Origin of the sequence: Carboxylicivirga sediminis (assembly GCF_018156225.1) — a bacterium.
In the GTDB taxonomy this organism is placed as follows: domain Bacteria; phylum Bacteroidota; class Bacteroidia; order Bacteroidales; family Marinilabiliaceae; genus Carboxylicivirga; species Carboxylicivirga sediminis.
The window spans coordinates 288,357-403,699 of sequence record NZ_JAGTAR010000001.1 but is presented as its reverse complement, the minus strand read 5'-3'; the positions used below and the strand labels follow the sequence as shown (position 1 = coordinate 403,699).

The 115,343-nt window shown below is 41.3% G+C and carries 95 protein-coding genes and 3 tRNA genes (2 of these 98 cut by a window edge); 71 read left to right on the top strand and 27 right to left on the bottom strand.

Features of this window, described 5'->3' with window-relative positions:
• The 3 genes in view from KDU71_RS01525 to KDU71_RS01515 are tightly spaced (at most 31 nt apart) and all read right to left on the bottom strand, a layout consistent with a single transcriptional unit that may run on beyond the window.
• Window positions 1-1,189, bottom strand: partial view of a tetratricopeptide repeat protein gene (locus KDU71_RS01525; protein WP_212188127.1) — the 5' portion only. Its footprint begins 161 nt before the window's first position; 1,189 of the gene's 1,350 nt are visible here — the first part of the coding sequence; the start codon lies at window positions 1,187-1,189; its stop codon lies beyond the left edge, outside the window.
• A 31-nt stretch (window positions 1,190-1,220) separates the two neighbouring features.
• Window positions 1,221-2,564, bottom strand: a complete 1,344-nt coding sequence (locus tag KDU71_RS01520) for a hypothetical protein (RefSeq protein ID WP_212188126.1) — start codon at window positions 2,562-2,564, stop codon at window positions 1,221-1,223.
• Entirely contained in the window at window positions 2,548-3,279 is a 732-nt protein-coding gene (locus KDU71_RS01515) for a type III pantothenate kinase (RefSeq protein ID WP_212188125.1), read from the bottom strand. The genes KDU71_RS01520 and KDU71_RS01515 overlap by 17 nt, the downstream gene beginning before the upstream one ends.
• Before the next feature lie 99 nt (window positions 3,280-3,378).
• Here KDU71_RS01515 and KDU71_RS01510 point away from each other — a divergent pair, with 99 nt between their 5' ends.
• Window positions 3,379-4,413: a response regulator gene (locus tag KDU71_RS01510; protein ID WP_212188124.1), complete on the top strand. Its 1,035-nt coding sequence runs from the start codon at window positions 3,379-3,381 to the stop codon at window positions 4,411-4,413.
• Here KDU71_RS01510 and mfd read toward each other — a convergent pair whose 3' ends face one another.
• Window positions 4,414-7,770, bottom strand: coding sequence for a transcription-repair coupling factor (gene mfd, locus KDU71_RS01505; protein WP_212188123.1), 3,357 nt, complete (start codon window positions 7,768-7,770; stop codon window positions 4,414-4,416).
• A 136-nt stretch (window positions 7,771-7,906) separates the two neighbouring features.
• Window positions 7,907-8,932 carry a class 1 fructose-bisphosphatase gene (fbp, locus tag KDU71_RS01500; protein ID WP_212188122.1) on the bottom strand — a complete coding sequence of 342 codons (1,026 nt, stop codon included), beginning with the start codon at window positions 8,930-8,932 and terminating at the stop codon, window positions 7,907-7,909.
• A gap of 162 nt (window positions 8,933-9,094) precedes the next feature.
• Between fbp and KDU71_RS01495 the strand changes: the two genes are divergently transcribed.
• On the top strand, window positions 9,095-10,354 hold the full coding sequence (locus KDU71_RS01495) for an aspartate kinase (protein WP_212188121.1): 1,260 nt from the start codon (window positions 9,095-9,097) through the stop codon (window positions 10,352-10,354).
• A gap of 366 nt (window positions 10,355-10,720) precedes the next feature.
• On the opposite strand, the gene KDU71_RS01490 is transcribed toward KDU71_RS01495, so the two are convergent.
• The 4 genes from KDU71_RS01490 to KDU71_RS01475 form a co-directional block, all read right to left on the bottom strand.
• Window positions 10,721-11,236 carry a hypothetical protein gene (locus KDU71_RS01490; RefSeq protein WP_212188120.1) on the bottom strand — a complete coding sequence of 172 codons (516 nt, stop codon included), beginning with the start codon at window positions 11,234-11,236 and terminating at the stop codon, window positions 10,721-10,723.
• A 168-nt stretch (window positions 11,237-11,404) separates the two neighbouring features.
• Window positions 11,405-12,742 (bottom strand): dihydroorotase, encoded by a 1,338-nt coding sequence (locus tag KDU71_RS01485; protein ID WP_212188119.1) that lies wholly within the window; start codon window positions 12,740-12,742, stop codon window positions 11,405-11,407.
• Window positions 12,743-12,906: 164 nt separating this feature from the next.
• A complete protein-coding gene (locus KDU71_RS01480; protein WP_212188118.1) occupies window positions 12,907-13,641 on the bottom strand; it encodes a polyprenol monophosphomannose synthase in 735 nt (244 codons plus the stop codon).
• 358 nt (window positions 13,642-13,999) lie between these two features.
• On the bottom strand, window positions 14,000-15,784 hold the full coding sequence (locus tag KDU71_RS01475) for a T9SS type A sorting domain-containing protein (protein ID WP_212188117.1): 1,785 nt from the start codon (window positions 15,782-15,784) through the stop codon (window positions 14,000-14,002).
• A gap of 580 nt (window positions 15,785-16,364) precedes the next feature.
• Between KDU71_RS01475 and KDU71_RS01470 the strand changes: the two genes are divergently transcribed.
• The 11 genes from KDU71_RS01470 (at window position 16,365) to KDU71_RS01420 (ending at window position 26,913) form a co-directional block, all read left to right on the top strand.
• Window positions 16,365-17,087, top strand: a complete 723-nt coding sequence (locus KDU71_RS01470; RefSeq protein WP_212188116.1) for a DUF4469 domain-containing protein — start codon at window positions 16,365-16,367, stop codon at window positions 17,085-17,087.
• A 728-nt stretch (window positions 17,088-17,815) separates the two neighbouring features.
• On the top strand, window positions 17,816-18,550 hold the full coding sequence (locus KDU71_RS01465; protein WP_212188115.1) for a hypothetical protein: 735 nt from the start codon (window positions 17,816-17,818) through the stop codon (window positions 18,548-18,550).
• Between the two features lie 267 nt (window positions 18,551-18,817).
• Window positions 18,818-19,198 (top strand): hypothetical protein, encoded by a 381-nt coding sequence (locus KDU71_RS01460; RefSeq protein WP_212188114.1) that lies wholly within the window; start codon window positions 18,818-18,820, stop codon window positions 19,196-19,198.
• A gap of 198 nt (window positions 19,199-19,396) precedes the next feature.
• The gene (locus KDU71_RS01455; protein ID WP_212188113.1) at window positions 19,397-19,933 is read left to right on the top strand and encodes a hypothetical protein; all 537 of its coding nucleotides are present in this window, start codon (window positions 19,397-19,399) and stop codon (window positions 19,931-19,933) included.
• Window positions 19,934-19,999: 66 nt separating this feature from the next.
• Entirely contained in the window at window positions 20,000-20,389 is a 390-nt protein-coding gene (locus KDU71_RS01450; protein WP_212188112.1) for a putative signal transducing protein, read from the top strand.
• Between the two features lie 156 nt (window positions 20,390-20,545).
• Complete coding sequence (locus KDU71_RS01445) at window positions 20,546-21,061, top strand: DUF3124 domain-containing protein (RefSeq protein ID WP_212188111.1); 516 nt, start codon at window positions 20,546-20,548, stop codon at window positions 21,059-21,061.
• A 46-nt stretch (window positions 21,062-21,107) separates the two neighbouring features.
• Window positions 21,108-21,833: a DNA alkylation repair protein gene (locus tag KDU71_RS01440; RefSeq protein WP_212188110.1), complete on the top strand. Its 726-nt coding sequence runs from the start codon at window positions 21,108-21,110 to the stop codon at window positions 21,831-21,833.
• Between the two features lie 101 nt (window positions 21,834-21,934).
• Window positions 21,935-22,879, top strand: coding sequence for a tetrahydrofolate dehydrogenase/cyclohydrolase catalytic domain-containing protein (locus tag KDU71_RS01435; RefSeq protein WP_212188109.1), 945 nt, complete (start codon window positions 21,935-21,937; stop codon window positions 22,877-22,879).
• Window positions 22,880-23,055: 176 nt separating this feature from the next.
• Window positions 23,056-24,528 (top strand): sialate O-acetylesterase, encoded by a 1,473-nt coding sequence (locus KDU71_RS01430; RefSeq protein ID WP_212188108.1) that lies wholly within the window; start codon window positions 23,056-23,058, stop codon window positions 24,526-24,528.
• Between the two features lie 305 nt (window positions 24,529-24,833).
• Window positions 24,834-25,415 carry a DUF1287 domain-containing protein gene (locus tag KDU71_RS01425; RefSeq protein ID WP_212188107.1) on the top strand — a complete coding sequence of 194 codons (582 nt, stop codon included), beginning with the start codon at window positions 24,834-24,836 and terminating at the stop codon, window positions 25,413-25,415.
• 19 nt (window positions 25,416-25,434) lie between these two features.
• Window positions 25,435-26,913, top strand: coding sequence for an alpha-L-fucosidase (locus tag KDU71_RS01420; RefSeq protein ID WP_212188106.1), 1,479 nt, complete (start codon window positions 25,435-25,437; stop codon window positions 26,911-26,913).
• An 88-nt stretch (window positions 26,914-27,001) separates the two neighbouring features.
• Here KDU71_RS01420 and KDU71_RS01415 read toward each other — a convergent pair whose 3' ends face one another.
• Together KDU71_RS01415 and KDU71_RS01410 are read right to left on the bottom strand one after the other, a co-directional pair.
• Window positions 27,002-28,660 carry a nucleoside kinase gene (locus KDU71_RS01415; protein WP_212188105.1) on the bottom strand — a complete coding sequence of 553 codons (1,659 nt, stop codon included), beginning with the start codon at window positions 28,658-28,660 and terminating at the stop codon, window positions 27,002-27,004.
• A gap of 193 nt (window positions 28,661-28,853) precedes the next feature.
• A complete protein-coding gene (locus tag KDU71_RS01410; RefSeq protein WP_212188104.1) occupies window positions 28,854-29,333 on the bottom strand; it encodes a Dps family protein in 480 nt (159 codons plus the stop codon).
• Between the two features lie 118 nt (window positions 29,334-29,451).
• On the opposite strand from KDU71_RS01410, the gene KDU71_RS01405 reads away from it, so the two are divergent.
• Window positions 29,452-30,399, top strand: coding sequence for a hydrogen peroxide-inducible genes activator (locus tag KDU71_RS01405; RefSeq protein ID WP_212188103.1), 948 nt, complete (start codon window positions 29,452-29,454; stop codon window positions 30,397-30,399).
• Between the two features lie 6 nt (window positions 30,400-30,405).
• Here the strand turns inward: KDU71_RS01405 and KDU71_RS01400 are convergent, their stop codons facing one another.
• Complete coding sequence (locus tag KDU71_RS01400) at window positions 30,406-32,493, bottom strand: hypothetical protein (RefSeq protein WP_212188102.1); 2,088 nt, start codon at window positions 32,491-32,493, stop codon at window positions 30,406-30,408.
• Window positions 32,494-32,598: 105 nt separating this feature from the next.
• Here KDU71_RS01400 and KDU71_RS01395 point away from each other — a divergent pair, with 105 nt between their 5' ends.
• Window positions 32,599-33,924, top strand: coding sequence for a DEAD/DEAH box helicase (locus tag KDU71_RS01395; protein WP_212188101.1), 1,326 nt, complete (start codon window positions 32,599-32,601; stop codon window positions 33,922-33,924).
• A gap of 4 nt (window positions 33,925-33,928) precedes the next feature.
• Here the strand turns inward: KDU71_RS01395 and KDU71_RS01390 are convergent, their stop codons facing one another.
• Window positions 33,929-34,573: an oxidoreductase gene (locus KDU71_RS01390; RefSeq protein WP_212188100.1), complete on the bottom strand. Its 645-nt coding sequence runs from the start codon at window positions 34,571-34,573 to the stop codon at window positions 33,929-33,931.
• 304 nt (window positions 34,574-34,877) lie between these two features.
• Here KDU71_RS01390 and KDU71_RS01385 point away from each other — a divergent pair, with 304 nt between their 5' ends.
• Window positions 34,878-35,756: a DMT family transporter gene (locus tag KDU71_RS01385; protein WP_212188099.1), complete on the top strand. Its 879-nt coding sequence runs from the start codon at window positions 34,878-34,880 to the stop codon at window positions 35,754-35,756.
• Window positions 35,757-36,030: 274 nt separating this feature from the next.
• Here KDU71_RS01385 and KDU71_RS01380 read toward each other — a convergent pair whose 3' ends face one another.
• Window positions 36,031-38,295, bottom strand: coding sequence for an aconitate hydratase (locus KDU71_RS01380; RefSeq protein WP_212188098.1), 2,265 nt, complete (start codon window positions 38,293-38,295; stop codon window positions 36,031-36,033).
• 190 nt (window positions 38,296-38,485) lie between these two features.
• Between KDU71_RS01380 and KDU71_RS01375 the strand changes: the two genes are divergently transcribed.
• From KDU71_RS01375 to KDU71_RS01350, 6 genes are all read left to right on the top strand, one after another.
• Window positions 38,486-39,730: an ABC transporter permease gene (locus tag KDU71_RS01375; protein ID WP_212188097.1), complete on the top strand. Its 1,245-nt coding sequence runs from the start codon at window positions 38,486-38,488 to the stop codon at window positions 39,728-39,730.
• A gap of 355 nt (window positions 39,731-40,085) precedes the next feature.
• Entirely contained in the window at window positions 40,086-44,651 is a 4,566-nt protein-coding gene (locus KDU71_RS01370) for a T9SS type B sorting domain-containing protein (RefSeq protein WP_212188096.1), read from the top strand.
• A 20-nt stretch (window positions 44,652-44,671) separates the two neighbouring features.
• A complete protein-coding gene (locus KDU71_RS01365; RefSeq protein ID WP_212188095.1) occupies window positions 44,672-45,679 on the top strand; it encodes a PorP/SprF family type IX secretion system membrane protein in 1,008 nt (335 codons plus the stop codon).
• A gap of 161 nt (window positions 45,680-45,840) precedes the next feature.
• Complete coding sequence (locus KDU71_RS01360; protein ID WP_212188094.1) at window positions 45,841-46,098, top strand: SRPBCC family protein; 258 nt, start codon at window positions 45,841-45,843, stop codon at window positions 46,096-46,098.
• A 21-nt stretch (window positions 46,099-46,119) separates the two neighbouring features.
• On the top strand, window positions 46,120-46,317 hold the full coding sequence (locus tag KDU71_RS01355; RefSeq protein ID WP_212188093.1) for an SRPBCC family protein: 198 nt from the start codon (window positions 46,120-46,122) through the stop codon (window positions 46,315-46,317).
• Between the two features lie 11 nt (window positions 46,318-46,328).
• Window positions 46,329-46,862, top strand: a complete 534-nt coding sequence (locus tag KDU71_RS01350) for a CIA30 family protein (protein ID WP_212188092.1) — start codon at window positions 46,329-46,331, stop codon at window positions 46,860-46,862.
• A gap of 391 nt (window positions 46,863-47,253) precedes the next feature.
• On the opposite strand, the gene gap is transcribed toward KDU71_RS01350, so the two are convergent.
• The 5 genes from gap to KDU71_RS01330 all read right to left on the bottom strand — a co-directional run bounded on the left by gap (window position 47,254) and on the right by KDU71_RS01330 (window position 54,114).
• A complete protein-coding gene (gap, locus tag KDU71_RS01345; protein WP_212188091.1) occupies window positions 47,254-48,261 on the bottom strand; it encodes a type I glyceraldehyde-3-phosphate dehydrogenase in 1,008 nt (335 codons plus the stop codon).
• A gap of 245 nt (window positions 48,262-48,506) precedes the next feature.
• A complete protein-coding gene (locus tag KDU71_RS23140; RefSeq protein ID WP_262898234.1) occupies window positions 48,507-48,641 on the bottom strand; it encodes a hypothetical protein in 135 nt (44 codons plus the stop codon).
• Between the two features lie 207 nt (window positions 48,642-48,848).
• Window positions 48,849-49,337 (bottom strand): hypothetical protein, encoded by a 489-nt coding sequence (locus tag KDU71_RS01340; protein WP_212188090.1) that lies wholly within the window; start codon window positions 49,335-49,337, stop codon window positions 48,849-48,851.
• Between the two features lie 161 nt (window positions 49,338-49,498).
• Window positions 49,499-52,783 carry a YCF48-related protein gene (locus KDU71_RS01335; RefSeq protein WP_212188089.1) on the bottom strand — a complete coding sequence of 1,095 codons (3,285 nt, stop codon included), beginning with the start codon at window positions 52,781-52,783 and terminating at the stop codon, window positions 49,499-49,501.
• A 140-nt stretch (window positions 52,784-52,923) separates the two neighbouring features.
• Window positions 52,924-54,114, bottom strand: coding sequence for a S8 family peptidase (locus tag KDU71_RS01330; RefSeq protein WP_212188088.1), 1,191 nt, complete (start codon window positions 54,112-54,114; stop codon window positions 52,924-52,926).
• Between the two features lie 246 nt (window positions 54,115-54,360).
• Between KDU71_RS01330 and KDU71_RS01325 the strand changes: the two genes are divergently transcribed.
• Together KDU71_RS01325 and KDU71_RS01320 are read left to right on the top strand one after the other, a co-directional pair.
• Window positions 54,361-54,726 (top strand): BlaI/MecI/CopY family transcriptional regulator, encoded by a 366-nt coding sequence (locus KDU71_RS01325; RefSeq protein WP_212188087.1) that lies wholly within the window; start codon window positions 54,361-54,363, stop codon window positions 54,724-54,726.
• 5 nt (window positions 54,727-54,731) lie between these two features.
• Window positions 54,732-56,378 (top strand): M56 family metallopeptidase, encoded by a 1,647-nt coding sequence (locus KDU71_RS01320; RefSeq protein ID WP_212188086.1) that lies wholly within the window; start codon window positions 54,732-54,734, stop codon window positions 56,376-56,378.
• Window positions 56,379-56,388: 10 nt separating this feature from the next.
• Here the strand turns inward: KDU71_RS01320 and KDU71_RS01315 are convergent, their stop codons facing one another.
• Window positions 56,389-57,945 (bottom strand): sensor histidine kinase, encoded by a 1,557-nt coding sequence (locus KDU71_RS01315; protein ID WP_212188085.1) that lies wholly within the window; start codon window positions 57,943-57,945, stop codon window positions 56,389-56,391.
• Between the two features lie 247 nt (window positions 57,946-58,192).
• Window positions 58,193-58,864 carry a hypothetical protein gene (locus KDU71_RS01310; RefSeq protein ID WP_212188084.1) on the bottom strand — a complete coding sequence of 224 codons (672 nt, stop codon included), beginning with the start codon at window positions 58,862-58,864 and terminating at the stop codon, window positions 58,193-58,195.
• A gap of 158 nt (window positions 58,865-59,022) precedes the next feature.
• Between KDU71_RS01310 and dapA the strand changes: the two genes are divergently transcribed.
• Window positions 59,023-59,913, top strand: a complete 891-nt coding sequence (dapA, locus tag KDU71_RS01305) for a 4-hydroxy-tetrahydrodipicolinate synthase (protein ID WP_212188083.1) — start codon at window positions 59,023-59,025, stop codon at window positions 59,911-59,913.
• A 70-nt stretch (window positions 59,914-59,983) separates the two neighbouring features.
• Here the strand turns inward: dapA and KDU71_RS01300 are convergent, their stop codons facing one another.
• Together KDU71_RS01300 and KDU71_RS01295 are read right to left on the bottom strand one after the other, a co-directional pair.
• A complete protein-coding gene (locus KDU71_RS01300; protein ID WP_212188082.1) occupies window positions 59,984-61,411 on the bottom strand; it encodes a flotillin family protein in 1,428 nt (475 codons plus the stop codon).
• Window positions 61,412-61,427: 16 nt separating this feature from the next.
• On the bottom strand, window positions 61,428-62,018 hold the full coding sequence (locus KDU71_RS01295; protein ID WP_212188081.1) for a hypothetical protein: 591 nt from the start codon (window positions 62,016-62,018) through the stop codon (window positions 61,428-61,430).
• Between the two features lie 171 nt (window positions 62,019-62,189).
• Here KDU71_RS01295 and KDU71_RS01290 point away from each other — a divergent pair, with 171 nt between their 5' ends.
• Complete coding sequence (locus KDU71_RS01290) at window positions 62,190-62,930, top strand: NADPH-dependent oxidoreductase (protein WP_212188080.1); 741 nt, start codon at window positions 62,190-62,192, stop codon at window positions 62,928-62,930.
• A gap of 53 nt (window positions 62,931-62,983) precedes the next feature.
• On the opposite strand, the gene KDU71_RS01285 is transcribed toward KDU71_RS01290, so the two are convergent.
• Entirely contained in the window at window positions 62,984-64,057 is a 1,074-nt protein-coding gene (locus tag KDU71_RS01285; RefSeq protein WP_212188079.1) for an Ldh family oxidoreductase, read from the bottom strand.
• Complete coding sequence (locus tag KDU71_RS01280) at window positions 64,058-64,816, bottom strand: SDR family oxidoreductase (RefSeq protein WP_212188078.1); 759 nt, start codon at window positions 64,814-64,816, stop codon at window positions 64,058-64,060.
• Between the two features lie 211 nt (window positions 64,817-65,027).
• Between KDU71_RS01280 and purL the strand changes: the two genes are divergently transcribed.
• From purL to KDU71_RS01255, 5 genes are all read left to right on the top strand, one after another.
• Window positions 65,028-67,253 (top strand): phosphoribosylformylglycinamidine synthase subunit PurL, encoded by a 2,226-nt coding sequence (purL, locus tag KDU71_RS01275; protein WP_212188077.1) that lies wholly within the window; start codon window positions 65,028-65,030, stop codon window positions 67,251-67,253.
• Between the two features lie 99 nt (window positions 67,254-67,352).
• Window positions 67,353-67,865: a TlpA family protein disulfide reductase gene (locus tag KDU71_RS01270; protein ID WP_212188076.1), complete on the top strand. Its 513-nt coding sequence runs from the start codon at window positions 67,353-67,355 to the stop codon at window positions 67,863-67,865.
• Between the two features lie 100 nt (window positions 67,866-67,965).
• Window positions 67,966-68,694, top strand: coding sequence for a bifunctional demethylmenaquinone methyltransferase/2-methoxy-6-polyprenyl-1,4-benzoquinol methylase UbiE (gene ubiE / locus KDU71_RS01265; protein ID WP_212188075.1), 729 nt, complete (start codon window positions 67,966-67,968; stop codon window positions 68,692-68,694).
• 44 nt (window positions 68,695-68,738) lie between these two features.
• Entirely contained in the window at window positions 68,739-69,458 is a 720-nt protein-coding gene (gene porT / locus KDU71_RS01260; protein ID WP_212188074.1) for a type IX secretion/gliding motility protein PorT/SprT, read from the top strand.
• A 69-nt stretch (window positions 69,459-69,527) separates the two neighbouring features.
• The gene (locus KDU71_RS01255) at window positions 69,528-71,102 is read left to right on the top strand and encodes an NAD(P)/FAD-dependent oxidoreductase (RefSeq protein ID WP_212188073.1); all 1,575 of its coding nucleotides are present in this window, start codon (window positions 69,528-69,530) and stop codon (window positions 71,100-71,102) included.
• Between the two features lie 2 nt (window positions 71,103-71,104).
• Here the strand turns inward: KDU71_RS01255 and KDU71_RS01250 are convergent, their stop codons facing one another.
• The gene (locus tag KDU71_RS01250; RefSeq protein ID WP_212188072.1) at window positions 71,105-71,872 is read right to left on the bottom strand and encodes a TrmH family RNA methyltransferase; all 768 of its coding nucleotides are present in this window, start codon (window positions 71,870-71,872) and stop codon (window positions 71,105-71,107) included.
• A 136-nt stretch (window positions 71,873-72,008) separates the two neighbouring features.
• On the opposite strand from KDU71_RS01250, the gene tamL reads away from it, so the two are divergent.
• From tamL to KDU71_RS01140, 22 genes are all read left to right on the top strand, one after another.
• Window positions 72,009-74,327, top strand: coding sequence for a translocation and assembly module lipoprotein TamL (gene tamL / locus KDU71_RS01245; protein ID WP_212188071.1), 2,319 nt, complete (start codon window positions 72,009-72,011; stop codon window positions 74,325-74,327).
• 312 nt (window positions 74,328-74,639) lie between these two features.
• Window positions 74,640-75,716 (top strand): class II fructose-bisphosphate aldolase, encoded by a 1,077-nt coding sequence (gene fbaA / locus KDU71_RS01240; RefSeq protein WP_212188070.1) that lies wholly within the window; start codon window positions 74,640-74,642, stop codon window positions 75,714-75,716.
• A 100-nt stretch (window positions 75,717-75,816) separates the two neighbouring features.
• Window positions 75,817-77,133 carry a sodium-dependent transporter gene (locus tag KDU71_RS01235; RefSeq protein WP_212188069.1) on the top strand — a complete coding sequence of 439 codons (1,317 nt, stop codon included), beginning with the start codon at window positions 75,817-75,819 and terminating at the stop codon, window positions 77,131-77,133.
• Between the two features lie 9 nt (window positions 77,134-77,142).
• Window positions 77,143-78,066 (top strand): helix-hairpin-helix domain-containing protein, encoded by a 924-nt coding sequence (locus KDU71_RS01230; RefSeq protein ID WP_212188068.1) that lies wholly within the window; start codon window positions 77,143-77,145, stop codon window positions 78,064-78,066.
• Between the two features lie 167 nt (window positions 78,067-78,233).
• Window positions 78,234-78,425, top strand: a complete 192-nt coding sequence (gene rpsU, locus KDU71_RS01225) for a 30S ribosomal protein S21 (protein ID WP_212188067.1) — start codon at window positions 78,234-78,236, stop codon at window positions 78,423-78,425.
• Between the two features lie 74 nt (window positions 78,426-78,499).
• Window positions 78,500-79,405 (top strand): tyrosine-type recombinase/integrase, encoded by a 906-nt coding sequence (locus KDU71_RS01220; RefSeq protein WP_212188066.1) that lies wholly within the window; start codon window positions 78,500-78,502, stop codon window positions 79,403-79,405.
• Window positions 79,402-79,701 carry a ribosome hibernation-promoting factor, HPF/YfiA family gene (gene hpf / locus KDU71_RS01215; protein ID WP_212188065.1) on the top strand — a complete coding sequence of 100 codons (300 nt, stop codon included), beginning with the start codon at window positions 79,402-79,404 and terminating at the stop codon, window positions 79,699-79,701. The genes KDU71_RS01220 and hpf overlap by 4 nt, the downstream gene beginning before the upstream one ends.
• A 190-nt stretch (window positions 79,702-79,891) precedes the next feature.
• Window positions 79,892-79,974: transfer RNA gene (locus KDU71_RS01210), tRNA-Tyr, on the top strand.
• Between the two features lie 75 nt (window positions 79,975-80,049).
• Window positions 80,050-80,122, top strand: a tRNA-Gly gene (locus KDU71_RS01205).
• 83 nt (window positions 80,123-80,205) lie between these two features.
• Window positions 80,206-81,393: an elongation factor Tu gene (tuf, locus tag KDU71_RS01200; RefSeq protein ID WP_212188064.1), complete on the top strand. Its 1,188-nt coding sequence runs from the start codon at window positions 80,206-80,208 to the stop codon at window positions 81,391-81,393.
• A gap of 49 nt (window positions 81,394-81,442) precedes the next feature.
• A tRNA-Trp gene (locus tag KDU71_RS01195) sits at window positions 81,443-81,515 on the top strand.
• A gap of 59 nt (window positions 81,516-81,574) precedes the next feature.
• Entirely contained in the window at window positions 81,575-81,769 is a 195-nt protein-coding gene (secE, locus tag KDU71_RS01190) for a preprotein translocase subunit SecE (RefSeq protein ID WP_212188063.1), read from the top strand.
• Window positions 81,770-81,789: 20 nt separating this feature from the next.
• Complete coding sequence (gene nusG / locus KDU71_RS01185; RefSeq protein ID WP_212188062.1) at window positions 81,790-82,335, top strand: transcription termination/antitermination protein NusG; 546 nt, start codon at window positions 81,790-81,792, stop codon at window positions 82,333-82,335.
• A gap of 107 nt (window positions 82,336-82,442) precedes the next feature.
• On the top strand, window positions 82,443-82,886 hold the full coding sequence (gene rplK / locus KDU71_RS01180; protein WP_212188061.1) for a 50S ribosomal protein L11: 444 nt from the start codon (window positions 82,443-82,445) through the stop codon (window positions 82,884-82,886).
• Window positions 82,887-82,905: 19 nt separating this feature from the next.
• The gene (rplA, locus tag KDU71_RS01175; RefSeq protein WP_212188060.1) at window positions 82,906-83,601 is read left to right on the top strand and encodes a 50S ribosomal protein L1; all 696 of its coding nucleotides are present in this window, start codon (window positions 82,906-82,908) and stop codon (window positions 83,599-83,601) included.
• Between the two features lie 28 nt (window positions 83,602-83,629).
• Entirely contained in the window at window positions 83,630-84,148 is a 519-nt protein-coding gene (gene rplJ, locus KDU71_RS01170) for a 50S ribosomal protein L10 (RefSeq protein ID WP_212188059.1), read from the top strand.
• A gap of 33 nt (window positions 84,149-84,181) precedes the next feature.
• Window positions 84,182-84,559 (top strand): 50S ribosomal protein L7/L12, encoded by a 378-nt coding sequence (gene rplL, locus KDU71_RS01165; protein WP_212188058.1) that lies wholly within the window; start codon window positions 84,182-84,184, stop codon window positions 84,557-84,559.
• A gap of 100 nt (window positions 84,560-84,659) precedes the next feature.
• A complete protein-coding gene (gene rpoB / locus KDU71_RS01160) occupies window positions 84,660-88,469 on the top strand; it encodes a DNA-directed RNA polymerase subunit beta (RefSeq protein WP_212188057.1) in 3,810 nt (1,269 codons plus the stop codon).
• Window positions 88,470-88,548: 79 nt separating this feature from the next.
• Window positions 88,549-92,823 carry a DNA-directed RNA polymerase subunit beta' gene (rpoC, locus tag KDU71_RS01155; RefSeq protein ID WP_212188056.1) on the top strand — a complete coding sequence of 1,425 codons (4,275 nt, stop codon included), beginning with the start codon at window positions 88,549-88,551 and terminating at the stop codon, window positions 92,821-92,823.
• Between the two features lie 70 nt (window positions 92,824-92,893).
• Complete coding sequence (locus tag KDU71_RS01150; protein WP_212188055.1) at window positions 92,894-93,214, top strand: DUF3467 domain-containing protein; 321 nt, start codon at window positions 92,894-92,896, stop codon at window positions 93,212-93,214.
• Between the two features lie 74 nt (window positions 93,215-93,288).
• Entirely contained in the window at window positions 93,289-94,467 is a 1,179-nt protein-coding gene (locus tag KDU71_RS01145) for an exo-beta-N-acetylmuramidase NamZ family protein (protein WP_212188054.1), read from the top strand.
• Between the two features lie 8 nt (window positions 94,468-94,475).
• Window positions 94,476-96,302 carry a serine hydrolase domain-containing protein gene (locus KDU71_RS01140; RefSeq protein ID WP_212188053.1) on the top strand — a complete coding sequence of 609 codons (1,827 nt, stop codon included), beginning with the start codon at window positions 94,476-94,478 and terminating at the stop codon, window positions 96,300-96,302.
• Here the strand turns inward: KDU71_RS01140 and KDU71_RS01135 are convergent.
• Window positions 96,278-96,955, bottom strand: coding sequence for an AlbA family DNA-binding domain-containing protein (locus KDU71_RS01135; protein ID WP_317195153.1), 678 nt, complete (start codon window positions 96,953-96,955; stop codon window positions 96,278-96,280). The two genes, KDU71_RS01140 and KDU71_RS01135, sit on opposite strands and share 25 nt — an antisense overlap.
• Window positions 96,956-97,218: 263 nt before the next feature.
• On the opposite strand from KDU71_RS01135, the gene nuoE reads away from it, so the two are divergent.
• The 18 genes from nuoE to KDU71_RS01045 all read left to right on the top strand — a co-directional run.
• The gene (nuoE, locus tag KDU71_RS01130) at window positions 97,219-97,698 is read left to right on the top strand and encodes an NADH-quinone oxidoreductase subunit NuoE (protein WP_212188052.1); all 480 of its coding nucleotides are present in this window, start codon (window positions 97,219-97,221) and stop codon (window positions 97,696-97,698) included.
• 361 nt (window positions 97,699-98,059) lie between these two features.
• Entirely contained in the window at window positions 98,060-99,238 is a 1,179-nt protein-coding gene (locus KDU71_RS01125) for an NADH-ubiquinone oxidoreductase-F iron-sulfur binding region domain-containing protein (RefSeq protein ID WP_212188051.1), read from the top strand.
• A 17-nt stretch (window positions 99,239-99,255) separates the two neighbouring features.
• Entirely contained in the window at window positions 99,256-101,046 is a 1,791-nt protein-coding gene (locus KDU71_RS01120) for an NADH-dependent [FeFe] hydrogenase, group A6 (protein WP_212188050.1), read from the top strand.
• A 68-nt stretch (window positions 101,047-101,114) separates the two neighbouring features.
• The gene (locus tag KDU71_RS01115) at window positions 101,115-101,375 is read left to right on the top strand and encodes an NAD(P)H-dependent oxidoreductase subunit E (RefSeq protein ID WP_212188049.1); all 261 of its coding nucleotides are present in this window, start codon (window positions 101,115-101,117) and stop codon (window positions 101,373-101,375) included.
• 4 nt (window positions 101,376-101,379) lie between these two features.
• Window positions 101,380-103,239 (top strand): [Fe-Fe] hydrogenase large subunit C-terminal domain-containing protein, encoded by a 1,860-nt coding sequence (locus KDU71_RS01110; RefSeq protein ID WP_212188048.1) that lies wholly within the window; start codon window positions 101,380-101,382, stop codon window positions 103,237-103,239.
• Window positions 103,223-104,413 (top strand): SpoIIE family protein phosphatase, encoded by a 1,191-nt coding sequence (locus tag KDU71_RS01105; protein ID WP_212188047.1) that lies wholly within the window; start codon window positions 103,223-103,225, stop codon window positions 104,411-104,413. Before KDU71_RS01110 ends, KDU71_RS01105 begins: the two co-directional genes overlap by 17 nt.
• Window positions 104,414-104,665: 252 nt before the next feature.
• On the top strand, window positions 104,666-105,022 hold the full coding sequence (locus KDU71_RS01100; RefSeq protein WP_244828037.1) for a DRTGG domain-containing protein: 357 nt from the start codon (window positions 104,666-104,668) through the stop codon (window positions 105,020-105,022).
• Window positions 105,023-105,031: 9 nt separating this feature from the next.
• A complete protein-coding gene (locus KDU71_RS01095) occupies window positions 105,032-105,448 on the top strand; it encodes an ATP-binding protein (RefSeq protein ID WP_212188046.1) in 417 nt (138 codons plus the stop codon).
• Between the two features lie 12 nt (window positions 105,449-105,460).
• Window positions 105,461-106,843 (top strand): [Fe-Fe] hydrogenase large subunit C-terminal domain-containing protein, encoded by a 1,383-nt coding sequence (locus KDU71_RS01090; protein ID WP_212188045.1) that lies wholly within the window; start codon window positions 105,461-105,463, stop codon window positions 106,841-106,843.
• A gap of 49 nt (window positions 106,844-106,892) precedes the next feature.
• Window positions 106,893-107,228 (top strand): DRTGG domain-containing protein, encoded by a 336-nt coding sequence (locus tag KDU71_RS01085; protein WP_212188044.1) that lies wholly within the window; start codon window positions 106,893-106,895, stop codon window positions 107,226-107,228.
• Between the two features lie 2 nt (window positions 107,229-107,230).
• Window positions 107,231-107,974 (top strand): PHP domain-containing protein, encoded by a 744-nt coding sequence (locus KDU71_RS01080; RefSeq protein WP_212188043.1) that lies wholly within the window; start codon window positions 107,231-107,233, stop codon window positions 107,972-107,974.
• Window positions 107,974-108,519, top strand: a complete 546-nt coding sequence (locus tag KDU71_RS01075) for an ATP-binding protein (protein WP_212188042.1) — start codon at window positions 107,974-107,976, stop codon at window positions 108,517-108,519. The genes KDU71_RS01080 and KDU71_RS01075 overlap by 1 nt, the downstream gene beginning before the upstream one ends.
• 64 nt (window positions 108,520-108,583) lie before the next feature.
• A complete protein-coding gene (locus KDU71_RS01070) occupies window positions 108,584-108,991 on the top strand; it encodes a (2Fe-2S) ferredoxin domain-containing protein (protein WP_212188041.1) in 408 nt (135 codons plus the stop codon).
• An 11-nt stretch (window positions 108,992-109,002) separates the two neighbouring features.
• The gene (locus KDU71_RS01065; protein WP_212188040.1) at window positions 109,003-110,796 is read left to right on the top strand and encodes an NADH-quinone oxidoreductase subunit NuoF; all 1,794 of its coding nucleotides are present in this window, start codon (window positions 109,003-109,005) and stop codon (window positions 110,794-110,796) included.
• 34 nt (window positions 110,797-110,830) lie between these two features.
• On the top strand, window positions 110,831-112,597 hold the full coding sequence (locus KDU71_RS01060) for an NADH-dependent [FeFe] hydrogenase, group A6 (RefSeq protein WP_212188039.1): 1,767 nt from the start codon (window positions 110,831-110,833) through the stop codon (window positions 112,595-112,597).
• 82 nt (window positions 112,598-112,679) lie between these two features.
• Window positions 112,680-113,156: an NADH-quinone oxidoreductase subunit NuoE family protein gene (locus tag KDU71_RS01055; RefSeq protein WP_212188038.1), complete on the top strand. Its 477-nt coding sequence runs from the start codon at window positions 112,680-112,682 to the stop codon at window positions 113,154-113,156.
• A gap of 284 nt (window positions 113,157-113,440) precedes the next feature.
• On the top strand, window positions 113,441-114,874 hold the full coding sequence (gene hydG / locus KDU71_RS01050; protein ID WP_212188037.1) for a [FeFe] hydrogenase H-cluster radical SAM maturase HydG: 1,434 nt from the start codon (window positions 113,441-113,443) through the stop codon (window positions 114,872-114,874).
• Window positions 114,875-115,099: 225 nt separating this feature from the next.
• On the top strand, window positions 115,100-115,343 hold the start of the coding sequence (locus tag KDU71_RS01045; protein ID WP_212188036.1) for an acyl-CoA dehydrogenase family protein. It continues 1,283 nt past the right edge of the window; only the first 244 of its 1,527 coding nucleotides appear in the window; the start codon lies at window positions 115,100-115,102; its stop codon lies off the right edge, out of view.

Here is a 115,343-nt window from a genome sequence, read left to right as displayed (position 1 = left end):
CTGATTTGGCTTTTGCAAACTGATCAACGGCTGCCCAGTATACAGTTTTGTGTTCAAACTCGGTAGAACCATAGCTGGCAGCACTTGCCGCATAGGCTTTCCCAATTAAGATGTATGGAGCACCCCAGTCGCCACGCAAGGCGATAGCCTTTTGGGCCTCTGAACGAGTTTGGCTGTATTTCTTCTGCGACATGTAGATTAAACCAAGTGTGTTGTGATACTTAGCTTTGCTGTACGCATCTTCTTCTAAAGTGATGGCTTCGTTCAGATAGCTAATAGCTTTATCCAGGTCGCCTGTCTTCATATACATACGTGATAAACCGAATGCAGATGATGACGATGGTTCAATACGGTGCAGGTATTCTGATGACTGGTAGAATAACTCTGACTCACCACAATCACCTTTGGCTAATAAACGGTTAACGCGCTTCAACCAGGCCAGATCATCAGTATGATCAGCCAGCTGAGGACCGAAAATCTCAGCTAAAGTTTCGCAGTTGGCAGCACCGCTCTGAGCAAAAATCTTTTCAACATTTACAATGGTTTCCTGAATTTTGTCAGCATACTTAGGCATGGCTGTTTTTTGAGTGTTCAGTGTTTCAGTCACATTGGTGTAAATGTCAACCAGTTTCTCACCCGACAGCTCATTCAGTTTATACATAGCTGCACTGTTAATCATGTATGTCAGCAATGCTGGGTACTGTGTTTTAACACCTAACTCTTTGTATGAGCTTTCCAGTAAAGGTTGAGCTTCTTTGATAACGTCAGTGTTGTCGCGGTTGTGGCGTAGCATTGTAATGGCTTTTTTACCCATAATGTAAGCAGTTGGGTATTTTTTGTCATTCCCAAAATACTTGGCACGCTGGTCATATACTTTCATTAAAAGGTTGTAGTAGTCAGCTTTTTTAGCTGCATCCTTTTCTTTCATGTATAAGGCCTCAACTATTCTTTCACCGTGCGAATATAAGTTCTTATTCGAAGCAGGACACTCGTTAAAAGCGATCTCCCATTTCGGGAAAGCCTCGGCATAGTTTTTTTGTTTGTAGTACTCGTAGTAAAGTGAAAGATTTTCCAAGCATCTTAAACTATCTTCTCCATGGCCGAATTTCGACCCATCTTCTACTCCTTTTTGAGCAAATGCAGAACCTGTAAATAAGAGTCCTGCGATTAATAATGTAGCAATTTTCATTGGCATGGTATTCTGGTTTTTCGTATTAGTGTTAATCAAATTTCCGTTTCATGAACCAGTATTCGTGTAACGTCAGGTTCATTGATAAGCGCATATAGTTTTCTTTAATTAAACTATTATCTGTTGTACCTCGTTGACCCCATTCGAATGCAAGGTTGAAAGACGTTTTACTTCTTTTTAATGGTAATCCCATTCCAAAAGTTATGCCAAAGTCTCTCAGGTGATCGCCTCCTGCACTCTGTGGTGTAACCAAATACTCTTGTGTATAGGATGTACCAATGCGGTATTTAATTCTACTAGGGTAGAAGCTGGCGCTCCGGTAGTTTGGTATAAACTCTACTCCAAATGCAAATTTTTGCTCATCGCCGACGGTGAAAGCATCAGGGTCATTTGTTGATGTTGATAAAGTTGGAAATTGGGCATCGCTCCAGCGTGCTAACGAGTAATCCGCTGTAATAGTCATTAAATCGTCTATGTTGTATGCTACTCCCACACCTATCTTTTCTGGTAGCTCTAACGCATTACCGCCAAATTTTGTTTCAGTAAAACGCAATGTATCAGCATTGATGATGGTTGTTCCGTCACGATCGAAATTTGTTCCGGCGGTTACCAGTTTCTTCACTTTCCCTTTAATGCCTGTTTGCGGATGATAAACGGCTCCAATCACCATATTATGTCTTTCCTTCAGGTTGAATTTATACTGGGCACCAAAATCCATGTAAAAATCATTAATGGAAATTCTTTCCGACGTAGCCAGTTTAAATGCAAACGGGTCGTTTGGAAATTGCGCTATTGAGAAGTGATCAACGCTTCCGAATACGAAGGAAAAATGAGCTCCAAATGACAAATTCTTAATTGGACTAATGGCCAACCCGGCATATGCTTTTGTGGTATTTCCACTGCCGATGTAGTCCGATTTTGTGTAATTACCATCACTTACCAGAATGTCGTCTGAGGCATTGTCGTCGAAAAACTGATAGCCTGCCAATGACTCAGGCTTCACACCTATTGACATAAATCCCCATTTCGATACCGGATAGCCAATGGCAAAATAGGAAAAGTTGATGTCCGAAAAACGTGCAGATGAGTTTTCTGACATTATTTTTTGGTCAAAACCTGTTAAGCCTCCTTCGAAAAAGAATGAAACGGAGTCCATACTGAAGTATGAGGCAGGGTTTATATTGTTCAAATTGTATGAACTGGTCAGCGCTATTCCGGTGTGCCCCATTGCTGCATTACGACCGAATCCTCCTGATTGCAGGTCTCCGAGTCCGTAGCGCGAATATGGTGAATATGTTCTGTTTTGAGCTGTAGCTAAATGAGACGCAAAAGCTACGAGTAAGAAAGTTACAACAACCTTATATATATTGTGCATTGTATTCTAGTATTCTGTTAAGTCCAATAAGTACTAAATTAGGATGTACAAAGATGGGATTTTTTAATTTCCTTGCAAAAAATTCTGCATCGCCACCCGTTATAATTGTTTTTAAGCTTTCATATTGTGGTGATAGTTCTTCAATCAAACCATCTATTTCAAACGTAAGACCATTCTGTACACCTGCTGTAATAGCTTCAGCGGTAGACGATCCAATGAGAGGTGTATTGTCTTCTTTTGACAAAAGCGGCAGACGGCTGGTAAAGTGATTAAGAGCCTTAAAGCGCATGCTTAAGCCTGGTGAGATATTTCCGCCCATGTAAATCCCATCTTTTACTAGTTCATAGGTGATGGCGGTGCCTGCATCTATTACCAGCAAATCGTTGTTGGGATACAAACTGATGGCTCCGGCCACTGCAGCCAGTCGGTCCTTTCCAATTGTTTCTTTTGTGTTATACTGCCAATCAAATGGCAGGGGTGTATTGTATTGAAGGTCAATAACAGTTGGAGTAATGGCTGACAGATTTGCTAGTAATTCATCATGTCTTTCTTTAACAACCGATGATATGATGATACGCTGGATATGAAACCTGTCATTCAGGTGCTTGATGTTTTTTTTATCAAGAAAATCAGATAAATCGGAGTGGATAAGCTGACACTGGTCAAAAATCCCATATTTCAACTGTGTATTTCCCCGGTCAATAACTAAATTCACGTTACAAAGTGTATTGGTAATCAGTATTTCGTTTTAATTTTTTAATCGGCTGCAAGATACAAAACAATGTGCAGCTTGTTTACTAACTCAGATGCTTTTATGAGAAAAGTCCTTGTTGTAGAAGACGATAAGTTTATCTCGGCAATTTTCACCATGTTCCTGCGTGAGTTGGGACATGAGTTAATTGGTAAATGTGCTGACGGAAAGGACGCTATAGAGTTGTGTCACCGCCTAAGGCCCGATGTGGTATTGATGGATATTCACCTGGAAGGGGAGATGGATGGCATTCAAACAGCTGAGCAGTTGAGGCGCGAGTTGGATATACCTGTGATATATGTTTCGTCAGATACGAGCAGTCAGGTCATAAAACGGGCCATTGTTTCCAACTCCTATGGTTTTTTGGTGAAGCCTGTTAATCGAAAAGAGCTGGGCATCGCCATTGATTTGGCTTACTACAAGCACAAGGTCGATCAGGAGCAGCGCGAGCGCGAACGGGGCTATCGTCAGTTTATCAGCGAAGCATCCATGCCGTTAATGATATTGAGCGAGGGGCGTATTCAGTATCTTAATAATCTGGCGCTTGATTTGTTTAAAACCCATTACATGGAGGACGTGTTGCTATCGCCTTACCTGAATTACGTGCACCATGAAGATAAGGAGCAGGTAGAATCATTGCTTGATAACTTCAAGGCCCACGGGCATGGTTTCGATCAGATTAATATTGCCATGCAGGATGTGCACGGACAATCCTTTTTTGCCCTGATCTCGGGTTCTTCTATCATCTTTAATAAAAAGAAGTCGTTACAGGTTACTTTGGTTGATAATTCCAAAGCTGTATATGCGCATAAACGGGTAGAGTTATTGCTCGATTACCTGAATAAGCTTGGGCAGCCCTATTTTATCACCGATGCCCGGCATAAAGTGAAAGGAGTGGCGCCTCACCACCTGTTTGATAATACGCAATTACTAGGACTGCGTATTAATCAATTAGATGAGTGGTTTAGTTCAGCCGGGGATGGTGTTTTAACCTTTACCAATGGCGATAAACAGCAGGTGTTTATGGCAGAGGAGGTGCTCGATGCCACTGGTGAGGTATACGAACTGCTGTATGTGCCTAAAATTATGCCTCAATAGCTATTGCATTATTTTTTCCTGCATATCACTTACTAAATCTTTTACTTCTTTGATGGATTGGATATCTCTGACCATGAGGTATAACTTACTTTTGCCCTCTTTCATGGTGGCTTTCTTCGAGTTGTGCTGAATCCACATTAAAGTATTGCTAAATAAGGCGGATTGGTAGAATGGTGAATCCTGGTTGGACACAAAGTACAGGTACAACAAATTGTTCTTGAAGATGATTTTCTCAATGCCCAGCTGTTTGGCCATTCGGCGGATGCGAACCAGTTCAAATAAACGCTGACCGGCTTCAGGGATTGGGCCAAAGCGGTCAATCAGGTTGTTTTCAAAGGCTAGCACATCGGCCTCTTCCTCCATATTATCTAACTCCCTGTACAGGTGCATGCGTTCGGCTACGTTTTCAATGTAGCTTTCCGGTAACCTGAGTTCTGTATCAGTTTCAATCAGGCAGTCGGTAACAAAAACGGTTGGAGTAGCATTGTTTTCTTCGTCTTCGAAGGTCTCCTTGTATTCTGTTTCTCTCAGTTCCAGCAATGCCTCGTTAAGGATGCGCTGGTAGGTTTCGTAGCCAATGTCAGAGATGAAACCGCTTTGTTCGCCACCCAGTACATCGCCGGCACCCCGGATATCCAAATCCTGCATGGCAATGTTAAAGCCACTGCCCAGGTCTGAGAATTCTTCAACAATCTTCAGGCGACGACGAGCCTCTTGCGTTAATGTCGACAGCGGGGGCGCCATCAGGTAGCAAAAGGCCTTTTTGTTGGAGCGTCCTACGCGACCTCGTAGCTGGTGTAGTTCACTTAGTCCGAAGTTATGCGCATTGTTAATGATGATGGTGTTGGCGTTGGGTATATCAAGGCCTGATTCAATGATGGTGGTAGCAATTAATACATCATATTCCCCTTCAATAAAGTCGAGCATAATCCTTTCTAGTTTAGGCCCTTCCATTTGTCCGTGCGCTACTACGGTCTTAATGTCAGGTAAGATGCGGTTAACCATTGCTTCAACTTCCTGGATGTTTTGCACCCGGTTGTTGATGAAGAAGACCTGGCCACCTCGCTCTACCTCATAAAGGATGGCCTCCTTGATGATCTCTTCATTCATCACGTGTAGTTCGGTGATGATGGGATGACGATTAGGAGGTGCCGTATTAAGTATGGACAAATCGCGGGCTCCCATTAGCGAGAACTGTAAGGTTCGCGGAATAGGAGTGGCCGTTAATGTCAGGGTATCCACATTCACCTTCAGCTGTTTCAGTTTTTCCTTGATGGCCACGCCAAAACGCTGTTCCTCATCGATGATAAGCAGGCCAAGATCTTTAAACTCCACATCCTTTCCGGTTAGGCGATGGGTGCCTATCAGAATGTCCACCTGTCCTTCTTTCAGTTTCTTGAGGGCAGCCTTGGTGTCTTTAGGTTTGCGCAGTCGACTGACGTATTCAATATTAGCCGGAAAATCCTTGAGGCGCTCCTTAAATGTCTGATAGTGCTGCAGTGCCAGTATGGTGGTAGGCACCAATACGGCCACCTGCTTGTTATCCGCTATGGCTTTGAAAGCTGCCCGAATGGCAATTTCGGTTTTGCCAAAGCCCACATCGCCGCATACCAGACGATCCATGGGCGTTGTTTTCTCCATATCGTCTTTAACAGCCACCGTTGCTTTGGTTTGGTCGGGTGTATCTTCAAAAAAGAAAGAGGCTTCCAGCTCGGTTTGCAGGTAGGTGTCGGGTGAGTACCGGAAGCCGGGCTCTGCCTTTCGTTTGGCATACAAGGCGATTAGCTCGCGGGCAATGTCCTTTACCTTGCTCTTGGTTTTCTCTTTCAGCTTTTGCCAGGCGGCTGTGCCCAGCTTATTGATTTTTGGAGGCGTACCATCTTTGCCTTTGAATTTACTGATGCGGTGCAGCGAATGCAGATTAACCAGCAGCACATCGTTATCGCGGTAAACCAGGCGGATGGCTTCCTGCGGTTGTCCATTGATGTTTTGGGTTACCAGGCCACCGAAACGTCCTACACCATGATCGATGTGAACCACAAAATCGCCGGGATTAAGTCGGTTAAGTTCTTTTAGCGAGATGGCTTGCTGGGCCGCCTTGGCTTTCTCGGTGCGTAATGAGAACTTATGGTAACGCTCAAAAATCTGGTGGTCGGTATAGAAGCACAGCGAAGCATCGTGGTCAATAAAACCCTCGTGCAGGCTGTGATTTATTTCATCGTACTTAAGCTTGATGCCCCGATCGTGAAAGATGGCTTTGAGGCGTTCAAACTGTTTCGGATTATCCGATAAGATGTAGCAATCGTATTGTTCGCTTTGCTTTTCTTTCAGGTTTTGTTCCAGTAGTTCAAAGTTCTTGTGGAATACTGGTTGTGGCGATGAATTAAACTCAATGGTTGCAGCATCATCCAATAATGAAGGTTTGCTCATTGCCACAATCGGGTAGCTTTGGCAGCCTTTGAAAAACTCCCTGAAAAGACAAATGTCTTCAGGTGCCAGGAAGTGGTAGATTTTGTCATCATCCTCATCCACCTCGTAGGTTTGCTCAGCAATTTTATCGGCTATCAGGCTCATGCGCTGCTCAATAAAATCAAAGTCATCTAACCAAAGCTTGCAGTTGTCGGGCAGGTATGCGGATAGGGCAGTGAGCGATTTGTTGTTTTGATTTTCGGTGAGGTTAGGCACAACAGTCACCTGCTCCAGTTTTTCTTTTGATAGCTGATTTTCCAGGTTGAACTTACGAATACTGTCTACTTCATCTCCAAAAAAGTCGATGCGATATGGATCTTCATCCGAAAATGAATAGACATCAATGATGCTGCCGCGTACCGAATACTGGCCTGGTTCAAACACAAAATCAACCCGTTGAAAATGGTACTCGTTGAGTATATCGGTGATGAAGGAGATGTCCAGCTGATCGCCTTTGTTAATGATGAGTCGGTTCTCATCGAGCAGCTCGGCCGAGAGCACCTTTTCCACCAATGCTTCGGGGTAGGTGAAGACGAAGAGTTCTTTGCGGCCACTTTGCAACTGGCTCAATGCTTCGGTGCGGAGCAGTACATTCTGGCTGTCTTTTTGCCCATATTCAGGTGAACGTTTATAGGAAGAAGGCAGGAAGGAAACACGTTGTGAGCCGCAGAGCTGGGCAATGTCGTTGTACAAATAGGCGGCCTCTTCGCGGTCGTTGAGAATCACCAGGTGTGGCCCTTCTGCAGTAGTTGAAGCCAGCATCACGGCTTTTAAACTTCCGCTCAGTCCTTTCAAACAGCTGCGGCTTTGTTTGCTGTTAAGTGCTGCTTTTAATGTTTGTACCCGTTCGTTTTGCTGGTATAACTCAAGTATCTGACTAACTTCCACGATCTACTGTTTTGCTGCAAAAGTAGTTGAAAATATCAGGAGAGAAAAACAAAGTATCCTACAATGAAAAACAGGTTTCCCCGGCAATGATGCTCATGAAAACCTGCTTCTCTAACAAATAAACGCGTATTTTTTATCAGCTGTCTTTGCCGTATTTCTTAAGGTAGTTCTCCACTTTCTCCACCATGTTTTTGGAACCGGTATAAAAAGGTGTGCGTTGATGAAGCGATGATGGTTTTAGTTCCATAATGCGCTGTTCGCCATTGGTAGCCATGCCGCCAGCTTGCTCGGCCAGGAAGGCGATGGGATTACACTCGTACAAGAGGCGCAGCTTACCGGTGGGTGCGTTTTCAAACTCAGGGTAAATAAAAATACCACCTTTTAGCAGGTTGCGATGGAAGTCAGATACCAGCGAACCAATATAACGCGATGAATAGGGGCGGTGACTTTTGGAGTCGCGCTCCTGGCAGAACTTAATATATTTCTTTACCCCTTTCGGAAACTTCTTGTAGTTGCCTTCATTGATGGAGTAGATGGTGCCATCTTCAGGTGTTTTAATGAGCTGGTGCGACAAACAGAATTCCCCAATTGAGGGGTCGAGGGTGAAGCCATTAACGCCATTACCGGTGGTGTATACCAGCATGGTTGAGCTGCCATAAAGTATATAACCGGCAGCTACCTGTTCGGTGCCTCTCTGAAGAAAGTCTTCCATGGTAGCTTTGGAGCCTTCGGGAGTGATGCGCTTGTAGATGGAGAAGATGGTACCGATTGATACGTTCACATCAATGTTGGACGAGCCATCCAGTGGATCCATCATGAACACATATTTGGCATTTTTGGCTATCTCATCGTCAAAAAACACAAAGCTTTCGTTCTCTTCCGATGCAATGGCGCATATCTCACCACAACTGTGCATGGCATCAATGAAATACTCATTGGCAATGATGTCCAGCTTTTTCTGGTCTTCTCCCTGCACATTGGTGTTACCTGCTTCGCCAAGTATGTCTACCAGCCCGGCTTTATTCACTTCGCGGTTAACAATTCGTGCGGCAGTGCCAACGTGATGCAGCATATGTGAGAAGCCTCCGTCGGCCTTGTAATCAAGCTCCATCTGGCTTTTGAGGATGAATTCGTTAAGTGTGGTTACTTCAAATTTTGTCATGTAAATTGGAATTAGATATTAGTTTGAAAGATACGCTAATGCTTGATAATTAACAATGACAGCTCTTAGTTGTTGTGCTTTGAAAGGAAATAGTTATAAATTGAAAGTAATTATTTGTAGCGAGTGCTTTTGCGAAACCATGTGAAGATGTAATTTTATAGCATGAGAGTATTTAAGTTTGGAGGTGCATCGGTAAAGGATGCAGCAGGTGTTAAGAACCTGGCTCAGATAATCAAGCGGTATGCCGACCAGCTGGTGGTGGTAGTGTCGGCCATGGGTAAAACGACCAATGCAATGGAAACCATTGTGGAGGCCTACATGAATAACCAGGCTGTAGAGTTGGCTAAGCGCTTCAATGAGGTGAAGGTGTATCACCTGCAGATTGTTGAAGAGCTGTTTGGGCAGGATAATGCCTGCCTGCAGGAGCTGTTTAACCAGCTGGAGCTGAAACTGGAGTCTGAACCTTCGTTGAATTACGACTTCGAATACGATCAGATTGTGCCTTTTGGCGAATTGATGAGCACCACCATTATCAGTACTTACCTCAATGAAACGGGCATGACTAATAAGTGGCTGGATATTCGTAAGTATATTCGTACCGATGATTGCTACCGCAGTGCGAATATTGACTGGCCGTTAACACAGGAACTCTTATCGCGAAAAATAAAAGCCACAGACGCCCCGCTGGTGATTACCCAGGGATTTATTGGTTCTACTGAAACCAACCTGACCACTACCTTGGGGCGTGAGGGTTCTGATTTTACCGGTGCCATTATTGCCCATGTGCTGGATGCCGAGAGCCTGGCTATATGGAAAGATGTGCCGGGGGTGCTGAATGCTGATCCAAGGTGGTATCCGCGTGCTGTTAAAATTGATGAACTGTCGTATTGGGAAGCCATTGAGTTAACCTATTATGGTGCGCAGGTGATACATCCAAAAACACTGAAGCCGCTACAGAATAAGCAGATACCACTATTGGTGAATTCTTTTATAGAGCCTGAAAAGCGCGGTACAGTTATTCAGAGTAGTGAACAAAGCGGTGAGCTGCAGCCAATATTTGTGCTGAAACGGAACCAGGTGTTAATATCTATGTCGCCTAAGGACTTCTCGTTTATTATTGAGGAGAGCATGAGCGATATCTTTCATATTTTCTCGGAGCACCGGATAAAGTTGAATATGATGCAAACCTCGGCGCTTAACTTTTCGGTGTGTGTAGATGATTCGAAACGACTGAAAGCAGCTATTGATGAGTTGCAGATACAGTTTGATGTGCGTTACAACGAAGACATGGAGCTGGTAACCATCCGTCATTATACCGATGCGGCTATTGAAGAAATTATTGCCAACAAAGAGGTGGTTGATTCACAGGTAAGCCGCAAAACAGCCCGCTATGTGTTGAAAGCTTCGGAGTGGCAGTTTTAAAATGTTATTATCTCCCGCAGATGACGCTGATTGTCGCAGATTTTAATTTGTTGGAATAGATAAGGGGCATGTTTGGAGCTCTCTATGGGATGTGTCGCAAAGCTGTAGGTCAATCTTCCTTGGGTATAATTTCACTGAGTTAGTTTCCCTCACACTCACCCTTTGCTTCCGTAAAGGGAGCAGCGCGCAGGATAAGCCCCTTTAGGGGTTTGGGGTAGTATCTGGAGGTGTTTCAACACTAAAAACCCTTAGCCTAATGACATTGCCCCAAGGGGAGTATGATGGTTGTGGACTAGATATAGTCAATAAATCTTCCCCATGGGGAAGTGCCGAAGGCGATGGGGGAATGGTATGATATCTATTTATCTACTCCTTTAGCTTAATGTAAAAAGCAGCTTTGTAGCCACGTAACTCGCCGTCTTCTGAAAGATATTCGTAAGCCAGCAATATGGCTTGTACCTTTTTGGTCATGATAAGCTGTTGCTCATCAAAATGCCAGGTTTCCCAGAACTGTAGTTTAGCCACTTTATCCCGGCTGAAATCGGGCTGCTTTTCAATGTCTTTCACCTCGCTTATCGATAGTTCTTCGTGTGTATTGTAGCTGTATGCTTTTGCTTTATGCTTGTACACAGCGTCAAATATCTGCTCTACAAACTTTGCGCGTTCGAGGCGGCTCAGGCATTGCTCTGTCCAGGTGTCGTAAGGATCGTTGTTCTTAATCAGTACCGGGTAGATGATGGTATCGGCGAGGCATAGGCCGGGAGCTTCATTTGATGAACCGGAACCTGATGCTGCTGAAGGACTCTGCTTACAAGCCTGTAGTATTGTAAAAAAGCACATAGCCGCTACAACTATGTGCTTTATGTATTGTTGCTTTTTCATCAATGGCTTTAATGCTTACTTTCAACATTCAACCCAATTCAGGGTTGTTTCCTTTTTGCATGGTACCTCGCGCTGCGCATGAGGTTATTATTGTTAATGTCCTTCAGACATTGTTGCAATCGCTTAGCGATACTCATGATAACCACGAGTTAATCATGGAAAACAGACTCAGCGGTTGAATGACAAGCGCTCACCTCTGATGGACTCATTCACTTTATCGTTGGTGTAGGCCAGCTGACCATTCACCAGGGTGTGCATCACTTTGTGCGAGAAGGTAGTACCTTCAAACGGCGACCAGCCGCACTTGTAAAGTATGTTTTCGGGCTTCACTTCCCAGCTGTTGTTGGGGTCCACCAGCACCAGGTCGGCCTTGTAGCCTTCGCGTATGAAACCACGCTTATCTATCTGGAACAATATAGCCGGGTTGTGACTCATCTTTTGCGTTACCAGTTCGTAGGAGAAGATGCCTTGTTTTACCATTTCCAGCATTGATACCAGAGCGTGTTGTACCAGTGGGCCACCAGATGGGGCACTGAAGTACTTGTTGTTTTTTTCTTCGATGGTATGGGGTGCATGGTCGGTGGCTACCACGTCCAGTGTATCGTTCAGCAGGCCTTTGCGCAGCGCGTTGCGGTCACTTTCCGCTTTAACGGCAGGGTTCCATTTAATGCGCGAACCATACTTATCGTAGTCGGCATCGGTAAACCACAGGTGGTGCACACATACCTCGCCTGTTATCTTCTTTTCGCTTAGTGGCATACCCTGATCCAGCAGTTCCAGCTCTTCGGCTGAACTCAGGTGCAGGATGTGCAGACGGGCACCGTGCTTACGCGCCAGATCCGATGCCTTCTTTGAAGATTTATAACAGGCTTCCGCCGAGCGAATGACCGGGTGGTATTTGAACGGCATGTCTTCGCCAAACTTGTTTTTATAAATGGTGGTATTCTCCTGGATGGTATCCTCGTCTTCGCAGTGTGTGGCAATAAGGGTGGGGCACTCGGCAAAAATGCGGCTTAGTATGGCTTCGTTATCCACCAGCATATTACCGGTTGATGAACCCATAAACACTTTTACACCACATACAGTTTGCGGATTGATTTTGAGTATCTCATCAATATTGTCGTTGGTGGCACCCAGAAAAAATGAGTAGTTGGCAGCTGAGCTGGCGGCTGCTATCTTGTATTTTTCTTCCAGTACCTCATGTGTGGTCGCCTGTGGCTTAGTGTTGGGCATCTCCATAAACGAGGTGATACCGCCTGCCACCGCAGCTTTCGATTCGCTTTCGATATTGGCCTTATGGGTCAATCCGGGTTCACGAAAGTGTACCTGGTCATCAATGGCACCTGGTAGCAACAGCAGGCCTGTGGCGTCTATCTGCTTATCGGCAGCAGGTAGTTCGCCATTGGTGATAATCTGTTTAATCAGGTCGTTCTCGATTAAAACACTTCCGTTGAATTTCTTGCCCTCGTTAATGATGGTGGCATTTTTTATTAATAGCGTCGACATATTTATAAGTTGATGAGTTTACAGTTTAAATGGTTGATGTGCTAATTGTCAAACACACCTAAGCGGATTTGGTTGGCTGATTTGTAAAGTTCTTAAGAATTCTATCCAAAATCCAATCTTAGAACATTTGTATGCAGATGATGCATAGCTCCGGCTGCTTTAAATTATCGGTTGTAGGATTTAAACCAGCTGGCTATCTTCATTTTGATAACGCCCCACACGGCTTCATTAAATATACCGCCACTCATTTTGGATGTACCTTGCGTGCGATCGGTAAATACGATGGGTACCTCCACAATGTTAAAACCAAATTTCCAGGTGGTAAACTTCATTTCAATCTGAAACGAGTAGCCTTTGAGCTTGATGTTATCCAGATCGATGGTTTCTAATACCTTTCGGGTATAACACTTGAAACCGGCCGTGGTATCCATTATTTTCATGCCGGTGATGAAGCGCACATATACCGATGCAAAATAGGACATGAGTACACGTCCCATGGGCCAGTTCACTACATTAACACCCGAGATGTAGCGCGAGCCAATAGCCATATCGGCGCCATTCAGGCAGGCATCGTGCAGACTAATCAAGTCCTTTGGCGGATGGGAGAAATCGGCATCCATCTCAAAAATATAGTCGTAACCCTGCTCCGTGGCCCATTTAAAACCGGTGATGTAGGCAGTACCCAGGCCCAGTTTACCTGCCCGCTCCAATATGTGCAGCTGGCCCTCGTGTTGTTGCATCAGCTGCTTAACAATGCCGGCTGTGCCATCGGGCGAATTATCGTCGATAATCAGCACCTCGAAACGGCGAGGCAGGCTGAAGACAGCTGTAATAATCGCTTCAATATTTTCTTTTTCGTTGTAGGTGGGTATGATAACCAGGTTTCTTGTATTCTCCATATGGCTTGCTCAAGCGTGCGCGGGTGACCCCATGTTTATTTTGAAGGCTAAAGGTAATAAGAATATTGATTGGACGGGTATTATTGGGGAGTAGTCAGTGGGGAGTAGTCAGTGGGGAGTAGTCAGTAGTTAGTAGTCAGTGGTGAGGCAGAAGGCAGAAGTCCGAAAGTACGCAGTCCGTAAAAGGAGTGCCGCTTTGATTTCGAGAATTCAAGTAAGGTGCGAGCCGGAGATTAAAAAGTCCGAAAGTCTGTAGCTAGTGCCCGGTGCTTAGTGCACAGTGCTCAAAAAAAAGGATCGCATCTTTATTTTCCAGAACATAATAAAGATGCGATCCTTGCCTTTGGTTATCTGATAGTTATTGTATCAGTATTTTTTGTGTTGCTGTTTTATTATTATAGGTGATTTTAAGTAAATATAATCCTTTGGCATACTGGCCCACAGGTATGTTGCTTAGTTTGTTGGGTTGTAACCTGATGCTGGTACCACCAGACAGGTTAATTAGTTCAAGTGCTACGGGCTGACTGTTGTCAATGCCCTTGATGGAAATAAAACTACTGGCCGGGTTAGGGTAAACCTGTATGACTGGCTCGTGTGCTGTATTTATGTCAGTACCTATACCTTCGTAATAGTAAGTGTAACGTAAGAAGGGTGCCCAGTGATTTGCTGCCCATTTATAATCAAATGTTGTGCTGTATTGATCGTATGAGTTAAACTGAAACTCTACTTTCATCATGCCACTCCAGGTGCTTAAATTATAATCCCAAGTGTAATATTCAGACAGTGAGTATATATTTCCTTTATGAAAGTCTGATACAGATTTGCTGGAGCCAATCCATTGAAGGGTTGTAGCATCCCAAGTGTAATTTATTAGAAGTATTGTTCTGCCATCAGCATAATAATCTCTTTCATTTTTGCTATTACCCTTCCATACCTGTTGTTCCGTATTCCACCAATAGTCTTCATATGCTGTCCCAAGTCCATATGTATTGTAGCTTTCCGATGATTTGTAGTAGTTTTTCCAGACAGAATTATCAACATCCCATTTATGAGAAATTTTATGTTTAGTCAGGTAATTGTTTTCGTAGGTGTACTCCTCTTTTTGGTTGTTTATCCATGAATCATTGCTCCAGGTATAAATGTTCGTTAGTTCAACTTTATTGTCACTATTGAAAGTTGATTCGGTTTTAGAAGTATTTACCCAGACGTCCATGTGATAATTGTATTCACTCATCTGAATATTATTTCCATTGGCATCGTATAGGTATTCTTTTTTAGAGCCGTTTTTCCAGTTGCTGGTAGTGACATCCCAGTTGTATACTAAATGCAATGTTATATCACCATTGGAGTTATAGCTATACTCGTTTTTTGTTTGCCCAAGCCAGTCAACATTATTCCATGTATAATAGATTTCGGATGTTTTCAGTTTGTTCTCGTTGTATGAGTACTCATACTTGTTAGTTTCTAACCATTGATTATTATCCCAGGTGTAGTATGTTTTTGATGATTCTAAGGAATTATCGGTATATGTATGGGTGATGCGATTATATTCAATCCATACATCGTTATCTGTATCCCATTGGTGCTCTTCCTTGCTGAGCTTACGGTTTTGGGTATCATATTCAGTAACATACTTGTGTAAGCCTTTCCAAATATTTTTTTCATTGTTCCAAGTGTAAGCAGCTTGCAGAGTTTTGTTACTGTTTGCATCATACCCCCATTCATTTTTAAAGCTGCCTTTCCAGTCGTTGCGTTCAGCATCCCATGTGTATGAAGCGTCAAGCGTTTTTTTGCCATTGCTGTATGCCCATTCATTTTTTTGATAACTTGTCCAAGTGGAGTTAGTGACTTCCCACGCAAGGGATAATTTTAATACAATGTTATTTTCATCGTCGTATGTGAATGCTGTTTTTCCATAATTCACCCAATCATTGAGCTCTTCGTCCCATAGGTATTTTATTGTATGGGTAAGCACATTATTGGCATCGTAGTACCATACTGTTTTGGCTGTCGTTTTATACTCACCACTGGCGTCGTCATATGTTTCTTCCAGTGTGTATTCCAGCAGTGGCTTATCGCTCGATTGAGCAAAAACAGTCCAAGTGCTTAAGAGCATAATTAGTAATAAGTAGTAGTTTTTCATGTTTTGACGTTTTAGAAATATACATGGTCAAAAATATTATTATTTAAATAGGTAATGGTATTTTATTTGAAAAAATGTAAATGTTCGTGATTTGTGATTTTTTTCAACTCTAACGTTATAGTATTGATAGATGCATTTATAAAAGGTTAGCTTATGGTATGGTGCGTAATAGCAGTGCTGGTCAATGTTATTTAAGATCTTGTATATATTGATGATAATGATATATTTGTAATGAGAGATTTATTAAACCTTAAAAACCAAACCACAATGAATACGACTACTTATATTAGATACTGAGTCTAAAAAAGCTGCTCTGGTTCCGTAACAGTAGCTTACACACAAACATACTTTTTAAGGCCAATGCTGGCTAAACATGGATGAAGAGTTATTGCCATGCTGCATAAGCGCTGTAAATGACGATTTACTCACATGTGTTTCTACCATCCATTGGGCCCTAGTGACGACTGCTACCAACAACAAGGCTAAGGCTAAAACCTACCTGTAAGCGTTGGTAGCTGGCTTATAAGCGCGAAATATCTTGTTGATATGTCATTAATATTATTCACTTAAAACTTTAACTATGGAAGAAAAAATTGAAGTAGATGTTAACCTGTTTGACTTGCGGGTTACAGATGATCCAACAGATTCGTATGGCCGCGTAAGGTCAAAGGGCAAGCTCAACAACCCGGGCATTGCTGCCCGTATTAAAAAAGAGGGTAGCGAGTACCAACTTGAATCAATTGTGGAGGTCCTCAACCGGGCCGACCGCATTAAAGCCGAAGGTCTGGCAGCTGGCTATAGCATCAGCACGCCTTTTATGCACGCCCGACTGGGTATAACAGGGGTGTTTTACGGCAGCAGTTACGACCCCAACCAGCAAAAGCTGGGCGCCCGCTTTACCCCTGCTTCGCAAACCCGCGAGCTGATTAACAACACCAAGGTAAATGTATTGGGCCAGGCAAAAACAGGTATTGTGATGCTTAGCGCTACCGACAGTCTCACCGGGGCCGTCAACAGCACCATCACCCCCAACAATGTATTGGTTATTAAAGGTGAAAGACTCCAGATTGAGAGCGATGAAGCCAACGCCGATAAGGTGGGTGTGTTTTTTATCAGCAACGCCGACGGCACCTCCACCAAAGCCACACAAATTATCAGCAATAAAAACAAGGAGCTAATAGTGATGGTACCTGCATTGGCACCCGGCGACTATGAGTTGCAGGTGGTGACGCAGGTTTCAAGAGGTAGTTTACTCAAGGAGCCCAGAGAAGAACAGCTAGAAACCATCTTAACCGTCGAATAAAGATTGCTCTATTCTGCTGCAACTGTGCAGCAATGGGCCTGCAACCTTGCAGCAATGCCCTTGCAACCTTGCAGCAATGCCCCTGCAACTTTGCAGCAATGCCCCTGCAATTTTGCAGCAAGGGTGTTGCAATACAACGACTTTTCTGCAAGTCGCTATTTAAGCAACTGCGTACTGTTTATAGTCCGGGAGGCATAGCCATAGATGGCTCAGCCTCCCGGGCTTTTTCATGTATTGGCAGTAACTGCAAATGGCGGTATCAGATGCAAATGGGATAAATGCTGACAGTGTTAATAATTCGATTAGTAAGCAACGCACACACTTTCTGAATGGGTAACATCGATAGGTGCACAAAACATGCTGTTGGTTGTGATTGAGGTAATTGAGGCCTGATGATAGGTAGCTATGTGTCTATTAAACGTTTAGAGTCGTATATATACGTTTATATAAAACGGATAATTTCACTTAAAACACTTAATAATAAGCTCTAATTTCATGCACTGCTGCCGAATTATAATTGTAATTGTGTTTAGTTTTGTTAATTTCGGGGTGAATGAATTAACCAAACTGTATTTACGACAGCTAAACATCTCTTTATTGCAGTAAAATTAACAATTGACAAAGGCGATATATCGGCAATAGAGTGATAGATACAGAAGAGTTGTGTGTAAGTTAGAAAGAGCCTCCTGCACAAATTAAAACTGAGTAGAACCTTAAATTTGAGAAGATTGAAAGTATATAATGAGGACACAAGCCAATTTGATTTAATTAAAAGTATCGGTTGGATAATTATTGCTTTGATAACTTATTACTTCACTGAAAAGCAGATTATAATTTATGTGGGAATTTTACCTCTGTTGATTTTCCTAATAAACATTTGGAATTACAAGAGCAGAAAGCTTTTGTTAGAAATTGATAATAATCTGATTAGAATCTATGATAAAGAAATTCAGGAGATTAATTCTGAGTCGTATAATAAAATACAGTTTGAATTTAATAATCAATTGAAACACAAAAGACTCTCTTATATGTCTATCAGATTATCTAAGTCAAGAAATATTGACCTCAATATTTCATCGGAGGAATCATATAAACTGATTTGGTACATCAAAGACAATTTGCCAATGATACAGTTATTGGATAAACGAGATGATAGTATTTCAAAAAAGGAAAAACAATTAAAAGATGGGATTTGGGAAAATGGATTAGGGTTTATTGTCAGCGCAATTTTTCTATTAGTTATAATCTATAAATATGATTATTTTCTTGAAATGCGTGGAACATCTACAAATTCAATGATTTTTGAAAGATTGGTTAATTATATTGACCAAATAGGTGGAAAAGTATTGATGATTGTAATATTTGGCTACTTGTCGTTAATCTTTGGACTGAATTATATTTACAATAAGAATAATAGTAGAAAACCTACACACAACAATAAATATAGGTCATTTGGCAGATAGTGCTAATTTTGAGAATGGTAACATTTAATAAACAAAGTAGCGGTTTGATAGTGAAGTGCCTTGAAATCCCGCACTACGCATATTCTCACCGTTGGCATTCATTCCACCGACACATCATTTGAGAAGTAAGATTAAGTTAAAAACGTGAAACAAAATAAATACAACAAAGAATACAAATTCCCTGACGCGACAAGCTTGCGTAATAGTATATTTTACATTCTTTTTTTTCTGTTTCTAGTCATATTTGTTGCTATTGACATACTACCAATGACAGAAGAAGAGGTTTATGAACGTTTTGCCAATCAAGAATTAATCGGAAGTTCAAATCAACGCTTTGCACAGCAAATACAAATGTTTCTTGCCTCCAATTGGGGTAAAAGAGGACTTGTTATAGGGATGAGTTTGATTTCCTTTGTTATAATTAACGAAGTCTACTCAATGACTTTTACCTTGGTTCGCTATAGAAGGAAATTAAAGCTATATAAAAAAGGAATTGTTACGGATTTAAACGATTATCACAAACCTTTTGGAATAATTGGACATCTCAAATATCTGATTAAAAACAGGAATAAGCAGGACTCTAGTTTTTATTACAAAAAGAATATTAGAAAAAAAGTAGAAGAAATTAACTACGATAGATATAAATAACGAATGCCAATAACTAAGCGTTCTGGCTGCTTGAAAACCAGGGTCTGAACGTCCCGAGTAATTCGGGATTGCCGACAACCGGTTAGAAATCACTGTGTATAGGGATTGCTATAAAAGAAATGATAGCAGAATCATTTGAATATTTGAAAGCGATAATAAATTGATAAAGTAATGTCGGTATTTGCTAAATAATTAATTATGAGATTAAATTGCCTTACTATTGCTGTTGTCTTAACTTCTGTTTTGGCCATTGTATATACGAAAGCAGAGCATTTATCAACACCTTCAGAAACTGTTGATAAATGTAATTCACAATCGGAAGAGACCATTAAAAAGGAGATAACCATATGTGGCAAAACGATTAACTGGTCGGAATATGACAAGACTTTCGCCTCTATTGATGCGGCAAGTGAATTTCAACAAATACTTGGCGTCAAATGGCATGGAACAGATTCTGTTGGCTTCCAGTTGATATGTAGCTCAATGCTTTGCGAAATGGAAATATCGGGTACTGCAATCGCCAACAATTCAGCCTCGGCTCATAGGTTTGATGAGGATGAGAATGGAACCTTTCCTGTTGATGAATTTGTTTTAAAAGGGGAGGATAGTCTTATAACCCTAAAGATTGAATCTGAATCTAAAACCAAAGCCCGATTGGTTTACTCTCCAGGCGTCAGGGATTATGAATGTGACCCTGATAATGAATTAATATTGAAAACAATAAATTTGCGTTGATATCCCTGATAATGCTAGTTATAAACGCAGAAAACAAGCCCATACCCATAATAGTATATTCGCATAATGAAAACCATTCGATTAATGACATTTGAGTCGCCTGTTGAAGCCAACCTGGTAAAAGGGCGATTGGAGAACGAAGGCATACCGTGCTTTGTGACCAATGAGCATTTCTCTAACCTGATGCCTCACTACAACCGAATAATGGATTCAGGGGTTCAGTTAATGATTCGCGAGATAGATTACCAGAAAGCTGTTGAACTGCTGGAGCTTAATGTAGAGAAAGAACTGGTGTGTCCACAATGTCATTCGACAAGCATAAAGATGAGTTTAGGAAAGAACTGGTTTAAAAAGCTGGTGCTTATTAGTGTATCGCTATTTAGTGGTGTGCCGTTTAATAATATTAATGTCAATTATTTGTGCAAGAATTGTCAAACAGAGTTTAAGAATATATAGAGCTATGCCTTATCTTGTTGTTTCTATGTAGTTCATTGCCGGTTGATGCCTAACCTTTTGCACCACGAAGGAGCCTTTGAAAAGAGTTATTGGCACTACCTATACCATTCAATTATTTATGGTAATTTTATAACTAGGAAATAAAACCCTGAGCATATGAAACATATCTTTCAGATCCTGCTGGTTGTATTGACGGTTAGTGCCTGCGGCAGACAAGAAATTGATAAATACCCGGCCAAGCAAGCCGATTGGAAAAGTAAACAAATAAGTATTGAGCACCTCGATGACTTTTTTGTTGGCAAAACCTACCTGCCCGTCTACTCTCATGTATACCATATATACGATCACCGCACCTTCGATCTCACCATCACCGCAAGCATACGCAATGTGTCTGTCACCGATTCACTGTTCCTGTTAAAGGCCGATTACTACAACACGGTTGGCGATAATATTCGTCAGTATGCAGAAGCACCCATTTATCTGCGTCCCCTTGAAACCCTGGAAATAGTCATTGAAGAGAAGGATATTGAGGGAGGATCGGGTGCCAATTTTGTTTTTGACTGGGCCATGAAAAACGATAAAAATCCCCCCTTATTTGAAGCCGTTATGATTTCAACACATGGGCAACAAGGGCTATCATTTACCACGCGTGGGGTACAAATCTTTGAGTGATAAAGATGAAGCGATGACTCATTTCAAGTCTACTAAACCTACCAGTATGATAGCATCAAAAATTCAGGAGATAAGCACCTTTTGTGCCGCCAACGCCAGCGATGAGGTGGTTAAGAAATACACCCGTTACTTCAAAGAAGGGTTTGATGGTTACGGTATTGAGCAAAAAGTGTTTGAGCAGCAGCGCGATGCCTGGATTGAAAACTGGCAAGCTGAAATGACCCTGGCCGATTACCTTGACCTGGCCGATGAGCTGTTTAAGCATGGTCGCTACGAAGAAAAGTCCTTTGCCATTGCCTTTGTGCACTCACAGCGGGCCCATTACACCAAAGATACCTTTAACCGTATTGGCAATTGGTTCAGCTATGGGATTGATAACTGGGCCACCACCGATGTGCTGTGCATGCTCGTGCTATCCGGCTTTTTATTTGATAATATCATTAGCCTCGATGAGTTGAAAAGCTGGCATACCTCTTCGTCAGAATGGCAGCGCCGGGTTATACCCGTAACCCTTGTAGAACTGGCCAAAAAAGGGTTGAAGCCGGCAGATGCATTTGGTAGTATTGAGCCATTAATGCTGGATGATTCGGAATATGTGCAAAAAGGCATTGGTACATTGCTGCGTACACTGTGGAAAAAGCATCCTGCCGAAGTTGAAGCTTTTCTTTTGAACTGGAAAGACCAGTGTGGACGTCTGATTGTGCAATATGCCACCGAAAAAATGGATAAGGAATATCGCAAGCAGTTCCGAAAAGCAAAACTACCCAACTGAAGCATAATTTCTGGTGTGTGATGTCAATAAGGTACTAATCTTGATTGACCTGGCTATTGGATGGGCTTAACTTTGCAGTTAGATTGTTAACACCCTTAGTAATGGCTGCAGAAATCATAAACGGAGCAGGTTTTCAGCAACAGGTTTTTGCTGAAATACAGGCAGAGGTAAGCGTTATGCAGCGCCAGCACCAGCCAACACCCGGTATTGCATTTATTGCATTTGTTGGCCACCTGCCGTTGATGAAATATACGATACCACTTCATACTGAAGCCGCTCGTGCCCTTGGTTTTCAGGTGTCTATCGAGACATGTCCCGCCTCATCTGGTGAAGAGGCTATGCTAAAAGTCATTGAGCAACTCAATGCAGATGAGTCTGTACATGCCATTGTTTTGCTTCAACCGGTACCGAAGCACATTAATGCCATAAATCTGATTAAGCATATCAACAGCAGCAAGGAGGTGGAAGGATTTCATCCTCAGAATATATTGGCTACACAGGTGCATGGAGTGTTTGGCACCCGTTATCCGATGTGTTTGCCCATGGCCTTTTTCGAGCTGTTTAAATATGCCGGTATTAAGGTGGAGCGCGGGCAGGAATTTGTGTTTGTGGCTGATCAGGATTTCATATCCAATCCCTTCAGAAGTCTGATACTTAAAACAGCATCGCTGCAGGTTATCCCGCAAGGTTGTTCTTATACGCTTGTTAATGCAGATAATGAGCGAATAGAAGACTATTGTAGGCGGGCAGATTATTTGTTTGTTGTAAGCGAGCAGCCCGAGTTTGTAAAGCCCGAATGGTTGAAAAAAGGCGTTTGCATTATTGATATTTATTCAAATCTGGTTAAAGAGGTGGCTAGTAAGAAAAATCCAAACGTTATGATCCCCGTCATCAGGGGAGGTGTTAGTAAAGATGCAGTAATGCCTGTTGCTGGTAAAATGGCACCCTGTCCGGGTGGCTTGATGCCGGTGTTATTGGCTGTGTTGCTGCGCAATGCCTTAAATGCCTGTAAATACCAGTTGAGTCATACATCAATGCTTTCTTAATGTGTGATGATATTACTTGTGAGTTCAGAGCCTCTTCAGTAGTTTTTCACCAGGCTCAAACAACTCAGGTGAATATCAGGATTCGATATTATTCCTATTTTTGATATCATGCTTATGATGTTGGTTGGCATCTTATATGCATTTTTATCACGCATTATTTAATTATATTCACCCAGATGACGACAAGTAGTTTCTTAAAAAACTGTGTGCTTTTTTTATTTCTGTTACCGGGGAGTCCCTGGTTGAACCATGCTTTTGCTGAAGTAAAATTGCCAGCCATTGTATCGTCAAATATGGTGCTACAACGCAATACCACCGTAAAGTTGTGGGGCTGGGCAGATGCCAATGAGAAAATTACCATACAGCTATCGTGGCAGACAGGCAATAACAAAGTAGTGGCCGATGAGAAAGGTAACTGGCAACTGGCCGTTACAACAACCGATAGTAAGGCACCGCAAACCATCAGTATTAAAAGCAAAGAATCAGAGATCAGGTTGGATAATGTGCTGTTTGGTGAGGTGTGGCTGTGTTCGGGTCAGTCGAACATGCAGCAACCCTTAAAGGGGTATATGGGTCAACCCACCTTTGAGGGACCAATGACTATTGCTAAAGCCAATAATCCCAACCTGCGACTTTTTACGGTTAATCGTAAAGCGGCAAAGTCACCTTTAAATGATGTAGCTGAGTATATTGGATGGCAGGCTGTCAATGCTGCCAGTGTAGCTGATTTTAGTGCAGTGGCCTATTTCTTTGGACAGCAGTTGCAGGAAATACTTGATGTGCCGGTTGGACTAATACATACCTCCTGGGGAGGCAGTGCCATACAAGCCTGGATAAGTGAGGAGGCTATCAGCGCGCTTCAAAAGGTTAACCTTGATGAGGTGGATTTAAGCCAACGCACCAATCAGATACCAACGGCTTTATTCAATGCGATGATCAATCCCTTAACTTCGTATGCAATAAAAGGTGTGTTGTGGTACCAGGGCGAAAGTAATCGTATGGAGCCTGAAAAATATAAGGACTTCCTCCCTGCTATGGTAAAAGATTGGCGGAAACGATGGGAGCTGGGTGACTTTCCTTTTTATTACGTGCAGATTGCACCATTTATGTATGGTAACGATAATGAGGTGTTCCAAAGTACCGAGAATTCTGCATTTATCAGGGAGGCACAGATACAGTGTCTGGATCTGATTCCTAACTCGGGTATGGCGGTTACCATGGATATTGGAGATGATCATTGCATCCATCCACCAAAGAAAAAAGAAGTGGCTGACCGCTTGTTGTTTAATGCGCTGCATCACACCTATGGTTATAATACTGTCGACTATTCGGGACCTGTTTATAGTAATCAGGCAGCGGAAAATGGGGGTCTTCTGCTTGAATTTAAACATGCCGAGTTGGGTGTGTTTGCATACGACGAACTGGAAGGATTTGAGATAGCTGGTGATGATAAGGTATTCCATCCGGCTAAGGCCAGCATTGTTAAGCGTAAGCAGGTGTTTGTGGTGAGTGACTCTGTGCCTCATCCGGTAGCCGTGCGTTATGCCTGGCGAAACTGGGTGAATGGTACCTTGTTTGACTCCAACCTACTACCGGCTTCATCCTTTAGAACTGATGATTGGGATGATGCAACTCGGGCCGATTATTAGGCTCTGGACTATTAATGTAATACTAGTGGCATACAATCTTTATAAGCCCCATCTGGCACTTAATGTGTTGGATGGGGCTTTTGCAGGTATGGCAATGTGGTCAGGCGCAAGCAGTAATGCTTTGTTGACCATTGATTGACAGGTTAAAAGCAAATGACTACCACCACATATGTTTTAAAGAGGGATAGGTGTGTTAATCTGGCGGTGCTTTCACCTAATTGCGCTTTAAAATATCGCTAATCTGTTTAATTTAGTGGGCATTGAAAAGACAAATCAAAACTGTTCCCTGAATAACCCATTATCCAATGCCTTTGAAACATTCTCTAGCCCTTGTTTTTGTGCTGCTAACAACGCAACTGTTGGCGCAAGGTAATTTTTATAGCCAGTTGGCCGATTCTGCATTTTTGCTCACTAGGCAGCATGTTATTTACGATCCAACTTATTATTCCATTGATTACCCCAATGGTGATGTGCCGTCAGACAGGGGTGTTTGTACCGATGTAATTATCCGTGCCTATCGCATGTTTGATATTGATTTGCAGCAACTGGTACATGAGGATATGAAGGGCAATTTCGGACTATATCCCAAAAACTGGGGGCTCAGCCGCACAGATAGGAATATTGATCACCGGCGAGTACCTAATCTCATGACATTTTTTGAGAGGTATGGAACAGTGCTTGAAGTGTCGGACAGCGGCAATAATTATCAGCCGGGCGATATTGTGTGCTGGAACCTTGGAGGTGGATTAACACACATTGGTATTGTTTCAGATCATAAGTCGTCAGATGGTGGTCGGTACAAGATTATACATAATATTGGCGGAGGGCAGGTGCTCGAAGACTGTCTCTTTGCCTATAAGATAATAGGTCATTATCGTTATCATTAAAAAACTCAAATATTACGCTATGAAAAAAATTCTACTATTTGTTACACTATCTGTTTATTGCGTATTAGCCTCATCGCAGGCTGTATACGAAGATGAACGCTATGTGCCCGAAACGGATCCATTGGTTCTTGAAAAGATTCAGGAATGGCAGGATCTGAAATTTGGATTATTAATGCACTGGGGAGCCTACAGCCAGTGGGGCATTGTTGAGTCCTGGTCTTTATGTCCCGAGGAGTATGGTTGGTGCGAACGCACTAAAGGTGCTAACCCAGATGATTACTTTGCCTACAAACAGGAGTATGAAGATCTGATAAAGACGTTTAACCCCACCAAATTCGACCCTGATAAGTGGGCCGATGCAGCAGAAAAAGCAGGGATGAAATATGTCGTTTTTACCACCAAGCATCATGATGGTTTCTGTATGTTCGACTCTAAATACACCGATTATAAAACTACAGGTGACAATTGCCCTTTTTCAACACATCCGAAGAAGAATATTGCCAAAGAGGTGTTTGAAGCTTTCAGAAATCAGGGAATGTGGGCCGGCGCTTATTTTTCAAAGCCCGACTGGCATGTGGAGAGCTATTGGGATCCTAAGTATCCGCCGCGCGACCGCAATGTCAATTATGAGCCCGAAGCTAATCCTGAACGCTGGCAGGAGTTCATTGATTTTACCCATAACCAGATGCTGGAGCTGGTATCGGACTATGGAAAAATTGACATTATGTGGCTCGATGGTGGCTGGGTAGCAAAAACACCTAAAGACGAGATTACCAGTTGGTACGACAGACAGCTGCAAAATAATGACAATGGTTACTTGAAGCACCGTATTGTAAACCAGGATATCAAAATAGATGAGCTGGTTGTGAAGCTGCGTGAGCAGCAGCCAGGTCTGATTGTGGTGGATCGCGCCGTGCATGGAAAGAATCAAAACTACCTGACCCCTGAAAACCGCGTGCCTCACAAGGCTCTGCCTTATCCGTGGGAATCGTGCATCATTTCAGGAGGAGGATGGGCACATACCCCCAATGCCAAATACATGAGTGGCCGTGAAGGCGTGCAGATGCTGGTGGATATTGTGGCCAAAGGAGGTAACTTATTGCTCAATATTGCTCCAACTCCCGAGGGTGAGTGGCAGCAAGGCGCTTACAATTTATTGGAAGAATATGCCGCATGGATGGCTGTCAATAAAGAGGCAATCTACAGTAGTAAAGTACTGGCTCCTTATAAGGAGAACAATATCTGCATGACGCAGCAGGATAACGGGAATGCCTACTTTATGTACATGGCAGAAGCAGGAGAAAATAGTATGCCTGCCACTATTACCGTTACATCGCAGCAGCCTGTCGATGGATCTGAGGTACATTTGTTGGGATACCATAAGCCATTGAAATGGAAAAAGGTGGCTGATGGTTTTTCGGTATCGATACCAAAAGCACTAAGGCAAAAGCCACCATGTAAATATGTGTGGACGCTTAAAGTGTCGAAGCTTAAATAGTCATGACGTTAATTATTTAGCGGTATTTTAAAACAAAAAGCCATGAGAATTCTGATTCTCATGGCTTTTCTTATTCTGTGTTATCGTGTTAATAATCAAAGCTACTACCACCTAAAAACTCACGAATAATGGAGGTAGGGGGTATTTCATTGGGCTGTATTGGCTTAAATAAGCCAAAGAACTTCAGCAAACGTCTGGCCTCGGCATATTCGGGCTGGTTGGGTTGCACTTCCAGCAGTATAGGTTCGGCTTGCTGTTTCAATACCGAAAGCTCATAGAGCAAAGCGGTGTTAAACATCACATCGGCTTCCTCCTGGTAGGGGAAAATATGTGCGTCTTCACCCCGGCGTACACTACCCCATCTCGATATGGTTGCCTGTGCTGAGTAGCTACGGTATTTGTAATCACGCACAATTCGGCGAATCAATCGGTTGTCGGTGGTGTGTATCAGGTTCTGATCATCAATGTTAACTGACGTGAGCGCCGATACATAAATCTTAAACTTCGAATGATCAGGGATGAGATGGGTGAGCTTTGGATTCAGTCCATGAATGCCTTCAATCACCAGCACATTATCCGGGTTCATTTGAAGTTTCTCACCATCGTAATAGCGCTGCCCGGTTTCAAAGTTAAATTTGGGGATTTCCACCGCTTTACCGGCCAGCAAATCCAATAGCTGTTGGTTGAATAACTCTACATCCAAGGCTTCCAGAGCTTCAAAATCGTATTCGCCATTTTCATCCAATGGCGTATTCTCTCTGTTTACAAAGTAATTGTCCAGCGAGAGGTTAACAGGTTTCATGCCAGCTACCATTAACTGGATAGCCAAACGCTTGCCAAATGTTGTTTTACCACTTGATGATGGACCACTTATCAGCACCAGCTTGACCGCTTTTTTGCGCGCCTCAATCATATCGGCGATGTGTCCGATTTTCTTTTCGTGTAATGCTTCCGAAATTTTGATAAGGGTTTCGGCCTTGCCGTTGGTACACGATTCATTAATGTCAGCCAGATTTCTAACGTTTAATACGCGGTTCCATTCGGCAAATTCCTGGAAGATATCAAACATCTTGTTCTGAACTACTATTTCTTCGAGGTATTCAGGCTGTGTGCGTTTAGGTATTTGCAGCAGCATGCCATTGTAATATTTGATGAGGTCAAATACCTTCAAATAGCCGGTTGATGGCACCAGGTAACCATAATACAAGCCAATGTGTTTTTCCAGTTGATGAAAAGAGGTGTAAAGCAGGCCTCTATGTCGTATGAGTGCCGCCTTATCCATTTGGTTTTGTTGCTCAAAGCGTTTGATTACTTCCTCCGATTCCTCAACATGCCTTATGAAAGGCGTATCCGAATCAATGATTTCTTTCATCCGGTTTTGTATGGCCATTACATCCTCAATGGTCAGCTCCTCGCCTTCCACTGAGCAATAGGTGCCTTTTGATACCGAGTGTTCGATACGCAGACGGGCTCTCGGATAAAGCTCATTAACCGCTTTGTATAGCACCAGTGATAAGCTCCGGATATACATACGCATCCCATCGGGGCGTGTGATATCAATGAATTCAATGGTTTTAGGATGGTACACCTCGTAGTTTATTTCACGTAGCTTATTGTTGACATAGGCGCCAAGGATAGGCGTGTCCAGTTTCACTTTTAGATCCTTTGCGATTTCTTCTAGAGTGGTGCCTGCTTTGTAGCAATTGGTTTTATCGTTATTAAGGCATTTTATATGAACATTCTTCATTGTACAAGTTTTCTGTTTGGCTAATAAAAATAGGATAATTACCGCATAATAGCTGCAACTATTGTTTAAAATGGGTGAAATGATGGTCGAGGTGTTGTTACTGTCGGGTTGAACTATCCAAATGGCGACTATTAACAACAAAAAAGCGCCTGAACTAATTCAGACGCTTTCTGCGGTCATGTTTCTGATAATGTTATTTACTCAACCATGAGTGTAACATCCAGATAGTTTTTTCCTGTTGACTAATGTAGTCGGTTAATAGTGTGATAGTTCCCTCGTCATCAGCTTCTTGCGCTAAAGGAAGCATGGCCTTCTCCAGTTTAATAAGTGTTGACATATTATCGAGTGTCAGCTCCATGCATTCGTTGCCATTTGTTTTGTTTTTAGCAGTTTTTATCTCTGCATGTTCCAGGTAATCGCTGAAAGCATGCATCGGTGTGCCACCCAGTGTCAGAATACGCTCTGCAATTTCATCAACTTTTACCACTGCGTCGTTGTATAGCTCTTCGAATTTAAGGTGAAGTTCGAAAAACTTTTCACCCTTCACATTCCAGTGAAAGCCCCTAAGGTTTTGGTAAAATAATTGGTAATTGGCCAATAGGTTATTTAGTTCTTTTGTCAGTTGTTCGCTTTCTTGTTGTTTTAGTCCTAATAGTTCGTTAATTGTCTTCATATTATTTGTTTTTTGTTGTTTTAATTTTCTACGACAAATATATTTCAACAATCAATATCAATCAAATAGATAAATTTTATATATTGCATTGGTATTATTTATAATAATTGAAATTCAGATGCTTGGACTTAATTTGCAACAACTGGAATATCTGGTAGCTGTTGATAATTATAAGCAGTTTACCATAGCTGCCGAGAAATGTTTTGTAACACAGCCTACTTTGAGCATGCAAATCAAAAAGGCTGAAGAACAATTGGACATTGTCATTTTTGATCGTACCAGACAGCCAATTTTAACCACACCTGTTGGAAAAAAGATAGTTGCTCAGGCCCGGGTGGTCATCAACGAGTATAATCGCCTGGAGGAAATCGTACGCGAAGAATCGGGAAGGATAGAAGGAAACCTGACCATTGGCATCATACCATCCCTGGCGCCTTATCTATTACCACTATTTGTGGGGCATTTTAAAAACAACAATCCACTGGTTCATATTTCCTTCAAAGAGATGATTACAGAGGCGCTGGTTAAAGCACTTAAGCAGGACTTGCTGGATGCGGCTATATTAGTAACGCCCCTTGAGGAGAATGACATTATTGAACAGCCTTTGTTTTATGAGGATGTTCTGATTTATGCCCATCCTGACCATTCCTTGCATAAAGTAGAAGCATTAACTGTGGATATGCTGACATCATCGGGTTTATGGCTGCTGGATGAAGGGCATTGTTTTCGTTCTCAGGTGCTTAATTTGTGCGAGTTGCAGGAGAATGTGAGCTCTGATTTGCCCCTTCATTTTGAAAGTGGCTCGCTCGATACGATTCGTAAAATGGTTGATACCGAAGGTGGTTATACCTTATTGCCCGGCCTGGCTGCCGAAGAACTGGCTTTTGATTTGCACAAGCAGGTGAAGGAATTTGAATCGCCCGTGCCTTTGCGTGAAGTCAGCTTGGTGTATTCACGTGCCTTTTACAAACGGTTGTTGCTCGATAGGCTGTCTGAGTCTGTGCAAGCCAATGTGCCCGAAGAAATGCTGCACAAAGACAGGGGACATGTGGTTGAATGGAAATAGGGCTAGCTATTGGCTAAAAATATCCGACTGTATTAGCTGGCATTCATCGGTGGTTAATAAGGGGTGCGTATAGCTAAATGATGATGGTGGTATCAGTTGCTGTAATCTATTATTGATAATAAAAGTCTGAAGTGTTTGCAAGGCTCTTAACGCTTCCAGGTACCTGTTGTTGGCAGTTAATGTTTTGGTAACAGCCAGTTGTTGTTTAAATGCACCAGTTGACTGACTGAGTCGGCTGGCAACAGGGTCGGTGGAGGCATTAACTGCTATATGCAGAGTGTCTCCTTGTTTGTATAATTTAATTGATGCCTGTCGTTTAAGTGCATCGCTGGTCATTGGCAGCTCGTATTCCCGTTGGCGATCTGGGTAACGATAATCTGTGGATTGAGGTTTGAGTTTATCGTTATGTGTGAAGTGAATGGCAACTGCCTTGTGTAGTAGTAATTGTTCAATCAATGTTGTATCCAGGAGATGTGTGCTGTATGAATGGTATTCATCGGGGTGAAAGTAATAGTTAAACGTGGTGTCAAGCTGGCTGAGCAATGGCTGGGGCGGCTCAGATGCATTGGTCATACTTACATAGGCCTGAACTTCGTCTTTTTGATTTCCTCTGAGACTATAGGAGGCCGATAGTAATCTGATTTTTAGGTTACGCTCACTGCGATGTGATGGAAATATAAGATCCTGAGTTTGATAGTTGAATTTTACGCCAGTGGGAAAGACGTAGTTTTCATCTTGTTTCTGCCAGGTTTGAGGATTTTGACCACAAAGTGCTACCATTTCCTTCAGTTGCTCTTCTGCTTGTATGATATCCCGGTTTTCTTTGCTCAGCTTTTCATTAAGTGTCCGTATTCGTTGTTCTTTATCGCTTAAGATGTGAAGCTTGCTGTCTATCAGTCTTTTCCGGTAGCTGATGGCATTGGTATTATCGGGCTCATACTTCAGTAGTGTATCAATTTCTGCTTCAAGCTGATGTATTTCGTCTTCAACAGCTGCTTTGGAAGCCAGTTCTTTATTGAAGATAGTTGTCAAGGAGTTGTCAGCTTGTAATTCTTTTAGGGGCTCAATTATATGTTTGTGCCGATATTGTTCGATCCGGTTGATATGTGAAATGCCTTCTCCTGATTGGGCATCGGGAGATAAGGATTTTGAATCGTAATTGGCAAATAAATGGTAGCTAACGCTGTCATCAGTAATAATGAGCATGGGTTTAAACGATGAATTAAGGCCCCAGAGTGAAGTGTGCAAGGCCACACGTTTCCCGGCTGGCAGCTGCATGGTGGTTGACAAATGCTCTTTAAGTCTGACGCTTTTCTGATAGGTGCGCAGCTGATAAGTAAATAAACCAATGCCTTTGCCGTACCAAAGTTGAGAGCTATCGTTTGGGTTTATTTCTTCCTCATATAACAGGCCGGCAGTGCCACTCCCTTCGCCAGCGGCCAGAAAGGCGGTGTTAACGATATGAGCTCCATCGCTCAGAACAGAAAAGAAATACTGACTGCGTACCTGGCAATAGTCGGCTACCAGCTGGCTCCACCGATTCAGCACTTCTTTTTGTTCGGTAGCACCAATCTTTAATGCTTCGAGTGTTTCAATCTTTTTAAATATGGGCAGAGATGGGTGCATAACCGTTTTAATGGCTTCCTCTTGTTTCTTACTTTTTATTTTAGGCAGCAGCGCCATAAGCGGTTCGCTAAACTGAACCCAAAGCGCATGCTTACAGTTGTCAGGATGATAGATGCATGCCTTCAGCTCTTCATTCAGTTCCCAGAGAGTGAGCTTGATGGCTGCTTCAGCAATTAGTCCATGCGATGAGGTCTTTATTGCCTGGTAATTGATCTGAAGACTTTCTGGAAATTGCTGTTGGTAATTGAGTATCGCATCAAAATCACTCTTTAATTCGCCTTGTTGTACTCTTTGAAACGGCTCTGTGTTAAACGTGAAATGTTCCTTCCAACTGTTGCTGAGGGCAGGTGTTTTTTGTACAATGCGATAGAACCAAGCTTCCTGTTGTGATGTTAGCTCTTGCGATTGACCCGAAAGAGTTATGAAAAAAATAAGCAATGATAAGGTTAAAAGACGTGGTTTAATCATTATTCTATTGTGGCAAATCCATATTATACCAAAGATAGCTTAAAAAAAGTTGTCATAGCAGGCCGGGGTATAAGTCTGCGCCAACTAATCAGCTATCTTTGTAACATGCAACATTTATCAAAAGCGAGTAAGGCGGCTTTGCATCGCCTCAATATTCAAGCATTGAATCCCATGCAGGAAGCGGCTATGGAAGCAATCGGTCAAAGGCAGGACACCATATTGCTGTCGCCAACAGGTTCGGGCAAAACATTAGCCTTTTTGTTACCAATGCTGGAGCAGCTCGACCGAAATATTAAAAATGTACAGGTGTTGATACTGACACCTGCCCGTGAATTGGCCTTGCAAATTGAAAGTGTTTTCAAACAAATGCAGACGGGATTTAAGGTGAATTGTTGCTATGGTGGACATGCCATTCGTACCGAGATTAATAACCTAAAACATCCGCCTGCAGTGCTAATAGGTACGCCCGGACGAATAGCCGATCATCTGCGGCGTGGTTCATTTAAACCTTCTGATATCCGCTTTTTAGTCTTGGATGAGTTTGATAAAGCGCTGGAATTGGGTTTTCAGAAGGAGATGAAAGAAATTGCAGCGCAGCTACGAGTCGTGAAGCAACGTGTGCTGACATCGGCTACATCCATGGAGGAGATACCTCCTTTCACACAACTCCGTGAGCCAGTTGAACTCAATTATATTGATGAGCAAAAACAGCCTGATGGCCTGCAACTAAAGGCGGCGAGGGCTACTGAAAAGGATAAGCTGGCTTTGTTTGTTAGGTTGATAGGTCAGCTGGGTAATGCCCCAATGCTGGCGTTTGTCAATCATCGTGATGCGGCCGATAGAATCAGCAATCATTTAAATGATCAAGGTGTGGCACATGATGTGTTTCATGGTGGGATGAAGCAAGAAGACCGGGAGCGTGCACTAATTAAGTTTCGTAATGGCAGTCATCATTTGTTGATAACTACTGATCTGGCATCGCGTGGACTTGATATTCCTGAAATTGAATACGTGATTCACTACCATCTGCCATCCAAGGAAGACGCCTTTATTCACCGCAATGGCCGTACAGCTCGTATGCATGCCGACGGAACGGCTTATGTGTTGTTGTCAGAAGGAGAGGAGCTGCCTTCTTTTATTCCAGATACAATCCTTTTTGAGGAAGTGATGGCTGAAGCGATTTTGCCCGAACCGCCCGAATGGCAAACGATTTATATAGGCAGTGGTAAAAAGGATAAAATCAATAAGGTAGATATTGTGGGCCTTTTCCTAAAGAAAGGTAAACTTCAAAAGGATGAACTAGGTCTGATAGATGTGTTGGATCACAGTGCCTTTGTGGCCATTCGTCGTAATAAAGTGAAAAAAGTGCTACAACTGCTGAAGCACGAAAAGATAAAAGGCAAAAAGCTGAAGATGGCCGTGTCTAAATAAAGTCTTAGCCAATCTCAGCTCCTTCATAGATAATAACGCCATCAATTGAATGTTGTGTTTTGTTGTGCATGGCCATGGCTACGTCACTGGCCTCAATGGCTTTGTACTTCCGCAACCGGCCTTTCATCAGTGGATTGAAAAGACGCATCATTATTTCGGATACTTTCTCACCAAAGCGGAATTCATCGCGTTGGCCTAGTAGTAAGGATGGTCGGAAGATGTGAATGGAAGGGATGTTGAGTGCAGATACAGCGGCTTCCATCTCGCCTTTGGTGCGCAGGTAAAAGTTGGAGGTATTAATGTTGGCACCAACCGAACTGATGATGGCAAATTGCTGGCAATGCTTATTTTCTGCCCACTTTGCCAGTTCAATTGCGTAAGTGAAATCGACCTTTCGGAATGCCTCCTGGCTGCCTGCGGTTTTTATGGTAGTGCCCAGACAGCAAAATACGTCGTCAACTGGAGATGCTGTTTCTAATGAACTTAATTGGTCAAAATCAATTATCTGCTCAGATAGTTTGGCGTCATTGATATTTGATGAGCGTCGGCCAATTGCAATTACTTTTTGGTAATGTTTGCTGTTAAGTAGTATTTTGAGAAGCGCCTGACCTACCAATCCGCTTGCTCCGGCTATAAGAGCTGTTTTCATTTTATTAAAAGATTAGAACGAGCAATATTATAATTAAGAAAATGATGATAATAAAAGATTGAACCAATGCTGATTTACCCCATATGTTATTTTTACCCATTTTAATTGAATATTGTGCCTTTATAACGAAAATGGTGATTTAACACAAAAAAACAAGAATTAGCCTGTTTTTATTAAAGCCATAACAGTCATGTTGATTGATTTTTGATTAAAGATAGAAAGAATGTGACTATTTGAACCTGATTATTGGGTATCGCTATTCTTATATCTTTAAAATAAGTTAGTTTCGCATAAAAAATAGTTTATGCCCTGGGAAAAGAAATGGTTTCAGTTTACAGTCCTACTTCTGTTGGCCTTTATTTGGGGAAGCTCATTCATCCTGATGAAAATAGGTTTAAAGAGCTTTGATAATATTCAGGTTGCTTCGTTGCGCATGGGTTTTGCATCTTTATTTTTGTTGCCATTGGCATTGCCGCATCTGAAAACATTAAAGCGTAAAGATGTATTGCCACTGTTAGTGGCTGGGTTTGTTGGGAACCTGATTCCGGCTTTTTTGTTTACTAAGGCACAAACACGCATTGATAGCTCACTGGCCGGTATGCTTAACTCCTTAACACCGGTTTTTACCCTTGTGGTTAGTGTGGTATTTTTCAAGCTGAAGAGCCGACTGAGTCAGTATCTGGGGATAACTTTGGGTTTGATTGGTGCTTTAGGTTTAATTGTTTCAGGACAAAGTGTATCGCTCAACAACCTGAATACTTACGCCTTTTTTGTGGTAGCTGCCACCATCTGTTATGCCGTTAATATCAATGTTGTCAAAGCCTACCTTACTCATTTAAGTGGTGTGCAGATAACTGCTTTATCATTTCTGTTTTTTGGCCCTGTGGCCTTGTATTACTTTTTTAGTTCGGATATACAGGCGGCCACTCAAAACCCGGACTGGTTACTCCATCTGGGCGCTTTGGCTTTGTTGGGCTTCATAGGCACCGCCACCGCAATGCTAATGATGAATACCTTGATTAAATATTCGTCCCCCGTATTTGCGTCTTCGGTTACCTATGTCATTCCAATATTCGCCATTATGTGGGGCATGCTCGATGGGGAGATGGTCACCGTCTATCATTTCCTGTTTATGGGTATTGTATTGCTCGGTGTTTACCTCACTAAAAAAGGTTCCAGATAAAAAGCTACTAGCTGCTGGCTGTTTCTTCTTCAGTATCACTAGCGCGGATTTTTAATTCGTGCTTATACTAGCACTCAGATATTTGTTTCTGTCTTTTATTATTTCAAGGCTCTTAAACCTTTGAAGCCTGGTATTGCAAGAAATAATTGTTCAACATTATAACGGATTACAAAACCACGCCAGCCATTGGGAGACATTGAAAAAGTTGGAGGATAGACAAAAAATAAAGGCTGCCTTATTCAGACAGCCTTTCTTCGAGTTATGTAATTGCTAATTACTTATTTTGTTCCTTTATCAGGTTAAGTGCCGAACCGGCCTTAAACCAGGCAATCTGCTGCTTGTTGTACGAGTGGTTGGCTACAATCACTTCTTTTGAACCGTCGGCGTGAACCACTTCCAGCTGTAATGGCTTACCAGGAGCAAAAGCGTCCAAATCAAGGAAGTTAAACGTGTCATCCTCCATGATTTTGTCGTAGTCTGCTTCGTTGGCAAAGGTCAAACCAAGCATCCCCTGCTTCTTCAAGTTGGTTTCGTGGATGCGGGCAAAGCTTTTCACCAATACAGCACGAACACCCATGTGGCGTGGCTCCATAGCAGCATGCTCGCGAGATGAGCCTTCACCATAGTTATGGTCACCCACCACAATGGTTGGAATACCTTCGGCTTTATAGGCTCTTTGTGTAGCAGGAACTTCGCCATACTCGCCAGTCAGCTGGTTTTTAACCATATTGGTTTCTTCATTGAAGAAGTTAACTGCACCAATCAGCATGTTGTTGGAAATATTATCCAGATGGCCGCGGAACTTTAACCAAGGACCAGCCATTGAGATATGGTCAGTTGTACATTTGCCTTTGGCTTTAATCAGCAGTCTGGCACCTGTGATGTTTTTGCCATCCCAAGGGGTAAATGGTGTCAGTAACTGTAATCGCTCACTTTCAGGATCTACAACTACTTCTACATCAGAACCATCGGCCGCTGGTGCCTGATAACCGGCATCTTCCACGTCAAAACCTTTTGGAGGTAACTCATGACCGGTTGGTTCATCCAGCTTCACTTCCTCACCGTTGGCATTTTTCAGCGTGTCTGTAATTGGGTTGAAGCCCAGGTCGCCGGCAATAGCTAATGCTGTTACCAACTCAGGTGAACCTACAAACGCAAAGGTATTAGGGTTACCATCGGCACGTTTGGCAAAGTTGCGGTTAAACGAATGCACGATGGTGTTCTTCTCTTGTTTTTCAGCACCTGTACGTGCCCACATGCCAATACAAGGTCCACAGGCATTGGCGTATACTTCACCACCCATTTGGTTGAAGGTATCTATCAGGCCATCGCGTTCAATGGTGTAACGCACCTGCTCAGAGCCTGGTGTAATTTTAAATTCACCGGCTGCTTTCAGGTTTTTCTCAGCTGCCTGTTTGGCAATAGAGGCTGCACGCGAAATATCTTCGTATGATGAGTTGGTACATGAACCAATCAAACCAACTTCAACCTTCAATGGCCAGCCATTTTTCTCAGCTTCTTCGCGCATTTGCGAAATAGGAGTGGCTTTGTCAGGCGTAAACGGCCCATTTAAATGGGGCTCTAGTGTATTTAAATCGATTTCAATCAGTTGATCGAAGTATTGCTCAGGATTAGCATAAACCTCTGAATCGGCAGTTAAATGTTCCTTTACCTCATTGGCTGCAGCTGCCACATCAGCACGGCCTGTTGCCTCCAGGTAACGCGCCATTGATGCATCGTAGCCAAAGGTAGATGTTGTGGCGCCAATTTCGGCTCCCATATTACAGATGGTACCTTTACCGGTACAGCTTAAAGATTCAGCACCTTCGCCGAAATACTCAACGATGCAGCCAGTTCCACCTTTTACAGTCAGCAGGCCTGCTACTTTAAGGATAATATCTTTAGGAGCTGTCCAACCATTTAGTTTTCCGGTCAGCTTAACACCAATCAGCTTAGGAAACTTTAGTTCCCATGGCATGCCTGCCATTACATCAACAGCATCGGCACCACCAACACCAATAGCCACCATGCCTAGTCCGCCGGCATTAACTGTGTGGGAGTCAGTTCCAATCATCATACCGCCCGGGAAAGCATAGTTTTCGAGCACAACCTGGTGGATGATACCAGCACCTGGTTTCCAGAAGCCAATACCATACTTATTTGATACTGAACTTAGAAAGTCGTAAACCTCTTTGTTGGTTATTTCGGCTGTTGCTAAATCTTTATCAGCTCCTACCTTGGCTTGGATCAGGTGGTCGGCATGGACTGTAGAGGGAACCGCTGCCTTAGCTTTACCCGCCTGCATAAACTGCAGAAGCGCCATTTGTGCCGTAGCATCCTGCATCGCCACTCTGTCCGGATTAAAGTTAACGTACGAGTTGCCTCGCTCGTAAGGGGCTGCAGGCTGTTCATCAGCCAGGTGAGCGTATAAAATCTTTTCGGTTAAGGTCAGCGGCTTGTCAAGCAATTGTCGTGTTTTCTCCACTTTGCCAGGCAGCTCGGCATACACCTTTTTAATCATTTCAATATCAAAAGCCATTTTACTACTGGTTTAGTATTTTTACATTCGATTTTTTATCAGATTATAAGAATAACAAACTTACTAAAAACTGCTTATTTATTACCATGTTTTAGAACAGTTCAAAAATGATTTGGTTGTCCGTAAGGCCTGTATTAAAATACTTTTAGTAACTTGAAGCCTTATTCAAACCAGCTGAAATCTAACCAATATGAAGTTCACTTTGCTTTATGAAAATCTGCGAATAGCCTTAGGTTCAATCAGAACCAATTTACTGCGAACTATTTTAACCATTTTGATAATCGGCATTGGCTTAACCGCTCTCATTGGTATTTTAACAGCTATTTCTTCCATCGAAGCAACCATCAGCAATAAATTCACCGGGATGGGCGCCAATTCATTTACCATTGAAAATCGTGGAATGAATGTGCAGATTGGAAAACGTAAGCTGCGTAACAAGCGCTTTGGCTCTATTACTTTCAAAGAAGCGATGCAATTTAAGGAAGAGTTTGATTTTCCGGCTATCGTGGCTGTATCGCATATAGCTACAGGTGCAGCTACTGTAAAGCATGAATCCGATAAGTCAAATCCTAATGTGATGGTCATTGGCGTAGATGAGAACTTCCTGGATGTGGAAGGTCATAACATCAGTTTAGGTCGCAATTTTACACAACAGGAAATAAAAGATAACAGGTATGTAGCCATATTAGGAAGTGCGCTAGCTAAAAAAGTATTTCCTAATGATCAGAATCCGGTTGATAAGGTGATTGTATCGGGAGGAGCCAAGTATAGGGTGATTGGACTGCTAGAAGAGAAAGGTGCTGGTTTTGGTTCACAAAGTGATAATATCCTGTTATTACCTGTTACCAATGTCAGGCAGGTGTTTAGCCGGCCAAATATGTCCTATAAGATTGTAGTAAAAGCGAATGATAGCGGGCAGGTAGATGTGGCTATTTCGGAGGCAACAGGCTTATTTAGAGTGATTCGCCGTTTAACAGTTCATGATGAAAGTAACTTTAATGTGAACAAGAGCGATAACTTATCGCGACTATTGATAGAAAGTACTGGCAGTGTGACACTCGTCGCCTTTTTCATTGGCTTAATTACCCTACTAGGTGCAGCTATTGGTTTGATGAATATCATGCTGGTGGCCGTAGCTGAGCGTACGCGCGAGATTGGTATTCGAAAAGCCATAGGCGCCAATTCTAAGGCTATCAGAAATCAGTTTCTCTTTGAATCAATTATCATAGGACAGCTTGGTGGAATGATAGGTATAGTGCTGGGTGTACTTGTCGGCAATTTGATGTCAATGGTGATGAAATCTGATTTTATTGTACCATGGGGGTGGGTGCTTGTAGGTATCATCGTTTGTTTGGTGGTAGGTGTCCTGTCTGGATTAATGCCCGCCATAAAAGCTTCCAAACTGGATCCTATTGAATCGTTGCGATACGAGTAATAATTAATTATGTATTGCAGATAGGGTTATTCTATTAGGCTCAATGTGTGAGTATCTCTGCTTGCAGGTTTCATTTTGGCATTAATTTCAGAAATTTCTGATTGGAAGATAACCTATTGTTTAGCAGTTTAATCATGTTAATTAACGTGAATAATAGTAGCTCATTTTTAGGTGTTTCATTAAAAAAACTTAAAACAAATCGCAACTTAAGTAAGGAGGGCGACGTATGCCCGGGTATATCATGTCTCATAATCATGGTACTTTGGGGTTATTTAGTGTAGGTGGTTATATAAATCATTGGTAATAACAAGTGAGAGTTGGACGGTATCTTACATCTCACCTAACATTAACCAGCATGAAAAGGATATATCTTTATCTTCTTCTGTTGACTGCGGTATCTGCAGTGAACGGACAAATTGGTCGTGAATTTTGGTTTGCTGCACCCGACATTTGGGAGGGGTATGGCGATGCGCCACTAGTGTTGCGCGTTACAACCTTTGAAGAAGCGGCAACTATTACAGTTTCTTTGCCGGCTGAGGGTGGAAAGATACTTAGTACGCAAACGGTTCAGCCCTATTCTCATCTGGGTATAGAGCTGAATAAAAATGACGTTGAGAACTCACCGGCTAATCAGGTAAATAATAAGGGGTTGCTTATTTCGTCAACCGCCGATATTGCTGCTTATTATGATATAAGTGCCGCTGATAATCCGGATAAATTCATTTTAAAGGAAGATAAAGCCCTGGGCTTTGAGTTTTATGTGCCAGGTCAAAATAGTTATGGTAACTGTATTGATTACAGCGGCAAGGCCAATGAAAAGGCCGATATTGTGGCTACAGAAGATAATACCACTGTCACTATTACGCCGGCCGTTGATGTTACCGGCCATGCAGCAGGGGTGCCGTTTACAATCACCCTGAACAAAGGTCAAACCTATTGCATTGAAAACCGAAATATTGCCCCTGCTTCCACATTGGCTGGCACACATATGATGGCTGACAAGCGCATTGCTGTTACCGTTTCAGATGATGCGATAGTGGAAGATGTAAATAGTTTTCCAAAGGACTTGATAGGTGATCAGCTGGTGCCTGTTAATGTGATTGGCAACGAATACATCGCGATGAATACCAGCAAAGCTTCTTCCAGTTATAAGAATCAGAATTCAGTGCAAAAAATATTTGTATTGGCCATTGAGGATAATACGCTGGTGTTTGCCAATAATACCACTAAGAATGCCAAAGCCTTGAATAAAGGTGAAATAGCTGAGTTTGATATTTCGGATCATGCCCTGTATATCTATGCCACCAAAAAAGTTTATGCCTATCAGCTGACTGGTTTGGTCAACCCCAATTCATCTACCATTGCCAATGAGATTGGTAGTGCCATTCTGCCAAGTTATAGTTGTAATGGTTCCAGTAGTGTGTCATTTACAAGGGTGTTTAACCGCGATTTTTGGGTCAATATCATTATCAAGAGGAAAGATGTTAAGAATTTCATTCTCTACGATAATAATGGCAATGATATTGGCGTGACTAAGTATATAAAGAGTTGGCAAACGGTGCCCGGACAGGGAACGGGTCAGGATGCCTGGGTGTGTTGTGCCGTTAATCTGGATGAATTAAGTACAGGTGTTCCATATCGCCTGGAAAATACCAGCGGATTGTTTCATTTGTGTATCCTCGATGAGAGTGACTCAAAAAAAGCAGATGGAGGAGGAGCCAGCTTTGGCTATTTCTCATCTTATAATTCGTTTTATGCTGCAGGTGCCGGCGACAAATGCCTGGGCGAGGAAATTCTACTGGAAGCAAAGGAGGGCATGAAAAATTATACATGGTATTCGGTTGAAACGGGTAACCAGGTGCTGTCAACTGACAGGGTGTTAACAGTTACCGAAGGAGGTAAATATTGGGTGGAAGCCGAAGTGGCTTTTGGCGGTTGTATTATCGCAGATACGCTTAATGTCAACTTTCTATTCCCCGAAGTTGATTTGGGTAATGATACAACTGTTTGTCAAGGCGAGGTGCTCGACTATGAAGTTGAAGATGCATATAGTGCTTATTTATGGAGCAATGGAGATACCAATCATCAAACCCAGATAGTGGCGGATGGTAGTACCTCTGAATTAAACGTGATTGTAACGGATGCGATGGGCTGTACCAATAGCGATACCGTGCAAATTGATATTTCACCGGTACCTGATATTGTGCTGGATGCAACCACTGTTTGTGAAGGAACAGCAGTAATTAATACTACTGGATTTGAGCGATATGAGTGGCGTTACAATGGAGTTGTTTTAAATGAAGATGAATCTCAAAACTGGATTATTCCTGCTCAGAGTGGAACATATACAGTAACTGCCTGGACGATTGATGAATGCTCTGCCAGCGTAACCATTGATATCACGGTGCTTCCTTTGCCTTCTTTTACCTTAGCAGATCAAACCGGGTGCCAGGGAAGTGTTGTGACCATTGACGGACCTGCAGGTTTTGTAAGTTATAACTGGAGTACAGGCGAGCAAACACAGTCTATTGATGTGAGTACTGGCGGTAATTATTGGTTAGAAGTAACTGATGCTAATGGTTGTTTGGCTCGCGAAGAGGCGCAACTTAGCTTACATGAACCGCTTTATATCGATTTAGGGCCGGATAGGGATGAGTGTGTAGGAATAACATTGACCATTGGTAACGAATCAAACTATACCGGATTTAACTGGACCTTTGAACCAACTAATAACCCCGGCACCATTGAGAACTTGAACCCAATACCAGCACATGAATATCAGATAACCAACTCTACTGTTGATAATAGTGGTAAATATCGGGTTGAAGCCATGGATGTTAATGGTTGCCCGGTGAGTGATGATGTGAATGTTGCTTTTTATACCACCAATCCTATCGACCTGATTATTACCAAAGATTTATGTGATGGTGAATCGGTTGATGTTATTGCCAGTGAAGGCTATGATACTTATTCATGGACAATTGATAACATCTCAAGGCCTGAATTCGATAATCAGAATAGTATTACCAATGTATCATCAGGAGCCGTTTATGAAGTAATTGCTACTTCTGGAACTTGCACAAAACGTAACGAGATAACGGTAGCTGAGCATAGCTTACCAGAGGTTAAGCTGCCAGACCTTTTCTCGCTATGCGATGGTCTTGAGCAGGAGTTGATGGTAGAAAGTTTTTCTTCGCCTGATAATGCCAAATTTGGCTACTTGTATTGGAATGGAAATGTAAATAGTCGTTATAGTGACTGGCAAACCGCGTCCCTTAAGGTGTCATCGCCAGGTTTGTATTCAGTAACCGCGGTGGACGAGTATGGTTGTGCAGCTACTGACGATGTTGATGTTAATAGTATGGCTACCACGCCACTCAACCTGGTTTCGCCTCCGCCAGCGTGTGATAATGAGACTGTTGATTTACCCAATGCACCGGCTGATGCGCAGAGCTACAGTTGGTACTGTTTAGGTGCTTCGGGGGAAAGTCATCTGGCAGATAATACACCGCTTACAATTGATGCATCTGGTACCTATGTTCTAAAAGTAGTTGATGTCAATGGGTGTGATGTGTCTGATGATGTGGTGGTAAATATCTATTCATCACCTACGGTTGACTTAGGTGATGACATTAGTGCTTGCGGTGATATTAGCATTGGAGTTTCACCTAAGGAAAGCTATACACAATACCAGTGGAATGATAATCCAGCTTTAAATACACAGAGTCTTTTGGTTACACAATCAGGTGCTTATAAACTTGAAGTATTGAACCGTTATGGTTGCCGTGCCGAAGATGTGGTTAATGTGTCCTTATTTGAATCACCAATAGTTGAATTAGAAGATTTTACAGATTGTGCAGGTACATTGGCAACGCTTTCTGGCCCAGCTGGCGACTATCAATACCTCTGGAGTAATGGTGCTGTTAGTCAATCTGTCACTGTGGGCAATGGATATTATACGCTTAAGGTGACTGATGTTAATGGTTGTAGCAGTACAGCAGATGCTTCTGTTGTGTGGCGTCCGGTGCCACAAGTTGATTTGGGCCCCGATATGATTATTTGTCCGGTTGATAACTGGGTGCTTGATGCCGGCAATGGCTATGCCTCATATCTGTGGCATAATGGTGCCACCTCGCAATTTATTACAGCCAACCTAATGGATACTGTCAATACAGTAGTGGTGACCGATGAATTTGGGTGTACTGGTTTTGATAGCCAAACGCTTAAGCATAGGGTAGCTCAGCCTATTGGTCTGTTGTCTGACACTTCAGTTTGTTCTTTCAATAGCATATGGATTGATGCTGATATGGGCTTTGAACAGTACGAGTGGAGTACCGGAGAAGTGGTGCCATCTGTGGAGTTGGATGCCGCCGGCACTTATTGGCTACGTGCATTTGATGGATGTGTGTGGGCGAGTGATACCATGCAGTTGGTTGTTCATCCAACACCGATGATTGCTTATCTGGATACCTCTATTTATGCTCAGGCAGTAGTAATGGCCGACGGTGGTACTTCTCCGTATTGGTATGCCATAAACGATGAGGATTTGCAGGAAAGTAATGTATTTAGCAAATTATCTAATGGTGAGCATATTTTCTATGTGGAAGATATAAATGGCTGTTTCGCCACAGACACTTTGTTGCTCGATAATGTTTTGGAAATAGGGGTACCGCCAGTTTTAACACCTAATGGCGATGGATACAATGACACCTGGCATATTAAAGGTCTCGATAAACTGCCTGATTCAATTATTCGTGTATTCGACAGGTACGGCAAGTTGCTTGTAGAATTCTATGCTTCTGATCCGCCATGGGATGGTAAATATCTTGGAAAACCACTTCCTTCTGATGCTTATTGGTACGTCATTCAATTGAAACCAATAGATAAGATAATGAAGGGACACCTAACAATTAAACGATAAATCAACCAAAATTAGTTGCAGTGCGGAAGTTTGGGGTTATAATAGTTTTACTCATAACTATTAAGGTGAGTTATGCTCAGAAGTATTATCTGACTAATCAATATGTCTATGATTTGTTTCAGATGAATCCAGCTGCTGCTGCGTTTCATAAAAATTGTTTTACGGCAACAGGTATCTTTCAGAAACAGTGGTTTGGTACCGATTTGGCCCCAACATATCAGGTATTTAGTTTTCAGATACCTGTGCTGGAACAGATGGGATCAGGAACCTATGTGTACAATGACAGAAATGGCTATTACAAAGAGTTAGGTATACATCAGGCTTTTTCATATGAGTTACAGCTCAAGAAAACAAAACGTAGGGCCATGACCTTGTCTTTTGGCCTGGCTTTTTCACTTGAGCAAAGTTCTTTACAAGTGCAGGATTTGCTGGACCCTGATTATTTTGATCCAATACTTAACGGGGGTAATGAAAGTGGCTGGGGTTTTAATGCCAGTACTGGTGTGCTTCTGAAGTACAATGATTATCATCTGGGAGTGGGTATTACCAACTTGCTGCCCCAAAATAACCGTCTGTATGCGCATGAAGATGAACCTCCATTAACAACTGATATTCATATCCATGCAGGAAGTAGTTTTAAAATTCCGGATAGGGATTTTTATCTTGAGCCTACTTTCCTTTATCGCCGCAATATGTATGTTGATAGTCGTTTGGATGCCAATTTAAAGTTGTACATGCCAACGCCAGATCCGGATTGGGCTACCTGGGGTTTGGTGTCGTATCGTCATACTGCAGAAGATAAAATTGGTAAGTCGCTGGGTATGGCTGTTACAGGTGGGATTGTTTACAAAAGCTTTAGTGTAGGACTGGAGTATCAGTTTGGATTAACCAAAGCGCGTTCGGCATATGGAAATACCTACCAGCTTGTGGTCAATTATCGTGTTTGTCGAGATAAAAGCAAGAGTGCCATCCCGTGTTCAATTGAGCGACGTAATAAAAAGCACAATTACAAGTTCTTGAGCTACTAAGTACTTGCCTTTGATAGGATTTAAGAAGAGGAATGATTGTTCATTTATTATCGATAAAAAATGAACAAAATTTTAGCGCTTAGGTTTAAGGAGTATGGGTGATTGATATTTATTAAAGGTATTGATTTCCTAGGTTGATTCTATATCTTAAAAATGAACCTATGGCATTTTATCAGTTAAGAAGGCAGCAGCATCTAAAGTCCGATCTGCAAAGTGTTTGGGAATTTGTTGCCAGCCCGGCCAACCTTAAGAAAATTACCCCTGCATCCATGGGCTTTGATATTGTTACCAGACATATGCCTGCCCAAATGTATGAGGGAATGATAATCGAATACAATGTAAAGCCGTTTCCTATGTATCGTGCTAGATGGGTCACCGAAATTACTCACATTAAACAAGGGCAATATTTTGTTGATTAACAACGAATTGGCCCCTACAAAATGTGGCATCATGAGCACTGGATAGAGCAGACTGATAATGGTACTTTAATGACAGATATCGTGAGTTACAGTCCGCCTTTTGGTATCTTGGGGCTTATTGCCAACGCTTTGTTTATTAAGAAACGCTTAGCAAGTATATTCGATTACAGAGAGAAGATTCTGACCAGGCATTTTAGTCAGGTGCAGGTTAATGTATAGAGTTTGAATTTATGAAACTATTCTTAGTAATATTGATTGGTATGGTGGCGATTACAGGCGAAAAAACGATTTATGATTTCTCCAAAAACGACAATGCATCAGGGTGGCAGGTAATTAATGATGGCGTAATGGGCGGGATGTCAAAAGGGTATCTTGCAATCAATAATGCAGGAAATGGCCTGTTCCATGGGTATGTTTCGCTCGAGAATAACGGAGGCTTTTCTTCTGTCAGATACAGGTGTGAACAGGTGAATGTAAGTCCTTACAGTACTGCAGTTATTCGCTTAAAGGGGGATGGTAAGCGTTACCAGTTCAGGGTAAAAACCAATCGGGAAGACCGACATGCATACATACAGTATTTCAATACCACAGGTGATTGGCAGTTAATAGAAATTGATTTAGATAAGATGTATCCAACCTTTCGAGGAAGACAACTCAATATGCCGAACTATCCGGTTTATAAATTGGAAGAAGTGGCTTTTTTAATAGCTAATAAGCGAGCTGAAGCATTTCAACTGGAGATTGATTATATCCGTTTAAGATAGATGTAGGAGCATATTGACTTTATATTTCGACCCGCTTGTTCAAACTCGAATTATATGTTCGTTGATGTTTATTAATTGAAATCAACTATAAAAATGAGCTTTTCCTAAAAAGGTATTGACAGAACCTATATTCTCCCTTATTATGAGTTGGCTAACATACCAATTCATCAATTTTGATTCATTAGTGGGTTCAGGCCATCATTAGTATTTGAAGGTTTATTAATAGGTAGGACAATTTTTAAATTCTCACATTAAGGTTTAGGGTACTTAAACGGTTGGAACTTAAATCTGGCATTAATGGTGTTGCCTGTTCCTTTTATGCAGAAATGTTCAATGTACTAAAAAAGGCTCCCAGTATTGGAAGCCTTTCTTATATGATTGAGAGAATCAATTATTTTACTGATTCCATGTACTCGATCAATTCACATACTTTAGCTGAGTAACCCATTTCGTTGTCATACCATGATACAACTTTTACGAAAGTGTCAGTTAAAGCGATACCAGCGTTAGCGTCGAATACTGAAGTTTGAGTTTCACCGATGAAATCGTTAGAAACAACAGCGTCTTCAGTGTATCCTAAGATACCTTTCAATTCGCCTTCTGAAGCTTCTTTCATAGCTGCACAAATTTCAGCGTAAGAAGCACCTTTAGCTAAGTTTACAGTTAAGTCAACTACTGATACATCAGGAGTTGGTACGCGGAAAGCCATACCAGTTAACTTACCATTCAACTCAGGAATTACTTTACCTACAGCTTTAGCAGCACCAGTTGATGAAGGGATGATGTTTTGACCAGCACCACGTCCACCTCTCCAGTCTTTAGCTGAAGGACCGTCAACAGTCTTTTGAGTAGCAGTAGTAGCGTGAACAGTAGTCATCAAACCGTCAACAATACCGAACTTATCGTTCAATACTTTTGCGATAGGAGCTAAACAGTTAGTAGTACAAGAAGCGTTTGACACGAAAGTCATATCGTTAGTGTACTTAGTGTTGTTAACACCCATTACGAACATTGGCGTGTCGTCCTTAGAAGGAGCAGACATTACCACTTTCTTAGCACCAGCGTCGATGTGACCTTGTGCAGTTTCTTTTGTTAGGAAAAGACCAGTTGACTCAACTACGTAGTCAGCACCTACAGCACCCCATGCAATGTCAGCTGGGTTTCTTTCAGCAGTAACACGGATTTCGTCACCGTTAACAATTAATTTACCGTCTTTTACTTCAACAGTACCGTCGAAACGACCGTGAGTTGAATCGTACTTCAACATGTAAGCCATGTAATCTACATCGATCAAGTCGTTAATAGCAACTACTTGAACAGTTCCTTTAGCTACAGCCTGACGGAAAACGAAACGTCCGATACGGCCAAACCCGTTAATCCCAATCTTGATTTTTGACATTTTATTGCTTTTTTAAGAATTGTTTTAATAAGGTCTTCAAAAATGCAACGCAAAAGTAGCAATTCATAATTAAATCATCAAGAAATCAGAAAATGATTTTCTTAATAAACTTTAAAATGGAGGAATAAAAATTGTAATTGAAGAACAAAGAGATAGGTAGGCTCGCTACCATAAAAAAGTAACATAAAAGAAAGAACCTGCACTTTCTCTTATGTTACGCTTAATGCTTTTTCAGACTGTGTTATTTAGGCTCGTGCAGTGTTATTGTCAACCACTACTTCTGCTTGTCCGTAGGCCGGACAATCTTGAGTACTTTTACATGAACTCATCCCCAACACCAATAAAAATAAAACAGCGGCAATCAACGAAATCTTTTTCATTTTTCTATCCTTTACTTTGTCTGTAAAATTAGGAGATTATTCCAAATCTCCAAAATGTTTTAGTTTACAAGACTGTAAACGAGAAAAGTAAAAATGGGTTACGTTAAAAGCATAGCTTATTGGGCAACGGCCGGGATTTCTTTGTGAAAGCTACTTTTTTTTACATGAATGAAAAAAAAGAGGCTGTCGTTTGACAGCCCCTGTATCTTAATCTTCATCATTCTTACTTCTCTCCGGCCAGCGAATCGTTTCATCATCGACCCATTCAGGTCCAATCTGAATCGAGGTAATTGCCTCTTCGTCCAACCAGATGTTGATATTCTCTTTCTCAAATGTATACAGCTCTTTATCATCAAAGCCATCCTCTTTCATGTCTTCCATCTCGTAGTCTTCCATTTTTAGCTCCTTTACGGCTGCTAAAAAGTCCTCTTTTGACATGCCTACTTTTATCTTGTCATAAAGAATAAACTTGTCGTTCTCAAATGAGATTTCAACTAATTTGTAATCTGCTTCCTTGTCGAAGGACATGGAAATACCCATTTCATCGAAATAAAGCACATTTGCTTCGGCACCTTCACCGTAGTCTTGTACTTCCGTTTCATCGGGATCGCCAAGATAGCTTGATACTTCATGTTCTTCCATCCCGAATTTGATGTTGCCGAATCCTATGTACGGCAAAATGGCTTTTGGTGTCATTTTATTATAAATAAATTAAAAAGTTAACGTGGTAAATATAGAAAACCCCTTTGATATATTCTACTGTATTTGTTAAGAGAATTTTAAAAGATGTTTGATGACAGAAGACGAAGCTGCTCTGAAAGGCAACTTCTGTCTTCTGTCACTGGGTTTTTATTGCATTATTTCCATTGAGGAATGCGGCCGTTGGTATATGGTGCATTTAAAGCATCAAGCTGTTGTCTTAGCTCAGGCAGCTTCATTTTAGCAATTTGCTCTACTTGTTTTAATACCGGCGGGAATTGCTCTTTAAGTATTTCAAAACTATTTTTTGAAGTACTGGTAATGTCAGATGTACTGTTAATCTGCGCCCAAATGATACTATTAAGGCGGTTCATTAGCGGCATCTCAGCGGGAGGAATTTCTTCCCAGCTGGCTTTAGCTTTCAAACCTCTGAAAGCAAAGCGAATCTCATCTAGTTCATTTTCCAACTCAGTTAACGCAGGCAATAGCTGGTTATGAGCATTAGCTATTGATAGCGCTGTTTGCTTCATGCTAGCTACTTCTTCCCTCATTTCGTTAACCAAAGTAAGCGTACCATTCATCGCTTTGGATAGTTCACTCACTTCTTTCTGGAAGGCCACCATTGCCGCACGATTTTTAGCCGGAAGCGTTGTGTTATTCAGCGCTTTTACTTCAAACTCAGCGGGACCAGCCAGTTGTGTTGCAACGCCATTCTGTACCTGGCTTATTTCGATGGTGTAAGTTCCGGGAAGTACATACACGCTGCCTTCTGATTTTTTGAACGGATCGAACTTTTTAGCTTTAATAATTTCAGGGCTGTCGTATTGTAAATCCCAGTTAAAACGTGTGATGCCTTTGGCTGGCTTTTTAGTAAATGTACGCACTACGCTGCCAGTCTCATCTTTAATGGTAATAAGCTGGTAAGCTGGTATTTCTTTTTCTTCCGCTTCTAAATCAGACCAGCTTGGTTGAGGAATGCGTTCGCTTTTCTCAAATAGCTCTTTCTCTCTTTTGTGGCGCAACTCTCTCTGTGTTTTAGGCGTATCTTTCTGGTAAAATGTGAAAGTTGCACCAAACTCAGGGTTAGCAGCGCCGTAATAGGTTGCACCCTGACCATATATTTTATCTACCTGCATAAAAAGCAGCGCCTCTTTAGTGGCAAAAAGGTGTGCATCTTTCTCTGGCAGTTGGTTTGCCAGTTCGCGTAATGGTGCATAATTGTCAAGTACATAAAAACCACGACCAAATGTGGCTAATACCAAATCACTTTCACGTTCCTGAATGGCCAGGTCTCTAACAGCAATAGTTGGTATTCCAGCTTTTAACTGTACCCAATTCTGGCCTTCGTCAATGGTAAAGAAGATGCCAAATTCGGTACCTGCAAATAGCAATTCAGGTTTTTCAGTATCTTGTTCAAGCGTGTGAACAGTGCCATTTTCTGGTAAATTGGATGCTATTGAAGTCCAGGTTTTACCTTTGTCCGAACTCTTCAGTACATAGGGTTTGAAATCATCACTTTTCATGCCGTCGAATGTGGCGTAAACCACGTTTTCATCGAAACGAGAGGCATAGATATCGCTAATATAGGTATGAGCCGGTACTCCAGGGAAGCTGCCTGCTTTGTGCCAGGTTTGTCCATCATCTTCGGTTATCTGAATAACTCCATCATCACTACCCGCATATATTAATCCGGCTTTTACAGGAGATTCGTCCATAGATACAATTGTATTGTACTGCGATGTAGATACATCTTTGGCTACTGCATCAATGCTCCAGTATTTTTCCATTACCGGCCATGTGTTACGGTCAATCTGAGCAGTCAGGTCATCCGATATCACTTCCCAGGTGTTACCACGGTCGATACTTTTAAATACTTTGTTGGCTGCCATGTAAATGGTGGTTGGGTTATGCTTACTCAAAATCAATGGCGCATTCCAGTTCCAGCGATAAGTGAGTTCATCTTTGCGTGGTTGTGGTTTGATGCTGATTTTTTCTCCGCTTTTCTTATCGTAACGCACAACATTACCATATTGCCATTCGCTATAAACAATGTCAGGATTGGTGGGATCAACACGTGACCAGAAGCCATCGCCAAATACTGTTACAATCCATTCGCCTGAAGTAACGCCAAATTCAGACGTGTTACGAACCGGGCCTCCCAATGTAGCATTGTCCTGAGTACCTCCATAAATATTGTAGAAAGGAGCTTCATTATCAACTGTTACACGGTAGAATTGTGTAACCGGTAGGTTGCTTACCTGGCGCCATGCATTTCCTTCGTCGTAGGTCATATACACACCACCGTCGCCACCAATCATCAGGTGCTTATTATCATTGGGATCAATCCAAAGGGCGTGATCATCCACATGTCGATCTTTGGTGCTCAGTTTAGACCAGGTTTTTCCACCATCTTTAGTGACGTGTGAAAAGGTTTCAACCGAATAGACTTTATCAAACTCAACCGGATCACAGTAAATCTCGTTGTAATACTGACCACTCGAATGGTGGTCGCTCATTTTACTCCACGACTCGCCACGATCTGTTGTGCGGAAAAAGCCGCCTGATTCATTGGCTGCTTCTGCAATCAGGTACAAAACATCCGGATTTTGGGGAGAGATGGCAATACCCATTCCACCAATGTGTTCAGATGGTAAGCCATTCATGATTTTACGCCAGTTCTGACCGGCATCGGTTGATTTGTAAACAGCAGATTCGGGACCACCACCTACTTTGGTATGAACATGTCGGCGTCGTTGTTCAGTAGTAGCATACAGAATATCCGGGTTGCGAGGATCGCAAATAATATTATTAACACCGGTGTGCTGGCTGATGTCCAGTACTTTTATCCAGTTTTCACCACCATCGGTGGTTTTATAGAGGCCACGGTCGCCGCCACTTCCCCAGGCAGAACCTTCAGCAGCTACATACACAACGTCGGAGTTGCGCGGGTCGATCAAAATCATACCAATCTGGCGTGATTCTTTTAAGCCCATGTTTTTCCATGATTTACCGCCGTCGACTGTTTTGTATACTCCGTCTCCATAGCCAAGTGCACGCTGGTGATTGTTTTCGCCAGTACCGGCCCACACTACATTACTGTTATTAGGATCCATAGCCAGACAACCAATCGAATAGGCACCATACTTATCAAATACTGGTTCGAATGTGATGCCTTTATTGGTTGTTTTCCAGATGTTCCCGCTGGCAACTGCTACATAAAATTCAGAGTGATCGTTGGGGTTAACTGCAAAATCGGCAATTCGACCAGAGGTAAAAGCAGGGCCGATGTTGCGAAATTTAAGACCAGAGACTAATTCACTGTTAATAGGTTGTTTGTCTTCTTCAGCTTTTTGGGTTTTTTTCTTTTGGGCTGAAGTGTTCAGTGAGCAAAGTAAAAGAGTACATGCTAATACAGTGCTGACCAGCTTACTGAAATGGTTCATCTTATTATGATTTGGGTTTGAAATATTTTAAAACCGAAAAGATAAGGATAATAAAGAAGAATGCATGGTTGTTATTTGCCAAATATTTCTTGTCCCAATAGAAAGGCAAAGGGCTGCAAGATGCAGCCCTTTCAATACGTTTACAAGTGTGCGATAGGATCGGGATCTCCATCCGGGTCGTTATTAACATAGCCATCGGTTGACAGATTATTGGTTAGCAACAATAATCCGCAAACATGTGGAGCGGCCATTGATGTGCCGCTGAGTGTTGAGTAGCCACCGTTTTTGTAAGTTGATTCAATACTATAGCCTGGAGCACAGTAGTCAACGCTAGGTCCGTAATTTGAGAAATAGGCCCAGTTGTCGTTAATATCCATGGCTGAAATGGTATAAACATTTGGTCCGTTTACACGGGCAGGTGAGTGACTATTAGCGTCATCTGATTCATTACCGGCTGCCAAAACAAACCTCAATTGTGATGAGGCGTTTAATACGGCTTCATCAAGTGTTGTTGAGATGCCTCCGCCTAAACTCATATTGGCTACATCGTTTGATGAAGCATTGGCTGCAACATAATCAACACCGGCAATTACGCCTGAAGTGCTGCCGCTTCCTCTCCGATCAAGTACTCTCACTGGAACAACAGAAGCACCCGGTGCTACTCCAACAACACCGATGTTGTTATCCAGAGCTGCCACTGTACCAGCTACGTGCGTTCCGTGGCCGTTTTGGTCATCAGGCGTGTCTTTAGGGCCCAGGAATACCGCTGCTCTTTGGGTATCAACATTTAAGTCCGGATGATCCAGATCGATACCGGAATCAATTATCCAGGCTGTTTTGCCAGCACCACTTACGGGGCCGCCAACGCGTGTTATGCCCCACGGAGTTATTTGGGTAGGATCCTCACCGCCACCTGGCTTGCCCTTTCCTGAAGGAGGAGCCAAGGCAATAATTTTATCAATTTCTACTCGTAGCACACTCTCTTCATTTTGTAGGATGACTGCTTCCATTTCTGTCAATTCCATTGCAAACCCTTTAACAGCTTTCCCGTATAGGTGCTTGAATTGTTTCGATTTAATTTTGTTCTTTTTCAACAGTTTATCAGCATGTTTAAATACCTTCTCCTTTTTGGCGTAGTACGATTCACCTGCTACATCAAAGGTGGCGTCTGATTTAAACACTACAATGTAACTGTTGAGTTCTGTCTTAACACCCTTTAGTTCGGGTGTTGCTGTATCCTGTTCTTGTAGGACGATTTGGTCTTTTTCACAACCGAAAAATAGCATGGCTGATATGGCGATAGCGCATGCAAAAAAATAATTTCTTCTCATGTTTTTGACGATTTTAAAATTAATTGAGGTAATTAACGGTAAAATATTCATATTGTCAAGTAAGAATTTTCTTCAAATCTTTATTTTATTTATTAATAGGCACGAAATGAGGGGAGTGTGGATATTTATTTTAAAAATACTAGAAAAATAGTTGCAATACTAGAAATATAGTATTAGAATTGTAGTAGTTGTAATTTTAACCTTTGAAGGATATTAATATTTTTTTATAATCAAGTGATTGTTACGATGAAACAACTGACAAAAGCGGAAGAAGAAGTAATGCAAATCCTATGGAAGATGAAAGAAGGGATGATAAAAGATATACTGGAAGGATTTACAAATAAGCAGCCAGCATACAATACGGTAGCAACAGTATTAAAAGTGTTGAAAAATAAAGATGTTGTAGATTATAAGAAAGTGGGCAATGTTTATGTGTATTATCCAGTAATTACCAAAGAGGAGTATTCGTCGTTTCAGATGAAACATCTTCTGAAGAATTACTTTGGCGGAAGTTTTACTCGTTTGGCTGCTTTTTTTGCTAAGGATAATGACATGTCACTGGAGGATTTAGAAGCCATGTTAAAAGAAGAGGATACGCAACATCTAAAATAGGAGCCATGGAATTATTAACTTATTTAGGTCGCTCAATTGTAGTACTGTTGCTGTTTATGGCAGTTTATCGCCTGTTTTTAAGGAGCGATGCTCATTATTCAGCCAATAGGTACTTTCTGTTGTTTGGTTTACTGGCTTCTTTTATAATGCCATTGGCTCAGCTACAATATACGGTGTTGTTGGATGTGGTTGAGCGATCTGAACTTTTTACACCAGTAGCACCTGGTGCAGCTGTTGAAGAAACTATTATTGCAGAAGAAGTCGCAGGTGTCAATTGGATGGGAGTCTTATTGTATGTTTATGCAGCCATTACCATATTCTTTGTACTTAGGTTGTTGGTGCTGTTTGGTAAATTGCTTCGTTTGGCTCATCGTTCGGAGAAAGTGGAAATTGAAGGGGTTATCATTTGTATCAATGAGCAGGTTGATGAACCCTTTGTGTTTGGTAATCGCATATTTTTGAAAGATAAAAATTACCTCTCGCCTGAGAATGCAGAAATATTGGTGCATGAGCGAGTGCATTTATTGCAGTATCATTGGGTAGATGTGTTTGTCAGTGAACTATTGATTGCAGTGCAGTGGTTTAATCCACTGGCTTGGTATTATGCCAGAATTGTTAAGCAAAATTTGGAGTTTCTGGCTGATCAGGGTGTGTTAAAAAAGGGCTTCAAACTAGAAAAATACATTCAACACATAATTTGTGAAACAATGGGAGCGGAAGTGTCAGTGCTAGCCAATCACTTCCGGTTCTCCCAAAATAAACGACGACTAAAAATGATGAAAAACGACAAGAAATCCAAATGGCGACTGTTGAAGTTGCTGCTGGTACTGCCTGTTTTGGGCGGTTTGCTTTGGGCTTTTAGTGAGCCGGTGTATGAATATCCTTCTAATCCTGAATTGATAAACGACAAAACTGATCAGGAGAAGAAAGATAAGTTTGTTTTGAAAGGATATGTGGGAGAGACTGATACGATGAAAGTTCGAAATCCAAAGACAAATACTTATGAAGTAAAAATTGTAGAAGCCGGCAATCCGCTTCCAGGCACAAGTGTAATAATCAAGGGAACGACAACCGGTACTGTTGCTGATATAAATGGTAGCTTTGAATTGTTGGCATCAGAAGGTGATGTTTTAGTATTGTCATTCGTTGGTTATAATACCAGAGAGATAAAGGTGATGGAAGGAGAGGATTTGTATGTAGCAATGTCACCTACCGCCTATGAGCTTGATCCTTCACCTTATCGAGCCAAATACAAAGGTAAAATGGTGCCTCCTCCGCCACCTCCTAAGGCAGCTAAGAGCAAGGCAATGGTGCCTCCGCCACCTCCACCACCTGCGGATGGTGATAAACCGGTTTTTTATGTAGTTGAAGATATGCCAAGCTATCAAGGAGGTATGGAAGTTTACTTTGCTAATTTATATACAAGCATTACCCAAGCTAAAAACAAAGCTAACTTGAGTGGAACCATTAATGTGCAATTCACGGTTAATGCCAAAGGTGGTATATCAAATATTAAGGCCTTGAACAGGGCTGATAAAGATGAAGCAGCGCAGGCTGTTAAAATAGTATCTGCATTAAAAGAGTGGCAACCCGGCGTGCAAAGGGGTAAAGCAGTTTCGACTACCTTAGTAGTGCCTGTTGAGTTTAATTAATGTGTTATAATTAGCTATATAAGGGCAGTGTAAAATAGAATGCACTGCCTTTGTTTAGTTCACTTTCTGCCCAGATTTGTCCCCCATGCATTTCAATAAATTCTTTACAAAGGCTAAGGCCGAGTCCAGTGCCTTGTTCGTTATGCGTGCCTTGGGTCGAAAGATTCTGATCAATCCTAAATAACTTGGGGATATTATCTTCAGCTATGCCAATGCCATTATCTTTTATGGTAAAAGTTATATGCGTTTTGTTAGGATGGCAAGAGAGTTCAATGTGTCCTTTTTTATCAGTAAACTTGATAGCATTGGATAAGAGGTTTCTAAAAACCGAGCCAATCATATATCTGTCAGCAAAAACTTGTGTTGTTTCAGGTATGCTCTTCTTAATAGCAATATCCTTTTGTTTGTAATTGGCCTCAAGGGCTTTTAACTCCTCATTCAACACATCACAAATATCAAGGGTATTGGGCTTGTAGTCAATTTTGCCACTTTGCGAGCTGGACCATTCAAGCAGGTTGCTGATTAAGGCCATAGCCTGTTGTGAAGATTTTTGTATGCTTCTGGCTGTTTCTTCAATATCACCTTTATCTATAGCTTTTGAGACCAATAGGTCACTTAATCCCAGAATGCTGTTGAATGGGCTTCGTAAATCATGTGCAATTATTGAAAAGAACTTATCTTTTGTCCGATTTAATTCTTGAAGTTGCTTTTCACTTTCCTTTAAAGCTTTTTGGGCCACTATACGCTGCGTTATATTATTGGCAAAAAATGAGGTGCCAATAACCTGATTGTTGCTGAGGATAGGATTCATTGATACTTCGACGTAGTATACTTGTTTGCCAGTATCTATTTCATCAATGAACGAAAAGCGTTCATTGTTTAATGCCCGGTCGTATCGCGGTTTCCAAACTGGTTTCAAAACCTCAGGTAGGGCCTCAAGTAGGTTATTTCCCCTGATAAGTTCCACTCCAAAACTTTTGTGGAATTCACTTTTAAATACAGAGTTAGTGAAAAGGATATTGTAGTTAGTGTCAATGGCCCAAATAGACTCTAACGTATTGTCCATAATAGCCAGCATATTGGTGTTGTTTTCAGCAAGAGCTGTTTCTACCTGTTTTTGATTGCTAATGTCTATACTTAAGGCCGATACGCCTGTTACTTTATTATTGGTTAATACCGGATTGAGTGAAACCTGATAGATTGATTCAATACCATTGTTGGTGTTGGTGAATTCAAAATCTGTTTTTTGACCTGTTAAGGCAATGTCGTACTTCTCTTTCCAGTATCTTGCTAATTCAGGTGGCAGAATGCTCAGCGCTGAAGTACCTTTTTGTAAGTCAATACCAAAAGCCTCTTTGTAGGCTTTGATGAAAAAGTTATTGAGAACAACGTAGTTGTAGTTGGTGTCAATGGACCAGATGGATGCATCCTGGTTATTGATTAGTGAATTAACCTTAGCCTCTGATGCTTCAATTAGCTCGTTGTATCGGCGATAGCTTTCAAGCTCTTTTTGCAACTTTTGGCATTCGTTAATCAGCTCCCGGTATGTGGCTTCTTTTTCGCTCAAGATATTGGAAATAGGTGTAATCCCTAAGTAACTGAATTAACATGCTCATACCCACTGAAAGGTGTTCTTCCATGCTTGTGAATTGTGTTAATTCAGCTGCTTATAAATTGAAACAAAAATATTGAGAAAAAGATTAACTCATTCAGCACTTTTTAGCTATAAAAACCCTTAAAACTTCAGAAGCAGATATAGTCAGTTACTCTTTTTGAAGGTTTAATGGTGAAGAAGACAGCTGACACGTATGAAATTACTTTTGTTTATAAGCTGTTTTTAGGTTTTTAAGTATGGTAAAGCCACGATCAACATCCTCATCATTAACAATGATGGTGAACTCATTGGTGGTTGAGATAACTTCTTTAATATTGACACCTTCCCAGGCTATGGCCTTTAGTATGTGATAATAAAAACCTGTTACCTGCACATTGTCAGCTGGTAGCTTTAGTGTGATGGCTGATAATTCTCCCTGTTTAAGCAGGCAATCTTCTTCTGCAAAATATTTTTCAACCAATTCTTCATAGGCAGAGCTTACCACGAGGTTGGATTCAAATACCCCACGCACCAGTGTGTAAAATACATCCTGGTGGTTGCTTATTTCCTGCATCACTTTAGTGTGGCTGTTGAAAATGGTATTACTATTGCGGAATGTGTAATCTGTCAGGTTGGAGCGTACAATAATATCACCCAATGATTCCAACAGTTTCTGTAGATTGCGGTTGAGCGAATAATCAAGCTGTGGCGTTAGTCTGTTCAGAGCCATTACTATGGCACCTTGTTTCACTGGCTTTTCGGTTAGTTTTTCCACCATGGGCTGAATCTGTCGAGCTAAGGAGGAGATGTTTAATAATCCTTCGCACAGAGCTTCAATAACGAAAGGTTTAACTTTAATAACTGATTCAACGGCTTGACTTACTGTTTTCATGGTTTTCTGATATTTTGCCACAAATATATGCAATGTTAAGATATTAACAAAGTGTTATAAAGAAGTTTTTTTTGTTGAAAAACTTTTATAACCACAAAGCATTTGATATTTTTGACACTTGATTAGAAGGAATAGTATTTGGTCGAAACAATATAAGGATGAAAAAATTTGATTTGAAAGGCTCTATAGTAGCAATTGTTACTCCCTTTAAAGATAATGGCGAGATTGATGTGGACGCATTTGATCAACTGATTGACTGGCATCTGGAGAGTGGTACAAATGGATTGGTTGTATGCGGAACAACTGGTGAAACACCGGCGCTAACAGGGGATGAAGATGCCTTTTTAATTGAACGCGCAGTAAAAAAAGTGGCAGGGCGCATACCTGTTATTGCCGGAACTGGCAGTAACTCAACCCAGGAGTGTATTAAATATACGCGCAAAGCTGAGGCCATTGGTGTTGATGCTGTGTTGGTAGTAGGTCCTTATTACAATAAACCTACTGAGAAGGGGATGTACATGCACTTTGCCACGGTGGCCGAAGCTGTTGATGTACCAATAATACTTTATAATGTTCCGGGTCGCACCGGGTCAAGTATTTCTGTTGATAATGCCATTAAGTTGGCCAATGCCTTTGAAAATATAGTTGGTATAAAAGAGGCATCGGGCGATTTATCACTTTTTACCGAGTTGATTGCGCGCAGACCCGATAATTTTCTAGTTTATAGTGGCGATGATTTTCTGGCTGCTTCAGCCAATGTTTTAGGTGCTGATGGTTGTATCTCGGTAATAGCAAATGTGGTACCTCAGCAGTTTGCTCAGCTTATGAATGCATCTTTGACAGGCAATGTAGCTGAGTTGAATACAGTTTTTTATAAATACCGCCGATTAATGGATTTGATGTTTATTGAGTCAAATCCCATTCCGGTTAAAACGGCTTTGGCCGAGATGGGTAAAGTAAATGAAGTGTTTCGTGCTCCAATGTGCAGCATGGAAGAAAACACTAAAACTGCGTTAATAGAAGAGCTTAAAAAACTAAATATTATTTAGATAATTTAGTTGTTGTTGGATTGGATAAAAAAGAGTGTTTCAACGGAAACACTCTTTTTGCATTTTGATTTTAGTTTTCTACAATCTCGTTGTTATCTTCTTCCGAGGGTTTGATTTGTTTAACTTCTTCGATCTCTTTCTTCCCTTTTAGATAGTCTGGCAATTGCATACCAGCCATGTTAAAAAGTTCGTCCATTGGAGGTAATGAACCTAACATGCCAGATAAAAATTTAGCTGATGTTGGCGAATTACCATCTTTACCTCCAGACATAGAGTCCCATACAGTAATCTTATCGATCTTAAGATTTTTAATAGCTTCAACTTGGGTTTTAACCAGTTCAGGTAGTTTATCAGCAATCATCAGCATAACTGCACTGTTTGAATCGCCGCCCGAAGCTTTTACCAACTTATCGAATCCTTCGGCTTGTTTACTGAGAATTTCAAAAATTCCTTTTGCTTCCGCTTCCATTTTCATATAAATTGCATCAGCATCACCTTTGGCGTGTCTTCTCGTTTGTTCGGCAACAGCTTCAGCCTCAATCTCAACTTTTTGCTTGTCAACTTCAGCCGGAACAACAACATCAGCAGTCTGCGCGGCTTTATCTCTAAGTGCCCTGGCAGTTTCAGCTTTTTGCTCAGCAGCGTATGCTTCTTCTAATGCTTTGGCCTGACTTACTTTTTCCGCTGCCACTGCTTTTCGTTCTGCTTCAGCTTCGTTTTCTCGACGATTAGCATCCGAGTTGGCAATGGTGATTTTGGCACTGTTCTCACCTTCTACGGCTGTAGCGTCTGCACTTGCTACCTGTACGCGTTGGTCTTGAAGAGCATTAGCCTCACCAATTGAACCATCGCGATTTTTTTCAGCAACACTCTTTTTTGCATCATTAATGGCCTTGGCAGCTGCTTCTTTACCTAATGCTTCAATATAACCCGATTCATCATTGATGTCGGTTACGTTAACGTTGATAAGTTTTAGGCCAATTTTCTTAAGTTCCTGCTCAACATTGCTTGATACTGCTGCAAGAAACTTATCCCGGTTGCTGTTGATTTCTTCAATGTCCATGGTTGCAACCACCAGTCTCAGCTGGCCAAAAATAATGTCTTTAGCCAGGTTGCTGACATTCTCCTGTGACAGACCTAGCAAACGTTCAGCGGCATTGGTCATCACTCCTGATTCAGTTGAAATCCCAACAGTAAATCTGGATGGTACATCTACTCTGATGTTTTGTTTGCTAAGCGCATTGGTCAGGTTGATTTCGATCGATATCGGTGTCAAATCCAGAAATGAATAATCTTGGATGATTGGCCAAATGAAAGCCGCACCACCATGAATACACTTGGCGGATCTTGAAGCTGCACCTGAGCCTTTCCCAACTTTTCCATAAACCACTAAAACACGATCAGAAGGACAGCGTTTATATCTTCTAAAAAAAGAAATTATGAGAATAAATAGGAATAGAACTACTGCTGCGATAAGAAATACTAAATATTGTCCCATTGTTTAAAGGTTTGTTTTACTTATTGATTTTTACTAATAATATGTCGTTGTTTAATACATCCACTACTTCAATGATAGCTCCAGTTGCTATATCCTCATTATTGTCGGTCACGGCGTCAATGGTTCTATAACCTTGCGCATTAATTTGAATTTGGCCTCTTCCATTTCTTTTGGCAGGTATTGTCAGATAAACTGTTCCGGATTTGCCAATTGTGCTCTTCATCTGAAACGTACCATTTTCAGTTAGCTTACCCATTAAATACATGATGGAAGCCATCATTAGCATCATTACTAATCCGCAAAGGGTAGAAATTAAGATTGTGGTCCATGTGCTTAAGTTAAGATTCAAGCAGATGATACCAGTCCAGCCAAATATAGTGAAGAAGGCTACAATATTTTTTAAACTTAAAAATTGAAACTCTATTCCATGGTCACTTTCAATTGAAACATCAACATCACCACTGGCTTCAATATCATGCATGTCACTTCCTAAAATAGTGAGGAGTACTTGAATGATAAAGACTAAAGAAAAGGGAATGGCAAAACACCAATAGATTTTTTCAAGTAAAATCATAGTTTCCCATGATTGTGCAAAAGATTCCATCATACATCTGAATTTTAGTTCGTCCTAAATTAATAAATTAGTTGAAATCTATTATTCGATTTGTTAAATAGATAATGTATTTTATAAACTATTGGAGGCGAGTTGAGATCAATATCATCTAATTATGCCTTTTATTTTTCTACATTTGATTTTCAAAAAATAAAATTCGTTGTAATGATAGATATTCTAAAAAACCACAGGACCATTCGTAAATATACCGATAAACCGATAAGTGAGGAGTTGCTTAACGAGATTCTAGAGGCAGGTGTAAGAGCTTCAACAACCGGTAATATGCAAGTGTACAGTGTTGTGGTAACGCAAGATGCTGCCATGAAAGAAAAGCTGGCACCTTGCCATTTTAATCAACCCATGGTTAAACAGGCGCCGGTTACTTTGACTTTCTGTGCCGACTTTAATCGGTTTAACCTGTGGTGCCGTCAACGAAATGCAGAACCAGGCTACGATAATTTCTTATCATTTGTGACTGCCGCAATTGATGCCCTTTTAGTAGCTCAAAATGTGTGTGTGGCTGCCGAGGCAAAAGGTTTGGGTATTTGTTACCTGGGAACAACCACTTATCTGGCCGATAAAATTATTGACGTTTTAGAATTGCCCAAGGGCGTGGTACCCATAACAACAGTAACTTTGGGTTATCCTGATGAAGATCCTAAGCAGGTTGATCGCTTACCTCTGTCAGGAGTCATTCATTTCGAGACTTATAAAAACTATACTTCGGAGCAAATAGATGAGTTGTATAAGACTAAGGAAAATCTGGAGGAGAATAAGGCTTTTGTAGCTGAAAATGATAAAGATACATTGGCGCAGGTGTTTACTGATGTTCGCTACAAAAAAGCTGATAACGAGCATTTTAGTAAAGTATTACTTGAAGTACTTAGTAAACAAGGATTTATGTAGAAATACAATTTGAATAAGTAATTCGAAAGTGAGCCAGGTGCTCACTTTCTTGTTTACAAAGGCTTGATGTTTAATGTCTGACTGAGCTTATCTAATTCCTCCATAACTGATGAATGTATTGGAATGCCAGTGGTCAAACGCTCTTTTTCAATGGTTCTCTCCTGATCTCCTGGAATCTGTACTTTCGGTTGACCTTTGATGGGCCGGGCTTTTCTAAAGGCCTTAATCCAGTTATCCATGTGTTGTTTAAATTCATCAGCCGGACGAAAAGCATCAATGCGAAGCGCGCCGATGAAATGCCCGATGCCATCGCCTACCGGATTGGGTGGTGGCGATAAAAAAGAAACAAATGGTGGAACCCACGGCCCATAGTTCGCTCCAGAAAGAACTGCCGAAAAAATATCAACCCAGGCACCCAGGCAATAGCCTTTGTGTGACCCATGTTCGCGGTCTGAGCCCAGGGGGAGCATGGCCCCACCGCTTTTAAGAGCTCTGTTATCAGTAGTTGTAGCGCCTTCTTTTGTTTGTGCCCAGCCTTGAGGAATATTTTTATTTAGCCGCTCACACACTTCCAACTTGCCGTTGGCGGCCGGTGTGGTAGCCATATCCATTACAAAAGGCGGTTCATTGTTGGCTGGTATTGCTACCGCTATTGGGTTAGTGCCCAGCATGCGATCTATAGAAAAGGTTGGTGCAACCAGGGCACTGGCATTCGTCATACTGATGCCAATCATATCATGATTAAGTGCCTTCATAGCATGGTAACCGGCTATACCAAAGTGGTTGGAGTTTTTTACAGCTACCCAGCCACTACCTGCTACTCTGGCTTTCTCTATAGCTATGTCCATTGCTTTTTGTGCAACCACCAGGCCGGCTCCCTTATCGCCGTCTAGTACGGCAGTGCTGGGTGTTTCATGCACTATATTCATATTTGGCTGCATGTTTAGGCGTTGTTGCTGCCAAAGCCGAATGTAGCCAGAAAGCCTGGCGATACCATGAGAATCAACACCTCTTAAGTCAGCTGCCAGAAGCGCTTGTGAAGCCAGTAATGCATGTTCAGTGCTGCTTCCGGCCGCTAAAAAACTTGCCTCAATAAATGCTTTAACCTTTTGGGCAGGATACTTCATTTACTCTTCTCTGTGATTATAAACTGCACTGGCCTGCGCTGTTGGCATAATAAGTATGTCGTTAATGTTTACATGTGGCGGGCGTGTTACCATGAACTCAATGGCATCGGCAATGTCATCAGCGAAAAGCGGTGTAAGGCATTTGTACACATTGTCAGCTTTTGCTTTATCACCATGGTATCGTACAATGGAAAATTCTGTTTCAACCATGCCTGGAGATACCGAAGATACCTTGATGTTATAAGGGAGTAAATCAATGCGCATGCCTTTGGTAATAGCTTCAACAGCATGTTTGGTAGCGCAATAAACATTGCCATTGGCATAGGTTTCTTTCCCCGCAATGGATGAAACGTTGATGATGTGGCCTTGTTTGCGCTCCATCATCTTAGGGATGATCAGCTTTGATAAGTAAAGAAGTCCTTTAATATTGGTGTCAATCATTTGCTCCCAATCGCTCCATAAACCGTTGTATATTGGATCGGCACCTGCTGCCAACCCGGCATTATTGACCAAGACATCAATGTTGGTCCATTCGGCAGGTAGCTGCTTAATCGCATTTTCAATGGCAATCGTTTCCCGAATATCAAAACACAGAGTTTCAACTTCAGTAGCATGGTTTTTAAGGTTGTCTTTCAACTCCTGAAGCCTGTCATTTCTTCGGCCTGTAATTATTAGGTTGTAACCCGATTGGGCTAATTTTTTTGCAGTTGCTTTTCCAATCCCGGAAGTTGCACCGGTAACCATTGCAATTTTTTTCATTGTGATATCTTTAATTAGCATTGATTTAATCTGATTGACCTTCGAATAGATGCCGGCGATGTTTCTAATTCCCGTCTTTTAATTGCAGTTATCCGTTTGGTATTTCTGTTATTTTTTATACTTTCAACATGTATTAGATACTAGCCAAAACCCATTACAAATGTAATTTAAATTGTTTCTGCTAAAAAGAACAATTCAAAAATGCTGAACCATGAGTGCGAACATACCGTCATTAGAAGAAGCTGAGAAGTTGGACCTGACTTCAGTTGAGTTTGAGAAGATAAAAAGTCTGTTAAATCGTCATCCTAATGCCCTTGAACTGGAATTGTTTTCCAGGCTCTGGTCGGAGCATGCCAGTTATAAGAATTCAATCAAATGGTTGAAAACGCTGCCAACTAAAGGTGAGAATATACTGGTGGAGGCTGGTGATGATAATGCGGGAGTAGTTGATTTGGGAGATGGTAATGCCTGTGTTTTTAAGGTGGAATCTCACAATAGCCCGTGTGCTATTCAACCACGTTTAGGTGCTTTTACAGGCCTACGGGTAGTTATGCGGGATGTGGTTTCAATGGGGGCTAAGCCTGCTGCATTTCTTAGTTCACTGCGTTTTGGTGATGGAAAACGTGATACGGCCCGTTGGCTGTTTGAAGAAGTGGCTGATGGAATTTGTGAGTTCGAAAGGGGCTTTGGTGTGCCTATTCTTGGAGGTGAAACTTTTTTTTCAAGGGGGTATAACACAACGCCTATCGTGAATAATATGGCAATTGGGATAGTGCCTAAAGACAATATTATATATGGAAAGGCAGAAGGAAAAGGTAGCCTTCTGCTGATTGTTGGTGCTCGTACAGGTAAAGATGGTGTTGAGCGCGATGTGTTTGAAACGGATATACTGGCTGAAATAGATTCGCCACCTGTTTCCATCGAACAAATGATGGATGCATCCATTGAAAAGGAATTGTTTGAAGCGATTCAGCAATTAAATCAACAGGTGAAGTTGATTGGTGTACAGCCAATTGGCACACAGGGTATTGTTGGGGCAGCTGTTGAAATGGCAGCTCGTGGAAACGCAGGAGCTGAGATTGCTGTAGAAAAGATTCCTCAAAGGCAGGCTGGTTTAAATATCAAAGATGTTCTGCTTTCCCAAACATGGGGAAGAGTGTTGATTTGTGTGCCAGCTGAAGAATTGGTGCGTGTTAAGGATGTTGTGGAGTCGTTGGAAGTGGCTATGGCCGTAATCGGAAAGGTAACTGATGGTGACAAGGTTGTGTGTTCTTCTGGGGAAGAAATTGTAGCTGAGTTGCCTGTTAACATAGCAATGCTTGGAGATGAATCACCTGTTTATGAGCGAGATTTTATTGACATTAAAGATAAAGCCCCCGGTATCAATCTGGATATCTATGACGAACCGGATCATTATCCGGATGTGGTACAAAAGATGCTGTCTAACCTGAACGTGACATCCAAAAGCTGGCTGACCGATAAGTTCAATAATTTAGATGGCGACGGAGGTGATAATGGCGACTATCCGTCGGATGCTGCCTTTATTAATGTTGAGGGGTCTGATAAAGCCTTAGCGGCTACAATGGATTGTAACTCAAGGTATATGAAGTCCGATGCGTTTATTGGTGCACAAATAGCAGTTGCTGAAGCCGCTCGTAATATTGTGTGTGCTGGCGGACAACCACTTGCTTTATCTGATTGTCTGAATTTTGGTAATCCCCATGATCCCAAAGTGTATGGCACCTTTGTTGAGTCGGTTAAAGGAATAACAAAAGCTTGTAAGGATTTTAATGTACCTGTGGTGAGTGGAAATGTGAGTTTTTATAATCAACGCTCCGAAGATGGCCATCTAAAACCAATAACACCAACCCCTGTTATTGGGATGATTGGCGTTATGGAAAACAAGAAGCACCATAGTACACTTTCGTTTAAGCATAAGGGTGATATGATTTTTCTGGTAGGGCAATCACGTAATGACGTTAATTCATCTGAATACGCCAGTAGCATATTGAACATTAAAAAATCCGCCGCACCATATTATGATGCCGAAGAGGAAAAGGAATTACAGGCTGCTGTGATGCAGATGATTAAAAAGGGTTTGGTACGCTCAGTGCATGATGTTTCCAATGGCGGACTGTTCTTTAGTTTGCTGGAATCAGCCATACCTATGGAGTTTGGATTTGATATCACCTCAGATGCTGAGATTCGTAAGGAGGCCTTTTTATTTGGTGAGTCGCAGAGTCGGGTAGTTGTTTCAGTTGCTCCTGAAAAGCAGGATGATTTTGTAGACTTTATGATGGAGACGGATGTTCCATTCTCTATTCTTGGTCATGTTACCAAGGGCGAGGTGCGAATCGATGACGAGTCGTATGGGTATATTAGCGAATTAAAAGAAGCCTTCGAACAAAAACTCGAAATTTGGGTTGAAGGAGAGTAAGCAAACACAATTAAATCTATGAAATGAATCACTGATATTAGCTTTAAAGCTTTATTGTCAGGTATGAATTTCATGTGAACTACAAACAATACTAAATTCATGAAATTAAGATTATTATCAGCTGTTATGTTGATCCTAACAGCAGGTGTATTTGTGGCTTGGGCCAGTTCCGAGGAAGCGGATAAAGTTAACGTCGGCGAGGTAGCCCCGGCTTTTAAGCTATTAACTCCTAATGGAGAAGTAAACAGTGAGTCTTTAAAAGGAAAAGTGGTGTTGATTAACTTTTTTGCCACCTGGTGTCCGCCTTGTTTGAAAGAATTACCTGTGTTGGAAGAGAAAGTGTGGGAAGTATATAAAGACAATGAAGATTTTGTGCTTTTGGTTGTTGGTCGGGAACATACCAGCGAGGATTTGGCGAAGTTTGCCAAAGATAAAGGTTTTGACTTGCCATTTTGTCCGGATGTGAATCGTGAGGTATTTGGCAAATTTGCTACACAATCAATTCCGCGTAACTACATCATTAATAAAGCGGGTAAAATTGTATATGCCTCAAAGGGGTATAGTCCAACAGAGTTTGACCACATGATAAGTGTTCTCAAAACACATTTGTAGTGAACTGAATAAAATATAGAGGGTGTTGACAGGCAACATCCTCTTTTTTTATCCGATAAATTCTTCCTTTTTTATACTTTTGACGAAAATCAAGAATCAAATGACGGTTAAACCATATACATCCGAAGGATCAAAGAAAACTCAGGTGGCGGGCATGTTTAATAATATTGCGCCCAAGTATGACTTTTTGAATCATTTTTTATCGCTGGGAATTGATAAAATCTGGCGTAAAAAGGCCATCAACCTGCTAAAGGATATTGAGCAGCCTTTAGTGTTGGATGTGGCTACCGGTACCGGAGATTTGGCTCTGGAAGCTAATCGCAGACTAGGATGTAAGGTTGTGGGGGTAGATATCTCAACAGAAATGCTTAAAGTAGCTAGGGAAAAGATTGCCCGACGCAATTTGCAGGAGCATATAAGCGTGCAGGAAGGCGACTCTGAAAATCTGCCATTTGAGGATAACCATTTTGATGCCGTGATGGTGGCTTTTGGTGTGCGTAATTTTGAGAATCTGAATAAGGGATTGACAGATATGGCCCGCACCTTAAAAGTTGGTGGTAAAATGGTTGTTTTAGAATTTTCTAAGCCCGCCTATTTCCCATTTAAGCAGTTGTATTTGTTTTATTTCCGTTATATTCTGCCGTGGTTGGGTGGAGTGATTTCCAAAGATAAGGCGGCTTATACTTATTTGCCCGAATCGGTGTTAAGCTTCCCTGATGGCGAGCAATTTGATGCAGAACTAAAGAAGGCGGGTATGACACCGCTAAAACGTTACAAACAAACCATGGGCATTGCTACCATCTATTTATCAGAAAAGAGAGCGCAATAAAAACCATAATTCTAAGTTTATAAAGTAAATTCAATTCGCATCCATTGAAAAAACTGGTTCTCTTAATAATTGTATTAGTACAGGTATGTGCCGCTTCTGGTCAGGGTAAGAATAGCAGAATACCTAACCTGCGCTCGTTTGATGAACGCCCCTTGCACTTTGGGTTTCTGATTGGGATAAATACCATGGACTTCAGGGTGTATAATACCGGAAAAGCTATAGATGAACAGGGGAATATGATGTATGGCGATGTGTTAACGTTGACACCTGGATTGAATATTGGAATTGTTTCAAGCTATAAGCTGACCAGGGATTTGAATCTGCGCTTTCTGCCGGGCATTAGTTTCGGACAACGTAACCTCACTTATAATGTCTATGATAGGGAAGGTAATTTCATCGAACAAAAGGAACCTATTAAGATTAAATCCACTTTTCTGGAGTTTCCGCTGTTGTTAAAGTACAATGCCTTCCGGATGCACAATGCCAAGCCTTACCTGGTGGGAGGTTTTAATACACGTTACGATTTGGCTAAAAATCGGCAGGACAGATTGTTGTTAACATCTTTGGATGGCTATGTGGAGTTTGGTGCAGGCTTCGACTTTTATTTAACTTACTTTCGCTTGTCTGTAGAAGCAAAAGCATCTATTGGACTGGCCAATATTCTTAACCCGGATGGAACCGGAGAGCCAGGAGATGAACCATACACTAAGGCACTGGATAAGCTGAAATCGCGTATTTTTTGCCTGACCTTCTATTTTGAATAAATTCAATTACTTTTGCGTTTTGATTTGATTCATTCCATTCCGGGGTGAACCTTTAATATTTGGTATAGCATGAAGCGCGAAATTGTATTACGACTCTCTCCTAAAGATGCGGCTGATGATAAGTTAATTAAGTCATTGGTTGCAAAAAAGATGAAGGTGTCACCTGATAAATTATCTGCTTTTAGAGTTGTGAAGCGTTCAATTGATGCACGTCAGAAGATTGTGTTGGTGCAGCTGCATATTGAGGCTTATGCCAACGCGAAGCCGCCCAAGGAAAAACCAGTTGTATTTGAGTATCCTGATGTGAGTAATAAGCCGGAAGTGGTTGTGGTTGGTGCTGGTCCGGGTGGATATTTTGCTGCTTTACGTCTGGTTGAATTAGGGTTAAAACCAATTGTCCTTGAGCGAGGTAAAGGCGTCAATGAGCGCAAGAAGGATTTAGCCTTGCTTAATCGGAATGAATCTGTTAATACTGAATCAAACTATGCTTTTGGAGAAGGTGGTGCCGGCACATTCTCTGATGGTAAGCTGTATACAAGGAGTACCAAGCGTGGCGATTTCAGAAAGGTGCTTGAAGTATTCCATTTTCACGGGGCCAGTGGTGATATACTGATTGATGCTCATCCGCATATTGGTACAGATAAGTTGCCGGAAGTGATAAAAGCCATGCGTCAGTCTATTATTGATGCTGGAGGAGAGGTGCATTTTGATACGAAAGTGACTAACGTGCTGTTAGATGGCCAGAAAATAACCGGCGTTGAAACACAATCTGGTGATAAGATCACCGGGGATGCTGTTATATTGGCAACGGGCCATTCGGCTAGGGATATCTATTATATGCTAGATGAAAGCAATGTTTTGCTCGAAGCCAAAACCTGGGCCATGGGCGTGCGGGTTGAGCATCCACAGGATTTAATCGATCAAATACAGTATCATTCACCCAAAGGCAGGGGAGACTATTTACCTGCAGCCAGCTATAGTTTGTCGTGCCAGATAGAAGAGCGCGGTGTGTATTCTTTTTGTATGTGCCCGGGAGGTTTTATTGTACCGGCTATGACGGATGCTGATGAGATGGTGGTGAATGGCATGTCGCCTTCGAAGCGTAACTCACCCTGGGCCAATTCGGGCATGGTTGTTGAAATTCGACCTGATGATATTGGGGAATATCAGAATAAAGGTGTATTGGGCGGTCTGGAATATCAGAAGGAACTGGAGCGTTTGGCATTTGTTAATGGAGGTCAGGGTGTTGTTGCTCCGGCACAGAGCCTGGCTGATTTTGTGGATGGCCAGTTGTCTTTTGACTTACCAGAGTGTTCATATGTGCCTGGTCTGGTTGCTTCACCTCTGCATTTTTGGTTGCCAGAGAACATTGGGCAACGTCTGCGTAAAGGATTTGAGTATTTTGACAGACGAGCTCGTGGTTTTGTAACCAACGAGGCCCTTGTTGTTGGTGTAGAAAGTCGTACGTCGTCACCAGTTAGAATCCCCCGTGACAGGATGTCCTTTCAGCATGTGCAGATAGCTGGTTTGTATCCATGTGGTGAAGGAGCCGGATATGCAGGCGGTATTGCTTCATCGGCCATTGATGGTGAAAAGTGTGCAGAGAAAGCCTGGGAATTTGTGACTGGCAAGAGTATAGATTAAGGCTATTTAGCTTGTCGACGAAATTCGGCACAAGTAATAGCTGTCGCAACAGATACGTTTAGCGACTCTGATGTTGGTATATCTGCCGGGAAAGAAGGAATAAAAAGACGTTGGTCTACAAAGTTTTCAACCTCCTTGCTTATGCCTTTGCCTTCGTTGCCCATAACAATTAGTCCCTGGTTGCTTAGTGTTTGTTTATAGATGTTTGTACCGTCCAGAAAAGTTCCATATACAGGTAACTTCAAAGCTTTATAGGCAGTAAGAAATTTGATGGGGTCAACATAGTGCAGGTTTACACGGCTGATTGCCCCCATGGTTGATTGTATCGTTTTGGGATTATAAATATCAGCACAGTTGAGTGAGCAAAACACATGTTCAATGCCAAACCAATCGGCCAGTCTGACAATGGTGCCTAGATTACCTGGGTCCTGCACTTCATCAAGCAATAAACACAACTGATTGCTTAGCGAATTAATACTATACTTAATTTGCTTTTGCTCAAATATACCTATTACACTGGGCGGGCTTTTTAGGGTTGACACCTTTTTTAGCTCCTCTGTTGTGGCTGAAATAAGTTCATCAACCTTACCAGTAACTGCCTGATTGTTATTGAGCCAATCATCAGTGGCTATTAGGGTTTTGGGGTTACATGATGATTGAAGTAAATCTGTGACCAGCTTTGTTCCTTCTGCTACAAACATGCCATTTTGTTCTCTTGTCTTCTTTCTGCTTAATGACAAAATGAACTTTTGCTTGTTTTTACTGAGCATATCCCAATGATGTTTAAATTAGAATTGTGTTTATAGGGCGCAAAGTTATAGCATATCAAGCGAATTAAATATCTTTATGGCAAAATAAGATAACTCATAGCCAAACCACCATTACCACAGAGGAGTATTTGAACTAATGAAGGGGCATCATGTATTACTAGTTGTTGGATTGTTGATATTAGTCGGACTGTTTGGATGCCGATCCACAAAATACGTCCCTGAGGGTGAATACCTGCTCAATAAGGTAGAGGTCGATAATCAGGCAAAGGATATTTCCAACGAAGAAATTAAGTACTACATCCGTCAGAAAGAAAACGTTAAGATACTTGGTTTCTGGCGTTTCCATATGGGCTTGTATAACTTGTCCGGTCGCGATAATAGCAAAGGATTTAATCAGTGGTTGCGGCGCATTGGCGAGGAGCCTGTGCTGTATGATGAGCTGCTTAAGGAAAAGTCGAATGAGCAAATCAGCTTATTTTTAAAAAACAAAGGCTATTATAATGCTCAGGTGAGCGATACTGTTTTGTTTTATAATAATAAGAAAGCAAAGGTCAGGTACACAATAAATGCAGGGGAACGTTATAGTATTAACAAGCTGTCTTACCGTATTGATGACGATTCTATCCGAAAGTATGTATATGCTGATACAGCTAAAACGGTTTTGAAGAGTGGAGCGCCGTTTGATGCTGATTTGCATGATGAAGAGCGGAAACGCATAACTCAGAATATGCGTAATGAAGGATATTATGGTTTTCGAAAGGAGTATGTTTATTTTTTGGCGGACAGTGCTCTTGGAAATTATCGTGTCAACGATTCCTTGATAATCGTTAAGGATCGCATTCAGGAGTCAGGGAAAGCCGACTCCATTATCAGTCACCGGAAGTACAAAATCAAAGACGTTTATTTCATGGTGGGCTACGATCCTCAAAAGGCTGTTAGGAAAGGTGCCGATTATATGAATCAGTTCGATAGTCTGGAATATGGAGAATGTAAAATATTGTATGCGGATAATCTCGAGTTTAGGGCTGATGTATTGGTTAACTCAAACTATATATTTCCGGGTGATTATTATAACCAGCAATTGGTAGAGAAAACCCAACTGCTATTGTCTGAATTACAGCTATTCCGCTTTGTTAATATTCGCTTTAAGATAGTTGAAGGAGAAAGTGACAGTGATGGAAATGGTATGCTGGAGTGCATTATTCAGTTGTCTTCATCTAAAATGCAAAGTTACACAGTTGATTTGGAAGGGACTAACTCATCAGGAAACCTGGGTGCCGCAGGTAGTTTCCGCTATAAGCATAAAAACTTCCTTCGTGGAGGCGAGGTGTTTGATATGCGTTTTAGGGTGGCCGGCGAAAATCAGATAGCTAAAGATAAGAGCACATTCCAGACCCTCGAGTATGGGGGGGATGCCACACTGACTTTGCCGAAATTTATGGTGCCATTTAAGGTCGATAATTTCCGGAGGCGTTTTAATCCACGCACCAACTTTACATTATCATACAACTATCAGCGACGCCCGGATTATACAAGAACCATTGCCAATGGGCGATTTGGTTATGCCTGGAAGTCATCACCACTCGTGAGTCATTACCTGGCGCCAATTGATTTTAGTGTAATTAATGTGCCATATATACACCCCGACTTCAAAAGCAATATTGATAGTACTTTCTTGCGGTATAGTTATGAAGACCACCTTATAAGCAGTACTTCCTATACGTTTACTTATAATGAACAATCAATCGCCGGTAATAAAAACTATCACTTCCTGCAAGCAAATATTCAGTCGGCTGGAAATATAATTGACGGCGTTGCTTCATTGTTTTCAAGTCGCAATGGGGAGGATTATAATGAGGTACTGGGCATTCGGTATGCGCAATATATTAAGGCCGATATTGACTGGCGCTATCACATGAATGTTAACCGAGCTAATTCCTTTGCTTATCGTTTGTTTGTTGGGGCCGGTTATCCATACGGCAACCTGACGGTGCTTCCTTTCGAAAAACGATACTTTTCTGGCGGTGCCAACAGTATCAGGGCATGGCCGGTACGGGGATTGGGACCCGGTTCCTATGAAGAAACACAGCTTAACTATTACAATCAAACCGCCGACATAAAGCTGGAAGCAAATGCTGAATATCGCTTTAAATTGTTTTGGTTACTCGAAGGCGCATTTTTTGTGGATGTGGGTAATATCTGGACGATTCGTAACTCGGGCCATGAAGAAATTGATGCAATGGGCTTATTTAAGTTTGATAAATTCTATAAGCAAATAGCTGTAGGAGTTGGAACAGGTGCCAGGTTAGACTTTAATTACTTTGTGTTTCGCCTCGATATGGGTGTTAAGGCGAGGGATCCGATATTACCGGAAGGCCAGCGTTGGATTCTGGGACGAAAAGCCATAAACTGGAATGATTTGGCTTTTAATTTCGCCATTGGATATCCGTTCTAAATGAGATGTAAACAATCGTTAAACTTCTTTTAAAACTCCAAAAGAGACTGTTGAATTTTTAGAATTGCAAAGTGCTCTTTTTTTACAATTCTGCATGTTTTTAAATCTGCTTGTATGCTGAAAGCTATTGATTGACAAAAATATAAGTGATATTTGTCATGTGTTTGGCTTTTAATTTGTAATCAATTTGTGACAATAAGTGTAAGTGATAGGAGGTTAGTGGGTGAAAAAATGTAATTTTTTCTCGATGATTTTCACTAATTTCGTAGAGTTTTTTAGAAAAGTATTATTTCGAACTATAAATTAAAAGCTATGAAGCGAGTATTAGATGTTGTAAAACCTGGTGTTGTTACTGGTGATGACTTAGGTAAACTTTTAGCAGTAGCAAAAGAAGAAGGTTTTGCAATGCCTGCTGTAAATGTTGTTGGTACAGATTCAATTAATGGTATTCTTGAGGCTGCAAAGGCAGTTAACTCTCCTGTAATGATTCAGCTTTCAAATGGTGGAGCTGCATTCTATGCTGGTAAAGGTTTAAAGTTGGAAGGTCAGCAAGCACAGGTATTGGGTGCTGTTTCGGCTGCTAAGCATGTTCATACTTTGGCTGAAGCTTATGGTGTACCTGTTGTGTTGCACACAGACCACGCTGCTAAGAAATTATTGCCTTGGATTGATGGATTATTGGATGCCAGCGAAAAGCATTTTGCAGAAACTGGTAAGCCTTTATTTAGCTCACACATGCTTGATCTTTCAGAGGAGCCATTAGAAGAAAATATTGCTATCTGTAAAGAATACTTAGCTCGCATGAGCAAAATGGGTATGACTTTAGAGATTGAGTTAGGTATTACAGGTGGTGAAGAAGATGGTGTTGACAATTCTGATGTAGATAATGCATTGCTTTACACTCAGCCAGAGGAAGTATGTTATGCATACGAGCAATTGTTGGAAGTGTCTCCAAACTTTACTGTTGCAGCTTCATTCGGTAATGTACACGGTGTTTACAAGCCAGGTAACGTTGTATTGAAGCCATCTATCCTTGATGATTCTCAGAAATACATCCAGAAGAAGCATAATACAGCAGAAAAGCCTGTTAACTTTGTTTTCCATGGTGGTTCAGGTTCTACACTTGAGGAAATTCGCGAAGCAATCAGCTATGGCGTTATCAAGATGAATATTGATACTGATACGCAGTGGGCTACTTGGGATGGTATCCGTAAGTTTGAGGCTGCTAATCGCGATTACCTGCAAGGTCAGATTGGAAATCCAGAAGGTGACGACAAACCAAATAAGAAGTACTATGATCCTCGCGTATGGTTACGTAAAGGACAAGAGACTTTGGTTGAGCGTTTAAAGGTGGCTTTCGAAGACCTAAACTGCATCGATCGTCTGTAAAAAAAACTTAAGAGTTTAAATATCATTATAAAGAGGCACGGGTTTTGTACTTGGTGCCTCTTTTTTAATTATATTGTAACGAATTAAATAACAAGTAAGTATGAGTGCTACATCAAGAGATGGTTTTACAAATAAGTTTGGAGTTATTGCTGCAGCGGCAGGTTCAGCTGTAGGTTTAGGGAATATATGGCGTTTCCCTTATGTTGCTGGTGAAAATGGTGGGGGTGCCTTTTTGTTGGTTTACCTTCTTTTTATTGTGATGATTGGTCTGCCTGTAATGTTGTCTGAATTATTGATAGGACGTAGGGCTCAAAAAAGTGTATTCGGTGCCTTCCGAACACTGGCTCCTGATAAACCACTGTTTATGTCGGTTGGTATAATGGGAGTTGGCGCGGCTTTTATGATTCTCGCATTTTATGCTGTTGTTGCTGGCTGGACCATGGAATACACTTATCTGGCCATAACCGATAGTTTATCGGGTATGACACCATCAGAGTTAAGTGCTTTCTTTAGTGAGTTTCAATCCTCCACAGTTGGCCCTCTGGTGTGGGTTGGTGTTTTTATGATATTGACCGCTGGTATAGTGATAGGAGGTGTGAAAAATGGTATTGAAAAATATACGAAGATTTTAATGCCTTTATTGCTGGTTATTATTATCATCTTAAGTATCAAGTCGGTTAGTCTTGAAGGTGCGCAAGCTGGTTTAGCTTTTTTGTTTAAACCTGATTTTTCAAAGCTAAGTGGAGATGTAATACTTGAGGCTTTAGGTCAGGCCTTCTTTTCTTTGAGTATTGGTATGGGTGTGATAGCCACATATGGTTCTTACATTCAAAAGAAAGAAAACCTGATTCATACTGCTGTCTCTGTTTCTTTTGCAGATAGTTTAATTGCCGTACTGGCGGGGGTGGCTATTTTTCCGGCCGTTTTTGCCTTTGGTATCGATCCAAGTTCGGGTCCTGGTTTAGTTTTTGAAACGTTGCCAAATGTATTTAATAGCATGCAAGGAGGGTATATCTTTTCTGTCGCATTCTTTATTCTACTGGTGATTGCGGCGCTCACTTCATCTGTTTCTTTGTTGGAAGTTGTGGTCGCCTATTTTGTAGAAGAACTTGGTTTGACCCGTAAGAAGGCAACTATTATTGCTGCGAGTAGTATATCAGTATTGGGAGCGTTCTGTGTATTGTCTGATGGCGCATTTAAATTCTTCGACTGGACCTCTTCAAATATATTATTGCCTTTAGGTGGTATTTTGATAGCTGTTTTTGCAGGATGGGTGCTTGGTAGGGCAAAAGTAGCAGATGAACTGAAAGCACACGGTGGTAAGATTTACCTGACAGGCATATTGATGGTTATTCTCAAGTTTATAGCTCCATTGGCTATTAGTGCTGTATTCTTACATGGTCTTGGTTTACTGTAACCTTTAAATATGTGGCGCGATTTACTGACACTATCAAAAAGAGAGCAGCTTGCTTTATTGACGCTGGTAGTTCTACTTGTATTAGTTGGTAGTGTTTTTTTTATTACGCCGCGCGAGAGCAAAGTTTATGTGGATCAAGAATTAATTGCATGGGCTGAAGGTGTTAGTGTTTCAAAAGACGTCTCCAGGAAAACTAAGCCGGATACTGTTTTCTTTTTTAATCCCAATCATGAGAGCGTAAGTAGGTTGCAAATCCTGGGTTTCTCCACTCATGCTATTATAAATCTATTAAAATACAGAGAAGCGGGAGGGAAAATCAAAACGCCGGAGAAGCTTAAGAGTATTTATGGAGTGGATTCAGTGTTGTATGCTAAGCTCGAAAACTATATCCTTTGCGATGATGTGGGTCAGAAAGCAAGCTATCAGACTAAGAAATGGTTGAGTTATGCTGCAAATAATATTGTGGAACGTGAAGATGAGCATATAAAAACACACCAGAAAACTGAGGTGCTTGTGGATGTCAGGCCAAAATTGACAATAGAAATTAATAGTGCAGACACGGCCATGTTTGCCTTGTTAAGGGGAATTGGTCCGGTGCTGTCAAAGCGTATTGTGGCTTATCGAAATAGGATAGGCGGTTATTGTTCTGTTGAACAGCTGGGTGAGGTGTATGGGCTTTCGATGCAAGTGATTGAGCAAAACAGAGAGTACCTTAAAGTGGATGATAAACTGGTGATGCCAATGGATATTACAAAAGCCAGCCTGAAACAGATGAAGAACCATCCGTACCTTGATTTTTATATGGCCAAGGATATTTATGAGATTCGAAAGGCTGGTCAACTCAATTCAATAATGCAGTTTCGTGATTCACTCTCTTTTGCTAAAGCTGACATGCAGCTGTTGGCCAGGTATTTTGTTGTTGATGTCAGGTAAATAGCAATAATTCATTGAAAAAATAAGGGCGAAAATTTGTTGTAATCACTAAACTTCATTTTCTTTGCAGCTGCAAAAAATTAAGGTTGGGTAGTGAAAATGCTTCAAGCTGTTGAAATTTTGCGGTTTAATGACTAATTTTGCGGTCCAAATAAAAAGTAAGCGTTATGATAGTAATTCCTATTAAAGAGGGCGAAAACATCGAAAGAGCTCTTAAAAAATTCAAAAGAAAATTCGAAAAGACTGGTGCTATGCGTGAGTTGAGATCGCGTCAGGCATTTACTAAGCCATCTGTAATCAGAAGAGAGCAAGTAAAAAAAGCTATATACATCGAGCAATTGCAGCGCGAGTCTGAATAAATTGCTTGCGGAGGGCGTCTGTTTACTGCTTTTTTCGTATATTCGTTTAAAGCATAAAAGGACACCCTCTGTTGATGCAATACTTAGATTCTTTCTTTAAATATCTGGAATTTGAGCGGAGAAATTCTCCGCATACGATCACTGCCTACAAGACGGATGTTAATCAGTTTTGTGAGTATTTGAATGGTTGTGATATAGGGTTCTGGAATGAAGTTACTTCGAAAACAATCCGATCCTGGGTTGTTAAGTTGGTTAATGATGGTGTAACAGCACGATCGGTAACCCGTAAAATTTCTACACTTAAAGTTTTATTTCGGTATTTGATGCAACAGGGTGTTGTGGAGACCAATGTGGCGGAATATGTTTCTGTTCCAAAACTTCCTAAGCGTTTGCCTGTGTTTGTTAAGGAGCAGGAAATGGATTTGTTGCTTGATAAAGTTGATTTCGGGAAGGGATTCAAAGGGCAGCGTGATCGTTTGATTATCGAGATGTTTTACAATACCGGTATGCGCCTTTCTGAATTAGCCGGCTTGACAATTGAGCAGCTTGATTTAGCTAATGGATTATTGAAAGTAAAAGGGAAGCGGAATAAAGAACGGATTATTCCTATTATTCCGGAACTAAAAGTTTCACTTGTTGGTTATCTAAAGAGCAAGGATAGTGAGTTTCCGGATTGCTCAGGTAGGCACATTTTTTTAACTGAAAAGGGGTTGCCTGTCTATCACAAATTGGTTTACCGGGTGGTAAACAGGTATTTGGGGCAGGTTTCAACAGTGGCAAAGAAAAGTCCTCATGTAATTCGGCATTCGTTTGCAACGGCTTTGTTAAACAGGGGAGCTGATTTGAATGCCATAAAGGAATTGATGGGACATGCTAATCTGGCAGCAACAGAGGTTTATACACACAATACTTATGCGCAATTAAATTCTATTTATAAACAGGCTCATCCAAGAGCCGAAAAGATGGAGGATTATTTATGAATATTACAATTCAATCCGTACGCTTTACTGCGTCTGCACAGTTAGAGGAGTTTATTCAGCAAAAAGTTGGGAAAATGGGGCAGTTCTTTGATGGGATTGTTTCAGCCGAGGTGATTCTGAAGTTAGATAAGTCTGACTCAACGGAGAATAAAGTGACAGAGATAAGTCTGAATATTCCGGGGGGAGAGCTGTTTGCGAAAAAGCAATGTAAGACATTTGAAGAGGGGGTGGATTTGTCAGTTGATGCCCTGCGTAAGCAGCTGATTAAATGGAAGGAAAAGGTGAGAGCTAAATAGATAAAAAAAAGATTTATTTTTTTGTGTTCTTGAAAATTAATTATACATTTGCACACCGATTTTAGGGTAGTAGAAGTGCTCTAAAGCGCTATAAATAGGCTGATTGACCAAGGTTATCGGCCTATTAAAATGAAATAAAGTTAGTGTTTTGAAACTAACAACGGTCTTTAAATATTATTGAAAAATCAATGGGGAGATACCAAAGTGGCCAACTGGGGCGGACTGTAACTCCGCTGACTTATGTCTTCGTAGGTTCGAATCCTGCTCTCCCCACTTTTTTAGGAACAAAATCTGTTTTTTGCTGACATTGAAGTTTAATTTACTTATCTTTAACGTCCTGCGAAAAATGCGGGAGTAGCTCAGTTGATAGAGCATCAGCCTTCCAAGCTGAGGGTCGCGGGTTTGAGCCCCGTCTCCCGCTCTCTTTTGGAGCTGTGATAATGATTCCTTAAAATGCTTTAAATTAAGATTTAATTTATATCTAATTGTCTAATATTTCGAGTTATGGCTAAAGAAACATTTGTAAGAACGAAGCCTCACGTTAATATCGGAACCATTGGTCACGTTGACCACGGTAAAACTACCTTGACTGCTGCAATTACTAAAGTATTGGCGGACAAAGGACTTTCTGAAGTGAAAGACTTCGATCAAATTGATAACGCTCCTGAAGAAAAAGAAAGGGGTATTACAATTAATACTGCTCACGTTGAGTATCAAACTGAAAATCGTCACTACGCACACGTTGACTGTCCAGGTCACGCCGACTACGTTAAGAACATGGTAACTGGTGCTGCCCAGATGGACGGTGCTATTCTTGTATGTGCTGCTACTGATGGTCCTATGCCACAAACTCGTGAGCACATCCTGCTTTGTCGTCAGGTAAACGTTCCTAAGATCGTTGTATTCTTGAACAAAGTTGATATGGTAGATGACGAAGAGCTTCTTGAACTAGTTGAAATGGAAGTTCGTGATCTATTGAGCTTCTACGAGTTCGAAGGTGATGATTCTCCAGTAATCATGGGTTCTGCTCTTGGAGCATTGAACGGTGAAGAAGAGTGGGTTGAAAAAGTAATGGAATTGATGAACGCTGTAGATGAGTGGATTCCACTTCCTCCACGTGACGTTGAAAAGCCATTCTTGATGCCTGTTGAGGATGTATTCTCTATCACTGGTCGTGGTACTGTAGCTACAGGTCGTATCGAAACTGGTGTTATCAACTCAGGTGAAGAAATGCAAATCATCGGTCTTGGTGCTGAAGGTAAGAAGACTGTATGTACTGGTGTTGAGATGTTCCGTAAGATTCTTGATCGCGGTGAAGCTGGTGATAACGTAGGTCTGTTATTACGTGGTATCGACAAGAAAGAGATTAAGCGTGGTATGGTATTAGCTAAGCCAGGTTCAATCACTCCTCACTCTAAGTTCAAAGGTGAGATTTATGTATTGAAGAAAGAAGAAGGTGGTCGTCACACTCCTTTCCACAATAAGTACCGTCCTCAGTTCTACCTGCGTACGCTTGACGTAACAGGTGAGATTACTCTTCCAGAAGGAACTGAAATGGTAATGCCTGGTGATAACGTAACTATCACTGTAGATTTGATTTACCCAGTAGCATTGAACCAAGGTCTTCGTTTCGCTATCCGCGAAGGTGGACGTACAGTAGGTGCTGGTCAGGTAACTGAAATTCTTGACTAATCACTGATTAGAATATACCATAACCGGAAGTACTGCTTCCGGTTATTTTACGGGTGTAGCTCAGTTGGTAGAGCACTGGTCTCCAAAACCAGGTGTCGGGCGTTCGAGTCGCTCCTCCCGTGCACAAAAGAGCCGGTTTTAGATTCTTAAATTTAGGGCCGGCAAACTAATGAAAAATACTATGAGTAAGATAACAGCATATTTCAAGGATGTTCAGAATGAACTAATTCATAAGACATCATGGCCAAGTTGGTCAGAACTGACTAACAGTGCTATCGTGGTAATGGTAGCCTCAGTGATTATAGCAGGCGTTGTCTTTGCAATGGATTATTCGTTTGATACAATTCTTGACTGGGTATATAAACGCCTTTACTAATTTATAAGGACTCTCAAATAATGGCAGAAGTCAGTAAGAAATGGTATGTCCTTCGTGCAATCGGAGGAAAAGAGAAGAAGGTTAAAGAATATGTGGAGAGCGAAATCGCCGGCCTTAAGCTGACTGATTACGTTAGCCAGGTATTAATTCCCACCGAAAAAGTTTACCAGATTCGTAACGGTAAAAAAGTAAGTAAGGAGCGTCCTTATTTGCCAGGTTACGTTTTGGTTGAAGCGGCGATGGTGGGTGAAATACCACATATCCTTAGAAATATTCCTAATGTTATCGGATTCCTCAATGATAATGATGATATGCCGGTACCATTGCGTCAATCGGAGGTTAACCGTATATTAGGTAAGGTTGACGAATTGAATGAGACCGATGAGGAAATCAATGTACCTTACTTTGTTGGTGAAACAATCAAAGTAATTGATGGTCCATTTAATGGATTCAATGGCTTAATTGAGGAAGTTAACGAAGAGAAGAAGAAATTAAAAGTGATGGTGAAAATTTTCGGACGAAAGACACCATTAGAGTTGAGTTTTATGCAGGTTGAAAAGGAATAGTGACTTAGTAGTAATGGCTTCCATGTAAACGTAACGTTTGCATCTACAAGTGCAATACTTTTTATACCTCTAAACTATATATTTATTAATAAATACGAATTGCTACAATGGCTAAAGAAGTAGAAACCTTTATCAAACTTCAGATCAAAGGTGGTGCAGCAAATCCTTCGCCTCCGGTAGGACCAGCTTTAGGTGCTAAAGGGGTGAACATTATGGAATTCTGTAAGCAATTCAATGCCAGAACACAGGAAAAAGCTGGAAAAGTTTTACCTGTGGTCATCTCGGTGTACAAAGATAAGTCATTTGACTTTGTCATTAAAACACCTCCGGCAGCCGTTCAAATTATGGAAGCAGCTAAACTTAAAGGTGGTTCACCAGAACCTAACCGTAAGAAAGTTGGTTCTGTAACCTGGGAACAGGTAAGAACAATTGCTGAAGACAAGATGGCTGACTTGAATTGTTTTACAGTAGAATCTGCAATGAGGATGATCGCCGGTACCGCCCGAAGTATGGGAGTAACCGTAAGTGGAGAATTCCCTGGTAGTAACTAATTAAGACCTTTTTGCGAAAATGACAAAACTAACAAAAAATAAAAAGTTAGCGTTAGAAAAATTCGACACCTCAAAGCAATATTCTCTTGAGGATGCAGCAAAATTGGTAAAGGAAATCACCACTACCAAATTTGATGCCTCTGTGGATGTTGATGTGCGTTTAGGAGTTGACCCTCGTAAAGCAAATCAAATGGTTAGAGGGGTTGTAACTTTACCTCATGGAACTGGTAAGGAAACACGCGTTCTAGTAATGTGTACTCCTGACAAGGAAGAAGAGGCTAAAGCTGCAGGTGCGGATCATGTTGGATTGGACGAATACATCGAGAAAATCAAAGGCGGTTGGACTGATGTAGACGTGATCATAACAATGCCTAGCGTGATGGCTAAAGTAGGTGCTCTTGGACGTATATTAGGTCCTCGTGGTTTGATGCCAAACCCAAAGAGTGGTACTGTAACTATGGACATCGCTAAAGCTGTTAACGAAGTTAAGGCTGGTAAGATTGACTTTAAAGTGGATCGCTACGGTATTGTTCATACCTCAATCGGTAAAGTATCATTTACTGAAGATAAGATTGTTGACAACGTAAAGGAATTTATGAGCACTATTATGAAGCTTAAGCCTTCAGCTGCTAAAGGAACTTACGTAAAAAGTATTAGTCTTTCTAGTACCATGAGTCCTGGTATTCGCATCGAACCTAAGTCGGTTGATGCTTAATGTTTAACTTTTAAAGAACAAAGGAATCATGAGAAAAGAAGATAAAAGTACATTAGTCAACGAATTGCTTTCAAACTTAAACGAGTACAGCCACTTTTATGTGACTGAAGCAGGTGGTTTGAATGCTGAAAATAGTAGTAAGTTACGTCGCGAGTGCTTCAGCAAAGAAGTGAAGATGGTCATGGTAAAAAATACCATTTTCAAGAAAGCTTTGGAGCAACACGAGGGCGAGTACGAAGAGCTTTATGAAACATTAAAAGGAACAACCGCTATCATGTTTTCGAACACTGGTAACGTTCCTGCCAAGTTGATTAAGGAATTCTCTAAAGGAAAAGAGAAACCAAGCTTAAAAGGTGCGTATGTAGAGGAATCACTTTACGTAGGTGCTGACCAACTTGAGGCATTATGTAACATTAAGTCTAAGGACGAGTTACTTGGCGATGTAATCGGATTACTACAGTCTCCAATGAAGAATGTTGTTTCTGCGCTTCAATCAGGAGGTTCAACAATACATGGTTTATTACAAACCTTAGCAGAAAAAGAATAATAAAAGTACAAACAATATTTAATAAATAGAAAAATGGCTGATATCAAGAAGCTTGCTGAAGAGTTAGTAAATTTAACTGTTAAAGAAGTTAACGAACTTGCTGAAGTATTAAAAGAAGAGTATGGTATCGAACCTGCTGCCGCAGCTGTAGCTGTTGCAGGTCCTGCTGCTGGTGGCGAAGCTGGTGGTGCTGCTGAGCAAACAGAATTCGACGTAATTTTGAAAGCTGCTGGTGGTTCTAAATTAGCTATCGTTAAGTTAGTGAAAGAAATGACTGGCGTTGGTCTTAAAGAAGCTAAAGAATTAGTTGACAAAGCTCCAGCTCCATTGAAGGAGAAAGTTACTAAAGAAGAAGCTGAAGCATTAAAATCTCAGTTAGAAGAAGCGGGAGCAGAAGTTGAACTTAAGTAATTTTGGTCCTATATAGGATATCCGGTTTAGGAATCAGCGGAAGCTGACTCCTAAACCTTTTTGTGCTTTTATATTTTAGGTTCAATAAATTAGTTGATAGATGACTCCAAATACTACAGAAAGGATTAGTTTTGCTTCCATCCAGAACAGGTTGAATTATCCTGATTTACTGGAGGTTCAATTAAAATCTTTCCGCGAATTTTTTCAGATGGGTACTACCCCTGAAGAGCGGACAAAGGAGGGGTTGTACCAGGTATTCAACGAGAATTTTCCGATTACCGACACAAGAAACAATTTTGTTCTTGAGTTTCTTGATTTCTCGATTGACCCTGCTCGTTACACCATCCCTGAGTGCATTGAAAGAGGTTTAACCTACAGTGTACCTCTTAAAGCCAAGTTAAAGTTGTACTGTACGGATCCTGAGCATGAGGATTTCGATACTGTGGTACAAGATGTTTACTTGGGAACTATCCCTTATATGACCGATAAGGGTAGCTTCATTATTAATGGAGCTGAGCGTGTTGTTGTTAGCCAGTTACACCGTTCGCCTGGTGTTTTCTTCGGCCAAAGTGTACACGCTAATGGTACAAAGTTATACTCTGCACGAATAATCCCTTTCAAAGGGTCATGGATTGAGTTTGCAACCGATATCAACAGTGTGATGTATGCCTACATCGACAGGAAAAAGAAACTACCTGTAACAACACTGTTAAGAGCCATCGGATACGAAGGAGATAAAGACATCCTTGAAATATTCGATTTGGCAGACGAAATTAAAGTTAATAAGGCGAGTCTTAAAAAAGTTGTTGGCCGTAAGCTGGCAGCTCGTGTTCTTAAAAGTTGGATAGAGGATTTTGTAGATGAGGATACAGGTGAAGTTGTATCGATCGAACGTAACGAAGTGATTATCGATCGTGAAACCGTTATTACTGATGAACACGTAGACGAAATTATTGACTCCGGAGCAAAAACAATTTTACTCCATAAGGAGAATCAAAACCTTTCTGATTTTGCCATCATCTACAATACGCTTCAAAAGGACCCATGTAACTCCGAAAAAGAAGCGGTTGTTCACATCTATCGACAGCTACGTAATGCTGAGCCACCTGATGAGGCAACAGCACGCGACGTAATTGATAAGTTATTCTTCTCTGACAAGCGTTATGATTTAGGAGAAGTAGGACGCTATCGATTAAATAAAAAACTGAACCTAAGTACGGATTGGGAAACTAAAGTGTTGACACGCGATGATATCATTGCTATTATCAAACACCTGATTCAGTTGATCAATTCAAAAACTGACGTTGATGATATTGACCACTTAAGTAACCGTCGTGTAAGAACCGTTGGTGAACAAATGGCTAATCAATTCGGTGTTGGTTTAGCTCGTATGGCACGTACAATTCGTGAGCGAATGAATGTGCGTGACAACGAAGTGTTTACGCCAATTGACCTGATTAATAGCAAGACACTTTCTTCTGTTATCAACAGTTTCTTTGGTACAAACGCACTGTCTCAGTTCATGGATCAAACTAACCCATTGGCTGAGATTACTCACAAAAGACGTATGTCAGCGCTTGGACCAGGTGGTCTTTCACGTGAAAGAGCCGGTTTCGAGGTGCGTGACGTTCACTATACACACTACGGACGTCTTTGTCCGATTGAAACACCTGAAGGACCAAACATTGGTTTGATTTCTTCATTGTGTGTTTATGCTAAGATTAATGATCTTGGTTTTATCGAAACGCCATACCGTAAGGTGACTGAAGGACAAGTTGATTTGTCGAATGAGGGTGTTTCATACTTGACAGCAGAGGAAGAAGAATCAAAAATTATTGCGCAGGCAAACGCCCCATTGCAAGAAGATGGACGTTTCGTCAATGATCGTGTTAAGGCACGTGAAGAAGGTGACTTTCCGGTAGTAGAGCCAGGCGAAGTACACATGATGGATGTTGCGCCTAACCAAATTGCTTCTGTAGCTGCTTCGTTGATTCCTTTCCTTGAGCATGATGATGCGAACCGTGCATTGATGGGTTCTAACATGATGCGCCAGGCCGTACCATTGTTGCGTCCTGAATCACCTATCGTTGGAACTGGTTTGGAAGGAAAATTGATTCAGGATTCGCGTACACATATTGTTGCCGAAGGCGATGGTGTAGTTGAGTACGTTGATGCTGATGAGATTGTAATCCGTTATGACCTTACTGATGACGAGCGTTATGTAAGCTTCGAAGGAGAGACAAAACGATATCCGATTGTTAAATATCAGAAGACCAACCAGAATACTTGTATCGATATCAAGCCATTGGTTCATAAGGGAGACCGTGTGACTGAAGGTATGATTTTGACAGAAGGCTATTCAACTCAGAAGGGTGAGCTTGGTTTAGGTCGCAACCTGAAAGTGGCATTTATGCCTTGGAAGGGATATAACTTTGAGGATGCGATCGTAATATCTGAAAAAGTTGTACGTGACGATGTATTTACATCAGTACACATTGACGAGTATTCACTGGAAGTGCGTGATACTAAGCGTGGTTTAGAAGAGTTAACTTCTGATATACCTAACGTTAGTGAAGAAGCTACCAAGGATTTGGACGAAAATGGTTTGATTCGTATTGGAGCTCATGTCAAGCCTGGGGATATTCTGATTGGTAAGATTACACCTAAAGGAGAAAGTGATCCTACACCTGAAGAGAAGCTGCTTCGTGCCATTTTTGGTGAGAAAGCAGGTGATGTGAAGGACGCTTCATTGAAAGCCTCGCCTTCATTGAAAGGTGTTGTAATTGATAAGAAATTATTCTCTAGAATCGTTAAGGATCGTAAATCAAGAACTTCAGAAAAGAGTCAGATAGCCAAAATAGATGAGGATTTCATCAGGGCAACTGAGGAATTGAAGGGACGTTTGGTAGACAAATTGTTTACACAGGTTAATGGTAAAACTTCGCAAGGAGTTAAAGACTATTATGATGTAGACGTAGTGTCGAAAGGAACGAAGTTTACTCAGAAGATTCTGAATGATATTGATTATATCAATGTAAATCCTAACAAGTGGACAACAGATAACGATAAGAATGAACTTATTGCAAAAGTTATCCATAACTATAGGATGAAATATAAAGAGTTGGAAGCGAAAGAAAAGCGCCAGAAGTACAATGTGACGATTGGTGATGAACTTCCAGCTGGTATTGTGCAGCTTGCCAAAGTATATATCGCCAAGAAACGTAAGATTACAGTAGGTGATAAGATGGCGGGTCGTCACGGTAACAAAGGTATTGTATCACGTATTGTTCGTGCTGAAGATATGCCGTTCCTGGAAGACGGAACACCTGTAGATATCGTATTGAACCCACTTGGGGTACCATCAAGGATGAACCTTGGACAGATTTATGAAACAGTTCTTGGTTGGGCAGGCTTGAATCTAGGAGTGAAATTTGCCACACCTATTTTTGATGGTGCTAAGATGGATGACCTGAACAAATGGACGGACGATGCCGGTGTTCCAAGGTATGGACGTACTTATCTTTATGATGGAGGTACAGGAGAGCGTTTCCACCAGCCTGCAACTGTTGGTGTGATTTATATGCTTAAACTGGGCCACATGGTTGAAGATAAGATGCACGCGCGTTCAATTGGTCCTTACTCACTGATTACTCAGCAACCATTAGGTGGTAAAGCACAGTTTGGAGGTCAGCGTTTTGGTGAGATGGAGGTATGGGCACTGGAAGCATTCGGTGCAGCTAATATCCTTCAGGAGATCTTGACAGTTAAGTCTGATGATGTAATTGGTCGAGCCAAAGCTTATGAAGCAATTGTTAAAGGAGATGGTCTGCCACAGCCTGGTATCCCTGAGTCTTTAAATGTATTGTTGCATGAGATGAGAGGTCTTGGACTAAGTGTGACCCTAGAATAATAGTCTGATCGAAGAGAGTAGCCTCGTGTTACTCTCTTGATAACCATATTATATAATTTACAATAATACTCTACGCTATATGGCATTTAGAAGAGATCAGAAACAAAAGAGTAACTTCAATAAAATCACTATTGGATTGGCTTCTCCTGAGGAAATTTTGGAGATGTCAAGTGGTGAAGTATTGAAGCCTGAAACAATTAATTACCGTACATACAAGCCGGAACGCGACGGATTATTCTGTGAAAGAATTTTCGGTCCTGTGAAGGATTATGAATGTCATTGCGGTAAATATAAACGTATTCGTTACCGTGGAATCGTGTGTGACCGATGTGGTGTGGAGGTAACGGAGAAGAAAGTACGTCGAGAGCGTATGGGCCACATTTCACTGGTGGTGCCTGTTGCTCATATTTGGTACTTCAAATCGTTGCCAAACAAAATTGGTTACCTGCTTGGCTTGCCAACAAAGAAACTAGATACTATCATTTATTATGAGCGTTATGTGGTAATAAATGCTGGTATTAAGGCTGAAGATGGCATCAATAAAATGGATTTCCTCACTGAAGAAGAATATCTGGATATTCTGGAGACGCTTCCAAAGGAAAATCAGCATTTAGATGACGATGATCCAAACAAGTTCATTGCAAAAATGGGTGCTGATGCACTGCATATGCTATTGAGCCGCATCGATTTGGATTCATTATCGTATGATTTACGTCATAAAGCGAATACAGAAACTTCTCAGCAGCGTAAAAACGAGGCGCTTAAGCGTCTGAATGTCGTTGAGTCGTTCCGTGATTCACAAGGAATCAACCGTCCTGAGTGGATGGTTGTGAAGGTTGTGCCGGTAATTCCGCCAGAATTGCGTCCGCTTGTACCTTTGGATGGTGGTCGTTTTGCTACTTCTGACCTGAACGATTTATATCGTCGTGTTATTATCCGTAATAACCGTTTGAAGCGTCTAATCGAAATTAAGGCACCTGAGGTAATCTTGCGTAATGAGAAACGTATGCTTCAGGAGTCTGTAGATTCGTTATTTGATAACTCACGTAAATCAAATGCGGTAAAAACTGATTCAAACCGTCCACTTAAGTCTTTAAGTGATAGTTTGAAAGGTAAGCAAGGACGTTTCCGTCAGAACCTGCTCGGTAAGCGTGTTGACTATTCAGCTCGTTCGGTAATTGTTGTAGGTCCTGAGTTAAATATGCATGAGTGTGGTCTGCCCAAGGATATGGCAGCCGAACTTTATAAGCCGTTTGTTATTCGTAAGCTCATTGAGCGCGGAGTAGTAAAAACGGTTAAGTCAGCCAAAAAGATTGTTGATCGTAAGGATCCGGTAGTTTGGGATATCTTGGAAAATGTATTGAAGGGACACCCCGTACTGTTAAACCGTGCTCCTACGCTTCACCGTTTGGGTATCCAGGCTTTCCAGCCTAAACTGATCGAAGGAAAAGCGATTCAGTTACACCCATTAGCTTGTGCGGCATTTAACGCCGACTTCGACGGTGACCAGATGGCGGTACACTTACCACTTGGTAATGCTGCTATTTTGGAAGCACAAATGTTGATGCTGGCTTCACAGAATATTCTAAACCCTGCCAACGGTGCACCTATTACGGTACCTTCTCAGGATATGGTTCTTGGTCTGTACTATATGACCAAAGCACGTGAAGGTGCTAAAGGTGAAGGTTTAGTATTTTATTCTCCTGAAGAGACAAAGATTGCCTTTAACGAAAAGCGTGTTGATTTACATGCAATTGTTAAAGTTAAAACGCTCGATACTGACGATGAAGGTGAAGTTGTTACAAAAATGATTGAAACCACCGTTGGACGAATTCTTTTCAACGAATTTGTACCGAACGAAGCAGGTTATATCAATGCTGTATTAACTAAGAAAGCTTTACGTGATATTATTGGAGACGTGCATAAAGTATGTGGAACACCACGTACCGCTGCGTTCCTTGATGACATTAAAAACCTTGGATACCGTATGGCATTCGAAGGTGGACTGTCGTTCAACTTGGGTGATGTGATTATTCCTGCTGAGAAAGAAACGCTTGTTCAGGAAGGTTACGACGAGGCTGCTGAAGTAATGAATAACTATAACATGGGTTTCATTACCAACAATGAACGTTACAATCAGATCATCGATATTTGGACGCATGTTAATGCGCGCTTGACACAAACATTGATGAACCAGATTAGTACCGATAATCAAGGTTTCAACTCTGTGTATATGATGCTTGATTCTGGTGCGAGGGGTTCTAAAGAGCAGATTCGTCAGTTATCTGGTATGAGGGGTCTGATGGCCAAGCCACAAAAAGCTGGTGCAGAAGGAGGTCAGATTATCGAAAACCCAATTCTTTCGAACTTTAAAGAAGGTCTGTCTGTACTTGAGTACTTTATTTCTACTCACGGTGCCCGTAAGGGTCTTGCGGATACCGCTCTTAAAACAGCGGATGCAGGTTACCTGACTCGTCGATTGGTTGACGTATCACAGGATGTTGTGATTTTAGAAGAAGACTGTGGAACTTTGCGTGGTCTTACTGCTACAGATATTAAAAACAACGAAGAAATTGTTGCTTCGTTATACGAGCGTATTCTTGGACGCGTGTCTGTTCACGATATTTATCATCCAAATACTGGAGAACTGATTATTAAGTCAGGTCAAGAGTTTGGTGAGAGTGAAGCCAGAATCGTAAACGATTCACCAATCGAACGAGTTGAAATCCGTTCAGTACTGACTTGTGAGTCTAAGAAAGGTGTATGTGCTAAGTGTTATGGCCGTAACCTGGCAACAGGTCGTATGGTTCAGTTAGGTGAATCGGTTGGTGTTATCGCTGCTCAGTCAATTGGTGAGCCGGGTACACAGTTGACACTACGTACCTTCCACGTAGGGGGTACTGCAGGTAACATTACTTCTGAGAACAAAATTCTTGCTAAATACGATGGTATTGCAGAAATTGAAGAACTGCGTACAGTACCGTCGAAGACTGAAGAAGGAGATGAAGTGGATATTGTAATTGGCCGTCTGGCAGAATTACGTATCATCGACAAGAATACCAATATTGCTTTAACCACTTATCCAATTCCTTATGGTGCTAAACTTTTCATTAAGAATGGTGCTGAAATTAAGAAGGATGATGTGATTTGTGAGTGGGACCCATATAACGCGCTGATTATCTCTGAGAAGAAAGGTAAGGTGGCTTTCGAAAATATGATCGATGGTGTTACCTACAAGGAGGAGTCGGATGAACAAACTGGTTTCCGCGAAAAAGTAATTACTGAAACAAGGGATAAAACGAAGAATGCCGGCTTACGTGTGGTCAGCCCTGAAGGTGAAGTGTTGAAAAACTACAACTTACCTGTAGGTGCTCACATGGCTGTAGATGAAGGCGATGATGTGGCTCAAGGTCAGATTCTTGCTAAGATTCCTCGTGCAGTTGGTAAAGCAGGTGATATCACCGGTGGTCTTCCACGTGTAACTGAGTTATTCGAAGCCCGTAACCCAAGTAACCCGGCTGTGGTTTCTGAGGTGGATGGTGAGGTAACATTCGGTAAAATTAAACGTGGTAACCGCGAAATAATCGTAACTACCAAAGCTGGTGATGTTAAGAAATACCTTGTGTCGCTTTCGAAACAGATTCTGGTACAAGAAAATGACTATGTTCGTGCCGGCACACCACTTTCTGATGGTGCAACTACGCCAAATGATATCTTAAGTATCAAAGGGCCTACTGCTGTTCAGGAGTACATTGTAAACGAAGTACAGGATGTATACCGTTTACAGGGTGTGAAAATCAACGATAAGCACTTCGAAATCATTGTGCGTCAGATGATGCGTAAGGTTGATATTGCTGATCCGGGAGACACTAAGTTCCTTGAAAAGCAGGTTGTGGATAAGATCGAATTCATGGAAGAAAACGATAATATTTGGGGTAAAAAAGTGGTAGAAGATGCCGGTGATTCAACATCATTGAAGCCTGGTATGATTATCACCGCCCGTCGTTTACGTGATGAGAATTCACAGCTTAAGCGTCGTGACCTTAAATTAGTAACGGCTCGTGAAGCTATTCCAGCAACATCAAGCCAGGTACTGCAAGGTATTACACGCGCAGCTCTTCAAACACAGAGCTTTATGTCTGCAGCTTCCTTCCAGGAAACAACTAAAGTACTGAATGAAGCAGCTATCCAGGGTAAAGTAGACCAACTTGATGGATTGAAGGAAAATGTGATTTGTGGTCACTTAATTCCAGCTGGTACAGGTGTGCGTAATTTCACAAAGGTTGTGGTAGGTTCGAAAGAAGAATACGATAGCCTGGTGAGCAAGCAAACTGCCAGTGAAGACGTTGAGTAAGCAAATTTTATGAGATAATAGGAAGAGGGGAAGCACAATTGTGACTTCCCCTTTTTTAAAAAATAAAACTATGGAAGAAAAAAAGAATCCGAATCAGTTGAATATAGAGCTTAACGAAGAGGTTTCGCAGGGTACTTATTCAAATCTGGCGATAATTACTCATTCACCAGCTGAATTTGTTATTGATTTCGTGCGTATCATGCCAGGCGTACCTAAAGCACAGGTGAAATCGCGTGTGATTGTTACACCAGAACATGCCAAACGTTTAATGAACGCACTCAAGGATAATATTGCCCGGTACGAATCATTACACGGTCCGATTAAGAATACCGATAATAATGGTCAGGGCCCTGTGATGCCGATGAACTTCGGACCAGCCGGACAAGCATAACCGCATGTATTTAATTAATTAGGAAGAACGAAGCAGCACTGCTTCGTTTTTTTTATTTTTACTAAAAAAATCCAATGCGCAATTTCATTTTGATTACTCTTTTGGTTTTTAGTCTTATTTCTGCTTATTCATGTAAGCTAAGTGTTAAAGATGATATACCTAAATCAAGATTGGGATGTGAGCAGTTTGAGAAATACCTGCCTTTATTAGAAGGTAAGCATGTTGCGCTATTGGTCAATCATACATCTTTGGTTGGCAAGAGCCATCTTGTAGATACGCTGCTTGCGAGAGGTATTCTGGTTAAGAAAATATTTGCCCCTGAGCATGGCTTTAGAGGTAAAGCCGATGCAGGTGAACTTATTGAAAATAATGTGGATGCCAAAACAGCTTTGCCCATTATTTCATTGTATGGTCAGCATAAGAAACCAACAGTAGAAGATTTGAAAGGAATCGATGTTGTTGTCTTCGATATCCAGGATGTCGGGGTTCGCTTTTATACCTATATTTCCTCCATGCATTACATGATGGAAGCTTGTGCCGAGCATGCTGTTAAAATGCTTGTACTTGATCGCCCTAATCCAAATGGTGATTACTTCGATGGACCAGTTCTTCAAAACGAGTTTCAATCATTCGTGGGAATGCATCCAATTCCTGTAGTTCATGGCTTAACGGTTGGGGAACTGGCTTTAATGATTAATGGAGAATATTGGCTTAATGACTCTTTGCAATGTGACTTATCGGTGATTAAAATGGCTAATTATACGCATGATATGGCTTACTCATTACCAGTTAAGCCATCGCCTAATCTTCCTACTGATTTATCAATACGGCTGTATCCATCTCTTTGTTATTTTGAAGCTACGGAAGTGAGTATTGGTCGTGGTACGTATATGCCTTTTCAGGTAATTGGTTACCCCGACTCAACTTTTGGGCAATTCACGTTTACCCCTGTAAGTATTGAAGGGATGTCCAAATATCCGCCGCAGCAAGATAAATTGTGTTATGGTGTTGATTTACGACATGAAAATCTGACTCATCATTTTTCTTTAAAATACCTGCTCGAGTTCTATGAGAAGTCTGGTAAACGAGAGGACTTTATTAGCAGAAAGCGGTGGTTTAACTTACTGGCTGGAAATGATACCTTACTGAAGAAGATAGAAGCCGGATGGACCGAGGAAGCAATAAGGGAAAGCTGGCAAGAAGAATTAAACGCGTATTCTAAACTGAGAGAGCAATACTTCCTTTATCCTTAATTATACTCATGAAAAAAGCAATCATCGCAATTATTCTTGTTTTTGGATGGATTTTTACCTGCAAGGCTGGAACACAGCTTAACGATTCTGTAGACTATTCTATCAAATTATATGAGGTTCTCAAGCAATTTAGTTGGCTCAAGCAAACCGGTGATAATATGCCGCTACAAGATCTCACAACTGATAAGATCGGCTTTGTAGTGTCCGATGATTTTGACGAATGGGAGACAAACCTGTATCGATATCAGCAGGTTAAAGTCTATTCGGCTTATGATTCTTCTTTTGTAGATAAAGTTGAAGCAGATGCCATCACGCACCTGGTAGTTGTTACCAATGATAGCAATTCATTGGTTTTAGATGATGTTGTTGACCAAAACCTCACTTTGTCTTTGTTAAATTTCGCTGATTCATTAATGCTTGCAGGTGAGCAATTAGAAAAGGTGGATAATGCGCTCTTTTGTTCATCAAATACTGCTTTAAATAGAGATTTAGCCATTCAGCTTGTTTATAAAGCCATTTCGCTTCCTTCTGAGGGGGAAGCGCTTAATATATCAGATAAAAATCAGCGTTTGAAACATCTGTCGGCAGAAGTTTTCGGTTTAGATCAACAAGAGATAAAGGCATGCGTTGATTCAGTTGTTTATGAAGCCATCAATGCCAAAGCATTCCCTGGTTGTCGGGTACTTGTGGCTCTAAAAGGGGTAGTGATATTTAACGAATCTTATGGCTATCATACCTATAATAAACGGATTAAAGTTCGGCAGCATGATGTTTATGATTTGGCATCGGTCACAAAGATAAGTGGCCCATTACCATTAATCATGAAAGCTTGTGATGAGCAATTGATGGAGCTTGATCAACCATTCTATTATTATTGGCCCGATTGGGAAAAGCGTTTATTTCACCGTTCCAATAAGGAGGAAATGACAGTGCGAGATGTGTTGGCACACCAGGCCAAACTAACACCTTACATCAACTATTATCCCCTGCTATTAAAGGATGGGATGTATAAAGAGCAATATTTCGATATCAACAAATCAGACAGGTTTAGCTTACAAATTGATCGGCACCTTTATTTGTCAGCTAGCTTTAAAAAGGAAGTTTATAAAGCTATTCGTAAGTCGTCACTACTTGATGAGGCGAAGTATAAATACAGCGGTTTATCGTATATGATTTATCCGGATTTGTTGAGCAGGCTTTATAAAACAAATTATGAAACTCTGCTGTATAATGAATTTTATAAACCCTTGGGGGCGTCATCACTCACCTATAAGCCACTGGAATACATCGAGTCATCTCGCATTGTGCCAACAGAGTATGATCACCATTTCAGAAAACAGCAGATTAGAGGTCTGGTGCACGATGAGGCAGCAGCTGTCATGGGCGGCGTATCGGGTAATGCTGGTTTATTTAGCAGTGCCGATGATTTGGCTAAACTAATGCAGATGTACCTTCAGAAGGGCAGCTATGGGGGTATTCAATATATTTCGGAGGCAACGATTAAAGAATTTACAAAAGTGCAATTTCCGGCAAATAATAATCGTCGTGGAGCAGGTTTTGACAAGCCTTTGTTTGGAAATGATACGTTATCAATTCAGGATAGCTACCCGGCACCGGGTGTCAGCAAAGCCAGTTATGGGCATAGCGGTTTTACAGGCACTTTTGTGTGGATAGATCCTGAATATGAATTGGTCTACATTTTTTTATCTAACCGGGTGTATCCAACGCGTGATAATCCATTAATTTACCAGATGAATGTAAGGCCACGCATACAGCAGATTTTTTATGATGCGCTAAAAAATATTGATGGCTACCAATCTTCGGGCAAACCTTGATTAGGTTCTGGGTATTCAGGTTTGCTGTTCATCTTATAAAAGATCTGAGATTCGGTAATATCCATCTCAATCACCTTCATATGGATAAGATTTATTAGAATCTTCTCTGCTTTGCGTGGGCTGATATTGGCCATGCCGCAGAATTTTGAGAAGGTGATATAGCCATGTATACCAAGATAAGTTAATAGTTTACTTTCGGCATATTTAATTTTAAGTAAGGCACCCCCTGGCTCTTTTTCACGTTTCCACACCTCAGTTAAGATACGATTAGCTACCAGATTTTGATCTTTCACTCTGACATAGTAGGTAGGTTTACCATCTTTATCTGGCGCTGAATGAGGTTTTTTGCTACTTTTTTCAATAATAATCTCCAGAACTGTTTTTCCTTCTATTTCCCATTTTCGTGTTTCGAAATTAACAGATGGGCGGCAGTGGCGCTTGGCAGCCGATTCAATCATGTAGTATTCCTCATCTGATTCAACGCCTGCGATTTTACCATTGTCTTTTATGCCAATTAGTAATCGGCCACCATCTGTATTGGCAAAGGCAGCTATTGAGCGGGCAATTTTTTTGGTATCGGTTATGGCAAACTTAAAATCCTGGGTCTGGTGCTCACCCTCCTGGATCATTTGCTGAAGTTCTTTCTGATTCACTTGACTAGTATTTTGCGCAAAGATCGGAAAATTGGTCTGATTATTAAAACTCAATGAAGAAATGTTGGATGTGGACCATTAAAGTAATAGAAATACATAAATAGGTAATAATATGTTGATAGATAGCTATTAAGAATCAGTATTAATAGCGAATAATTTCTATAATTATGAGAAAAATCATGGAATTAAGTGTTAAAAAAACTTAACTTTTAAAGAAATAATTCTTTATACCAAGTTTATTTTAATCCCTTAAATCAACAGTTATGACTGAAGTTAAACAATTGGTAAAAGGATTGGCTGACCAACATGGCCGGACAATGGAAAGCCTTTTACCCATTCTTCAAGGAATTGTACACCAAGAGCAGCACATTTCTGAAGATGCCATGGTAGAAGTTGCCCGCGAATTAAATATCTCGGCAGCCCAGGTTTATGGCACTGCAACTTTCTACTCCTTCCTCCACACCAAGCCTTTGGGTAAGTATGTTATTCGCGTTTGTAAGACAATTACCTGCATGATGCATGGTAAAAATCAAATTATTAAAGAGTTAGAAACAGTACTAAAGATTAACCTGGGCGAAACAACGCATGATGGGAAATTTACACTGTTAGAAACCAATTGCTTAGGTCAGTGTCATAAGGGGCCGGCAATGCTCATCAATGATGAACCATATACGGAGCTTACGCCTGAAAAAGTGCGCGAAGTAATTATGAATTATAAGAAGAAGGAAATTAGTGCTAATTAATATCAAAGCAACAATACACCTTATCTATATGACCTAGTTCATAACCTGTAAACACCAATGCCAGGTCTATATTTATTGTTGACTGTGGCATGCGTCTCAACATATTATGTATTAAACATTTGGTTTTACGAGAATAAGGCAATATAGCTTTAATGTATTCTATCAAGTGTGACATCATAGTTTAAACGAACCAATTGAGGGTCGATTAATATTAAAAGACTCTGATTTAGAACCTTTGGTCGTTCAAGTAATTATCAGGCAAGTAAAACGAACGCAAACTGTATCATACTAATTGATATCCATTAGGATGAATCAAATTCAGCGAGAGTTTCACCTGCCAACTATAGATAAACTTAAACAGATGAAAAAGAACTTACAACGACTCGACCTCATTTTTAAGAATGAGCACGATACCGAAACAATATTAAAGAAAACACTAGCCCGAAGCAATGATGAAGTGATCAATGATTTAATCAGTTCCGGTTTGAAAGGGCGTGGAGGAGCAGGTTTCCCAACCGGCTTAAAATGGAAACTGGCAGCTGAAGCAGAAGCCGAGAATAAATATGTGATTTGTAATGCTGATGAAGGTGAACCTGGCACTTTTAAAGATCGCGAAATTCTATCAAGTGTACCACATAAGGTGTTGACAGGAATGGCAGTATGTGCCCACATTATTGGTGCTAAACAAGGATTTATTTACCTCAGGGGTGAATACAGTTTCCTAAAAAGCCAGCTTTTAGAAATTATCGATGATTTTCATGGCATACTAGATGAGTGTGGTGTTAACTTCAGAGTAGAAATATTTATGGGAAGTGGCGCCTACATCTGCGGAGAAGAAAGTGCTTTATTTGAGAGTATGGAAGGAAAGCGAGGTGAACCTCGAAATAAACCTCCATTCCCAACTGATTGTGGATACATGAACCGTCCAACCGTTATTAATAATGTAGAAACCCTCGCACATACGTATTCAATAATGAAATACGGGCCTGAAAAATTTAAAGACTTAGGTGTGCAGGATTCAAGAGGTTCTAAAGTGTTTTCTGTTTCGGGCGATACTCCCATACCAGGCATCTATGAACTGGAGTTTGGTATGTCCCTGCAAAAGTTTGTGGACGATTTTGGTGATGGTGATTCCAAAGCAGTTCAGGTAGGTGGGGCCTCAGGGTTTTGTGTGCCTCGCAAACGATTTGAAAAAACGATAATTGGCTATCAGGGCAAATTGCGCGGAACATCTCTTCCAACTGGTGGTTCCATGATGATTTTTAATTCATCACGTTCAATGTATAACGTGTTGCATAATTATCTTGACTTCTTTGTTGAGGAATCTTGTGGTCAGTGCACGCCATGTCGTGTTGGAACCCAGCAATTGCTTTTAGGTATTCAGGCCGTTAAAAAAGGTGAGCAACCATCTGTATATTTGGATAAATTATTGGATTTAGCCGAAGCAATGCGTATAACCGCTAAATGTGGATTAGGGCAATCAGTCGCTAATTCATTCTCATCCATTGTGGAAAATTTCCGAGAAGAAATGATTTACTAACCTTTCATCCAATTGTTATGTCTGATAAGATTAATCTAAAAATAGATAATATAGCTGTTAGTATTAATGGAGGCTCCACAATACTTGAAGCAGCCCGGAAAATTAATATACGTATTCCAACATTGTGCTATCACGAGGATTTGTGTGTCGCTGGTAATTGTCGTGTGTGTGTGGTTGAACAGTCAGGTAGTGACAGGTTGTTGCCTGCCTGTGCCATGCCAGTGTCCGAAGGCATGGAGATACATACCAACAGCATGAAAGTACGCAACGCACGCAAGCAGATTGTGGAATTGCTGGTGAGTGAACACCGGGCTGATTGTACCAGGTGCTATAAGAATGGAAAATGCGAATTGCAGGAATTGGCATCAGAATATATTGTTGGTGAGAATGGGTTTATAGACCTTGTTGCTCATAAAGGCTATACAATAGATAACTTTTCCCCATCTATCATTAAAGATGACAGTAAATGTATACGCTGCCAGAGGTGTGTACGCACCTGCGATCAATTGCAGAGTATAAGTGCTTTGACAGTGGCACACAAAGGAGAGCATATGAAAATATCCTCTTTCTTCGAGAAACCGATGTTTGAGGTAGTTTGTACAAATTGTGGGCAATGTGTTAATCGATGTCCAACAGGTGCGTTAACCGAAAAAACATATCTCGATGAAGTATGGTCTTCACTTAATTCTGATAGAAAGCATGTGGTTGTTCAAACTGCTCCGGCGGTAAGAATTGCTTTGGGAGAAGCCCTGGGGATGCCTGCCGGTGAAATTGTTACGGGTAAAATGGTATCTGCTCTACGTCGATTAGGCTTCAGTTCGGTTTTGGATACTGATTTTACGGCTGACCTTACCATAATAGAAGAGGGTAATGAATTGTTGCATCGGCTGAAGAAAGTGGTGAAAGATAAAGATGATAGCGTTAAATTACCTATGACCACTTCTTGTTCGCCAGGTTGGGTGAAGTTTATCGAACATGCTTTTCCTGAATATCTGCCAAATGTGTCAACGGCTAAATCGCCGCAACAAATGTTTGGTGCATTGGCAAAAACCTTCTATGCCAATAAAATTGGTGTTGAACCCGAAAATATGGTGAGTGTGTCAATAATGCCATGCACCGCCAAAAAATATGAGGCTGATCGACCCGAAATGCGCAGCAGCGGATATAAGGATGTTGACTATGTGTTAACAACAAGAGAGCTGGCACTGATGATTAAGCAAGCTGGTATTGACTTTGCCTCTTTGCCCGACGATGAGTTTGACAGTATAATGGGTGAGTCGAGTGGTGCTGCTGTTATTTTTGGCGCAACAGGCGGAGTGATGGAAGCTGCTTTGAGAACTGCATACGAGGTGGTTACAGGTCGTGAGGTGCCATTTGAGAACCTGGAAATAACACCTGTTCGTGGCATGGAGAGCATCAGAGAAGCCAATATTAAAATTGAGAATGTATTGCCCGAGTGGGATTTTCTGGAAGGAGTAGAGCTTAAAACATGCGTAGCTCATGGATTATCTAATGCTAAAAAGATAATGGAAGCTGTGCGAGATGGTAAAGCTGAGTATCATTTCATTGAGATAATGGCTTGCCCGGGAGGTTGCCTTGGAGGCGGAGGTCAGCCTATACCTACGTCACCAGCCATACGTAAGAAGCGGAGTGAGGCCATATATGCCGAAGATAGGCATAAACCAATCAGAAAATCGCATGAGAATCCGGAAGTGATGCATCTGTATGAAGAGTTTCTGAAAGAGCCTCTTGGGCATGTGTCGCATAAGTTATTGCATACGCATTATACAGAAAGAAATCGATATTAATTTTCTGAAACCGGCTTAGGTCGGTTTCTTTTTACTATTTTGAACTTGAAATACGAGTTTTTAGGAGTATGGATACTAAGCATGAAATAATTATTTGTCTTGGAAGCTCATGTTTCTCAAGAGGAAATAAAGATGTTTTAGAAGTAGTGAAAGAGTTTCTGAAAGAGCATCAGTTATCTGCCGAGGTCTTCTTCCATGGCGATTTGTGTGGTGGTAAGTGTGAAGAAGGTCCGGTATTAAAAATAGATACGACTTTGTTTTCGCAGGTGACCGTTGATAATGTGTATGAAATTCTAACCAGCTACTTCGATGTAGAAAAGGAAAAGTAAACGTATGGGGCAATTGATTGTAACTGATAAGGATAAATGTAATCTTAGTTATACTTGTGTTAGAGTATGTCCGGCCAAGGCCATCAAAATAGCTGACAAATATGCACAAATACTGCCTGACAGGTGTATTGGCTGCGGTCAGTGCGTTACCATGTGTGCTCAGCAGGCTATTCAGTACCGTAGCGATATAGAGATCGTTAAGAGTTTAATTGGTCAAAATGATAAGGTTGCTGCTATTTGTGATCCGGCTATATCTGGCGAATTTACAGATGTGGCAGATTATCGAAAGTTTGTAGCAATGATTCGGGAAATTGGCTTTGACATTGTTACGGAAATGTCTTTTGCGGTTGACTTGGTGGCATACAAATATAAGGATCTGGTAGACAGTTTCCAGGGTAAGCACTATATTACCACCAAATGTCCGCCTGTAGTTAGCTATATTGAGAAGCAGGAGCCGGAATTGGTCGAAAACCTGGCACCAATTGTGCCGCCATACATTGCCATGGCAAAAATTATTCACAAGCGCTATGGCGATGATGTTAAAATCGTTTACCTCACAGCATGTACTGCAGCTAAAGATGAAAAGAAGCAATTTTATCATACCGATGGTCATATAGATGGCGTACTTACGTTTGTTGAATTGCGGCAGTTGTTTGCTCAAAAGGGCATCACTGAAAAAACCGTTGAATTTAGTGAGTTTGATCCGCCATTGGGCCGCAAAGGTGGACTGTTTCCTATATCCCATGGATTGTTTCAAGCGGTAGATATCAATCAAGGTTTGCTCGAAGGAGATATCATTATCACCGAAGGTCGAACTAACTTTTTGCAATCAATTAAAGAATTTAAGCAGGAAAACCAGCTTAATCAGCACCTCGATCTGTTCTATTGCAAGGGTTGCATACAAGGACCCGGTACATCACAGGGAGGTAAGAAGTTTACCCGGCGTTCGCAGGTGATTAAGTATGTTAATAAGCGCATGAAAGCCATTGATGCCTATCAGTGGCGCCTGGATATTGAAGAGTTTAAAACCCTTGATTTAAACAGAAATTTTAAATCTAAAGATATACGACTGCCAATTCCATCTAAGGAACAGATAGATGCTGTTCTGGCCGATATGGGTAAATCGAAACAAGAAGATCAGTTGGGGTGTGGTGCTTGTGGCTATCCATCATGCAGAGAATTTGCAGTGGCCCACTTACAGGGCTTAACCGACTATGAACAGTGCTACACTTTCTCGATCAAAAAGCTGCGATCATATGTCAATAAAGTGAATGCATCCAATGAAAAATACAGGAAAACGCAGGAAGCTTTAGTGATAAGTGAGGAGAAGGCCAGGGTAGAAGAAAAACTGGCTCGTGAAGCTGCTGAAACAACTACGGCCATGTTAAATAAGTTAAGAGCGGGTGTAGTTATAGTTGATGAAGGACTTAATGTGATTGAAGCCAATGAGCGCTTTGTGGAGATGATTGGAGATGATGCACGCGAAATAGCTGAAGTAGTGCCAGGTTTAAAAGGGGCTGAATTGAAAAGTCTGGTCGATTTTCATAAGGTGTTTGCATCGGTTTTGCAGTCGGGACAAGATGTATTGGAGCGTGATGTTGAATTTGCCAATTCAATCATTAATGTATCTGTTTTTACCATTAAGCGGCATGAAATAGTTGGAGGAATAATACGGGACTTGATAACCCCAGAGGTTAGAAAGGAAGAAGTAATAAAGCGGGCCCGTGACGTGATTAAGGAGAACCTGGAAACGGTTCAGCAGATTGCTTTCTTACTTGGCGAGAGTGCCTCAAAAACAGAGAAGACCCTCAATAGCATAATCGAAGCGCAACAGTTAGGCGAAAAGCATGGATCCGGTAAATAAATACTTTATTGACGTTGAGTGTCGCCAAAATAATCATGTTGGTGAGATAATCTGTGGCGATGTCTTTCTTTCCAGGCGGATAAAGGAGGAGGGGCGAATAATTGCAGTGCTTTCCGATGGTATGGGAAGTGGTGTTAAGGCTAATGTTCTGGCAACATTAACGGCTTCAATGGCTATGAACTTCACAATAGAACACAGGGAAGTGGCCCGTTCAGCTGAAATAATTATGAATACCTTACCGGTATGTAGTGTGCGAAAGGTTAGTTACAGCACTTTTACAATTATTGATATTGAGGATGACGGAACCACCACTATTGTGGAATACGATAATCCGTTGTGCATGATAATGAGGGGGATGGATGAATATGATCCTGGCTGGGAAGATTTAATTCTTGACGGAGAACAAAATAAGGGTAAGAAACTGCGTATCTGCAAGTTTAAGGCCCGGTTGGAGGATAGGATTTTTTTCTGGTCAGATGGTATTGTACAGTCTGGCATGGGCACAAGAGCTTTCCCCTTTGGTTGGGGTAGAGAAGAGTTAGGCGAGTATGTGCAAAAGATTGTGAAGTACACCCCATTTGCATCCTCGGGTAAGCTGGCGCAAAAAGTTATTAATATGGCCCAGTTACATGATGGCGATAAGCCCAAAGACGACTCTTCATGTGGCGTTATATACTATCGGGAGCCACGCAAGTTACTGTTAATTACTGGCCCGCCTTTTGAAGATAGTAATGATTTTGCTTTCTCTTTAAAAGTCAAGCAGTTTAAGGGGCGTAAAATTATTGCCGGCGGAACAACCGCTGAAATTGTCGCTCGTGAGCTGGCACTAAAATTTGATGCCGGTTTTGAGTCGGAAGACAACGAATTGCCGCCCGTTTCCTACATGGAAAGTATCAACCTGGTTACAGAAGGTATTCTGACACTGGGTAAAGTGGCTCGTTTGTTGGAAACCTATACGGTTAATACACGACTTTCCAAGGGACCTGCTGACCAAATTATAAAGATGCTATTCGAAAGTGACCGCATTCACATCCTTAACGGTACCAGAATAAATGTAGCACATCAGGATCCTAATCTGCCTGTGGAGCTGGAAATCAGGCGCACAGTTGTAAAGCGCATCATGCGTCTTTTGGAAGTCAGATTCATGAAAGATGTAACAATAGAATATATGTAAGTAAACATGATGTAAATCATGAATCTTCAAAAGCTTCTAGATTGATATTCAGTTTTTAGTAGTGCTTTTAAATTGTAAGTTATTCCTCTGCCTGCCAAGTGATTTGTTGGGAAATAATTTAGACTTGTTCTGTATTATTGAAAACAGACTTCTGGCCTTTTTTTTCTCGGTATATTAGTATTAGTTTGCTGTAGTAATCAGGAAATATTTCTTTAATAATTAGCAACATTAACCTAGCTAAGAATAACAAATATGGCGACATCAATTAAAATAAGAAAAATAGCCGAACTGCTGGAGGCCCAAGTTGTTTGTGGTGTTGATCTTATTGAAAATGAAGTGAGGTATGCATTTGCCAGTGATTTAATGAGTGATGTCTTGACCCTTGAGTCAGAACACCTGGTGCTGATTACCGGCTTAACCAATATGCAAACTGTAAGAACTGCTGAAATGGCGGATATTAACTGTATAGTGTTTGTGCGGGGCAAAAAGGTGACCCCTGAGATGATTGATGTGGCTAGTGAAAATAATACTGTTCTGATAGAATGTAAGTATTCGATGTTCAGAACAATTGGGATGTTGCACGATGCAGGTGTTAGTCCTGTGTATTGATAATTGAATATGAAGTTTAGCTACGAAGTTGAAGGAGGAAATTTTGCCAAGGCTGGTAATGCAGCCAGTAATGTCAAAAAAGTACTTAAACAGCTAAATGTTGATCCGAAAATAATAAAGCGCATTGTAGTAGCTCTATACGAAGGAGAAGTGAACGTTGTAGCTCATGCATACAAAGGAATGGTGTTAGTTGATATTGATCCTAGCCGAATACATATTCGTATTGAGGATGAAGGGCCAGGGATACCTGATATTGATTTAGCCATGCAGGTGGGCTACTCAACAGCATCGGCCATGGTGAGAGAGATGGGATTTGGTGCAGGCATGGGATTGCCTAATATGAAGAGAAATGCCGATGTAATTGATATTAGCAGTAAAGTTGGTGAAGGAACAGTCGTTGAGCTTACAACTAAATTGACAAGTTAATTGAGAATGGCTATGAGCGAGCAACAGTTTTATCATGCATTAAAAGTGGATAAGGATTTATGCTTTGGATGTACCCATTGTATGAATGTATGTCCAACCGATGCCATTCGTATCCGCGATGGTATTGCCTCTATTCGAAAAAACTGGTGTGTTGACTGTGGCGAATGTATGAAATCATGTCCGGTAGATGCTTTCTACGTTGAGCAGGATGATTTCGAGAAAATCTTCAATTTTAAATACCGTGTGGCTGTTCTACCGTCGGTTTTTATTGGTCAGTTTTCTAAGCAAATAAAAGAGTGTGAAATCATTGATGTGCTCAAAGGCCTGGGATTTACTCATGTGGTGCCGGCTGAAGCTACCGTTGATGTCATCAATGAATCGATGCTGGATGAACTAAAGTCGGATAGAGACAAGCCAATGATAAGTGCTTTCTGTCCATCAATAGTTCGCCTCATTCAGGTGCGTTTCCCCGGATTGGTAAATAATATTATACCTATAAAGCCGCCAATTGATACCACGGCTATGTATTATCGCGAATTACTTCAGGAAGAAGGAAAAAGTGCCGATGAGATTGGGGTATTTTATGTGACACCCTGTGCTTCCAAAATAGCAACAGTAAAGAGTCCGGTAGGAGATGACATGTCAAATGTTGATGGTGTTATCAACATGGACTTTCTGTATAATAAAGTGTACCACGTGCTGAAAACACGCAGTAACACCCAATTCTCATGTGAAGAAACAGTGCCTTACCTTTCTCCCAAAGGACTCAACTGGAGCCTTACTGATGGAGAGGCCAGTCAGATGACAGGCCGTTGCCTGGCGATAGATGAGATTCATAATGTTATTTCTTTCTTAGAGAAAGTTGAAAATGATGAAATTATAAATGTAGACTTTCTGGAATTGAGAGCTTGTGATCAGAGTTGTGCCGGTGGTGTTTTGTTAACCGAAAACAGATTTCTAACTGTTGAACGGCTCAAGAATAGGGCAGAACGCATCAATGCATCTGGCAAGTATGTGCAGAATATCTCCGATGCTCACAGGCAATTGATTAAGAATAATAACTACGTTGGCAGGGTTGAACCACGCTCGATGATGGTGCTTGACGAAGACATGAGTATTGCATTGAAGAAAATGGAACGTGTTCGTCGAATGATGTGCTATTTGCCGGGTATTGACTGTGGAGCCTGCGGTGCTCCAAATTGTGAAAGTTTGGCTAAAGACATTGTACGTAAAGAAGCTAACTTGTCGAATTGTGTCTTTCTGCAGCGCATGATGGAAAAGAGTAAGAAACTGGATCCTCAGCATTCTATTCGTATTATTGAAAAAACCTGGGGTAAAGATCGTTTAGATAAAGATTGTAAGAAAAAAGGTGCTAAGGATGAAGCTAATATGTAATTAGTTAGAGACGCAGGTCTATGTCTGAGGCATTAAAATATATATAAAGATGAAGGTTGCTGATATCATTGAAAAACTGGATCTCAAAGTAATTGGAGGCGAAGAAGGCCTTCAGAATGAAATAACAGGTGGTTATACATCTGACTTATTGAGCGATGTAATGGGGAATGTGGATGAGGGCGATGTGTGGATAACCCTGCAGACTCACCGCAATGTAATGGCAGTGGCATCACTTAAAGAGGTAGCAGCTGTAATTATAGTTAAAGGATTGGAGGCGGATGAGAACACCATTAATCAGAGTAATGATGAAGGGATACCTTTGTTAAGCAGTGAAATGGAGACGTTTGAGTTATCCGGTAAATTGTATCAAATGCTTAATGAATAGTAATGAAACGCTTTAAGGCCGATTTGCACATGCACACCGTCTTATCTCCATGTGGAAGTTTAGAGATGAGTCCGGTTGTCATTGTAGAGAAAGCATTAGAGCGGGGAATAGATATAATTGGAATAACTGACCATAACAGCACCAGGCAATGTGCCGAAGTGTATAAAGTTGGACAGCAAAAGGGAGTAACAGTGTTTTGCGGAGTCGAGGTCACTACCAAAGAAGAAGTACACTGTTTAACGTTCTTTGAAAATTTTGAAAAACTTGACGCTTTTCAGGTGTATCTGGATAAGCATCTACCTGAGATACCCAATGACCCAGAACGGTTTGGGCATCAGGTGTGGGTCGATGTCAATGAAGAAATACTTGGACAGGAAGAGCGGTTACTGATTAGTGCCATTGAACAGTCGATTGATGAGGTGGAGGATAAAGTGAGAGAGCTGGATGGATTGTTTATACCAGCACACATCTTCAGACCAAGCTTTAGTGTATACAGCCAGTTGGGATTTATGCCATTTGATATATCCCCCGACGCTATTGGAATAAGCTCGCGATATAATGTGGAGGAACAGCTTAATAAGCATCCCGAGCTTAAACAATTTACGGTGCTGCGCTCATCCGATGCTCATTTTCCTGAGCAGATAGGTACACATTATACCATTGTAGAAATGGAAGAGCCCAGTTTCGAGGAGTTTCGGAAGGCATTGCACAATGTTGAAGGAAGAAGAGTAATTGAATTGAGGTAATGAAGGATTTATCAATGCATATCATGGACATTGTCCAGAACTCGGTTAGAGCCAAAGCTGAAAATATAACACTATCCATAGTGACGGATGAATACTGGCTGACCATAAAGGTGCAGGATGATGGGAAAGGTATGGATGAGGTTACGCTACAAAAAGTGCGCGATCCTTTTTATACATCACGCACTACTCGTAAGGTTGGGATGGGCATTCCACTTATACAGCAAAATGCAGAACTAACCGGTGGACATGTGGAGATTGAATCGACGCTTGGTGTTGGTACGACTTTAACTGCTCAGTTTGGACGAAAGCACATTGACAGGCCGCCAATGGGTGACATTGCATCCACAGCAGCCATGATGATGACAGGCAATGAAGGTGTTAATCTGCAATTTGAAGTTCAATGTGGAGATGAACAGTTTGCAATAAGCACCAATGAGGTTAAAGAGGTATTAGGAGATGTAGACATTCGTCTGCCGAAAGTAACAAGTTTTTTGAAGGAAATGATTGAGGAAAATTTAAGGGAATTAAAGATAGAATTTGATTAAATGCCAGATTAAATCGGGCAACCAGACAAACAAAAGAATGTGTAATTAATAATAACCAATCGCTATGTCAAAAGTTAAATCTCTTGCTGATTTGCGCAAATTGCGCGATGAACTGCAAACAAAAGTGAGTTTGCGCGAGAAAAGCGACCATCCTGATAAACTGGTTCAGGTGAAAGTGTCGATGGCTACCTGTGGAATTGCTTCAGGAGCTAAGGAAGTGATGAACCATATGATTGAAGAAATGGATCGTCAGGCAATAGATGCCATAGTTACTCAAACCGGATGCATGGGTTACTGCTATGCAGAACCAACTATCGAAGTCACGTTGCCCAATAGTGCACCAGTGGTTTTTGGTCATGTGGATAATAAAAAGGCCAATGAAATCATTGAGAAGTACATTATTAGAGGTGAACTGGTGGATGGTATCATCCCGGTAAATTACGAAACAGTAAAAGAGAATAAAAACGAATAGTTTTTTGCACTATGGCTAAATATAAGAATCATATCCTTGTATGTGGCGGAACTGGCTGCCGTGCATCACAAGGTGAGGAAATTGTACAAAATCTTGGGAAAGTAATTGAGGAGAATAGCCTTGAGAATGAAGTACAAGTAGTGAGAACCGGTTGCTTCGGGTTCTGTGAGAAAGGTCCTGTTGTTAAGATGGTACCAGACAATACTTTTTACGTGCAGGTAACACCTGAAGATGCCACTGAAATTGTATCAGAGCATTTAGTAAAAGGACGGAAAGTAGAGCGCTTACTTTATACTGATCCAGAGACACAGGAACGTGTTTCGGAATCGAAAGATATGGGCTTCTACAAAAAACAGATACGTATTGCCTTGCGTAATTGTGGTTTTATCAATCCTGAAAATATTGATGAGTACATTGCTCGTGATGGATATGCTGCTTTAGGTAAAGTATTAACTGAACTGACGCCTGAAGAAGCTATTAAAGTGATTATTGACTCTGGTCTTCGCGGTCGTGGTGGTGGTGGTTTCCCAACAGGATTAAAGTGGGACATCACTCGTAAAGTGGAAGCTGAGCAAAAATATGTGGTTTGTAATGCCGATGAAGGTGATCCGGGTGCTTTTATGGATCGTTCAATTCTTGAAGGAGATCCACATGCAGTATTGGAGGCAATGGCTATTAACGGCTATTGTACCGGCGCTTCAAAAGGTTTAATTTATATCCGTGCTGAGTATCCATTGGCTATTTCTCGTTTGAAGATTGCCATTAATCAGGCCCGCGAATATGGTTTATTAGGTGAAGATATTTTCGGTACAGGATTTAGTTTCGATGTTGAATTACGCTATGGTGCAGGTGCTTTCGTTTGTGGTGAAGAAACATCTTTGATTCACTCCATGGAAGGATTGCGCGGGGAGCCAACAGTGAAGCCACCATTCCCATCAGAGAGTGGTTATAAAGGTATGCCAACCAACGTAAATAATGTTGAGACATATGCCAATATACCGGTTATTATTCTCGAAGGAGCTGAGTGGTTTAGTAGTATCGGTACTGAAAAGAGTAAAGGAACCAAAGTATTTGCTTTGGCTGGCAAAGTAAATAATGTTGGACTGATTGAAGTGCCAATGGGGACCTCACTTCGCGAAGTTATTTTCGATATTGGTGGTGGTATTAAAGATGGTAAGAAGTTTAAAGCTGTTCAGACAGGTGGTCCATCAGGTGGTTGCTTAACTGAAAAGCATTTAGATATTCCAATCGATTACGATAACCTGTTAGCTTGTGGCTCAATGATGGGCTCAGGTGGTATGATTGTAATGGATGAAGACGATTGTATGGTTTCTGTAGCCAAATTCTATTTAGATTTTACAGTTGAAGAATCGTGTGGTAAGTGTGCGCCTTGTCGTATTGGTAATAAGCGTTTATACGAAATGCTTGATAAACTGACTGAAGGTAAAGGAACAGAAGAAGACCTTACTTTATTACGTAATCTGAGTAATGTAATTAAGGATACTTCTCTTTGTGGATTAGGTCAAACATCGCCTAACCCGGTTCTGTCAACCATGGAGAACTTTGCTGATGAGTATGAAGCACACGTTCGCCACGGTAAATGTCCGGCTGGTCAGTGTAAGTCACTGATGCAGTATGTGATTGAGGCCGAGAAATGTATTGGTTGTACACTTTGTTCGCGCGTTTGTCCGGTTGATGCGATTACCGGAGATAAGAAAGAACCTCATTTAATTAGTCAGGAGACATGTATTAAGTGTGGTGCTTGTTATGAAAAATGTAAGTTTGGTGCAATCAGCATTCAGTAACCAGGCTAATTTTTGAACAGTAAAAGATAGAAGAATGGAAATCGTTCAATTAAGCATAGATAATAAAAAGGTAGTTGTTGAGAAAGGCACTACCATCTTAGAGGCAGCGAAAAACATCGGGGTGGATATTCCAACTTTATGTCACATGAAGCTGCACGATATGAACATTGAGAATAAGCCAGGCGGATGTCGTGTTTGCGTGGTGGAAGTGGAAGGCCGTCGTAACTTGGCACCTGCATGTAAAACAGAGTGTACAGAAGGTATGGACATTCAAACGCACTCTGTTCGTGTGGTAAATGCCCGTCGTACAGTTATGGAACTGATCTTATCTGATCACCCGTTTGAGTGTTTGGTGTGTGCTAAGTCAGGCGATTGCGAATTACAGACAATGGCACAAAATCTTGGTATTCGCGAAGTGCGTTACCAGGGCGAGAAGAACTCGTATAAGAGTGATGAGTCGCCAGCTATCGTGCGCGAAATGGAGAAATGCATCATGTGTCGCCGTTGCGAAACTGCCTGTAACGAAGTTCAGACAGTTGGTGTACTTTCGGCTGTTAACCGTGGTTTCGAGTCGGTTGTGGCACCAGCCTTCGAAATGGATCTGGATCATTCGGCCTGTACTTTCTGTGGTCAGTGTGTGGCTGTTTGTCCTACTGGTGCTTTAACAGAGCGTGATAGTTCAGCTAAAGTGATGGATGCAATTGTTGATCCTAAGAAAACAGTGATTGTTCAGACGGCTCCGGCTGTTCGTGCTGCGTTAGGCGAGGAGTTTGGCATGGAAGCAGGTACTTTGGTGACCGGTAAAATGGTTTCAGCTCTGCGCAAATTGGGTTTCGACCATGTATTTGATACTGACTTTGCAGCTGACTTAACCATTATGGAAGAAGGTACCGAGTTGTTAGGTCGTTTAGGTAAGCATTTAGCGGGTGATAAAGATGTGAAGTTACCAATCTTAACTTCTTGTTGTCCGGGGTGGGTGAACTTCTTCGAGCATCAGTTCCCTGATATGATAGATATTCCATCAACAGCTAAGTCGCCTCAGCAAATGTTTGGTGCCATTGCGAAAACTTATTTCGCTGACCAGCTGAAACAGAAGCGCGAAGATGTAGTTGTGGTTTCTGTGATGCCTTGTTTGGCTAAAAAATATGAGTGTGCACGCGATGAGTTCAAGGTAGATGGTGATCCAGACGTGAACTTATCAATTTCAACTCGCGAGTTGGCTCAGATGATTCGCAATGCCAACTTAAACTTCGAAGCACTGGAAGAAGATGATTTTGACCAGCCACTGGGAGAGTCTACTGGTGCTGCGGTTATCTTCGGTACTACCGGTGGTGTAATCGAAGCTGCTGTGCGCACCGCTTACGAGGTGCATACCAAAAAGCCACTTCCAAAACTTGACTTCGAAGAGTTAAGAGGATTTGAAGGTATTCGTTCGGCAACCATTGATTTTGATGGTCTTCCAATTAATATTGGTATTGCTCACGGATTAGGAAATGCCCGTAAATTATTAGAAGATATCAGAGCCGGGAAATCACAGTTTCATGCTATTGAAATTATGGCGTGTCCTGGTGGATGTATTGGTGGTGGTGGTCAGCCATATCACCACGGTGATGTTGAAGTACTGAAGAAGCGTCAGCATGCTATTTATGAGGAAGATAAAGGTAAAGTGCTGCGTAAATCGCATGAAAACCCATTTGTTCAGAAACTGTATAGCGAATTTCTGGGTGAGCCATGTGGACATAAATCGCATGAGTTGCTTCACACGCACTATTACGATAAGAAAAAGAAGATTGAAATCTAGTTAGTATCAAGATTATAGTATCAAGATGCAAGTTAGTCTTGATACTTGATACTTGTATCTTTTATCTTAAAAGGAAATTAAAATGGCAGATATAAAATTACCCGCCGGTAAGGTGGAAGAATTAAAAGAAGTATGTAAGAAGCTCGGTAACGAAGGAGGCGAGTTGATTAATGCACTTCATGCAGCTCAGGAATTGTTTGGCTATTTGCCAGCTGAAGTTCAAGAGTTAGTAGCAAATGAAATGAATGTGTCTGTTGCACACGTTTATGGTGTCGTAACGTTCTACTCATTCTTCTCGATGATTCCAAAAGGAGAGCATCCTATCTCAATTTGTATGGGAACGGCATGCTACGTGCGTGGAGCTGAGAAGGTGTTGGACGAATTCAAGCGTCATCTGGATGTAAAAGTTGGTGAAACCACACCTGATGGTAAATTCTCTATCAGTTGCTTGCGCTGCGTTGGTGCATGCGGGCTTGCTCCAGTTGTTACTGTAGGCGATAAAGTTTATGGTCGTGTAGCAGCTGAAGATGTAAAAGGTATTTTAGAAGAGTATAAATAAAATACATGTTTCAATAATGGAGCCGCCTCATTTTTTTGGGGCGGTTTTTTGTTATTTATATTGTAATTAAATGTCTTGCTGGAAAGATATATCAGTGAGAAAGTTAGGTTTAAGCTTATGAATTAAAGTTTAAATTTTAGGTGGAAGGTCTAATTATAAGTATAACGCTAAATGGTGTTTTTTAACAGCTAATAATTCTGGTAATATATTGCTTAAATCAGCTTAAAACACCTAATTTTGAAGCATTGAAGTGTTGATTGGGACAACACATAAAAGCAAATCAGATGTCAATAATTTATACCCCGCAAAAATATAAGCTGGCCGATAAGCCAATGGAGAATTTTATTGATCCGGAAGAAATCAATGAGATTCTGGCGGCACATCAACAACCAAGTATTCAAAAGGTTAATGAAGTGATTGCCAAATCGATGCAGAAGCAGCGATTAAGTTTGCAAGACACGGCTATTCTATTGAATGCGAATGAACCTGAAATGGTGGATGCCATCAAGTCGGCTGCCAAGCAACTTAAAGAACAGGTGTATGGCAGACGAATTGTGTTGTTTGCACCGCTGTATGTAGGCAACCTGTGTATCAATGATTGTACCTATTGTGGGTTTCGTTCCACCAATAAAAAACAGGAGCGCATAACGCTTGGCAAGCAAGATATCATTGATCAGGTGGTGGCTCTGGAAGATACGGGTCATAAAAGATTGATACTCGTGTATGGCGAGCATCCGCGTTACGACGCACAGTTTATAGCTGATACTGTGAAGATTGTTTATGGTGTTAAGCATAAGAATGGTGAGATCCGCCGAGTTAACATCAATGCTGCACCGCTGGATATTGAGGGGTATAAAATTGTGAAAGAAGCAGGCATAGGTACCTACCAGATCTTTCAGGAAACCTATCATAAACCAACCTATGAGAAAGTACACCTGAAAGGAACCAAGAAGCATTTTGAATGGCGATTGGCAGGGTTGGATAGGGCCCAGGAAGCGGGAATTGATGATGTGGGTATTGGTGCTTTGTTTGGACTTTACGATTGGCGATACGAAGTATTGGGGCTGTTGCGCCATGTCAATCATTTTGAGGCGGTGTATAACGTTGGGCCACATACCATTTCATTTCCTCGTATTCAGTCAGCTTCAGGCTTTGAGGTAGATAAACGCTACGAAGTAAGTGATGCAGATTTTACCAAGCTGGTGGCTGTATTGCGATTAGCAGTGCCTTATACAGGCTTAATTTTAACAGCACGCGAGCCAGGCCATATTCGCGATGAGATTTTACAATATGGAGTGTCGCAGATTGATGGCGGTACCAATATTGAGATGAAAGGATATACCAGCCATAAGGAGCAACAGGATTTGGATCATGAACAATTTGAGATTTGTGACGATCGCTCCTTGAATGAGGTGATGGAAGAGTTGGTGGAAGATGGTTATATACCTTCTTTTTGCACGGCCTGTTATCGTTTAAACCGCACCGGTGAGCACTTCATGGAGTTTTCTGTTCCCGGATTTATCAAGCGCTTTTGTCAACCCAATGCCATACTTACTTTGGCTGAATACCTTGAGGATTATGCTCCTCCTGCAACTAAAGAAAAGGGTTACAAGCTGATTGAAGATAGTTTGAAGGACTATGATGATGAGCGCTTCAAAACAAAATTAGTTGAGCGTTTGGGGCGCATACAAGCCGGCGAACGAGATTTATACTTCTAATAACTTATCAAATTTGAAAGCCTGATTAATAGCTGTTAATCAGGTTTTTTTTGTTCATTGGTTAATAAAAAGATAAAAACATCCAAAAATCCATATAAATTAAAAACTAATCGATACTTTCGTGCCTTTAGTTTTCATTCTGGATAATTATAGTAGGGTGCACATGGTTAAAGTATATGCATTTTAGACCTAAACCCAATTATGATTGTCTGTAAAATAAGGTAGATGCAAATACAATCAATAGCTGAGGTAGGCAGTAATCTGGACCGACAGTTCGAAAAAATTCTGAAGCGCTTAAAAACCAAAATGAAAAGCGTTTATCATGAGCGCAGTGATATTAATGAACTTGGTATTAACCGGGGTATGCCTCCTTTTGTGATGCGCGAGATAATGTCCACTAATCCTTTTTCCGCCATTATTCCAACTGAGTACGGAGGATTAGGAGGGGACACCAAAGAGAGTATTGCCT

Bases quoted from the DNA above. Each gene is read 5' to 3' on its own strand.
- KDU71_RS01355 (WP_212188093.1), top strand. From the start codon at position 46,120: ATGTGGCATCATGAGCACTGGATAGAGCAGACTGATAATGGTACTTTA.
- KDU71_RS01510 (WP_212188124.1), top strand. From the start codon at position 3,379: ATGAGAAAAGTCCTTGTTGTAGAAGACGATAAGTTTATCTCGGCAATT.
- KDU71_RS01090 (WP_212188045.1), top strand. From the start codon at position 105,461: ATGAGCGAGCAACAGTTTTATCATGCATTAAAAGTGGATAAGGATTTA.
- ubiE (WP_212188075.1), top strand. From the start codon at position 67,966: ATGACGGTTAAACCATATACATCCGAAGGATCAAAGAAAACTCAGGTG.
- KDU71_RS01235 (WP_212188069.1), top strand. From the start codon at position 75,817: ATGAGTGCTACATCAAGAGATGGTTTTACAAATAAGTTTGGAGTTATT.
- KDU71_RS01150 (WP_212188055.1), top strand. From the start codon at position 92,894: ATGGAAGAAAAAAAGAATCCGAATCAGTTGAATATAGAGCTTAACGAA.
- KDU71_RS01350 (WP_212188092.1), top strand. From the start codon at position 46,329: ATGAAACTATTCTTAGTAATATTGATTGGTATGGTGGCGATTACAGGC.
- KDU71_RS01455 (WP_212188113.1), top strand. From the start codon at position 19,397: ATGAGATTAAATTGCCTTACTATTGCTGTTGTCTTAACTTCTGTTTTG.
- KDU71_RS01520 (WP_212188126.1), bottom strand. From the start codon at position 2,564: ATGCACAATATATATAAGGTTGTTGTAACTTTCTTACTCGTAGCTTTT.
- KDU71_RS01400 (WP_212188102.1), bottom strand. From the start codon at position 32,493: ATGATTAAACCACGTCTTTTAACCTTATCATTGCTTATTTTTTTCATA.
- KDU71_RS01125 (WP_212188051.1), top strand. From the start codon at position 98,060: ATGAAAAAGAACTTACAACGACTCGACCTCATTTTTAAGAATGAGCAC.
- KDU71_RS01375 (WP_212188097.1), top strand. From the start codon at position 38,486: ATGAAGTTCACTTTGCTTTATGAAAATCTGCGAATAGCCTTAGGTTCA.
- KDU71_RS01325 (WP_212188087.1), top strand. From the start codon at position 54,361: ATGAAACAACTGACAAAAGCGGAAGAAGAAGTAATGCAAATCCTATGG.
- KDU71_RS01250 (WP_212188072.1), bottom strand. From the start codon at position 71,872: ATGCTCAGTAAAAACAAGCAAAAGTTCATTTTGTCATTAAGCAGAAAG.
- KDU71_RS01440 (WP_212188110.1), top strand. From the start codon at position 21,108: ATGATAGCATCAAAAATTCAGGAGATAAGCACCTTTTGTGCCGCCAAC.
- KDU71_RS01430 (WP_212188108.1), top strand. From the start codon at position 23,056: ATGACGACAAGTAGTTTCTTAAAAAACTGTGTGCTTTTTTTATTTCTG.
- KDU71_RS01085 (WP_212188044.1), top strand. From the start codon at position 106,893: ATGAAGGTTGCTGATATCATTGAAAAACTGGATCTCAAAGTAATTGGA.
- nuoE (WP_212188052.1), top strand. From the start codon at position 97,219: ATGACTGAAGTTAAACAATTGGTAAAAGGATTGGCTGACCAACATGGC.
- KDU71_RS01285 (WP_212188079.1), bottom strand. From the start codon at position 64,057: ATGAAGTATCCTGCCCAAAAGGTTAAAGCATTTATTGAGGCAAGTTTT.
- KDU71_RS01255 (WP_212188073.1), top strand. From the start codon at position 69,528: ATGAAGCGCGAAATTGTATTACGACTCTCTCCTAAAGATGCGGCTGAT.
- KDU71_RS01065 (WP_212188040.1), top strand. From the start codon at position 109,003: ATGGCTAAATATAAGAATCATATCCTTGTATGTGGCGGAACTGGCTGC.
- secE (WP_212188063.1), top strand. From the start codon at position 81,575: ATGAGTAAGATAACAGCATATTTCAAGGATGTTCAGAATGAACTAATT.
- KDU71_RS01080 (WP_212188043.1), top strand. From the start codon at position 107,231: ATGAAACGCTTTAAGGCCGATTTGCACATGCACACCGTCTTATCTCCA.
- KDU71_RS01370 (WP_212188096.1), top strand. From the start codon at position 40,086: ATGAAAAGGATATATCTTTATCTTCTTCTGTTGACTGCGGTATCTGCA.
- KDU71_RS01335 (WP_212188089.1), bottom strand. From the start codon at position 52,783: ATGAACCATTTCAGTAAGCTGGTCAGCACTGTATTAGCATGTACTCTT.
- KDU71_RS01100 (WP_244828037.1), top strand. From the start codon at position 104,666: ATGGCGACATCAATTAAAATAAGAAAAATAGCCGAACTGCTGGAGGCC.
- KDU71_RS01445 (WP_212188111.1), top strand. From the start codon at position 20,546: ATGAAACATATCTTTCAGATCCTGCTGGTTGTATTGACGGTTAGTGCC.
- rpoB (WP_212188057.1), top strand. From the start codon at position 84,660: ATGACTCCAAATACTACAGAAAGGATTAGTTTTGCTTCCATCCAGAAC.
- rplL (WP_212188058.1), top strand. From the start codon at position 84,182: ATGGCTGATATCAAGAAGCTTGCTGAAGAGTTAGTAAATTTAACTGTT.
- KDU71_RS01055 (WP_212188038.1), top strand. From the start codon at position 112,680: ATGGCAGATATAAAATTACCCGCCGGTAAGGTGGAAGAATTAAAAGAA.
- KDU71_RS01460 (WP_212188114.1), top strand. From the start codon at position 18,818: ATGACAGAAGAAGAGGTTTATGAACGTTTTGCCAATCAAGAATTAATC.
- KDU71_RS01385 (WP_212188099.1), top strand. From the start codon at position 34,878: ATGCCCTGGGAAAAGAAATGGTTTCAGTTTACAGTCCTACTTCTGTTG.
- rpsU (WP_212188067.1), top strand. From the start codon at position 78,234: ATGATAGTAATTCCTATTAAAGAGGGCGAAAACATCGAAAGAGCTCTT.
- KDU71_RS01280 (WP_212188078.1), bottom strand. From the start codon at position 64,816: ATGAAAAAAATTGCAATGGTTACCGGTGCAACTTCCGGGATTGGAAAA.
- KDU71_RS01120 (WP_212188050.1), top strand. From the start codon at position 99,256: ATGTCTGATAAGATTAATCTAAAAATAGATAATATAGCTGTTAGTATT.
- KDU71_RS01110 (WP_212188048.1), top strand. From the start codon at position 101,380: ATGGGGCAATTGATTGTAACTGATAAGGATAAATGTAATCTTAGTTAT.
- tuf (WP_212188064.1), top strand. From the start codon at position 80,206: ATGGCTAAAGAAACATTTGTAAGAACGAAGCCTCACGTTAATATCGGA.
- tamL (WP_212188071.1), top strand. From the start codon at position 72,009: ATGAAGGGGCATCATGTATTACTAGTTGTTGGATTGTTGATATTAGTC.
- KDU71_RS01475 (WP_212188117.1), bottom strand. From the start codon at position 15,784: ATGAAAAACTACTACTTATTACTAATTATGCTCTTAAGCACTTGGACT.
- KDU71_RS01485 (WP_212188119.1), bottom strand. From the start codon at position 12,742: ATGTCGACGCTATTAATAAAAAATGCCACCATCATTAACGAGGGCAAG.
- purL (WP_212188077.1), top strand. From the start codon at position 65,028: ATGAGTGCGAACATACCGTCATTAGAAGAAGCTGAGAAGTTGGACCTG.
- fbp (WP_212188122.1), bottom strand. From the start codon at position 8,932: ATGACAAAATTTGAAGTAACCACACTTAACGAATTCATCCTCAAAAGC.
- fbaA (WP_212188070.1), top strand. From the start codon at position 74,640: ATGAAGCGAGTATTAGATGTTGTAAAACCTGGTGTTGTTACTGGTGAT.
- KDU71_RS01075 (WP_212188042.1), top strand. From the start codon at position 107,974: ATGAAGGATTTATCAATGCATATCATGGACATTGTCCAGAACTCGGTT.
- KDU71_RS01230 (WP_212188068.1), top strand. From the start codon at position 77,143: ATGTGGCGCGATTTACTGACACTATCAAAAAGAGAGCAGCTTGCTTTA.
- KDU71_RS01405 (WP_212188103.1), top strand. From the start codon at position 29,452: ATGCTTGGACTTAATTTGCAACAACTGGAATATCTGGTAGCTGTTGAT.
- KDU71_RS01435 (WP_212188109.1), top strand. From the start codon at position 21,935: ATGGCTGCAGAAATCATAAACGGAGCAGGTTTTCAGCAACAGGTTTTT.
- KDU71_RS01470 (WP_212188116.1), top strand. From the start codon at position 16,365: ATGGAAGAAAAAATTGAAGTAGATGTTAACCTGTTTGACTTGCGGGTT.
- KDU71_RS01320 (WP_212188086.1), top strand. From the start codon at position 54,732: ATGGAATTATTAACTTATTTAGGTCGCTCAATTGTAGTACTGTTGCTG.
- KDU71_RS01300 (WP_212188082.1), bottom strand. From the start codon at position 61,411: ATGGGACAATATTTAGTATTTCTTATCGCAGCAGTAGTTCTATTCCTA.
- KDU71_RS01390 (WP_212188100.1), bottom strand. From the start codon at position 34,573: ATGAAAACAGCTCTTATAGCCGGAGCAAGCGGATTGGTAGGTCAGGCG.
- KDU71_RS01425 (WP_212188107.1), top strand. From the start codon at position 24,834: ATGCCTTTGAAACATTCTCTAGCCCTTGTTTTTGTGCTGCTAACAACG.
- KDU71_RS01295 (WP_212188081.1), bottom strand. From the start codon at position 62,018: ATGATGGAATCTTTTGCACAATCATGGGAAACTATGATTTTACTTGAA.
- gap (WP_212188091.1), bottom strand. From the start codon at position 48,261: ATGTCAAAAATCAAGATTGGGATTAACGGGTTTGGCCGTATCGGACGT.
- rplJ (WP_212188059.1), top strand. From the start codon at position 83,630: ATGAGAAAAGAAGATAAAAGTACATTAGTCAACGAATTGCTTTCAAAC.
- KDU71_RS01290 (WP_212188080.1), top strand. From the start codon at position 62,190: ATGATAGATATTCTAAAAAACCACAGGACCATTCGTAAATATACCGAT.
- KDU71_RS01070 (WP_212188041.1), top strand. From the start codon at position 108,584: ATGTCAAAAGTTAAATCTCTTGCTGATTTGCGCAAATTGCGCGATGAA.
- rplK (WP_212188061.1), top strand. From the start codon at position 82,443: ATGGCTAAAGAAGTAGAAACCTTTATCAAACTTCAGATCAAAGGTGGT.
- KDU71_RS01140 (WP_212188053.1), top strand. From the start codon at position 94,476: ATGAAAAAAGCAATCATCGCAATTATTCTTGTTTTTGGATGGATTTTT.
- KDU71_RS01420 (WP_212188106.1), top strand. From the start codon at position 25,435: ATGAAAAAAATTCTACTATTTGTTACACTATCTGTTTATTGCGTATTA.
- dapA (WP_212188083.1), top strand. From the start codon at position 59,023: ATGAAAAAATTTGATTTGAAAGGCTCTATAGTAGCAATTGTTACTCCC.
- KDU71_RS01330 (WP_212188088.1), bottom strand. From the start codon at position 54,114: ATGAGAAGAAATTATTTTTTTGCATGCGCTATCGCCATATCAGCCATG.
- KDU71_RS01495 (WP_212188121.1), top strand. From the start codon at position 9,095: ATGAGAGTATTTAAGTTTGGAGGTGCATCGGTAAAGGATGCAGCAGGT.
- KDU71_RS01395 (WP_212188101.1), top strand. From the start codon at position 32,599: ATGCAACATTTATCAAAAGCGAGTAAGGCGGCTTTGCATCGCCTCAAT.
- KDU71_RS01380 (WP_212188098.1), bottom strand. From the start codon at position 38,295: ATGGCTTTTGATATTGAAATGATTAAAAAGGTGTATGCCGAGCTGCCT.
- KDU71_RS01360 (WP_212188094.1), top strand. From the start codon at position 45,841: ATGGCATTTTATCAGTTAAGAAGGCAGCAGCATCTAAAGTCCGATCTG.
- KDU71_RS01270 (WP_212188076.1), top strand. From the start codon at position 67,353: ATGAAATTAAGATTATTATCAGCTGTTATGTTGATCCTAACAGCAGGT.
- KDU71_RS01410 (WP_212188104.1), bottom strand. From the start codon at position 29,333: ATGAAGACAATTAACGAACTATTAGGACTAAAACAACAAGAAAGCGAA.
- hpf (WP_212188065.1), top strand. From the start codon at position 79,402: ATGAATATTACAATTCAATCCGTACGCTTTACTGCGTCTGCACAGTTA.
- KDU71_RS01105 (WP_212188047.1), top strand. From the start codon at position 103,223: ATGGATCCGGTAAATAAATACTTTATTGACGTTGAGTGTCGCCAAAAT.
- KDU71_RS01095 (WP_212188046.1), top strand. From the start codon at position 105,032: ATGAAGTTTAGCTACGAAGTTGAAGGAGGAAATTTTGCCAAGGCTGGT.
- KDU71_RS01060 (WP_212188039.1), top strand. From the start codon at position 110,831: ATGGAAATCGTTCAATTAAGCATAGATAATAAAAAGGTAGTTGTTGAG.
- rplA (WP_212188060.1), top strand. From the start codon at position 82,906: ATGACAAAACTAACAAAAAATAAAAAGTTAGCGTTAGAAAAATTCGAC.
- KDU71_RS01480 (WP_212188118.1), bottom strand. From the start codon at position 13,641: ATGGAGAATACAAGAAACCTGGTTATCATACCCACCTACAACGAAAAA.
- rpoC (WP_212188056.1), top strand. From the start codon at position 88,549: ATGGCATTTAGAAGAGATCAGAAACAAAAGAGTAACTTCAATAAAATC.
- KDU71_RS01415 (WP_212188105.1), bottom strand. From the start codon at position 28,660: ATGAAGAATGTTCATATAAAATGCCTTAATAACGATAAAACCAATTGC.
- KDU71_RS01145 (WP_212188054.1), top strand. From the start codon at position 93,289: ATGCGCAATTTCATTTTGATTACTCTTTTGGTTTTTAGTCTTATTTCT.
- KDU71_RS01310 (WP_212188084.1), bottom strand. From the start codon at position 58,864: ATGAAAACAGTAAGTCAAGCCGTTGAATCAGTTATTAAAGTTAAACCT.
- KDU71_RS23140 (WP_262898234.1), bottom strand. From the start codon at position 48,641: ATGAAAAAGATTTCGTTGATTGCCGCTGTTTTATTTTTATTGGTGTTG.
- hydG (WP_212188037.1), top strand. From the start codon at position 113,441: ATGTCAATAATTTATACCCCGCAAAAATATAAGCTGGCCGATAAGCCA.
- nusG (WP_212188062.1), top strand. From the start codon at position 81,790: ATGGCAGAAGTCAGTAAGAAATGGTATGTCCTTCGTGCAATCGGAGGA.
- KDU71_RS01340 (WP_212188090.1), bottom strand. From the start codon at position 49,337: ATGACACCAAAAGCCATTTTGCCGTACATAGGATTCGGCAACATCAAA.
- KDU71_RS01115 (WP_212188049.1), top strand. From the start codon at position 101,115: ATGGATACTAAGCATGAAATAATTATTTGTCTTGGAAGCTCATGTTTC.
- KDU71_RS01490 (WP_212188120.1), bottom strand. From the start codon at position 11,236: ATGAAAAAGCAACAATACATAAAGCACATAGTTGTAGCGGCTATGTGC.
- KDU71_RS01450 (WP_212188112.1), top strand. From the start codon at position 20,000: ATGAAAACCATTCGATTAATGACATTTGAGTCGCCTGTTGAAGCCAAC.
- KDU71_RS01220 (WP_212188066.1), top strand. From the start codon at position 78,500: ATGCAATACTTAGATTCTTTCTTTAAATATCTGGAATTTGAGCGGAGA.